Origin of the sequence: Frankia sp. QA3 (assembly GCF_000262465.1) — a bacterium.
Classification (GTDB): Bacteria; Actinomycetota; Actinomycetes; order Frankiales; family Frankiaceae; genus Frankia.
Genome location: NZ_CM001489.1, coordinates 3,421,899 through 3,534,724, shown reverse-complemented (window position 1 = coordinate 3,534,724; position 112,826 = coordinate 3,421,899). Strand labels below are relative to the sequence as shown.

The window sequence follows — 112,826 nt, the reverse complement described above, 5'->3', positions numbered from 1 at the left end:
CGCTACCACCAGTAGCTGACGACCTTCGGCCCGACCGTCGTGACGATGAAACGCGCCGAAGCAGTCATGATCACAGGTGACGCGCGGGGGGTGCTGAGACTCGCGGAGAAGATCTCACAGCCACGGACAGGCCGATACCGGTCCGACAACCTGAGCCGCCATCTACTCGACGTCACGTCCGCCCACACCACGCTACGGGACTACCACGACGCCACCAGCATTCTTGTCCATCTGCGGAAAAACTCCCCCGAATGGCTGCGGCCTCAGCGTAAGGCGAAGGACGTCCTGCTCACCATCGTGCAGAGCCGCAAGCGATCGTTGGGTCAGGAACTTCGCGGCCTAGCCGACTTCTTGGACATATCGGCGTAGGAAAGCGTGACTATCACGTTACGTGGTAGCCGTGATCGGGCCCCGCGCAAAGTACCACGGATCATCCCTCTTGATCGCTTTCGCCGAGCCCTAGATTCTTCCGCAGGCACCCGGGTCCGGTCGCAGCAGAAGACCCTTACGCTCCCTTCTGACTCCCGGATTCGGGTCGCCGCCCGCGAAAAGACCAGATGTCGATCGGCCCCATGAGGGCCTTCCGCCCAGTGATCCAGACCCAGGCCGGCGCCGACCCTCGACCGTCTCTCAAGCGGAACCGGGTGCCCGTCCCGCCGAAAGCTATCGCCGCTCGTCGGTATCGCCGCCGTCGGTAGCGCCACTCGTCGGTCAAGTGGCGAGCGACGACTCGGGCACTGCCCGGGGGAAGGCCTGGCGGTAGGCGCTAGGCGATATCCCGACGTGTTTGACGAAGTGATGCCGGAGATTGGTTGCCGTCCCCAGCCCGCTCAGCTCCCCGATCTTCTCGACGGACAGGTCCGTCGATTCCAGCAGGGTCCGGGCATGGTCAAGCCGTTGCCGCAGGAGCCACTGCAGCGGCGTTGTCCCAGTAGCTGCCCGCAGCCGGCGGTAGAGCGTCCGCGGGCTCATGGCGCCTTGTCGCGCCAGGTCGGCGACGGTCAGAGGTTCGTCCAGGTGGGCGCGGACCCAGTCCAGCACGGGCCCCAGACCGCTGTCGTCGGCGGCGGGGACAGACAGGTCGATGAACTGCGCCTGACCGCCAGACCGATGGGCGGGTACCACCATTCGGCGGGCGAGCTGATTGGCGACGTGCGCGCCCAGGTCGCGGCGCACGATATGGAGACAGAGGTCGAGACCGGCGGTCATCCCCGCGCTGGTGAGGACATCGCCGTCGTCCACATACAGCACAGAGTCGTCGACCTGCACCTTCGGGTAACGCCTGGCCAGGTCGGTGGTGTGCATCCAATGGGCGGTGGCGCGGCGTCCGTCGAGCAATCCGGCCTCAGCGAGCGCGAACGCACCGGTACACAGCGAGACCATCCGGGCACCCGCCTTGTGGGCGCGGCGTAGGGCCGTGATCAGCGTGGGGGGCAGCGGCATGTCCTCGTCCAAACAGGCATCGGGTACCGAGGCGACGACGACTGTGTCCGCGCGGGCGAGGTCGTCCAATCCGTAACGGGTCTGAAGCGACAGCCCGATTCCTGCCAGGGAAGTGCCCTGGTCGTCAGCCTGTCGCCCGCCAGTCCCGCACAGCCACAGGTCGTACCAGGGGTTGACCAGATCGGTTTGCGGCTTCCCGAAAACGGTCCAGGGGATGCTCAACTCGTACAGGTCCCAAGAGAGAACCCCGATCTCCTGGGGTACGACCAGAGCGACCGAACCAGCACCCATGTGTCGAGGCTATGGCAGGAATGTGGCGGTAGGCGTCATGCCTGTCACTGTTCCGGGGCGCCGTCCGCTGCGAGCCTGCTCCGCGGACAGACAACTGCCCCGAACGCACAAGGAGCTGTGGCATGAATTCCCACCCACCTGCCGTCACCGTCATCGGACTGGGCCTGATGGGCTCGGCGCTCGCCGCCGTGCTGCTGGATGCCGGCTGCCCGACGACCGTGTGGAACCGCTCGGCGCACAAGGCCCAGTCGCTGGTCGACCGGGGTGCACGCCTGACCGGGACGCCGCGGGAGGCGGTCGAGGCGAGTCCATTCGTCATCGTCTGTGTGCTCGACTACGACGTGCTGTACTCCGTTCTCGCTCCCTCCGTAGATGCCCTCGCCGGCAAGGTTCTGGTCAACCTCACCTCCGGCTCGCCGGAACAGGCCCGCGAGGCGATGGCATGGGCCCGGTCCCACGGAGCCGACTACCTGGACGGCGCGATCATGACCACGCCGCCGGGTGTCGGCAGCCCCGAGATGATGTTCCTCTACGGCGGTCCGGACGACGTCTTCGACGCCCATCGTCAGACCCTGGCGTTCCTGGGTGACCCCCTGCACCTGGGAGACGACCCCGGCCTGGCTTCCCTCTACGACGTCGCGCTGCTCGGCCTGATGTGGTCCACGCTGACCGGCTGGCTGCACGGCACCGCCCTGGTCGGGGCGGAGAAGACGTCCGCCACGACTTTCACCCCCTTCGCGGTCCGCTGGCTGACCGCCGTGGCCGGTTTCCTCACCACGTACGCACCCCAGGTGGACGCCGGCCGCTACCCGGGTGACGACGCCACGGTCGACGTCCAGATCGCGTCCATAGACCATCTCCTGCACGCCGCGGCCTCCCGGGGCGTCGACAACGCCCTGCCCGAACTCCTGAAATCCGTCATGGAGCAGGCCAGGGCCGCGGGCCACGGCTCCGACAGCTACGCGAGCGTCATCGAGGTGCTGAGGAGCCCCGCCCCCGACCCGGACGAGCACAACCGCTGACGGACCGTCAGGGGATGGTCGGCACGGGTGGGTGCGTGTCGACCGCGGGGTGGAGGTCGGGGCGGTGATGGTGGCGTCTACCCCACGGTTTCCCCGGTAGGGGCTGAGGTTTCAGCTCAGCATGTTCTCGATGAGGTCGGCGGCCCGCGTGGTGCCGCCTTCGGCTCGTGCTTCGGTGGTGAACAGCCCCTCGCTGCTGCCGCCCATTCCGGCATGCGTGATGAATGCGTCAGCCTGTTCCAGGATCGCGAGCTGAGGCACCCAGGGGTGCACCTCGATGTTGGGTGGGATGTCGCCGAGCTCCGTCGCGTCGGTGTGCCTACCGATCTGGAGGACGACGTGCCAGCCGGCCAGGCCGCCGTACGCCGCCGGGCACTGGCGGTAGAATGCCGGCCGGCGGGAGTCGACCTGGTCGGCGTGCGGCTGCATGGCCCTGGGGACGAGCGCCAGGGCACGCGGGGGACGGCCGGAGAAGGCATCCACGTCCGTGGTGGATGTTCCGCAGGTGGCGGGCCAGGCCGCGAACCTGGCCCGGTAGACGTCGGCGCCCGGCAGCTGCCACAGGTGCGCCGCGACATCCTGCTCGTAGCTCCTCCAGGCCACGAATGTCGGGGACAGCTGCAGGAGCGGGCGGTCGTGGCCGTAGACGGCCTGCAGCTGCGGCAGTGTCCGGATGGCGTCGTCGAGGAAGACGTCCATCGCGGCGATGGGGTCGTCCGGCCAGTCGTTGTCGGCGACCGGCAACCTGGAGTCGTAGGGGACGAACTCGGCGCCGGTCGCCGTGATCAGGCTGGCCACGGCCGGGTCATTCGCAGAGGTCACGCGGTGGCCGCGACCCACCAGTTCGCGGATGACCTCGAGGCTGGGCAGGACGTGACTGACGGCGGGGATACCGACCATCGCGACATGAGAACGGAGATGGGACACCGGAGATCACTCGTTTCAGGTCTACGGGGAAAGGACACGACAAACCGGCGTCGATGTCCACGACGGCGCGGCCTGCCGTGGAGCACGCACACAGGGATGCGGGACGGGGACACGCCCCGTCCGTGTCAGCCGTAGATCTGAATCAGGTACACACCCGAGACTTTAGACGCTGCCGGGTCGACGGTCATCGGGAGCCCGGCCACCCCAGCGGACCGGACAATGTGGCGCGACGTCAGGTCCACCGGTCGTCGTGTTCGCCGGGCGGGCGGTGCTGGGATGGTCGGTGGGCGAAGTAAACGCCCGGCGGCACGCCGATCGTGCGGCGGAAGGCGGCGACGAAGGCGCTCGGGGTCGCGTAACCGGCGCGGCGGGCGGCCGTGCTGACCGGGAGGCCGGCGGCGAGCGCGGGCATCGCCGCGCGTAGGCGGGCGTGGCGCCGCCACCGCTCGAACGTCATGCCGGTCTGCGCCGTGAAGGTCCGCCGCAGCGTCCGGGCGCTCACCCCGGCGTCGGCGGCGAAGCGGGCCACGGTCCGGTCGTCGGTGGGATCGGCGACCAGACAGTCGGCGACCCGGCGGGCCCGGGGTTCGGTCGGCATCGGCAACGGCAGGGCCGCGGCGGGCATCGGGCGCAGGAGATCGAACAGGACCGCCTCGGCCCGCATCCGCTGCGCCGGTGGCAGATCGGGCACGGCGAGATGGTCGAGGAGTTCGCGCAGCAGCGGCCCGACGGCGACCACCGTCGCCGTCGACCACGGGATCGGGCAGCGCGAGGGCAGGAAATACGGACTGCGCATCCAGGCGTGGTCCGCGCTGCGCGTCATGTGGGCCAGCCCGGCGGGGATCCACAGGGCGAGCGTCGGGGGCAGGAACCAGGCCTGCGCCTCGACCTGGACCGTCAGCACCCCGCGACGCGCCCAGGCCAGCTGATGGACCAGATGGCGATGCTGCCCGAAACGGTGCCTGGCGGTCATCTGAAAGTCGGCGATCGCGACGGCACCAGGGCCGCCGCCGTAAAGCCGGCCGTCGGTGATCCCGAGATGCTGACCGCTGTGCGACATACATTGGCAGGGTAGTGGATGGCCGTCGCGAACGGGCAGATCTAGGGTCCGGATATGGCGATGAATCTGCTGCACCGAAAGTTGTGCGCGTCTGAACGGTGGGCGACCGCGGTGGAGAAGAAATTTCTCCCCTGGGCGCTCGCCGACGTCTCCCTGGGCAATAACGTGCTGGAACTCGGGCCCGGTTTCGGCGCCACCACCCGAGTGCTCGCGAATCTCACGCCGTCGCTCACCGCGCTGGAGATAGACGAGGAGTCGGCGCGCCTGCTCGAGCGCCGGCTGGGCTCGCGGGTGCGCATCCTGCACGGCGACGCCACCCGGATTCCGGCGGAGGACGGCTCCTTCGACACGGTCGTGGCCTTCACCATGCTGCATCACGTTCCGTCGCCGGCGAAACAGGACCAACTGTTCGCGGAGGCGTTCCGGGTGCTCAGGCCGGGCGGGACTTTCGCGGGCAGTGACAGCCTGACGAGCTTCGGCTTCCGGCTCATCCATCTCGGGGACACCTCGATCACGGTCGACCCCGACGGGCTGGCGGCCCGGCTCGCCGCGGCCGGATTCGACGGGACGCGCATCGAGACCGGGGCGAGCAGCTTCCGCTTCCAGGGGACCCGGCCCGTGGTTGATCCCGCGGCAGCACCCTCCCGCTGACGGCCCCGACGATCGGCCCCGACCGGGCGCCGTCGGCCGCGATCGGGCCGGCCTGGGCATCGTCGCTGGTTTAGCCTGGTCGCGTGACCACCCTCCCGCGTCGGCGCCTGCGCGCGGGCTGGGTGGCGTCCCTGCTGTTGCTGATCGGCCTGGTGGGCGCATCCGGCGGCGCCGGCGGGCGGGCGGCGGGCCTGCACGTGGTCGAGGGGGCGCTGCCCACGGCCACGGCGTTCGCCGTCCCGGTCGGTTCCGACGAGACCACGACTCCGCGCCCGGACGCTCGAACGCTGCTGGCGGGGCCGTGGTCGCCGGGCCATCCCACCGCGTTCGTCCTCGCGTCGGGCGCGGTGGCCCTCGTCCTTCCCCTGCTCGTCCGCTGGCGCCGACCGGCGCGCCGCGCCGGCCGTGCCGACGCCTGCGCCGGCGCCTTGGCCGCCCGCGGCCCACCGCCGCGGCCTCGCCAGTTCTCGAGGTAGGCCCGCGTCGCGGTAGGCCCGCGTCGCGGCAGGGCCGTGAGGTCGGCTGCCGCCTGATTTCCCAGGCGCTGCCGCCGTGCTGACGGACGCCCCGATGCCCCGCCCACCGGCTGACGATGTCCGAGCCGGCATCGCCGAGACTTCGACGCGCGCTCTTCCGCGCAACTCCGCCACCGCCGCGCGCCGAGGTCACCGGCCCACGCACTGCGGCCAGCCCGTCCTGCCGTGGCGTGGTGGCGGCAGCGGGTGATCGACCTCGGGTCCGGGCTCCGGAAAGCCTGCTTGCGCAGCCTGAGCCGCGCGGCGGGCCGGGCACGCATGCCCGTCATCGGACGATCATCGATCGAAGGACGATCTGTGGACTCGGGATTCGAATGGGATCGAATACTCATAGCCGTCGCGCTGCTGGCGGCGATGTTCCTGCTGCCCGCCCTGGTGATCTGGCGTGACCAGGTCCGGGACCGGCGCCGTTTCGGGGCACAGACGCTGTCCCGACCCGTCCGTTACGGGCCCGACGGCGAGACCTACCGGGAAGGGACGGCGCCCGCGGCCGGCCCCGCCGAGCGGGCCGGGCGGGACGATGCGCCCGCACCGCTGACGATGTCGGGAGTGCCCGGCCGGTGATGCCGGTACGCGGCGGGCGGGGCGGCCTGGCGGCGGGGACGGTGCGTGGGTGGGTCATCGGGCGGCACGCCGCTGGGGGAGCGGCGTTCGGTTAGGCTCGATCACGGTGTGCCGGGAAGTCTGGTCGGCGGTGACCCACCCGACCCCGGACGCTGGGAGACCGTTCTGAACTCGCCGACGCGACGCGCCCGCCGTCTGTTCGCCCGCGGCTCCTGGGCGGAGACCCGGCGGATCGCGGCGATCCTGCGCGATGAGACGATCGGCGGGGCGCTGCTGCTCGCCGCCACCGTCCTGGCCCTCGGCTGGGCGAACTCACCCTGGTCGGGCTCCTACGATTCGCTGCTGACCACCCACTTCGGCCCGTCGGCGCTGCATCTGGACCTCTCGGTCCGCGAGTGGGCTGCCGACGGGCTGCTGGCCGTCTTCTTCTTCGTCGCCGGTCTCGAACTCAAACGTGAGTTCGTCGCCGGGGACCTGCGTGACCCTGGCCGGGCGGCGCTGCCGGTGGCCGCCGCCGCGGGCGGGGTGGCCGTTCCGGCCGTGCTGTACACGCTGCTGAACCTGCACGGCGGGGCGTTGCGGGGCTGGGCGATCCCGACCGCCACCGACATCGCCTTCGCCCTGTCGGTGCTCGCGGTCGTCGGCCGGTGCCTGCCATCGGCGCTGCGTACCTTCCTGCTGACCCTCGCCGTGGTCGACGACCTGTTGGCCATCGTGATCATCGCCGTCGCCTACACGAGTGAGCTGTCCGTGGTGGCGCTGGTCGCCGCCGCAGTCCCGTTGGCGGCGTTCACGGTGCTGGCGCAGCGCCGGGTGCGGGCGTGGTGGCTGCTGCTGCCGCTCGCGGTGCTCACCTGGGCGCTCGTCCACGCCTCCGGGGTGCATGCCACGGTCGCCGGGGTGCTGCTCGGCTTCGCCGTGCCGGTGTTGCGCAGCGAGCGGGCCGGGGGACCGCAGGCGGGACCGGGGCTCGCGGAACACTTCGAGCACCGGTGGCGGCCGCTGTCGGCGGGCGTCGCCGTGCCGGTCTTCGCCTTCTGCTCGGCCGGGGTGACGGTCGGCGGGCTGGCGGGGCTCGCCGACGCGCTGTCCGACCGGGCCGCTCTCGGCGTCATCGTCGGCCTGGTCGTCGGCAAGGCGATCGGTATCTTCACGACGACCTGGCTCGTCGCCCGCTTCACCGGGGCGAGCCTCGAGCGCGGCCTGGCCTGGATCGACGTCGCGGGGCTCGCGCTGCTCGGCGGGATCGGGTTCACGGTGTCGCTGCTCATCGGGGAGTTGGCGTTCGGGCCCGGCAGCGCCCGTGACGATCATGTGAAGGTGGGTGTGCTGACTGCTTCGGTCACCGCCGCCCTGCTGGCGACGGTGGTGCTGCGGCTGCGTAACCGCGCCTACGCGCGGATCCACCAGCTCGAGACGGCCGACGACGACCACGACGGCGTCCCGGACGTCTACCTTGCGCGGCGGCTCAGCGCGTCGGCGGCCGCTGCCCGCCGACGGCGCCGGCCGGCGGGCGGATGAAACCCTGCTGGGCGGTCGTCGCGACCAGGGTGCCGTCCCGCCGGAAGATCTTTCCGGTCGAGTACCCGCGCCCGGCGGAGGCGGTCGGGGAGTGCTGGTCGTGCAGCAGCCACTCGTCGGCCCGGAACGGGCGGTGGAACCAGATCGCGTGGTCGAGGCTGGCGAACGCCACCCCCGGGCTGGCCGACGCGATCCCGTGCGGCCGCAGGGCGGTGGACAGCAGATACAGGTCGGACCCGTAGACGATCGCCTGCAGATGGATGCGGGGATCGTCCGCCAGCGCGGTCCTGACCCGGAACCAGACCTGCTGGCTGGGGGGATACGCCCGTGGGGCGAGCGGGGACACGACGCTGACCGGCCGGAAGTCCAGCACCGCGAAGTGCGGGGGCAGCGGGCCGTCGAACCCCCAGGCGGCGAGATGGCTGGGCAGGTCGGGCAGCGACTCGGGATCGGGCACGTCGGGCGGGGCCGGATCGGCGTGGTCGAGCCCCTCGCGTGGGGTGGTGAACGACGCCATCACCTCGAACAGCCGGCGGTCGTGCTGGCGGGCGACCACGCGGCGCACCGCGGACGAGCGGCCGTCGCGGATCCGCTCGACGTGGTAGCTCACCGGAATCTCCGGGTCACCGGACTGCAGGAAGTAGCCGTGCAGGGAGTGCGCCGGGAACTGCGCGGTCTGCTGGGCCGCCGCGAGTGCCTGACCGGCGAGCTGACCACCGAAGATGCCGGTGCGGGCGCGCGCACCCCGGGCGCCGACGAACACGTCCGGCTCGGACTCCCGGACCCCGAGGACGTCCTGCAACGGCAGGGCGAGATCCGCGGCCGCGCCGGCTGACGTGGCGCCGACCTCCGGCTCCCCGACGGGACCGGGGCCGGTGGGAACGACAGTCATGATCAGCTCATCCTCGCCTCGTCCTCGCCAGCGCGCGTCACCGAACGGCGGCTGGTCCGCGGCACGCCCGATCCCGGTAGGGATGACACGCCGCGGGCCGTACGCCGCATCCCGTGCCCGCCGGTCGCAGCCGGCCGGCGGGCACGCGATGCGGAACCGATCAGGTGAAGGCCTCGGACAGTTCGGTCCGAAGCACCCGGCGCAGCAGCTTGCCGCTCTCGTTGAACGGCAGTTCCTCCCGGAACTGGATGTGATCGGGGGTCCGGCTGGAGCGCAGCCGCGTGCGGACGTGCGCCTTGAGGTCCTCCTCCGTCACCCCGCCGGAGGTGACGACGGCGGCGACGACCTGCTCGCCCCACTCCTTGTTCGGGATCCCGACGACCGCGGCCTCGAGCACACCCGGGTGCTCGAGCAGCACCGCCTCGATCTCGCCCGGCGACAGGTTCTCCCCGCCGCGCACGATCACGTCGTCGAGCCGGCCGTGGACGAACAGGTAACCGGCCTCGTCGAGGTGCCCCTCGTCGCGGGTCGGGAACCAGCCGTCGGAGTCCAGCGTCGTGCCCCGACCGAGGTACTCGCCGGAGACCTGGCCGCCGCGCACGTAGATCTCTCCGCGCTCGCCGACGGGCACCTCGATGCCGACCGCGTCGCGGATCGACACTTCGAGCGTCGGCAGCGGCTTGCCGACGGAGGCGAGCCGGGCGCGGACCGCCGGGTCGTCGCTGGCGAACGCCGCCTGGTGGTCGTCGGGACCGAGTACCGCGATGGTGCTGGAGGTCTCGGTGAGCCCGTAGGCGTTGACGAAGCCGACGTTCGGCAGCAGGCCGACCGCGCGCTCGATGACCGGCAGGGGCATCGGGCCGCCACCGTAGGACAGCGAACGCAGCGACGGCAGACCCAGGCCGTCGGCCTCCACGATGTCCAGGATGCGGCCGAGCATCGTCGGGACGACCATCGCGTGGGTGATCGACTCCTCCCGGACGATGGTCACCCAGGCGGTCGGGTCGAACGCCTCGAGCTGGACCACCCGGCGCCCGGAGTAGGTCGACGACAGCACCGCCGAGATGCCCGCGATGTGGTACGGCGGCACGCTGACGATCGCGGCCTCGTCCTGCGCCGAGCCGGCGAACTCGACGGTGGAGATGATGTATTCGGTCAGGTTGCTGTGCCGCAGCACGGCGGCCTTCGGCTCGCCCGTGGTGCCGCTGGTGAACAGCAGGACGGCAATCTCGTCGGCGTCGCCGCCCCAGCCGTCCTTCTCCTTGCCCTCGGGGTCCTCGGCGAGCGCCAGGGCCTCGGCCCGGCTGAGGAACTCGATGCCGTCGACCGGCCCGACCCGCTCGACGACACCCTCACCCACGATGATCGTCGCCGGGGCGGTGCGGGCGACGATGGCGCGCAACTGCGGATCCGCCAGGCGGTAGTTGATCGGCACGAACGGCTTGCCGGCGATCGCCGCGCCGAACAGGGTCAGGGGAACCGCGGGGGAGTTCAGGTCGATCAGCCCGACCCGCTCGCCCGGCCGCGCCTCGAGCGCGGCGCCCAGGCGACGGGCCCGGCTGGCCAGCTCGGCGAAGGTCAGACCGGAGGCCAACGGGCCGAGCGCGACCCGGTCGGCCATGCCGTCCGCGGCCATTTCGAGAAGCATCCCGAGGTGCATCGTGGCTACCCGTCAGTCAGAGGAGGGCAGGGGCTTGGCGTCCTTCTGGGCGAGGATGACCTCCCCGATGGACAGGGAACCGGCGCCGCCCTTGGTGCACAGCAGCTCCAGGCCGGTGTCGCCGTCGGCGAACCGCTTGCCCAGCGGCGTGCCGGCGGAGAACGCGGGGTCCAGGGTGAGCCCGGTGGGGGCCTCGGTGCCGATGGCCACCACCGGGTGGCCGCCGCACCGCAGATCGATCGGTCCCTTCGCGGGTTTCACCACGATGACCTCCGTCTGGTCGACGGCTGACCGATAGCGGGTACCGGGCTTGGTGACAAGGCTCACGTTTTCGACCTCCTCGCTCGCGCGTGTTCCTCTCGCAGAGCGGAGAGAGCCACGCCTTTCCTGATTTCTACTGCCAGGGGGGATCAGGCGCCACCGCCCCGGGCAGTAGCAACATCGCCACACGGATCGTGGAGCGGGGCGGCGGGCGGGGCCGGCACGGCGGGATCTCGCCCGCAGCCGTCGATCCGCGGCCGCCGGGTGAACGCCCACGATCAAACCGGGACCGCCGTGACGGCCGCCGGGGCGGCTGTCCGCAGCCGGCGGCGCCTCACCTCAGCATACGAGGCTACCTCGATTTCTGACAAAGATGTCACATGATGCCGGGTGTGGGTAGGCCCCGTTCCGGGTGTATGGCTACGGCGTGATCCCGGCTGGGCCGGGACCTGCCGGACATCTCACGTACGAAGTTAGATGTTTCATCGTTCATTGAACCTCAGATCCGGACGCGGGGCAGCCGATGCGTCGGCGGGTGGCCGGGGCTGGCCGTCACCTGCTGCCAGTCCGCTTCAGGCCGGCGGCGGAGGGGCTGTCGGTCCGGTCCGGCTGCGCGGCGCGCGCCCGCCGGGCGGCGGATGTGGGCCGGCGGTGGAGCCGGTGGAGCCGGCGGCGCCGGCGCCCCGGTGGCCGTGGCGGTGGCGGTCGCGGCGGGCGACCACGCGACGCCGGGTCGTCCGCCGGGGTCGTGGCTGCGGCTTATCTGACGTTGTCGTCACCCCTCTGCGGCGGTCGTCGTTGCCGACCGTCACCGTTCGGGGGCGCCCGCCGTGCGGGGATGTCACCGTCCGCGAGAAGGGGTCCCGGGATGGCTGGCCCCCCTCGCGCGCGCGCGTCCGGTCAGCCGTGGCAGCCGCGCCGCGCTCGGACCGATCATCGGTCCGAGCAGGAGGTCGCAGCGCAGCGCCCGCAGCGTGTCCAGCTGCGCGGTCGTCGCGACGTCCCCGGCCATCGTCTGGATGCCGAGCTCATGGGCGAAATGGATGAGGGCACCCGAGGCGGCGTGGCGCACCGGGTTGAGATCGACGCCGTCGACGTACGTCCCGCTGAGCCGGATGTAGCCGAAGGGCACCCGGTTCATGGCGGAGGCCATCGTCCGGGCCGACCCGTAGTCGCCGATGCAGAGATCCACCCCCAGGCGGCGCAGCTCGCCGAAGGCGGCGAGCAACGCGGGCTCGTCGTCGGCGACCTCCCCCTCGGGGATCTGGAGGCACAGTCGGTAGTGGATGTCCGCGCCGGTGGCGGCCAGTAGCACGTCCAGCTCGGGAATGAACCGCGGTTCGACGAGGCAGCGGCCGGAGACGGTCACGGCCAGCAGCGGCGGCGGCTCGCCGTCGCCGGGCACGCCTTCCCACCGGGCGGCGGCCCGGCAGGCCCGGCCCACGGCCCAGCGGTCGATCGGTACCCGCAGGCCGACGTGCGCGGGCTCGGGCAGGAACTGCGCGGGCGGCACCAGACCGCGGCGCGGATGGCGCCAGTGCGGCAGCGCCTGCGCGCCGGCCAGTCCGCGGTCGATGTCCTGGATCGGCTGGTAGCGCATGACCAGCTCGTCGGCGGACACGGCCCGGCGCAGCTCGTCGTTTTCGGTGATCTGGGCGATCAGCCGGGTGCGCATCACCTCGTCGAACGCCAGCCGCCGCCCCGGCCCGCGACGCTTCGCGGCGTACATCGCGATGTCCGCGGCGTTGAGCAGGTCCTCGCCGTCGGCGGTCTCCGGTTCGGACAGGGCGATGCCGACGCTGGCCGACAGCAGGATCGTGCGCTCGCGCAGCATGCAGGGCGTGTCCAGGGTGGCGAGTACCCGGTCGGCGATCGCCTCGACGGCGGCGGGGGAGTCGATGTTCTCGCACAGTACGGCGAACTCGTCGCCGGAGAGCCGCCCGACGACGTCGGCGGGCCGCACGGCATGTTCGAGCCGATCTGCCGTCAGCCGCAGCAGGTGGTCGCCGGCCTGGTGGCCGAGGGTGTCGTTGACCGTCTTGAAGCCGTCGAGGTCGATGAACAGCACGCCGATCCGGGTCCCGTCCCCCCGCGCCCGGCGCAGCGCCCGGTCCAGCCGGTCGAGCAGGGCCGTCCGGTTCGGTAGCCCGGTGAGCCCGTCGCGCAGGGACTGGCGGCGGATCTCGTCCTCCATCCGGAAGCGCACCGCCGCCGCCCCCAGCACGGCGCCGACCGAGCGGACGAACTGGGCGTCCTGCTCGCTGAACGCCGGTGCGGGCGAGGGACGGCTCACCTCGACGACCGCCAGCGGCCGATCACCTCGGCCGGTTGCCACGACGAGGTCGTGGCCGCCCGCGGTGGTCCGGGTGGCAGGCCGCGGCGGGCACCATGCCCCGTCGGTCCGGCGGCCGCCGGCCCAGGCCGGGTCGGTGCGGGCCGGGTCGGTGTGGGTGGTGCGGGCCGGGTCGGCGGAGACGTCGGCGAGGATGCGGGTCCGCTGCCCGGCGTCGTCGAGTTCGTGGATCCGGACGGTGCCGGCCGTCAGATGCTCGGCGAGAATGCGGGCGGCGTGGGTCCACATCGTGGTGGCGTCCAGACTCTCCAGCGCCTGCTGGCCCAGGTCGGCCACCATGGCCTGCTCGTCCGAGCGGGTGCGCAGGGTGGCCAGCGCCTGTTGGTGTTCGGTGACGTCCGTGGCCACGCAGGTGAGGTAGCTCACCTCGCCGTCGGGTCCCTCGATCGGAATGAGATGCAGGTCGAAGTAGCGGCCGAAGGCCTCGAGGACGTCGTGCACGGGGTGCCCGTCGAGCGCGGCGCGCACCAGGCCGACGGCGTCGGGCAGGTCCTCGAAGAGCGTGAACACCGAGACGTCGGGATGCTCGGTGAGGCGGGTGAGCGTCGCGTCCAGGAGGCCCTCGCTGGCGAGCACGAGCCCCGCCCGATCCATCAGGAACATGGACACCGGCGTGTGGTCCAGGATGAGGCGCAGCCGGTCGTTCGCCGTGATCTCGTCGGAGACGTCCTGGAGCTGGCTGAGGATCTCCCGTCCCGCCGGTCCCGGCACCGTCGCCGAGGTGACGAGGACGTGCACGGTGCTGTGGTCAGGGCGCCGCAGGCGGACCAACCGCCGGGACGGCGGCTGGTGCCGGCCGGGCCGGTGGATCTCCTCGTGCCACAGCGCGCGCTCCTCGGGGACGGTGACGTCCTGCCAGTACGTGCCGACCAGCTCGGCCTCGGACTGGCCGAGCAGGTTGCAGGCCGCCGCGTTGGCCCGGCGCAGGCGGCCGGTGCGAAGATCCGTCACGGTCACCGCGAGGTTCAGGAGCTCGAAGAGGTCCGGACGCTCCTGTGTCAAGACTCCTCACCCACTCCGTGCGGTCCGGCCTTGTCCATACCCGGGCGGCCGCGTCCCCATGCGGTGCGGCGGGCACCAGCGAGGGGTGACGGAAGGTGGTCGTCCGATCCGGAGCCAGGGGTGGCCGCCGCCGTGCTGTCAGCGAGGGTCGACCGGCGCCCGCACGCCGGCGAGGCAGTACGCGGCGACCTCCTCCGCCCGCGACGACCGATCGCAGCGACCCCAGAGCACGTCCTGCACGGCGCCGGTCAGCGTGATGGCGAACAGCCGCGCCTTGTCTCGCGGATATTCCACGCCCAGCTCGGCCAGCGGGCCGGTGGCCAGCCCGGCGATCATGTCCAGCGAGGCCCGGGCGGCACTGCCGGCGACGTCCCGCGACCGTTCCGACTGCGCCAGCACGGCCCGCGTCGCCGCGCCGATGACGGGGTCCGTCGCCTGGTGGAGGAGGCCCGCGATCAATGCCCGGAGCTGGCTTTCCGGCGAGGTCTCCCGGCCCATCCGGTGCCGCAGGTAGGACTCGGCCCGCCGCATCCCGTCGTCCACGATCGCGGCGACCAGATCGTCCTTGCTGGCGAAGCAGCGGTAGAACGCCTTGTTCGACAGCCCCGCGGCCGAGATGAGGTCCGCGACCCGCACCGCCTCCGACGTCCCGCGGTCGATGAGCAGGGCCAGCCCCACGTCGAGCAGTCGCCGCACCTGCGCCTGCGCGGCGTCCGCGGGCTGCGCGGTGTCCGCGGGCTGCGCGGTGTCCGCGGGCTGCGCGGCGTCTCCCGGCCGCCCGGTCTGGCCGAGCCGCGAGGCCACGGCCGACTCAGCCATCGAGGCCGGTGTCGTCGCCGTCCGTCATCTCCAGGACGACCTTGCCGATCGCGCGCCGCTCGGCCACGTGGGCCAGGGCGGCGCCGGTGTCGGCCAGCGGGAAGCGGGCGCCGATGAGCGGGGCGACCCGGCCGGTGCCGAGCAGCTCGGCGAGCTCGGCCCGGTCCCGCGCCGCGAGCTCCGGTTCGAACTGGGGGAAGGTGCGTAGCTCGAAGCCGCGCACGATCATGCCCTTCAACAGCAGCAGGTTGAGGGGGATGCGCGGGATCTCCCCGCTGGCGTAGCCGACGGTGACGAACCGTCCGCCCCAGCCGAGGGTGCGCAGCGCCGCCTCGGCGAAGCGTCCGCCGACGGGGTCGACGACCACGTCCGCGCCGCCGGCCGCCGACCGGATCGCGTCGCGTAACGGCGTGCGCTCGTAGTCGATCAGGTGCTCGGCGCCGCGCTCCTTGCAGGCCGCGAGCTTCTCCGGGCTGGACGCCGCGGCGATCACCCGCGCGCCGAGCAGCGCGCCCAGCTCCACCGTCGCGAGCCCGACGCCGCCGGCGGCCCCCAGCACGACCAGCCGCTCCCCGGGCGCGATGTCCGCGATCGAGCGCAGCGCGTGGTAGGCGGTGAGGTGGCAGACCCAGCTCGCCGCGGCGACGGCGAGGTCCACCCCGCCCGGCACCGGGATGAGCGAGCCCGCCGGGGCGGCGACGTACTCGGCGAACGCGCCGCTCATCGCCGCGCCGGCCACCCGGTCACCGACCCGGACGCCCGTCACCTGCGGCCCGACGCCGACGACGACCCCCGCGAACTCGCTGCCGGGGGTGAACGGCGGCGGCACCGGCACCTGGTAACGGCCCGCGGCGATGAGCACGTCGGGCAGGTTGACCGCCGCCGCGTGCACCCTGATCAGCGCCTCACCCGGCCCCGGTGCGGGCCTGGGTACCGGCTCGGTCGTGATCTCGTCCGGCGTGCCCAGCCGATGACAGACCGCGGCTCGCATCATCGCGATTCCCACGCGGACAGTATGTCAGGTCACATCCCGACCATCATGTTCCGCGAAGGTCGTCCGGTTCACGGTGGCGTCCCCGCGGTCCCGAGCTGGCGTGATTGAGTGGGCGGGTGGACGACGAGCGGATCTACGCCCAGGTCAGCGCCCTCGTGGCCGAGGAGCACGAGCTGCGGGGCCGTCGCGCCCGCGGCGAGATCGACGCCGAGACCGAGCACGAGCGCCTCGATCGCCTGGAGCAGGAGCTGGACCAGTGCTGGGACCTGTTGCGCCGACGCCGCGCGCTGCGCGATGCCGGCCAGGACCCGCAGGGCGCCGAGCCGGCCAGCGTCTCCCAGGTCGAGCACTACCTTCAGTAGGACGGCCGGCTTCAGTAGGACGGCCGGCAGGACAGCGGGCCTGGAGTAGGGGAGCGGGATGGATCTGCAGCTTGCGGGCCGGGTCGTGCTGGTGACCGGCGGCTCGGACGGCCTCGGCGCCGCCCTGGTGCGGACGCTGGCCGCGGAGGGGGCCAGGGTGGCCTTCTGCGGCCGGGACGAGGCGCGGCTGCGGTCGGTCGCCGAGGCGGCGGGCGGCTCGGCCGGGGAGATCCTGCCGGTGGTCGCCGACGTCCGCGAACCGGCCGACCTCGAGCGGTTCGTCGCCGCAGCCACCGAGCGGTGGGACGCCGTCCACGCCCTGGTCAACAACGCCGGGGCCAGCTCCGCGGGGCCGTTCGAGCGCCAGACCGACGAGGCCTGGCAGGGCGACCTCGACCTGAAGCTGCACGCGGCGGTCCGGGCGTCCCGGCTCGTCCTGCCACACCTGCGCCGGGCGGGCGGCGGCAGCATCGTGAACTCGCTGTCGATCACCGCCCGGACGCCGGGCGCGGGCTCGATGCCGACGTCGGTCACCCGGGCCGCCGGCCTCGCGCTCACCAAGGCCCTGTCCAAGGAGTTCGGCCCGGACAACGTCCGGGTCAACGCGATCCTCATCGGCATGGTCGAGAGCGGTCAGTGGGATCGGGCCGCGGCCGCGCAGGGCATCGGGATCGACGAGCTTTACGCGCGGATGGGCCGCGACTCCGGCATCCCGCTGGGTCGGGTGGGCCGGGCGCAGGAGTTCGCCGACCTCGTCGCCTTCCTGCTCTCCGCGCGGGCCGCCTACATCACCGGCACGGCCGTCAACCTCGACGGCGGCCTGAGCCCGGTGGCCTGACGGCCAGCCCGAGAGGTGACCTTTCCGTGGCCCGTTTCCTGTTTGCCACCACTCCCGGTGTAGGCCACACCGCCCCGGCGTACCCGGTCGCCCGCACCCTGGTGGCCCGCGGCCACAGCGTCCGGTGGTACGCCGGTTCGGCGTTCGCCGACGCCATCACGGCCACCGGCGCCACCTTTCATCCCATCAGCGAGCACCACAACGACTTCAGCGTCCTCGACCTGAACGAGCGGTTCCCCGGCCACCAGAAGCGGACCGGACTGCGCAAGCTCCAGTTCGAGATGGTCCATGGCTTCGCCCTTCCCCTGCTCGGACACGTCCGGGATCTGCGCGCCCTGCTCGAACTGGAATCGGCGGACGTCATCGTCGGCGACACCGCCTTCATCGCCGCGGCGCTGATCCAGGAACTCGGCGGCCCGGCGTTCGCCGGTTTCGGCATCACCGTGCTCGGTTTCCCGAGCCGGGAGCTGGCGCCGTTCGGCCTCGGGCTCGCCCCGTCCGCCGGTCTGGTCGGACGGATGCGCAACCGCGCGCTCGACCAGCTCATGCGCCGGGTCGTGTTCCGGCCGATGACCGCCGCGGTCAACGACGTCCGCGGGCAGCTCGGCCTGCCGCCGACCGCCCAGATGGTGTTCGAGTACCCGCTGGTCTGTCGGATGTACCTGCAGTTCAGCCCGCCTGGCTTCGAGTACCCGGTCCCGGATCTGCCGCCCCAGGTGCGCTTCGTCGGTCCGCCGCGCCCGCTGGCCGACCCGACCTGGCAGCGGCCGGCCTGGTGGTCCGAGCTGGCCGCGGGCCGCAGGGTCGTCCTGGTCAACCAGGGCACCGTCGCGACCGACTCGGACCAGCTGATCCGCCCCGCGTTGGACGCGCTCGCAGGCGAGGACGTCCTCGTGGTCGCCGTGACCGGCGGCGCCGACCCGGCCGAGCTCGGGACGCTGCCGGCGAACTCCCGGGTCGAGCGCTTCATCCCCTTCGACGAGCTCCTGCCGCACGTCGACGTCTTCCTCACCAACGGCGGGTACGGCGGGACGCAGCTCGCGCTCTCGCACGGCGTGCCGATCGTCGGCGCCGGCCGCACCGAGGACAAGAACGAGGTCAACGCCCGGGTGGCCTGGTCCGGCGTGGGGATTGACCTGCGTACCCAGACGCCCACTGCGGAGCAGATCCGCACGGCCGTCCGCCAGGTGCTCGCCGACCCCCGCTATGCGACGCGGGCGCGCCGCCTGCAGGCCGAGATCGCGCGCGCCGGCCGCGAGGAGAAGGCCGCCGACCTGCTGGAGCAGCTCGCGGACGCCGCCAGGGTTCGTCACGTCACCCGTTGAGGGACCGCCATCAGGTGGGGGCGGTGAGGGGGAGACGGACCTGGAAGCGGGTGTCGCCGGGGGCGGAGGTGACTCGCAGGTCGCCGTGGTGCTTCTTCACCACGATCCGCCAGGAGATGTCCAGGCCGAGGCCGGTGCCCTCGCCGACGGACTTCGTCGTGAAGAACGGCTCGAAGATCCGGTCCCGGATGGCGGGGTCGATGCCGGGGCCGGTGTCGCCGATCTCGATGACGCCGAAGTCGTGGTCCGCGAAGGTCCGCACCGTCAGCGTCCCGCGGTGGTCCATCGCGGCGACGGCGTTGTCGATCAGGTTCGTCCAGACCTGGTTGAGCTCGGCGGCGTAGGCGGGGATCGCGGGCAGGGACCGGTCGTAGTCCCGGCGGATCTCGACGTCGTCGCCGATCTTGCGGCCGAGCATGATCAGGGTGCTGTCGAGCAGCTCGTGGATGTCGACGGTCTGGTACGGCGCCCGGTCCATCTGCGAGTACTGCTTGGCGGCGGTCACCAGGGTCGAGATGCGGCTGGTGGAGTCCTCGATCTCCCGCATGAGCAGTTCGCTCTCGACCGTGTAGGTCAGCCAGCGCACGGCACCGTCGAGCACGCCCGCCGGCACCGAGGCGGCCACGTGGTCGAGCCAGGCGACGTCCAGGCCGGCCTGCACGAAGATCGGCGCGACGTCCCAGGCGTCGCCTATGTCGCGCTCGTCCAGCCAGTCACCGATGAGGTCCTCGCGGTCCGTGGCCTCGATCGGGGTGAGGGCCGGTGCCTTCGCCACCCGCTCCACCGCCTCCTCCTGCAGGCGGATGAGCACCTCCAGCTCGGTGCGTTCGTACGGACCGGCGGCGATCATGCCGAGCTTGTGCCGCATGCCGGCGACCCGTTCCCGCAGCGCCGAGGTGGCCCGCACGGCCGCGGCCGCCGGGTTGTTCAGCTCGTGGGTCAGCCCCGCGGACAGCGAGCCCAGCGCGAGCAGCCGCTCCCGCTGGCCGACGACCTGCTGGGTGTTCTGCATGCCGAAGAACAGGCCCTCGAGCATGTGCAGGGCCATCGGGAACCACTCGCGCATCACGGTGGCCACGTCGTCGGCGTCGAGGACGAAGAACCGGCTGGGCTCGGTGACCCGCATCGAGTTCTTGTAGACCTGGGGCACCCGGTCGCCGAGGTAGGCGTGCCAGGCGCCGGCGTACACCCCCCGCTGGGAGGTGCGCACGACCTCGACGTCGTCCGCGCCCACCCGGGTGCTCATCACCAGCGCGCCGTCGATGAGCACGTAGAAGCAGCTCGCCGGCTCGCCCTCGGCGTAGACCGGACCCGGCTCGAGCAGTTCGGCGTGCCCGCGTTCGCACAGCCAGCGGAGCTGGTCGTCGGTGAGCTTCTCGAACAGGAACAGGGTGCGCAGCTCGTCGACGTCGCAGGGCGCCGTTGTCATGATCGCTCTCCCCCCGTCAACGCTTCTCGAGGTAACGGTGGACGAGGGCGATGGCCATGGCGCCCTCGCCGACCGCCGAGGCCACCCGCTTGACCGATTCGGCCCGGGCGTCGCCGGCGACGAAGACCCCTGGCACCGACGTCTCCAGGTGGTAGGGGTCGCGGTCGAGCGGCCAGCCCGGCGGGCGGCGGCCGTCGACGACCAGGTCCGGCCCGGCCAGGACGAACCCGTGCTCGTCGCGGGTCAGCACGCCGTCGAGCCAGCCCGTGCGCGGCGCGGCGCCGATGAAGATGAACAGCCACTGGGTGTCGACCGTCTCGGTCTCGCCGCTGGCGTTGTCCCGCAGCGTGAGCCGTTCGAGGTGGCCGTCGCCCTCGGCCGCGACGACCTCGGTGCAGGTCCGCACGGTGATCGCCGCGACCCCGGCGATCTGCTGGATCAGGTAGTGGGACATCGACGCCTCCAGCGACGACCCGCGCACCACCATGGTGACCCGCCGGGCGTGCCGGGCGAAGTGCATCGCCGCCTGGCCGGCGGAGTTCGCCCCCCCGACGATGTAGACGTCCTGCCCGGCGCAGGAGGGCGCCTCGGTGAGCGCGGAGCCGTAGAACACCCCACGGCCGGTGAACTCGTCCAGGCCGGGGGCGGCGAGCTGCCGGTAGGACACCCCGGTCGCGAGGACGACGGCGTGCGCGGAGATCTGCCGGCCGTCGTCGAAGTGGACCGTCCGCGCGGGGCCGCTGACCTCCAGCGTGACGGCGTCGCGCGCGGTGAGGACCTCCGCGCCGAACTTGACCGCCTGCCGCCGCGCCCGGTCGGTGAGCTGGGCGCCGGACACGCCATCCGGAAAGCCCAGGTAGTTCTCGATCCGCGAGCTCTGGCCGGCCTGCCCGCCGGTGGCCATGCGCTCGACGAGGACGGTGCGCAGCCCCTCCGAGGCCGCGTACACCGCCGAGCCCAGCCCCGCCGGGCCGCCGCCGATCACCACGACGTCGTAGAAGTCCGCGGCGGGGGAGGTGGTCAGCCCCACCCGGCCGGCGAGCTCGGCGTCGGTGGGGTCGGTCAGCGTCACCCCGTCCGGGGTGATCACGACCGGCAGCGCGTCGGGGGACGCCTCGGCCGCGGCCAACAGCCGCGCGCCCTCCGGCTCCTCGGACAGGTACCAGCGGTAGGGCACCTGATTGCGGGCGAGGAAGTCGCGCACCTCGTAGGAGCGCGCCGACCAGCGGTGCCCGACCACGCGTGTTTCGGTGACGGGGGTGTGGTCGGCGGCGAGCCAGGCGTCGAGCAGACCGTCGACGACCGGGTAGAGCTTCTCCTGCGGAGGGTCCCACGGCTTGAGCAGGTAGTGGTCGAGATCGACGATGTTGATGGCGTCGATCGCCGCGGTGGTGTCGGCGTACGCGGTCAGCAGTACGCGGCGCGCCGTCGGGTACAGGTCCATCGCCTGTTCGAGGAACTCGATGCCGTTCATCGCCGGCATCCGGAAGTCCGCGAGCAGCACGGCGACCCGGTCACCGCGCAGCTTCATCTCCCGCAACGCGTCGAGCGCCTGCGGCCCGGACTCGGCGCGCACGATCCGGTAGCGCTCCCCGTACTGGCGCCGCAGGTCGCGGGCGACCGCGCGGGACACGCTCGGATCGTCGTCGACGGTGAGGATCGCCGGTCGGGCCGGCGGCCTCGATCCGGGCGCCGCCGCCGCGGCGCCGGACGTGGGCGGAGCCGATGCGGACGTCATGGGTGCCCCCCGGAGAGATCGGTGGCTGGCGTGGCGCAGGTCGACGCCTCGATGACGAGGAGGAGGCGGGTGGGCGCGGGTGAGTCGGTGCCGTCCGTGCGCCGCCGCATTCCGCCAGTCTATGGTTCCGCCCACCGCCGTGTTCGCCCGTGCGGAAAACTGCCGCCGACAGCCACGTTCCGTGACAGGCTCGGTGGTTGGAGCTGATCTCGCCGGTGGTGAAGAAGAGATGGAAGACGGAATCGCGTGCGGCAATTGTGAGATCGGCCAGGCCATGCCCTTGTCCAAAAAAGGCCTTACTGCGGGCCAGTTCGACCGAGCCAACCAGTTCGCGTATATCCGGCGTCGCGACCTTACTCTTCGGGTAATGCTTGGCTTGCCCGATCATCCATACTTTCAACTGCTGATCCACGCCGGGCAGCTCATAGACTCGAGCTAACCGCCCCCGTAGTGTCGGCCGGCCAAAAAAATCGGTACCCTGATCACTCGAATTTTGCACTTTTGGACGGCCGGGATGAAGGCTCTTCGAGCTTGTGGGCGGCGGCCGGGAGATGTCTGGCGTGGGGGCTACAGGTTCGCCTGCCAGCGGTGTCCTGGGTGCGCGCGGGGGAGCATCAGCGCTTCCCGAACGAGTGGCCGCCGATGCTCCCGGACGTCGGGATGCCGAGCCCGGCCTGTCGGGCAGTTGTCGGTCGTCGAGCGCCACGTGACCCCACCCGGTTCGTACCGTGGTCGGATGGCTCGGGCCGGGAAAGTGTCGAGATGGCCGCTCGCCGTGATGGGCGTCGCCATCGTGGCGGCGGTCCTGTCGATGGCCGTGGCGGTGTTGCCCGACCGCCCCGGCGTCGCCGTCGGCGCGGTCGGCGCGGTCGGCGGTGCGCCGCCATTGGGCCTGGCCGCGGGCGTGGCCGGCCAGGCGGCTGGCGGCGCGTGCCCGGCGTCCACCGGCCGTATTCCGCTGCCCGGTGGGGTGCACGTTCTCGTTCACGACGGAATTCGGCGTTCCTACCGGTTGGCGGTGCCCGCGCATTACGACGGGCGATCATCCTATCCCGTCGTGTTCGACTTCCACGGTTTCAAGGCGGACGCGGCGCTGGAGGAACAGCGGTCGCGCATGGGTGCGGTCGGCGCCGGGCGCGGCTTTGTCGTGGTGACTCCCGACGCGCTCGGCACGCCCCGCCGCTGGAACACGATGAGCGACCCGGGCAAGGCCGACGACATCGGCTTCGTCGGCGCCCTGCTGACCGGCCTCGCCTCCCGGTTCTGCCTCGACGGCCGGCGGGTCTACGCCACCGGGCATTCCAACGGCGCCGAGTTCGCCGCCGCGCTGGTCTGCCGGTCCGCCCGGTTCGCCGCCGTGGCCATGGTCTCCTCGACCTTCGAGGCCCGCTGCCCCGCGGGGCGCGCCCCCGCGACGATGGCCGTGCACGGCACCGCCGACCCGTCGGTGCCCTACGGCGGCGGCGTGATCGTGGGCTCCTCGACCCGGGTGCCCGCGGCGTCGGCGGTGATCCGTGCCTATACCGACCGCTACGGCTGCAACCCGACCCCGCTGACGAGCCGGCCCGCCCCCGGGATCGCCCCCCGCCGCTACGCCGCCTGCGCCGGCGGCGGCGAGGTGCTGTTCGACTCCGTCGTCGGCGGTACCCACCTGTGGCCGGCGAGCCCCGAGGCCCGCCGCGACCCGCACAACTCACCCGCCGGGCGGACCTTCGACGCCACCGGCGCCATCCTCGACTTCTTCACCGTCCACCGGGCCCCCCGGCCGGTCGCCGGTTGACGCACCGAGTCCCCGGCGGTCCTGGTGGCTGCGGGGGCCGGCTGCCGGCGTCTGTGACATGGGTTCGCCCCCCGTCATGTCACAGAATGTAGCCCCGGGTGGCCGACTCGTCCCACCTCGGGGCGGACCTTCGTACGCTGAACGGATGACCGAGCGCCTGTACTTCCGCCAGCTGCTGTCCGGCCGCGACTTCGCCGTCGGCGACCCGGTCGGCACCCAGATGGTCAACTTCGTCTACCTCGTCGGGGACCGGGAGACCGGCGAGGCGGTGGTCGTCGACCCCGCCTACAAGGTGGACGACCTGCTCGCCCTGGTCGCCGCCGACGGCATGCGGCTCACCGGCGCGCTCGTCAGCCACTACCACGCCGATCACGTGGGCGGCTCCGCGTTCGGCATCGAGATCGAGGGCATCCGCGAGCTTCTCACCCGCGTGGACGTGCCCATCCACGTCAACCGGGCCGAGGCCGAGTGGGTGCGCCGGGCCACGGAGGTCTCCGCCGCCGACCTCGTCGAGCACGACGACGCCGACGTGGTGACGGTCGGGGAGATCCCGATCCAGCTCCTGCACACCCCCGGCCACACCCCCGGCAGCCAGTGCTTCGTCGTCGACAACCGGCTCGTCGCCGGCGACACCCTGTTCCTGGAGGGCTGCGGCCGGATGGACCTGCCCGGCGGCGACGCCGGGCTGATGTACGACAGTCTGCGCCGGCTGGCCACCCTGCCCGACAGCACCACCGTCTTTCCCGGCCACCAGTACTCCCCGCAGTCGTCCGAGGATCTTGCCGTCGTCAAGCGGATGAACCACGTCTTCCGGCCGGCGAGCGCCCAGCAGTGGAAGGCCATGCTCGGCCTGGGCTGAGGCGGCCGGCCTCGCTGTCCACCCCGCCGTCGTGCCCTGACGGCCGACAATCTCGGAGTGATGACACCGCTGACCAGCCCGGGCCGCGTCCGGACCGTGTGTCTGCAGCTCGACTGCCCGGATGACGAGAGCGCCGCGGAGCGGGTGCGCCGGGTGCTGGCCGAACTGCGCCGGACCGACGCGGACCTCGTCGTGCTCCCCGAGCTGTGGGCCACCGGGTATTTCCGTTTCGACGCATACCAGGCGCAGGCGGAACCACTGACCGGCCCGACGCTCACCGCGCTGCGCGAGGTGACCCGGGAACGGGGATTCCACCTGGTCGCGGGCAGCCTGGTGGAGCGGGCCGAAGACGGCCGGCTGCACAACACGACGGCCCTGATCGGTCCCGGCGGCGACATTCTGCACACGTACCGAAAGATTCATCTGTTCGGTTACGAGTCTGACGAGGCCAGGCTGCTGGCGCCGGGAACGACCGCCGGCGCCGTGCGCACCGAGCTCGGCCGCATCGGCCTGGCCACCTGCTATGACCTGCGTTTCCCGGAGTTGTTCCGGATGCTCGGCGATGCCGGCGCCGACCTCGTCGCGGTCGTGTCTGCGTGGCCCGCGGCCCGGCTGGAGCACTGGCGCGTGCTCACCCGTGCCCGCGCGATCGAGAACCAGGTCCACCTCGTCGCCTGCAACGTCGCGGGTCGGCACGCGGGCCGGGACATGGCCGGGGCGAGCGTCGTCGTCGACCCGTGGGGGGTGGTGCTGGCCGAGGGCGGCCAAGGCCCCGCCCGGGTCGAGGCCGAGCTCGACCCGACCCACCCGGCCGCGGTCCGCGCCGAGTTCCCGGTGCTCACCCACCGCCGGCTCGGCGTCACCATCGTTCCGGAAGCGGAAGGCACGCGGGATTGACCCCTCTCTTCTCCGATCAGTTCGCGTCTTCTCCGATCAGTTCGCGACCTTCGACTCCCGCCGTTCGGGTCCGCGGCCCCCGCGATCCCCGCGCTCACTGGATGTTCGCAGGGGGGTGTTCACGGGGGACACCTTCGTCATCACCGAAACCGGTGCCCGATCGGTGAACGCCCTGCCCCCGGTGCTGACCCAGCTCTGATCCCGCCGTCTGCGCCGCGCCGTTCCAGGCAGCCGCGCCGTTCCGGGGAGCCGCGCCGTTCCGGGGAAAGGGAGAACCCGTGGATCGCGTGCTGTGCGCCGCCGAGTCCGAGGCGCGTGCGGAGCCTCTGTTCGCCACGGCCGGCCGCGTCGACCGCTGGCTGCTCGTCGAGCAGCCCGGGCCGTGGGGCCCGCGCACCCTGCCCGAGTCCGGGCTGGCGGAACCGGTCGTGCAGGGCCTGGCCGCCAGGGCGGCCAGGCTGGGGACCCGCACGGCGCTGATGCGCCGCCCCGGCTGGCTGGACTGGGACCCGGCGCGGCGTCTGGTGGTGGCCGTCGACTGCCGACCGGGCGCGCAACGGATGCTGACCCGCACCGTCGCCGGGCCGGCGGAGCTGGCGGCCCTCACCCCGCCCTGGGACGACGCACCTGAGCAGGACTCACTGCGGGACGACTCACCTCGGGACGAAGGGGCCGCTCCGGACCCGCGGTGGCGGGCCGAGCCCGGTCCGCTGCTCGCCGTGTGCACCCACGGCCGGCACGACCTGTGCTGCGCGGTGCGGGGCCGACCCGTCGTGCGCGCCCTCCAGCAGGCCTTCCCGGACCGGATCGTCGAGGTCTCCCACCTCGGCGGGCACCGGTTCGCGCCCACGGTGCTGGTCCTGCCCGGCGGCCACCTGCTGGGCCGGCTGGGACCGGACGACGCCGTCGAGGCGTGCCGGGCCGTGCTCGCCGGCCGCCGGCCGGCCGGGCAGCACTACCGGGGACGGGGAGCCTACGACCGCGAGGTCCAGGCCGCCCTGCACTTCGCGGCCGACCATCTGGCGGGCCTGCCGGCGGGGGAGCCGGCGCTCGATGGACTGCGCCTGCGGCGCAGCGTCGCGCTGGACGGTGACCGGTGGATCGTCGAGCTCGACATGCCGGCGCCACCGGCCACGGTGGGCGCTCTGCCAGGGACGGCCGCCGCGACGGGGGTGACGGTGACGGTGGGGCGCGTGCCCGGCGCGGGGTCGGGGCGGCTGTCCTGCGGCGACGACCCGGTCCCCGCGCCGGCGACCTACGCGTTGCTCGATCTCGCTCTGACCGGTCCGTCCGCGGCGGCGCCGGCCGGGCGCCGCCGATGCGGGCGTCTCTGATCCGGCTGGCGTCGATCCGGTTGGCGTCGATCCGGTTGGCGTCGATCCGGTTGGCGTCGATCCGGTTGGCGTCGATCCGGTTGGCGTCGATCGGGCGGCCGGGCGCGGTCATCACAGTCGGTAGGCGACCTCGCTGTGCTGGGTGGTGTCCAGCCCCTCGATCTCCTCGTCCGGCGTCACCCGCAGCCGGTGGACCAGCCGCACCGCTCCGGCGATGATCAGCGAGGCGGCGAACGAGTAGGCCACCACGGCCGCCACAGCGACCACCTGCTCGCGCAGGAGGCTGCTGCCGCCGCCGTAGAACACCCCGTCCCGGCCGCCGATGTCGCTGCTGCCCAGCAGGCCGATGAGCAGGGCGCCCAGCGCGCCGCCGACGAGGTGCACGGCGCCGACGTCCAGGGCGTCGTCGATGCCGACCTTGCCCTTGACGGCGGTGGCCAGGGCGCAGGCGCCGCCGGCGAGGAAACCGATGACGATCGAGCCGACCGGGGTGACGTAACCGGCCGCGGGGGTGATCGCGACCAGGCCGGCGACGGCGCCGGAGGCGGCGCCGAGCGTGGAGGCCATCGCGTCGCGCAGGCGCTCCACGAGGATCCAGCCCAGCATCGCGCAGGCGGCCGCGGTGTTGGTGTTCACGAACGCGCTGCCCGCCAGCTCGTCGGCGTGCAGGGCGGAGCCGGCGTTGGCGTGCACGACGGTCCCCCCGGCGAAGTCCTCGGCGCCGTGCTCGTAGAGCCAGCCGGTGGGGGAGAAGACCCAGTGCGCGACCAGGCCGTAGACCAGCACCGACCACAGCGCGATGAACATCGCAAAGGCGCTGAACCGGAACCGGTCCGCGCTCGCCCCCGTGATGAGCGCCGGCGTGATGACGGCGAACATGAGCTGGAAGCAGACGAACACGACCGACGGGATGGTCTGCGCTGCCGGGCCCGTGTAGCCGGCGACCTGGACGTTCATGTGGTCGAGCCCGACGTGGTCGAACCCGCCGACAAACCCGTTCGCCCCGCCGAACGCCGGGCTGTAGGTCACCAGGACCCACAGCACACTGACGATGCCCATGCAGAAGAAGTTCTGCCTGATCATGCTCAGGACGTTCTCGACCCGGACCATCCCGCCGTAGAAGAACGCCAGGCCCGGCGTCATGACCAGGACGAGGGCGGCGCTGGTCAGCACCCAGGCCGTGTCCCCCGTGTCGATCGTCCCGAAGTCGAACGGCATGCCGATCCTGTCCGTGCGCCGCCGTTGTGGACGTCCCCGCCCGCCGTGCCCTGCCGCGGTCCGAAAACGGGCGTCGAACCTGCGAGGATGCGTCGAACCTGCGAAGAGGGTCGGCATCGGTGCTTTCCGGCTCGTGTCGTGCGGGTATCGGGTCGGTAAAGGCACTGTTTGGGGTGCTTATCGTGGCGGTGTTCTCCGGCTGGGTGGCCGCCGGACGGCCCCGCCCGCCGCGTGGCAGGCTGGCGGCATGCCGAACCAGCCTGCCCGCGCGCCCGACCTCACCGGTCGGGGTGAGGAGTTCCTCGACTTCTGGCGGGAGCGGCACCTGTGCAGCCTGACCACGGTGCGCCCCGACGGCAGTGCGCATGTGGTCGCCGTCGGCGCGACCCTCGACCCGGCGGCCGGGATCGCCCGGGTGATCACCTCCGGCCGGTCCCGTAAGGCGCGCCTGATCGCCGCGGGCCCCCCCGAGGGAACCGCCGTCGCGGTCTGCCAGATCGACGGGCGCCGCTGGTCGACGCTGGAGGGGCTGGCCGTGGTGCGCGACGACCCGGCGAGCGTCGCCGAAGCGGAGCGTCGCTACGCGCGGCGTTACCGCGAGCCGCGGGCCAACCCGCTGCGGGTAGTCCTACAGGTGCGGATCATCCGGGTGCTGGGCAGCGTCTGAGCGCCATGGGCGTGGGTGTGCACATCGGGACGTCGGGCTGGAGCTACCAGCACTGGACGGAGGTGCTCTACCCGCCGGGCACGCCGCCCGGCCGGCGCCTGGAGATCTACACCCGTCATTTCGAGACGGTCGAACTCAACGCCAGCTTCTACCGCTGGCCGTCGAACGAGGCGTTCCAGCGGTTGCGGTCGCGGCTGCCCGAGGGATTCCAGCTCTCCGTCAAGGCCGCCCGCGGCCTCACGCATGGCAAACGCCTGCACGAACCGGAGGTCTGGGTCGACCGCATCGCGTCGGGCTGGCACGAGCTGGCTGATCGCCGGGCCGTGGTGCTGGTCCAGCTCGCGCCCGGTCACGTGCGCGACGACGCGAGGCTGGAGTACTTCCTCGGCCGGATCCCGCCGTGGATGCGGGTGGCCGTGGAGTTCCGGCATCCGAGCTGGCACGACGACGCGGTGTTCGCAATGTTGGAACGCCACCGGGCAGCGTACTGCGTGATGAGCGGGGCGAACCTGCCCTGCATCCTGCGCGCGACGGCGCCGTTCGTGTACCTCCGGTTGCACGGTCCCGATCCACGCGATCTGTACGGCGGTTCCTACCGCGAGCAGGATCTTCGGTGGTGGGCCGAGCGCATCCGCGAATGGGAGAGCGCCGGCCTGGAGATCTACGCCTATTTCAACAACGACGGCGGCGGCCACGCCGTCGACAACGCGCGAACGCTGCGGGGGCTTCTCAACCGCTGACCGCTGATCCGCCACCCGCGCCCGGTTAGCCGGTGTTCGTTCGGCTCAGGACGATGCCGATCCGGACGATGCCGATCCGGACGATGCCGATCCGGACGATGCCGATCCGGACGATGCAGCGCCGACAGCGGCCGCGATCCCGGCCAGCAGCCACTCCAGGCCCTCGGTGAAGCTCTCCCGGCCGTCCTCGCCGACCAGCAGGTCCAGGCGGTGAAACTCGGCCAGGTGCGGGTACTGGCCGCCCTCGAGCACGTCGGTCAGGTATTGCTGCACGTCCGCCCGGTCGGCGCCGCCGAGGTGCCCCCGGCGCTCCCGCAGCTCGGTGGTGACGTATCCCAGGGTGTACGTGTCGACCGCGCGCAGCAGCGCGACCCGTCGGCGGGGCGGTAGCGGCAGGGTGGACACCGCGGCCGCGGACTGCTCCGCGTGGCGCAGCGCGTTCGGGCCGAGTCGGGGTTGGCAGGCGAGCGTCTGCAGGACCCAGGGGTGGCGCAGGCTGCTGTCCCGGGTGCGGTGGGCGATGGCGCGCAGGGCGTCGCGCCAGTCCGCCGGCAGCGGCTCGGGCACGATCACCTCGGCCGCCACCTGGTCGTTCATCAGCGCGAGCAGGTCGTCCTTGCGGTCGAAGTGGGAGTACAGGCTCATCGGCCGGGCGTCGAGCGCCGCGGCGACCCGGCGGATCGAGACCGCCTCGAGCCCCTCGGCGTCGGCCATCGCGACGGCCGCGTCGACGATCGCCTCCCGGGTCAGCCGCGGCCGGCGGCGCTCGGCCGGGCGGGCCCAGACGATCCCGGACGATCCCCCCGCCGGCGTCGGGCGGTCTGCTGCATCCGCCGCTCCGGCGAGTGCCGGGCTCGCGGATGTCGGGTTCGCGGGTGCTGCCGGGCGGTGTGCGGGGGTCGGCGGGACGAAGGCCATCGGTACCGCCGGGAGTCTCTCCGCGCGGGTGTGGTCACCCATACCTCGAGGTTACGTGGTCGCTCGAATCCGTTGCGCCGTACGAAAACCGATGCACTGTAGCGAAATCGAGACGGTGTATCGTTCTGGTGTGGGTCGGTGAGCGCCGCTCATCCGCCGCGCCGGTGGCGTCGTGACGTGATCCCCTGAACCGTTCCGGAGGTAGGCCCATGGCGATGCAGGCCGAGGCGTCAACGGCGAAGGGCGCCGGCGACCGGTTGGATCCCGCGCTCGTCCGGCTGGCGCTGATCGTTCTCGTCGGAGCGGTCGTGGTGCAGCTGGACGCGACGATCGTCGCGGTTGCGCTCGACACCCTCGCGCGGTCCTTCGACGTCGGCGTCTCGACGATCCAGTGGGTCAGCACCGGCTACCTGCTGGCCCTCGCGGTGGTGATCCCGCTTACCGGCTGGTCGGTCGAGCGCTTCGGGGGCAAGCGGATGTGGCTGGTGTCGCTGATGCTGTTCCTGGTGGGTTCCGCGCTGTGCGGGATCGCCTGGTCCGCGGGCAGCCTGATCGCCTTCCGGATCGTCCAGGGCGCGGGGGGCGGGCTGCTCCTGCCGCTGATGCAGACGATCCTCGCTCAGGCGGCCGGTCCCGAGCGGTTGGGCCGGCTCATGGCGACGGTGGCCGTCCCCGCACTGCTCACCCCCGTGCTCGGCCCCGTCGTCGGCGGCGTGCTCATCGATGATCTCGGCTGGCGGTGGATCTTCCTCGTCAACGTGCCGGTCTGCGCCGTCGCCATCGCGCTGGCCTGGCGCTGGATGCCCGAGCTGCGGGTCGCGGAGCGCCAGCCGTTCGACGGTGTCGGATTCGCCCTGCTCTCGCCTGGGCTCGCCGCGGCGGTCTACGGCTTCTCGGAGGCGGGTCGGCGGGGCGAGTTCACCGACGCGCGGGCGCTGGTCCCCCTGATCATCGGCATTGCGCTGCTCGCGGTGTTCGCCCTGCACGCGCTGCGGACCAGGATCGTCCCATTGATCGATCTGCGCCTGTTCCGCTCCGCTTCGTTCTGCGGCTCCTCGGGGATGATGTTTCTGTTCGGGCTCTCGTTGTATGGCGCGATGTTGTTGCTACCGCTCTACGAGCAACAGGTACGGGGTCGCAGCGCCGTCGAGGCCGGGCTGCTGCTCGCGCCGCAGGGACTGGGCATGATGCTCGCGATGATCGTGGTCGGCCGGCTGGTCGATCGGACCAGCCCGCGGCTGCTCGTCCTGACCGGGCTCGTGCTCAGCGTGCTGGGCTCGGTGGTGTACACGCAGCTCGGCGCGGACACCAGTGAGGTCCTCCTCGGCGGCTCCCTGGTCGTCCGGGGGATGGGTCTCGCGGCCGCGACGATCCCCGTCATGTCGGCGGCCTACCACGGACTACGCCCCACGGATATTCCCCGAGCCACCTCGGCGGTGCGCATCTTCCAGCAGATCGGCGGCTCCCTGGGCACCGCGGTGATCGCGGTGGTCCTGGCCCATCAGCTACGCGGGACGCCGTCGGGTGGCCGGGCGGCCGATCTCGGTGCGCAGGCCCACGCCTATGCGGTGTCGTCCTGGTGGACGCTCGGATTCTCGCTGGTCGCGGTTCCGCTGGCCCTGCTGTTGCCCGGTCGGCCGGCCGGCGGCCCGCGGCCTGCGGTGCCCCCGGACGGATCGGCCGCGGCGAAGCTGGTTGCCGAATCGGATCCGGGCACCCTGGGCGCCGAACCCGCCGAGCCGGGCCCGGTGGTGCGGCTGGTCTGAGGCGTCGGATCGTCCCGAGCGGCGCCGCGGCAGCGAGCGGCCCGAGATTCAGCGCCCGGAGCCGGGGTCGTCGGCGGCGTCCCGCCAGGGCAGCGCGACGCTGACCAGCGTCGGGCCGCCGGGCGGGCTGTCGACGACCAGGGCGCCGTCGATGGCGTCCAGGCGCCCGGTCAGACCGGCGAGACCCGTACCGCCTCGGGGATCCGCGCCGCCGACGCCGTTGTCGCTGACCTGCAGCAGCAGGCTGGTGTCGTCGAGGCGGCGCAGCTCGACCGCGGCGGCGCTGGCCTGGCTGTGTTTGCTGATGTTGGTGAGCAGCTCCGACGCGGTGAAGTAGACGATGCCCTCCAGGGCGGCGGCCGGCCGGCTGGCCAGCTCGACGGTGGCCCGGGTCGGCACGGTGCAGCGGGCGGCCAGGGAGGCCAGGGCCGCGGGTAGGCCGCGATCGGTGAGGATCGCCGGATGGATCCCGCGGGCGAGATCGCGCAGCTCCTGAAGGGCGAGTTTCGCCTCGCCGTGCGCCTCGGCCACCATGCGGGCAGCGGCGTCCGGATCGTGGGCGAGCTTCTCCTTCGCGAGACCCAGGCCCATGGCCAGGGCGACGAGCCGGGCCTGCGCGCCGTCGTGCAGGTCGCGTTCGATCCGCCGCAGATCGGCGGTGGCCGAGTCGGCGAGCGTGCCCCGGTCCGCCTCCAGCTCCCGGATCCGCCGTTCCACCGCGTCCGACGGGGAGAGTAACCCGCGGATCATCGCCCGGTCGACCGCGACGAGCCCGCGCGTGGCCCAGGGCAGCACCACCCAGCCCACCGTGACCAGCAGCACCGCCGCCACGAAACTGATGATGCTCCAGGGCAGGCGGATGAACAGGTACAACGCGGTGCGCCAGGACACGGGATCGGCCAGCGCGGCGAACATCGAACCCAGCCCGTCGGCCCGGCGGCGCGGCGGCCGCGACGGCGCGCCGATCCGCAGGCCAAGCAGCCACCGCGCCCGGGCCCGCTCGATGGTGCCGAACACGCGGCCCAGCCGCAGACCGACCGCTAGCACGGGTATCCCGATCACCGTGACGACCAGGCCCACACCGAGGGCCAGCATCGTCGTCACCCAGACGAAGCCGATAATGCCCAATGGGAGGTTCAGCAGCAGGAACAGGACACCCCGCCAGGTCGCGGCTCCCGCGGCGAGCCGCTGCTGGCGTGGTGCGTCGGACCCGGTGGGCCCGACGGACCCGGCACCTTCGGGGGCCGGGACGGGGTCGGCCGAGGCAGCGACGACAGGCGCGGTCACCGGCTGCCGTCCTCCCACTGGATCTTCCCACCGGAATCGTCTCGGGCCGGTCCCCGCGGCCAGTCCGGGACGTGCGTCGAGAGTACCCCGATCATGGCTAAGCCGAGACTTTGTCGGTGGGGGATGGTTGTCTTCTCGTAGATCCGGAGGGCATCCGCTTCCCACCCGGAAGCGGTCGGGCGACCACGAGGAGCTTGGGAGTCATGAAACTTCTCACGGCCACCGCGTACGCGCAGGGCCTGCGTGTCGACGATTTCCACTGGGCGGTGGAAGGTGAGCTCGTAACCCTGCGTGCGTTCTGTGATATGCATCTGGACCGGCCGCATGGCCGGTGCGAGTGCGGCCGGGTCTTCGTCGGCCTCGGCTCTTTCTACGGAACGACGACGGCGATGGTCCGAGACCTTCCCGGAATCACGGAAACGGATTATCTAGAGGCGTTGCGTAATAGTCTCGACGCGCAGGGCTGGGACGCCCGCGACGCCGACGCGGAGGCATCGCGCCTGCTAGCCGAGGTCGACCGCTGGCCGGTCGGGGCGATCGTCGAGCGGTTCGTCGACGGGCTGTCGGTCCGGGCGCTGTCGGACGCCAGCATCGGCCGGGTGCCCGACCGCCGCTGAGGCTCCCCGGATCGGGTTGGGGTCTCCCGCCGTCGTGGCGGCGGGAGACCCCACGCAAACCGAGGGGACGGCTTGCCGCCGTTTTGGGCGGCTCTCCGGGTGGCGAATGGAAGGGCGCCGCTTAGCGGACATCGCGGAGAAACAGCAGGTTCCGGAAGGCCGTGAGCGTGCCCCGGGAATGATGACTTCCTGCGCGACGTGGGAAACGGGCAGAGGCGGCCGGTGCCGGGTCGGCCCGTTCAGGGCAGCGGATTCAGGGCAGCGGATTCGGACCGCCTGGCTCGGACTGCTCGGCGAGGAAACGTTCGAGCGCCTCCCCGAGCTCGTCGGCGGTCGGCAGCTTCTGCTCGGCGTCGACCGTCGGCAAGCTGGGACCGCGCCGCCCCCGCTGGTAGGCGTCGTACTGCTCCTCCAGCGCATGGACGAGCGCCGCGGCCTCCCCGCCCTGGGCGATCTGGCTGTTGACCTCGTCCTGGACGGCGACCGCCGCGGAGCGAAGCCCGTCCAGCGGAAGCATCAGGCCGGTCGCCTTCGACACGGACGTCAGCAGCACCTCGGTGGCCGCGGGGTAGGTCGTCTGAGCCAGGTAATGCGGGACGTGAACGGCGAAGCCCATCGCGTCCCGGCCGTCGCGGCCCAGCTCGTACTCCAGCAGGTGCCCGGCGCTGCCGGGGACCTGCAGCCGGCGCAGCCACGGCTCGTAGCCGACGACGAGCTCCTTGCTGCTCCCGTGCGCGGTGATCGTCGCGGGACGGGTGTGCGGAACCGCCATCGGCACGGCGTTGAGCCCCACGGTGAGGCGGACGCCGAGCCGGGACACCAGCCCGCGGACGGCGGCTGTGAAGCGCTTCCACTGCAGGTCCGGCTCGGGGCCGGTGAGCAGGAGGAACGGCGTGTCCGACTCGTCGCGGAGCTGGTAGAGCGCGAGCACCGGGTCCGTGTAGCTCTCCCAGTGGTCCTCGGAGAAGATCATGGTTGGTCGGCGGGATCGGTAGTCCAGCAGCTGATCGACGTCGAACGTCGCGACGATGCGATGGTCGAGCGCGGTCAACAGATGCTCACCGGCGAGACTGACTGCGTTGCCAGCGTCGACGACGCCGGTCAGCGCCTCCAGCATGATCGGGCGGTGCGCGTCGTTGGGGTCGTCGGACGCGTCCTCGGTGAGACTGTAGAGCTCCTGCGGATCAAGCACGATCGAGGTCCTCCTTACACCACCGGTCGCTTCCGTCACCTGAAAAGAAGCGCGGCAGGCGCCATCGGCATTCCACCGGGGCCGGGGACCACCGGGCGACGGGGCGCCGCCCGCCTCGGCCGCATACCGGCCTGACACCGCCCGGGTCTCGCGCTGATTTTACCCGTTTGCAGCGTCTCGCAGGGAGTAGGCAACGGAGCCGTTGCCTGCTGCCGCTAGGCTCCCGGAAAAGTTTCGGCGCCCCCCGGGTACCACTGGCCAACCATCCGGCTCGGTGCGAGCGGCCCGGCCCTGTCGACCAGGGCCGTAGCCGCCCCACTGGATCCGGTCCGGGACCGGACCGGGACCGGTACCGGCGCGCTCGATCGGGCCAGCGCCGCGTGGCGAAAGGCGGCACGCAATGACGGACACACCCACGGGAACCGGGCCATGGGGCGGCATCGTCACCGGCCGTGGCTCCGTCGCCGCCATCGACGACGTCGACGTCCGCCGCATCGAGGCCGTCTGCGCGCCGCTGCGGTCGTTGAACACCGAGGGGCTGCTCACCGGCCTGTTCGACGGCATCGACGGTGCCGCCGAGCTGGTCGCGCTCGTCGCCCGGTACTGCGTTCTCGACCACGCGGCGCTGCTGATCGCCGTCGACGACTTCGACGCCGCCCTCGCCGCGCTGGCCTCGCTCGGGGTCGAACCCAGTGCACTGGTCCCCAGCGTCATCGTGCGGGCCCGGCTGGGCGAGCGCTACGGGGTACGGCCGGACCTGCTCGACGTGCGCCTCACCCACGCGTCGTTGCGCTCCGACGCCGGCGCCGGCCGCACGGTCGAGATCTTCATGGTACGGCGCACCCCCGAGCTGCCGCCCGGCCTCGTCGAGCAGGAGCGCGCCTTCGAGCTGGAACGGCACTTCGCGATGCGCCTGCCCGAGCCGAACCCGATCGTCATCGAGGGGCTGCGCTGGTTGCTGCGGACCCGGGCGGAGTTCCACTGGGACGGCGGCGGATTCAACCCGCACGACCGGGCCGCTGCCGGCGGGACAAGCGTGCTGTACTTCCTGCGCCTCATCCCGGACGGGTTGGGCAAGATCCGTCGGGAACGCCTCGAGGTGAAGTTCTTCGGCGACTACTCGGCGATCACCAGCACTCACACGACCACCCCGCCGGCAGGCGCGGACCTGCTGCTCGGCCTGCCCCGACCGCGCGCCGCGCAGGGCCGACCGGGGGGCGACGCCGCCGCCGTGGTGCGCACCGGCTGGTACGTGGTGCGCGGGATGGCCGAGGCCAGGCGCACCGCCGCCGGCCGCTCCTGGCTGCCCGGCCGGGGCCGGCGAAACCCGGCCGACGGCTCTGGGGCCGGCCGGGCCGGCCGGGCTGGTCGGGCTGGTCGGAACGGCGGGTCGTGGTCCGGCCGAGGCGGCGGCCCGGCGTAGGGTCCCGCCGGTGAGAGTCCTGGTCACCGGCGCGACCGGCAAGGTCGGCGGGGCGGTCGTGCGGGCCGCGGTCGAGGCCGACCACCAGGTGCGGGTCCTGGTCCGCGACCCGGCCCGGGCGGCGTCCGGACTGCCCCCGGGGGTCGACGTCGTCGTGGGGGACGTCACCGACCCGGCGACGCTGCCGCCCGCCGTGGACGGGACCGAGATCGTCTTCAACGCGATGGGTGTTCCCGAGCAGTGGCTGCCGGACGCCGACGAGTTCGACCGGGTCAACGCGGTCGGTTCGGCCAACGTCGCGCGGGCGGCCGCCCGGGCCGGGGTGCGCCGGCTGGTGCACACCAGCACGATCGACGTGTTCGACGCCCCGCCGGGCGGCCACTTCGACGAGACCGCGCTCGCCGCCGCCCCGAAACGGACCCCGTACGAGCGTTCCAAACAGCGCGCGGAGCAGGCGGTGCTCGCCGCCGCCGGTGGCGTGGAGGTGGTCTTCGTGAACCCGGCCACCGTCTACGGCTTCCCGCCCTACGGCCCCACCTCGATGGAAAGCCGGATGTTCCGCCCGGCGCTGCGCGGGCTGCTGCCCGCCATCCCGCCCGGCGGGTTCGGGCTGGTGTTCACCGAGGGGCTGGCCCGCGGTCACCTCGCGGCCGCCGGCGTGGGCCGCCCCGGCGAGCGGTACATCCTCTCCGACGCGCACGTCAGCCTGCGGGAGCTGACCGCGGCGGTCGTCGCCGCCGGGGGGCGCGGTCGCCCCCCGGCCGTCACCATCCCGGCCGCGGCGGCCTCGGCGCTCGCCGCGGGCGGCGAGGCGGTGGCCCGGCTTACCCGCCGCCCGCCGCCGCTGGCCCGCGGCCAGCTGCACTACCTGCGGTGGAACGCGATTCCGGATGCCACCCGGGCCCGGACCGAGCTCGACTGGGAACCGACCCCGCTGGCCGAGGGCCTGCGCCGCACCCTCGCGGAGCTGGACCGTGCCTGACCGGTCCCGTCCCCGCCGGCGCGGTTGCTCGCGGTTGCTCGCGGTTGCTGAGGTCAGTCGACGAGGTTCTCCGGTCGGCCGTCGCGGACGTACTGGTCGAGCTGACGGGCGATCACGTCCCAGATCCGCTGCGACACGCCGGTGGTCATGCCGCCCACGTGCGGGGTGAGCAGCAGGCCCGGGGCCCGCCACAGCGGATGGTCGGGCGGCAGCGGCTCCGGATCGGTGACGTCCAGCGCGGCCCGCAGCCGCCCGGACTCGAGTTCCGCCAGCAGCGCCGACGTCACGACATGGGCCCCCCGGGCGGCGTTGACCAGGATCGCGCCGTCGGGCATGCGGGCGAGGAAGGCGGCGTCGACCAGGCCGCGCAGCTCGTCGGTGAGCGGCAGCATCACCACCACGGCGTCGTGGTGGGGCAGCAGGTCCGGCACCTCGTCGAGGGTGTGCACGCCGGGCCGCGCCCGCCGGGCGACCATGCTGACCTCGGTCTCGAACGGTTCGAGCCGCCGGCGCAACGCGGTGCCGAGATCGCCCGCGCCGAGGATGAGCACCCGCCGGCCGGCGAGCGTCCCGGTCTGGCGTTGCTCCCAGCGGCCGGCGGCGGCGTCGGTGAGGAACCGCGGGATCTCGCGGTAGAGGGCGAGCAGCGCGCCCACCGCCCATTCGGCGGTGGAACCGCCGTGCGCGCCCCGGGCGTTCGACAGGGCTACCCCCGCTGGCAGCCGGCCGAGCCACTGGTCGGTGCCGGCGCTGATGGTCTGCACCAGGCGCAGCTTGGGCAGCTCCCGCATCGTGTCGAGCTGGCCCTGCACCCCGGTCGGCGCCACGACCAGCACCTCGGCCTCGCGGGCCGCCGCCGGCAGGGGAGCGTCCGGGTCGTACCGCAGCGGCTCGATCCCGGCGACCGCCGACAGCGCCGCCACGCCGCCGTTGCTCGGGACGAGGACGAGGACGGGTCTGGACAAGAAGCCTCCCTGCTCTGCGCCGTTTCGACCCTCCTGTCCTACCAGAGCCCCGGGTCGGACCCGTACCCGCAGCCATGCGCTACGGGCGCGCACGCCCCAGCCCCTCGCCTTTTCGCGGGGACGGACTCCTTGCCCTTCTGTAGGGACAAAACGGACACGGAGGGTTGTGAAAGGGCAAGGGTGAACGCGGCTGCTCGCACCGGTCGGGCGGCAGGATCCGCCTGCGTGGCCGACATGCTGCGGCCGGTGCAGGATTTGCCCAGGTAAGGGCGGTCGTCGTCACATGGCGCGGCCCGAACCGCCGATGGTGTGGAAATAACGCTTATTGTGGTAGGTCCATCCGGTTATTTCGCGGCATCATCGCGGGGGAGAGGCGGCGACGTGAACCGACCGCCGCCCACCTCCTCGCGCCGTGAAGCTCCGTCCTCGGAAGACATGTCCAATTCGCTGGCAGATCAGGGAGATATCGGGCCTGGCGCAGCGGGGACGGACGGTCACCGAACCGCCGCCGACGCGAGGCCGCCGGCCGGCGGTGCGGCGGTCGGCACCGGCGACGCCACGGCTCCGATCTACCGCGGGCCCTCGGCCACGTCCACCCGGCCCGTAGCGTCACCCTTGTCCGCGGTGCCGGGCGGGGCGGTCGCCGGCGGCTCCGGGGATCCGGCGGGTGGTTCGGGGGACCCGGGTGGCGGGCCCGGGGTCGAGCCGGACGCGCCGGGGCCGGGTCGCCGCCGCGGCCTGCGGGCGCGGATCACGCTGATCCTCGCGGCCGTGCTGAGCGTCGCCGTCCTCGCCGCCACGGTGTCGGGCTGGGTGGTCCTCACCGTCTACGATCACAAGATCGAGCGGGCGAGTATCGCCCTGCCGCACGTCGACGTCTCCCGGCCCCCGGCGGTGCCGACGGGGACGGAGAACTGGCTGCTCGTCGGCTCCGACGTGCGGACCGGCTCGGACGCCGCGAAGGTCGGCGGGGCCCGCTCGGACACGATGATGATCGCGCATCTGTCCGAGGACGGCACGACCCAGGTCGTCTCGATCCCGCGGGACCTCTACCTGCCGATCCCCGCCTACACCGACGGCGACGGCGGCACCCACCGCGCGCGTAGGGACCGGGTGAACAGCGCCTTCAACAGCGGCGGCCCGGCCCTGCTGGTCGCGACCCTGGAGCAGCTCACCGGGGTGCGTATCGACCACTACGCCGAGATCGACTTCGGCGGGTTCCAGCGGATGACGACCGCCATCGGCGGGGTCGACGTCTGCCTGACCGCCTCGCCTTACGTCGAGACCGTCACCCTGGACAACTTCCGGCGAGTCCACTCGACCAACCTCAACGACCCCAGCTCCGGGTTCGTCGGGCAGCCGGGCATCAACCACCTCGTCGGCGCGCAGGCCCTCGCCTTCGTCCGCCAGCGCCACGGCTTCATCGACGGCGACCTGTCCCGCATCCACCGCCAGCAGGCGTTCCTGGCCGCGGTGTTCCGCAAGGTGTCCTCAGGCGACGTGCTGCTGCGCCCCGCCAAGCTCGCCGCGTTCCTCGGGGCCGTCACCCGGTCGACGGTCCTCGACGACGCCACCGATCTCACCGACCTGCGTCGGCTCGCCGACCGGCTGCGCGGCATGGACAGCGGTGCGGTGACTTTCGCGACGATCCCGGTCACCGGGCAGGTCGTCCATCCGGCGTTCTACTTCCTCTACGATCCCGACGCAGTGCGTGCCTTCTTCGCCCGTACGATGGGTGACGACGACAGCGCGGTGGGTGCCGCGGGTGCCGGAGCGTCGCCGGGCGCCGGCGTTGATCCCCTCGTCTCGCCGGGCGCCACCCCGCAGCCCGGGGCGAGCCCCTCGGCCACCGTCCTTGCCGCCGGCATGGCTGGGGCCACCCCGACCGCCACCGCCTCCTCGGAGTCGTCGGCGTCGGCGTCGGCCGGAGCCTCGCGCGACTCGGGCCGGGTCAGCCTGGCGGGCTCCGGCCTCGTCGCCGCCGGGCCGTCCCTGCCGGGCGCGGCCGTCACCCCACAGATCACGACCCCGGGCACCGCGCTGAGCGCCGAGTCCGCCGAGCCGTCGGGAGCGACCGCGACGGCGAGCCCGGCGGCCGTGCCGACCACCACGGCCGTCGCCTCCTGCATCCACTGATCGCTGGCCGTCCCTGGCCGCCCCTGGGTCGTCCGCCGGCTTGGCTACACGGTTGGCTACGGTCGGCTGACCTGCTGGCCGGCGGCTCCACCTTCGTTGCTTCCGAGCGATTATCTGACTTCGCAGGCTGGCGCGGGTGGATGAAGCGGTGCGTGCCTCGAGGCACATACTGGCGGTGGTGTCGGCGGACTATCTTGCCGGGGACTACCCGGGCAGTCTCGCTCTGGCCCGGCACGCCCACCAGCGGTGGACCGTCCGCCTCGGTGAGGATCACCCGGACACTGTTGCCGTTCGTCGCGCTCCGGCCGACAGCGAGTCAGAGGATCTGTGATGGCCCGGGAGCGGTGGCGGTCGTCAAGGCGGGGTGGCCCTCAGTCGGGAACAGCCGGGAGTCTTCCGGACGGCATGGAGAGCGCGGATCATGGCTCTCGGCAGAGCAACGAGTCGCGGTCAGCCCGTGAGCAGCGCGCGGGACATGACCAGGCGCTGGATCTGGTTGGTGCCCTCGTAGATCTGGGTGATCTTGGCGTCGCGCATCATCCGCTCCACCGGGAAGTCGCGGGTGTAGCCTGCGCCGCCGAACAACTGCACCGCGTCGGTGGTGACCTCCATCGCCACGTCCGAGGCGAAGCACTTGGCGGCGGCGGAGACGAAGCCGAGGTTCGGCTCGCCGCGTTCGGCCCGGGCGGCCGAGACGTAGACCAGGTGCCGGGCCGCCTCGATCTTCATGCCCATGTCGGCGAGCATGAACTGGACGGCCTGGTTGTCGGCGATCGTCCGGCCGAACTGGCGGCGCTGTTTGACGTAGGCGATGGCGGCATCGAGGGCCCCCTGGGCGATGCCGATGGCCTGCGCGCCGATCGTGGGCCGGGTGTGGTCGAGGGTGGCGAGCGCCGTGCGCAGGCCGGTGCCCGGCTCGCCGATGATGCGGTCGGCGGGGATCGTGCAGCCGGTGAAGTGGATCTCCCGAGTGGGGGAGCCCTTGATGCCGAGCTTGCGTTCCTTCGAGCCGACCTCGAAGCCGGGGTCGTCGCGGTGCACGACGAAGGCGGAGATGCCGTCGACCTTCTTCTTCGCGTGCGGGTCGGTCACGGCCATCACGGTGTACCAGGCCGACACGCCGGCATTGGTGATCCAGGTCTTGGTGCCGTCGAGGACCCAGTGGTCGCCGTCGAGGCGGGCCCGGGTGCGCATCGAGGCGGTGTCGGAGCCCGCCTCCCGCTCGGAGAGCGCATAGGAGATCATCGCCTCACCACTGGCGAGGGAGGGCAGGACCAGGCGTTTGAGCTCCTCGGAACCGGCGAGGATGATCGGCATGCTGCCCAGCTTGTTCACCGCGGGGATCAGCGAGCTCGACGCGCAGACGCGGGCGATCTCCTCGATGACGATGCAGGTGGCCACCGAGTCCGCGCCCTGCCCGCCGTAGCTCTCCGGGACGTGCACCGCGGAGAACCCGGCCCGGTCGAGCGCCTCCTGCGCCTCCACCGGGAACCGCTCGTGCTCGTCGACGTCCGCGGCGAACGGCGCGATGTCCTTCTCGGCGAGCGTGCGCACCGCCTCACGCAGCGCGGCGTGCTCCTCGGCGAGCTGGTAGAGGCTGAAACTCGGATTCACAGCGGCCGCCTTGGTCGTCGGGATATTGGCTGGCGCGCGGGGATCAGGCCGCTTGTGCCGGATCGGCCGCCCGCTGGGGTCAGGTCGCGTAATTGTGGAAGCCGCGGCCGGTCTTCTTACCGAGCAGCCCGGCGTCGACCATGCGCATGAGCAGCGGGGGCGGCGAGTACAACGGCTCCTTGAACTCCTCGTACATCGACTCGGCCACCGCTTTGATGGTGTCGAGGCCGATCAGGTCGCACAGGCGCAGCGGGCCCATCGGGTGGGCGCAGCCGAGCACCATGCCGCGGTCGATGTCGTCCGCGACGGCGAAGCCGGACTCCAGCATGCGCACCGCGGCCAGCAGGTAGGGAACGAGCAGCGAGTTCACCACGAAGCCGGCCCGGTCCTTCGAGCGGATGACCTCCTTGCCGAGCCGCCCGGTGACGAAGCCCTCGGCGGCGGTCTCGGTCGCGGGCGCGGTCAGCAGCGACGGGACGATCTCGACGAGCTTCTGGACGGGCACCGGGTTGAAGAAGTGGATGCCGACGACCTGCTCCGGCCGGGACGTGGCCATGCCCAGCTTCATGATCGGAATGGACGAGGTGTTGGAGGCGAAGATCGCGTCCGGTCGCGCCACGACCTTGTCGAGAGCGCCGAAGATGTCCGCCTTGAGCTGCTCGTTCTCGGCGACCGCCTCGATCACGACGTCGCGGTCGGCGAAGTCACCGAGATCGCTGGTGAAGGTCAGCCGCGCGAGCACCGCGTCCCGGTCGGCCTCGGTCAGCTTGCCGCCGCGGACCCCGCGGTCCAGCGAGGAGGTCAGTCGCTTGCGCCCCGCGCTCAGGGCCGGCTCGTCGATCTCGCGGACGGCGACGTCCAGGCCGGCGCGGGCGGCGACCTCGGCGATGCCGGAGCCCATCAACCCGCACCCGATCACGCCCAGGCGGGTGAACGTCGACCCCGGCTCGCCCGCGGCGGCAGCCACCTCGTCGACGTAGTCCGCTGTCTGCACCGCATCCACCGAAGTCACTCCTCGCGATCGCCTGGTCCCGGAATCTGGTGGGGGACATCGACGGTGCCGGAACCGCGGCAGCCACGACCATCGACCACGCGGGCGCGACACGTCAACCGCGGGCGGCGCGCGACGGATCCCGGCCCGCTTCCACGAGGCGTCAGGTGGCTCGGGCGACGACTCCGGACACCACTTCCGTGTCCGCGTCCAGCCTAGTCGGTGCGCTTGTTCCGCTCATCAGATTGAACGTCGGCCCAGGTCAGGACTTCAGCAGCAGCGACCAGACCGGCAGCGTGGCGAACGACAGCGGCACCCCGACCCCCACCAGCAGGCTGGGCAGCGGGGTGGCGAGGTCGTGCCGGGCGGCGATGAGCGCGCCGGCGACCATCGGTGGCATCGCCGCCTCGAACAGCGCGATCGTCACGTCGTGGTCGCCGAGCGTCCCGGTCAGCGCGTAGACCCCCACCACCAGCGCGGGGGCGACGACCAGCTTCACGCCGAGGCCGAGCGCCAGCTCGCGCCACCACTGCCGGACGGCCCGCACCTCCAGCTGCATGCCGATCGAGAACAGCGCGAGCGGGGTGAGGGTCGCGCCGAGCGAGTCCAGCGCCGAATCCAGCCAGCCGGGGAAGGCCACCGGCCGCAGTGCCAGCGCGGTCACCAGGGCGAGCAGCGCCGGCGCGGTCAGGACGCGGCGCGCCAGCTCCGCGCGCGGCAGCGACGCCCCGGCGATGATCGTGACGGCGCCGAGCACCACGGTGTTCAGCAGCAGGAACGAGCCGAGCTGGTCGACGAGCACGGCGATGGGCACCGACGACGCCCCGAAGAAGACCGTGACCATCGGGAAGCCGACGAAGCTGGTGTTGGCCACCGCCGTCGCGGCGACCAGGGCCATCACCGTCTGGCGGGACAGCCGCATCGGCCGCGCCGCGAGCAGGTACAGCGCCGTGGACAGGACGAACAGCAGGTAGGGCGCGGCCACCACGAGCGCGAGGTTGCCCGGGAAGTTCACGTCATGCATGGCGCGCAGGACGAGCGCCGGCAGCGCGATGTCGAGCAGCCAGATGTTGACGACCGCCGCGGCCTGCGCGGGCAGCCGCCGCCGGCGGCGGACCACGATGCCCGCGACCAGGCCGACGAGCAGGACGACCAGGGCGGACATCCGGCCATAGTGGCAGTTGACATCACCCGTGCAGGGCCGCACGTGGGCCAGCCCACGTCCCCGGCCCGCCCGCGCGGCGAGGCCGACCGGGTGGGCGGCCGGGGCCGGCCCGCCGGCCGGGCAGGTCAGCCGGTCAGCGGGTGCGCTCCGCCTGGCGCCGGCGCACCCGGCGCACCCGGCGCAGCAGCCGGGGCAGCGCGATGTTCGCGGCGAACAGCGCCGCCGCGAGCAGGTAGTTGCCGTCGCCCAGCCGCTCCTGGCCGGGCAGGGGCAGCAGTGTGTAGGTGATCAGGACGAGGGCGGCCAGCAGCAGCGTGCCCACCATCATCCCGCCGATCCAGGGTGGCGAGTCGCTCATCGACCGTGACCGCCGGCCCGCCGGCCGGGAACGCGCACCGTCCGTCACCACTGGCGAGTTACTCCTCACGGGTCTGTTGTGGCCGAAATCCTGTTGTCATTGTGGATGACGGATGGCAGATTGGCGGATCAGTTCTGCCGAACCGTCGGATGCCCGTTTCGTGCCTGCATTGGCCCGATCGGTGACCTGCCGGTCGGCCCGGCGGATCGGAGGTGCCGGTGGCGGCTCCCGTGCTCACCGCGCCCGGCGGGATCGCCTGGCGTGACGGTAAACGCTATATGTGGCTGACCGCCATCATCGTGCCCCTGCTCGCCATCGTGGGCTATGGACTGTGGCACCGCACGGGTCTCGGGGTGCATTGGTGGATCACCCCGTTGTTCGTCTTCGTCCTCGTCCCGCTGCTCGACATCTCCACGCCGGCGGATTCGGTCAATCCCCCGGAGGAGATCCGGGCCGCCCTCGAAGCGGATCGTTTCTACCGTCGGTGCACCTACCTCTACCTGCCGTTGGCCGGCATCGGTCTGGTCCTCGGCGCCGCGGCCTGGGCGGGGGGCGAGCTGTCGCCGGCTTCCCGGATCGGCGCGGTGGTCTCGGTCGGCACGGTGACCGGCGTGGGCATCACCACGGCGCACGAACTGGGCCACAAACGGGGGCGGCTAGAACGGTGGCTGGCGCGGCTGATGCTCGCGCCCACCTGCTACGGCCACTTCTACGTCGAGCACAACCGGGGTCACCACGTGCGGGTCGCGACGTCGGCCGACCCGGCCAGCGCCCGCCTCGGGGAGAGCTTCTGGCGGTTCTGGCCGCGCACCGTCGTGGGCAGCCTGCGGTCGGCCTGGTCGCTGGAGAGCCGCCGGCTGCGCCTGCGCGGCGCGCGAGTGGTGTCCCTGCGCAACGAGGTGCTGCTCGGCTGGCTGCTCACCGCCGTCCTGTTCGGCTCGCTTGCCGCCGCCTTCGGGCCGTCGGTGCTCGTCTTCCTCGCCGCGCAGGCGGTGTTCGGGTTCACCCTGCTCGAAGGCGTCAACTACATCGAGCATTACGGGCTCGCGCGGGCCCACACCCCCGAGGGACGCTACGAGCCCGTCACCCCGCGGCACAGCTGGAACAGCGACGCGGTGACCAGCAACCTGGCGCTCTACCAGCTGCAGCGGCACAGCGACCATCACGCCCATCCCACCCGGCGCTATCAGGTCCTGCGTTCGTTCGAGGAGTCGCCGCAACTGCCGGCGGGGTACGCCACGCTGCTGCTCGCGGCGTACCTGCCCCCGGTGTGGTTCCGGCTGATGGACGATCGCGTCGTCGCGCACTACGGCGGTGACCTGTGCCGGGCGAACGTGCATCCGCCGCGGCGCCGCGCCCTGCAGGCCCGCTACCGGGCTTACCGGATCCCGTCCCACATCGCGCCCGCCGGCGCGGTTCGCGCCCGGGACGGTGCCGCCGGGATGGGCGTCCGGGACGGTTCCCCGCCGGAGGCCGACCGGGACGGGGCTGCCGCCGGCGGTCGGGAGTCGGTGGGGGCCTTCGCGGTGGAATTGGCGGCGCCGTTCGGTTCCGCGGAGGCCCGGGTCACGTCCCGTGCCACCGGCGACGCAGACCCGGCCGAGGCGGGGCCGCGGGACTCCCCTCGATCGTAGGCGAGCAGATCCTGGCAGAGGTCGCGGTAGCCGCGCAGCGCCATGCGCAGCTCCTCCGTCGACGGCTCGCCGCGGGAGCGCCACGCCTCGCGCAGGCCGCTGCGCTGCGCCTCGATCCGATCCTGCAGGGCGCGCATCGCCTCGTCGACCAGACGGTCGGCCTGTTCGACGGCGGCCCGCGGGTCGTCGACGAAGCCGAGCAGGATCTCCCGCCACCGGTCGCCCTCCCGACCCGGGCCGGGCCGGGGATCCGCCGCGGGGCGGCGGTCGTGCCTGATGCCGTCGAGGCTCATGTCGGTCCTTCCTGTCGTGCTGCGAGGGGGCCGGGCCGAGGGCGGCGTGGGGCCGCCGGGGCGGTGACTGCGGAGGTCACCCCGGCCGGGAGACGGGCGTTGCCGGACGATCCCGCGGCCGCGGGGCTCACGCATCCCGCTTACCGGGCGTGGCCGCGAGGCCGGCGGCGGGCCGGTCTTGCCGGTCCCGTTGGTCGCCCGCGGCACCGGCCTGGTTGCCGGACCCGGCGTCGCTCCCGACCAGCTGGTTGAACACCTCGCGGTAGCGCACGAAGGCCGAGCGCAGGCTCTCGGTGTCCCGTCGGCCCGCAGCACCGTTCCCGTCCGGCTTGGCCGTGGTCCGCTGGTGTGCCTCCCGGTAGCCGGCGACGACGCGGGGATGGTCGGCGGACAGCAGCTCGGCGCGCTCGGTGAAACTGCCGACCGGATATCCCCGGGCCCGCATCACCTCGCCGACGAGGGCATCCGCCAGGCTGGTCGCCTCGGCGGGGTCGTCCACGAAACGGGTCTGCAGCGTCTCCCAGCGGGCCTTATAAGTCGCCCGGTCAGCCTGGGTCAACGGGTTGATGGTGAGCGCGTCGCGCCGGTCGGCGATCTGTCTGAGCTGGCGTTCCGCCGATCGCCGGTCCGCGTGCTCGGCGAGCGCGCGGTCGTACTCGGGGCCGAATCGCCGTTGTAGCCCCGCCCGTCGAGTGTCACGCTGCCCGAGGAGCATGACGCTTCCGAGGATGGCCACGGCGCAGATCACCAGTAAAATCCAGCTTACGGTGAGCAAGGGTAAACCTCCGCCTGACGTCCCTCTTTCGCCTCATGATCCGCCCGGTCGGGTACCCAGGTCCCTTCACGGTAAACGCGGCGAATGCGTAACCGGGCGTCCCAGCGCCCCGATAGTGCCGTCGAGGACGTTCTGAGGGGTGGCGTTCGGGCTCGCCGCGTTCCAGGCCAGGGCCGTCTCGGCGATCCGGCGGACCTGGATGCCCACCTCCTCCTCGGCCGCGCGCCGGCCGCGGTCGAGGCCGGCGAACATGGCCGCGGGGTCGATCCCTCGCCGGGCCTGGGTCCAGGGGGTGATGGTGATCTCGGCGTACCGCACCCGCTGACCGGCCAGGCGCAGCGCCGTGCCATGGGCGAGCGACACACAATGGTTCTCGTCCCCGGGGATATTCACACCGCCGACCACAGTCGTCTACCCGCCCGGGCGCGGGCGCACCACCGCGCACATCCGCGCGGCGATCAGCGGGACCAGGGGAGAACGGCCTGGCGGGCGGGCGGGCGAACGTCCCGATCGTTCTCCGGCTGGACCGGCCCTCGACGTGGCCTGGGCGGTCGGGCTCGCAGGCACCGATTCCGCAGGTCCGGGCGGATTCCAGCCGGACGTGCAGATCGACCTTGGGGAGCGCGTCGACGAACATCTCCTCGTCGCCGATTTCGAACACCTCGGTCACCGCATCACGCCCCGCCGCCGCTGTGCCCGGGGGTGCCGACCCCGAATGCCTTGACCCGACATTTCCGGATGCACTTGCCGGAGGTCAAGGAAACTGGCGAGGAGCTGTCAGCCTCGGGCGATTCGGCGGGGCGCAGCGCGCGCCCGATTATGGCTGCGTGCCGGTCAGGCCTGCGTGCCGGTCAGGCCTGCGCGACGGTCACGCCTCCGGGTCGTCCGCCTTGGCGGACTGCGGCGGGGCAGAGCCGCCGAGGTGCGCGGGCAGCCACCAGTCAGGCTCGCCGGGCGCGGGACGCGGATAGCGCCGCTGCGCCTCGTCGAGGAGCTCGGTCATCACCTTGTGCAGGACGTCCGTCCCCGTCCGGCGGTCCGCGAGCTCGGCCGGGGGCACCGGCCTGCCCACGGTGATGGTGACCGGGGTGCCGATCGCGTCCCGGAGCTTGAACGGATGTCCCTTGGTCAGGATCCGCTGGCTGCCCCAAAGGATCACCGGGATCACCGGGACGTTCGTGTGCGTCGCCATCCGCGCCGCACCGGACTTGAACGAGGCCAGGCAGTAGCTCGGGCTGATAGTCGCCTCGGGGAAGACCCCGACGAACTCGCCGGCGCGCAACGCCTTCAGCGCGTCCCGCAGCGACGCGGCCCCGGCCTGCCGGTCGACCGGGATGTGGTGCATCCCGCGCATCAGCGGGCCGGAGATTCGGTGGTCGAAGACCTCCTTCTTGGCCATGAAGCGGATGAGCCGCCGCTGGGCGGTCCAGAACGGCAGAACGGCGAGAGCGAAGTCGAGATAGGAGACATGGTTGATCAGGACTATGCCGCCCCCGGAGGCGGGGATGTTCTCCGCACCCCGCACGTCAAGCTGCAGGCGCAGCGCGCCGAGCAGCCCCCTCGCCACGGTGATAACCGGCCGGTAGACGTATTCCGCCACGACGGGCCACTCCTCAGCTTGTCCTCGCGGTCTCCCCCGGGCACTCAAACGCGTTCCCGACCCTACCGCCGCCCCCCGACCGCGGGGGCGCCCTACAGGGGGGTGCTCGCCCTTTCGAGGACCCCCGCCGGCACCTTCGCGTTCCCCCAGGCCCAGGATCGATGATGTCCGAACGGACGCCGGCGCTGGTTCGGGGCCAACGGTCACGTATCGGGAGAGACGGTCGCGTATCGGGAGAGAGGGGCCGGATGGAGATCCTGCGGCGCAGCATTGAGGCGCAACCGGCGCCGCCGCAGTGGGTGCTGGCCGTCGCCGCCGTCCTCGCGGCCGTGACGGTGCTCAGCGATCGACTGTGGCCCGTCGCTCGGCACGTGATCACGATTGCGCATGAGGGTGGGCACGCCCTGGCCGCGGTCGCGAGCGGCCGCCGCCTGGCCGGCGTGCGCCTGCACTCGGACACCTCCGGGGTCACCGTCTCCTCCGGCCGACCGACCGGCCCCGGGGTGATCGCCACGGTGGCCGCCGGCTACCCCACGCCCTCTCTGATCGGACTCGGCGCCGCCGCCCTGCTGGCCACCGGCCGCACCAGCCTGGTGCTCCAGCTCTGCGTGGCGATGCTGCTCGCGATGCTCGTCGTGATCCGTAACGGCTTCGGGGCGATGTCGCTGCTGGTCAGCACCGCCGCGATCCTGGCGGTCTCCTGGTTCGCGCCGCCGACCGCGCGCGCCGGGTTCGCCGCCTACGTCGCCTGCTTCCTGCTGCTCGGGGCGCTGCGGCCGGTGGTCGAGGTGCAGCGGCAGCGCCGGCGCCGCCGGGCGAGGGATTCGGATCCGGACCAGCTCGCCCGGTTGACCGGGCTGCCGCCGGGGTTCTGGGTGGGCCTGTTCGGCCTGACGGGGCTTGCCTGCCTCGCCGGCGGGGGCGGACTGCTGTTCGGCTGAGCGCTGGGCGTCGCCGGGAAATGTCGGACCCGGCTGCCACACTGGACGGCATGTGCGGCCGCTACACACAGAAGCTGAAGACCGACGACCTGGTCGCCGCCATGTCCGCCCGCGACGGGACGGGCAGCGGGGTGGCGGAGAGCTACAACGTCGCTCCCACGTCGACGATGCCGATCGTCGTCGCGGAGCCGTCTGAGGCCGGCGGCGGATCGGGTGGCGCAGCCGGCGAGCGCTCGGGTGGCCCGGCGGGTGGCGAGCGGCCGGGCACGGCGCCCGCCGGCCGGGTCCTGAGGCTGGCCACCTGGGGCCTGGTGCCGTCCTGGGCCAAGGACCGCGCCATCGGCGCCAAAATGATCAATGCTCGGGCGGAGACGGTGGCGACCAAGCCGGCGTTCCGCGCGGCCTTCGCGGCGCGGCGCTGCCTCGTGCCCGCCACCGGCTTCTACGAGTGGTTCCATCCGGGCGGCGGATCCCGGCGCGGGCAGCCGTTCTATATCTACCCGGCGGGCCATCCGGCGACCGGGGGGATCTTCGCCTTCGCCGGCCTCTACGAGGTGTGGCGCAAGGGGGACGCGCCGCTGGTGACCTTTACGATCCTCACCACCGCGGCGGCCGAGGGCCTGGCGTTCCTGCACGACCGCTCGCCGGTGATCCTGCCCGCGGCGGCCTGGGACCGGTGGATCGATCCGGCGAGCGACCCGGCCGCGCTCGCCCCGCTGCTGCGCCCGGCGCCGGCGGGGGTGCTCGCCGCGCATCCGGTGGACGCGGCGGTGGGCAACGTCCGGAACAAGGATCCACATCTGACCGACCCGGTCGACCTCGATCCGGCGGTGGCGGAGGCATTGGCGCTGGCCGGCGGGCCCACGGCGGCGGCGTTCGGCGCCCCCGCCGGCGGGGGCGCCGCCGCGAGCGGCCCAGGGGAGTCAGCCGGGGCGCGGCCGGCCGGCGGCGCCGTGGACCTGTCGCTGTTCGAGCGCGATCCGGCCGAGCCGGTGCCCGGCGGCGACGCCGCCGCCCGCGGCGGGCGGTGAGCGGGCGAACGCATCGTGCGATTGCGGGTTCATCCGGCGGAAATCCGCGAGGATGGGGGACGCCGCCGGCGGCGGTGTCACGGGCAGACGGGCCCGGTGTCCAGGTCCGATGGGTCCCGGGCCGGCCGCGGTCCCGCCCGTCCGGCGCCGACCGGCAATGACGGTAACCAGGCAGGCACGGCCGGAGGAGAACCCGATGACGTCTCTCACCGATCCGACCGAGGCGGCGGGCGCCGGTTCCGCCCCGCCGTTGGAGGCGCCGGCGCCGCCGGACGTCGCCGGGCTGGTCAACCTCCGTGACGTCGGGGGTATGACGACCGCGGATGGCCGGCGCACCCGCCCCGGCGTGCTCTACCGCAGCGAGATGCCCAAGGTCGGGGACCGCCCGCCGCCCGCGTCGACGACCTGGCCGCCGCGCACGGTAATCGACCTGCGCTCGGCCGTCGAGCGCGGGCCCGATCCGCATCCGCTCGCCGCTCTCGGCGCCGAGATCAGGGTGTTCCCGCTGCTCGGCGATGACGCGGCACCCGGCCGGCACACCGTCGCCTCGGGCGCGATGGAGGCCGGTCTGCAGGCGCTGTATGTGGCGATGGTGGAGCATGCCGCTCCGCAGCTCGCCGGGATCGTCGACGTCGTCGCCGAGGCGCCGGGCCCGGTGCTCGTGCACTGCGCGGCGGGCAAGGACCGCACCGGCGTCACGATCGCCGTGCTGCTGCGCCTCGCCGGCGTCGTCGAGCGGGACGTCCTCGACGACTATGCCGCCACTGAGCAGAACATGCGCGGCGTGATCAAGCGACTCAAGGGGCACGCGCTGCTGCCCGGCGTGAGCGACCCGGAACGGGGCCGGGAGCTGGTCAAGACGTCGGTCGCCGCCGCGGAGGCGGTGATCGCCACGACCGATGCTCATCCCGGCGGCGTGGTCGGCTGGGTCCGTGATCACGGCGCCCGCGAGGACTCGATCCGCCGCTGGCGCGAGCGCATCCTCGCCTGAGCGGGTCCGGCAACCGACGTCTGGTGGCTCCCCGCCGGCGGCCGGGCGGGCCGACCGCCGGCAGCCACCAGACGCGTCAGGCCCGCGTGCGCGGCCGCAGCGCCAGCCCCAGAGCGATCTCGGTGACCCCGGTGACGACGAGCTGAATCCCGAAGATCACCGCGAGCGCCACGATCGTCGCGTCCGGCCAGGCGAGGGCCAGCACACCCAGCACCACGCTGACGGCCGCCAGCGCGTAGCTGGGCACCGCACCGTGGCCACCGACCTCACGCGACTGCGACGCCCGGGTCACGAGCGCCCTCACGACGCCGGTGATGATCAGGATGGCGCCGACGAGCAGCGCCAGCACCCGCAGCGTCACCCCCGGCCACATCAGCACGACGATGCCGCCGAGGATGAGCAGGATCCCGAAGAAGGCGGTGCCCGCGGAGTTCTCGGCCCTGGCGGCCGCGATCGTCTCGCCGATCCCGGACAGGACCAGGGCCACCCCGGCGAGCACGGCCAGGGTGCCGGCCGTCGCGAACGGATTGAAGATCAGCAGAAGTCCCAGCACCGTGACGGCCAGGCCGAGGACGAGCAGCGCCGGCCACAGGGCACTGGGCGTCTGCCGTTGTCGCTGCTGCCGGTAGATCGTCGCCATGTAGGCACCTCCTGTGCCGACCCGCACCACGCGTGCGGATCCGCACCGAGTTCCTACCCGGTGCGGGTCCGGCCGCACCGGGCGGTGGCATCTGGCGGTCGGCAGCCGGACCCGTCAGCCGTCGCTGATGCTGATCGCCTCCGTCGGGCAGGAGTCAGCCGCCTCCTGAAGGTCGTCCCACCGCGCGTCGTCCGGCTCCTCGTTCAGCAGGTAGAGGTAGCCGTCGTCCCGGATCTCGAAGACGTCCGGAACGAGCTGGACACACGTGCCGCTGCTGGCACAGCGGTCGAAGTCGACGGTCACACGCATCGGCGCACCTCCCGTGGTGCTCCCAGAATGTCGGCGTCGCGTGGACCTTACCGCTGGGCCCGGCGGAGAAACAGAAGCGTCACCGCCGCAGGCCACAGTGGCAACGCGGCCGATCCCGGCGGGCCGTCAGGACGCCTTGATCGCGGAGATGTCCAGTTCGACCTTGACCTTGTCGCTGATGAGGACGCCGCCCGTCTCCAGCACCGCGTTGAACGTCAGGCCGAAGTCCTTGCGGTTCAGCGTCGTGGTGCCGGTGAAGCCGGCCCGGATGTTGCCGAACGGGTCCTTGGAGCTGCCCTCGAAGGTGATGTCGATGTCGACCGGGTGAGTGACGCCGCGGATCGTCAGATCGCCGGTGAGCACGTACTCGTCGTCGCCCTTGCCGGCGACCGCCCCGGTGCTGACGAAGGCGATCGTCGGGTAGGTCGCGACGTCGAGCAGGTCGGCGGACTTCACGTGGCCGTCGCGGTCCGGCACGCCCGTGTTGAACGAGTCGGTCTGGATCGTCACGGTGGCGGTGGACGCGGTGGGCTCGGCGCCGTCCAGGTGCAGGGTGCCCTCGACGGCGGTGAACTGCCCCCGCACGGTCGTGACCATGGCATGCCGCGCGGCGAAGCCGATGCGCGAGTGGGCGGGGTCGATCGTCCACGTGCCGGTCAGGTCGGTCAGGACGGTGGTAGGCGTGGTCATCGCATCCTCCAGAGGGTGGCGCCGGAGGCGTCGATCGCCCGGCGACGGAGTGGTTTGCCATGGTTGAGCGGTTGGTAGGTCCCGCGGGTGCGCTGGATGGTTGCGCGCGCAACTTACCAGCTCGGGTCAACGTCCCGGGACGGGACATATTCCGGCAAGCCGCCTGCTGATCTGTGACGACCGTAACAAGATCTCGATCGTTCGCCCAGGGATCCAGGCCGATCTGTGGACAACGGACCGTTGTCCACAGATCGCCATCCGACGCGGCAGGGCGCCTGCACATCGATCTACGGTTCGGCCATGGCCACAACCACCCCCAGTCCCGGGTGCCCGTCCCCGCCCACACGCTCTGCGATGCGGCCCGCCGACCCGCTCCCGCCCAATCCGGTCCCATCCCCGTCCGCAGGCGAGCCGCCTCCGCTGGTCGGGGTGCGCGAGGGCGTCTTCGCCGACGACGAGGAGTGGCTCGACGCCGGCGACGAGACCACCGCCCTGGGATGGGTCGACCGCGGCGCCGGCGCCGGCGACGGACAACCCACCGCGCATCGCACCCAGGGCGGCGTCGTCGCCGGGAGCGCCGCCCACCTGGACGCGCGTCCCGGGACGGGGCCACGGCGGGTCGTCCGGCGCCGCGGCCAGGTCCGCCGCCGGGGCTTCGCGGCGCGCCGGTCATGGACGACGTGCCGGGGTGGGCGGGGCGCGGATCCCCGGCGGCGGGCGGCTGGCATGCGGCCCGCGAGCGGCTGGCGCAACGGTTCCCGATCAGCCTGCGCGGCGTGGTGACGGCACCGGCCGCGAGCGCGACGCTGGTCCTGGCGCTGGTCGCGCTCGCCGCCGCGCTCCTGGCGACCTGGTTCGCCTGGCAGCATCGGCCGATGTCGGTCGCCGCGCCGGCCGTCCGATCCTCGGCGATGGTCGCGGCGCCGAGCGCGACCGCGGACGGCGTTTCCGCCCGCGCCGGGACGGATGCCGGCCAGGCCGCCGCGGCGGGCGGAGCCGCTGGCGTCGCGGCCACCGCGGCCCGCACGGGCGCCGCCGGCGAGGTGGTGGTCGACGTCGCCGGCCGGGTGACGCGGCCCGGTGTGGTCCGGCTTCCTGCCGGGTCGCGGGTGGTCGATGCGATCGACCGGGTCGGGGGAGTGCTTGCAGGTACGGACACCACCGGCATCGGGCTCGCACGGGTGCTGGTCGACGGTGAACAGATCCTCGTCGACGGCCGCCCCGGGCCGCCGCCCGCCGCGGTCGGCCCGGCGCCGGCCGCGGACGCTACCGCCGCCGGCGGTAGCGGTGGCGGTGGCGGCGCGCAGAACGGTCCGGTCGATCTCAACAGCGCCAGCACCGACCAGCTCGACGGCCTGCCCGGAGTCGGTCCGGTGCTGGCCGGACGCATCGTGCAGTGGCGCACCGAGCACGGACCCTTCCGCTCCGCGGAACAGCTCGCGGAGGTCACCGGCCTCGGCGACAAGCGGCTGGCGGACCTGCTGCCTCTGGTGAAGGTTTGACGCGCCGATGGTCGCCGTCGGCATGGAGACCGGCCTCGCGCTGCCCCAGCGGTCGTCGTCCGCGGCGCAGCCGGCCGACGCCCGGCTGGTCGCGCCCGCGCTGGCGGCCTGGGTCGGTACGGCGGTCGCGGTCCGCTGGGCGCTGCCGGATGCCGCGCTCGTCCTCGCCGCCGCGGCAGTCCTGACGGTGCCGGCGGCCCTGCTGGCCCGGGCCCGCAGCGTGCGCCGCCGCCGTGCCGGCAGCGGGCACACCGCGTCGCCGTCGCCGTTCGACGGCGACGCCCTGCCCCCGTCTGTCGCGGTGGTCCTGACAGCCGTGGTGTTTCTCGCCGTCGGAGTGCTCGCCGGCGGGCTGGCGACGCGTCCCGGCGACACGGGCCCGCTCGCCGACCTGGTGCGGCGGGGGGCGTCGATGACCGCCCGGGCCGTGGTCACGGACGATCCGCGGCCAGCCGCCACGGCCGCACCCGCATTCGGTCCGCCGACGGCCGCCGCCACGACCTTCGTCGTGCCCGTCCGGTTGGAGAGGGTCGCCGCCGGGCCCGTCGTGGTGCGGCTGCGCGCCACGGCCATCCTGCTCGGGCGGGGCGCCGGCTGGCGTGGTCTGCTGCCCAGCCAGCACCTGGACGTCGTGGGCCGGTTCGCCGTTCCCCGGGCCGGCGACACCGTCGCGGCAGTTGTGCTGGCCACCGGAGCGCCGCGCCCGCAGGGGGAACCCGACGCGGTGCAGCGCTTCGCCGGGCGGCTGCGGGCCGGCCTGCGCGATGCCGCCGCCGGTCTGCCCGAACCGCGACGCGGCCTGCTGCCGGCGCTCGTCGTCGGGGACGTCTCCGGGCTTGACGAGGGCCTGCGCGCCGACTTCCGCCGGGCCGGGATGTCGCACCTGACCGCCGTCTCCGGCGGCAATGTCGTCGTCGTGACCGCGTCCGCCCTGGTCGTCGCGGCATGGGGGCGGCGCGGTCTGCGAGGGCGGGCGGCGGCCGGCGCGGCCGCGCTGCTCGGGTTCGTCGTCCTCGCCCGACCCTCCGCCAGCGTCCTGCGCGCCGCCGTGATGGGGCTCATCGGACTGGCGGCGTTCGCTGCCGGCCGGCCCCGGGCGGTCCTGCCGGCCCTCGCCGCGAGCGTCACCGCGCTCGTCCTGGCGCAGCCCGCGCTCGCGGTCTCCGTCGGCTTCGCGCTGTCCGTCCAGGCCACCGCCGGAATGATCATCTTTGCGGCGGGCTGGCACGCCGTCCTGGCGCGGCGCCTGCCCGACCGGCTCGCCGAGGTGCTCGCGGTCGCGGCGGCCGCCCAGCTCGCCTGCACGCCGGTGCTGGCGTGGATCGGCGGGGGCCTGAGCCTGGTCGCGATCCCCGCGAACGTCCTGGCCGTGGCGGCGGTGCCCGCGGCGACCGTGCTGGGCGTTCTGGTCCTGATCGTCGCCCCCGTGTCGCCGCCGCTTGCCCGGATGCTGGCTCACGTGGCGGACCTGCCCTGCTGGTGGTTGGTGACGGTCGCGCGCGGGTGCGCAGACCTCCCGGCGGCCACTGTCGGCTGGCCCGCCGGGGTCCTGGGGGCCGTCACGGCGGCGCTGGCCGTGATCGTCGCGGTGGCGGCGCTGCGCCGCCGGTGGGGGCGCCGGGTGGCCGCTGCGGCCGTCGTCGGCCTGCTCCTGGCGCGCTGCGCCGTCGTCGAGCGGATCGCCCCGTGGCCACCCGTCGGCTGGCGACTGGTGGCCTGCGACGTCGGGCAGGGCGATGCGCTGGTGCTGTCGGCCGGGCCCGGCAGCGCGGTGCTGGTCGACGCCGGACCCGATCCGGACCTGCTTGCCCGTTGCCTCGACGAGCTCGGTGTGCACCGGCTGCCCATGATCGTCCTGAGTCATCTGCACGCGGATCACGTCGACGGGCTTCCCGGCGTGCTCGGCCGGCTGCCGGTGGGGGAGGTGCTGGTTGGCCCGTTGCGGGAGCCGGCGGGCCAGTGGCGTTCGGTCCGGCGATGGGTAGACCGGGCCCGCGTGCCGCTGCGCACCATCGGAGCCGGCGCGTGGGGCGGGGTAGGCGCGGTCTGCTGGACGGTGCTGGCGCCCCGGACCGTCCTGCACGGCACGGACAGCGATCCCAACAATGACAGCCTCGTCCTGTCCGCGCGTGTCGGCGCGGCGACCATCCTGCTCACCGGGGATGTCGAGGCAACCGCCCAACGGCTGTCGCTCGGCCATCCGCAGGACCGCGCCGGACTGCGGGCGGACGTCCTCAAGGTCCCTCACCACGGGTCCGCCGACCAGGACCCCGGCTTCCTCGCGGCGAGCGGGGCCCGCTTCGCGCTGATCAGCGTCGGAACGGGCAACGACTACGGCCATCCGGCGGCATCGACCCTGCGCACGCTGCAACGGGCCGGGATGGCCGTAGCCCGGACCGACCGCGACGGGGCCCTGGCCGTGGTCGCGCCCGGGGCCGGCCAGCCCGGTCGGCCCGGTCAGCGGTGCCCCGGGCCCGGGGCGGATCCGTCGGCCCGGCTCGCCGCGCCGGACCGAGCTCCGGTCTCGGTGGTGCGCCGCCGGTCCGGGGACGGATCGTGACATGCTCACCCGCGTGCCAGCTTCTCCAGCGCCCCCGCTCGTCCTCGTGACCGGCGACGAGGACCTGCTCGTGGGTCGAGCCGTCCGCGAGGTTCTCGACGCGGCCCGAGCCCGTGATCCCGAGGTGGAGATCGTGGACCGGGCGGCCGCCGAGCTCACCGAGGCAGATGTGGTGGACCTCGGTGCCACCTCGATGTTCGGCGGGGGCCGGGCGGTCGTCGTCCGTGGGGTGCAGGACCTCGGGGAGGAGCTGCGCGACGCGTTGCTGGACTACATCAGCCATCCCCTCGACGACGTCGTCCTGGTGCTCGTGCACAGCGGCGCGGTGAAGAACCGCAAGCTGGCCGACGCCATGAAGGCGGCGGGGGCCCGCGTCGTGTCAGCCGCGAAAATCACCAAGCCGCGGGACCGGCACGACTTCGTGGTCGCCGAGGTCCGCCGGCTCGGCGGGCGGATCAGCGACGGCGCCGTGCGGGCCCTGCTCGATGCCGTCGGTGGCGATCTGCGTGAGCTCGCCGCCGTGTGCGACCAGCTCGTCGCCGACACCGACGGCGGCGTGCTGGACGAGGCCGCGGTGGCCAGGTTTCACCGGGGGCGCGCCGAGGCCAGCGGGTTCGCCGTCGCCGACGCGATCATCGGAGGTGACCTGCCGCAGGCGCTGACGCTGCTGCGCCAGGCGATCGAAGGGGGGACCGCGGCCGTGCTGATCTCCAGCGCCGTCGCCGGCGGTCTGCGGGACCTCGCGAGGGTGTCCTCGGCCGGCCCAGGATCGAAGTGGGACCTCGCCCGCGCGCTCGGCATGCCCGACTGGAAGGTCGAGAAGGCACAGCGTTCCGCGCGCGCCTGGTCCGATCCGGGCCTGGGGCTCGCGCTGCGTGCGTCGGCGACGGCGGACGCCGGCGTGAAGGGGGCGTCGGTCGACGCGGGCTATGCGCTGGAGAAGCTCCTGCGCGAGGTGGCCGCCGCGCGGGCCTTTCCCCGGGACCGGGCACACCGCGGTGGGCGTCGATGACCGGGCCGCAATCGCCGCAGCCGGGTGGGCCGTTCCCGTCGCGCGCCGCGGGTGGCCGGCCCGGGCCGGCCCAGGGGCACGAGGCCGGGGACGCCGTCGATCCGGATGCGCCGCCCCCGGGCGGCTGGTTCGGGCTGCGGGTCCTGCCCGCCGGCTGGATGCGCGGGCTGCTCATGATCGTCACAGTGCTGGCCACGGTGGTCGTCGCGCTGGGGGATCTGGCGAGCGCCTGGGTGGTGCTCGTCCTGCCGGTGGCGGTCGCCGCGATGATCGCCTATCACGAGGTGCTCGAACGGCTGGTCCGTCCGGAGGACACCGGTCCGGCGGCTTCGCGGAAGCCGCCGGGCGACCCGGCCATGCGCTAGGCACCGGGGGCGGTGCGCACCCGCCGGGCGCATGCACGGCGGCGGGCGGCTTGGGTCGCGGGCAGCGAATGAAGCGAGGCCTGCGGACGACGCCGGCACGCAGAAAAGCCGGAGCACCCGTGGCGCCCCGGCTCCGCCGCGCGGTCTCAGCTGGCGGTCAGGTTCGCGTGCGCGCGGGCCAGCGCCGACTTCTTGTTGGCGGCCTGGTTGGGGTGGATGACACCCTTGCTGACGGCCTTGTCCAGCTTGCGGGAGGCGGCCCGCAGGGTCTCGCCGGCGCGATCGGCGTCGCCCGCCTCGACCGCGTCACGGAAGCGGCGCACGTGCGTCTTGAGCTCGGACTTGACAGCCTTGTTGCGCAGCCGCCGCTTCTCGTTGGTGAGGTTGCGCTTGATCTGCGACTTGATGTTGGCCACGCGGAGGAACCTCTGGTTGTCGAGTCGGGATGGTGCGGACACGTCATCATACGGACGCCGGCCGCCCGCGGCGGCCCGGAGTACCGGCGCCTCGGGAGCCGGCCACCTGCGCCGAACCGGTGTTACGCGGAGGCGGGGGCGACCGAACCGCGTCGGGACGGCGATGCGGCCCACCAAGGCGGCGCCCAGGATATCAAACCGGTGAAGGCCGGTGCACCGGCGCAACCTCCGTGCCGCCTCCTGGCACGATGAAGGTGGTCGACCCGGATCCCGGCACGGGACGGCTCCCGTGACCACCGCGAGCGAAACGAGAACTCTCCGCGTGTCCGCAGCCCCGCACCTGGCGCCCGGCGCCGATCCCGCGATGATCCGTAACTTCTGCATCATCGCCCACATCGACCACGGCAAGTCGACCCTTGCCGACCGGATGCTCGGTGTGACCGGAGTCGTCGAGGCGCGCAACATGCGCGCCCAGTACCTCGACCGGATGGACATCGAGCGCGAGCGTGGGATCACCATCAAGGCCCAGAACGTGCGGCTGCCCTGGCGGGCGCAGGATGGGCTGGACTACATCCTGCATCTCATCGACACGCCCGGTCACGTCGACTTCAGCTACGAGGTGAGCCGGTCGCTGGCCGCCTGCGAGGGCGCGGTCCTGCTGGTCGACGCCGCGCAGGGGATCGAGGCCCAGACGCTGGCGAACCTCTACCTCGCCATCGAGAACGACCTGACCATCGTCCCCGTCCTGAACAAGATCGACCTGCCGGCCGCCCAGCCGGAGAAGTACGCCGAGGAGATCGCGGCGATCATCGGCTGCGACCCGGGTGACGTGCTGCGCGTGTCGGGCAAGACCGGCCAGGGCGTGCCGGAGCTGCTCAACGAGATCGTCCGGCAGGTGCCCGCGCCGGTCGGCGACCCCGCCGGGCCCGCCCGCGCGATGATCTTCGACAGCGTCTACGACATCTACCGCGGTGTCATCACCTACGTTCGGGTCATCGACGGCACGCTGACCACCAGGGACCGCTGCCTGATGATGTCCACGGGCGCCAGCCACGAGACGCTCGAGGTCGGGGTGATCTCGCCGGACCCGCATCCGACGGGCTCGCTGTCGGTCGGCGAGGTCGGCTACGTCATCCCCGGGGTGAAGGACGTCCGCCAGGCCCGCGTGGGCGACACCGTCACCACCACCCGCAACCCGGCCACGGAGATGCTCGGCGGCTACCGGGACCCGCTGCCGATGGTGTATTCGGGGCTGTACCCGATCGACGGCAGCGAGTACCCGGCGTTGCGCGAGGCGCTCGACAAGCTCCAGCTCAACGACGCCGCCCTGACCTACGAGCCGGAGACGTCGGCGGCGCTCGGCTTCGGCTTCCGCTGCGGCTTCCTCGGCCTGCTGCACCTGGAGATCGTCCGGGAGCGCCTCGAGCGCGAGTTCAACCTGACTCTCATCTCCACCGCGCCGAACGTCGTCTACCGGGTGGTGATGGAGGACGCCTCCGAGGTCATCGTGACCAACCCCAGCGACTGGCCTGGCGGCAAGATCGCCGAAGTGTACGAACCGATCGTCGACGCGATGCTGCTGCTGCCCACCGACTTCGTCGGCGCGGTCATGGAGCTCTGCCAGGGCCGGCGCGGTGTGCTCAAGGGGATGGACTACCTGTCCACCGACCGGGTCGAGCTCAAGTACACGCTGCCGCTTGGTGAGATCATCTTTGACTTCTTCGACGCGCTGAAGTCCCGGACCCGGGGGTACGCGAGCCTCGACTACGAGCCGGCCGGTGAGCAGCTCGCCGACCTGGTCAAGGTCGACATCCTCCTGCAGGGCGAGACCGTCGACGCCTTCTCGGCGATCGTGCACCGGGAGAAGTCGTATGCCTACGGCGTGGCGATGACGACCAAGCTGCGCGAGCTGATCCCCCGCCAGCAGTTCGAGGTGCCGATCCAGGCGGCGATCGGCAGCCGGATCATCGCCCGGGAGAACATCCGGGCGATCCGCAAGGACGTGCTGGCCAAGTGCTACGGCGGTGACATCACCCGCAAGCGCAAGCTGCTGGAGAAGCAGAAGGAGGGCAAGAAGCGGATGAAGACCATCGGACGGGTCGAGGTCCCGCAGGAGGCGTTCATCGCCGCGCTGTCCACCGACACCGGGAAGTCCGCGACGAGCAAGTGAGCCGAGTCCGGTCGGGCGCCGGGGGCTCCCCGGTCGGGGGAGCCGGCGGGTCGACCCGGGGGAGACCGCCGATCACGGCCGCCCCCGGGGGCGGCCTCGTCGTCAGCTCGTAGGCAGCGGGCTCGCGGTCAGGCGGATCGGTTCGGTCACCGGTTCGGCGAGCGAGAGGTCACCGGCGGGCGCGGCGGCGCTGGAACGATACACGGTGGTTCGGGGCGGGAGCAGTTCGGAGATCTCCTCGAGAACGGCCCTGACGTCATCGTCCATGTCCGGATCTTTTCGTACCGGGCTCGACCGATCCACGATGGCCCGCCCATATCTTATCTTCCGTGCACAACGGGGGCAAAACGTGCTCGATGTCTCGCCGGCACCCCCGGGATTGCTGTTTCCGGTGCTTGTCCCCCCGTGGTCCGGGTGTGGCCATCTTCGGCCCGCTCGTGCGCTTGACAAACGTGGCGTTGCTGTAACCCCATCCGTTGGGGGCACACTGGGGGCATGCCACAAAAGCCTCCCGACGGGTCGCCTCCGCCCGACGACGGCGCCCTCCCGCCGGCCGCTCTGGCCGAGCTGACCGAGCGTGCGTTCGGGGCGTACGTGCACGTGCCCTACTGCGCGGCACGCTGCGGCTACTGTGACTTCAACACCTACACGGCGGCGGACCTGGGCGGCGCCCTGATCTCCTCGGTGGGCCTGACGACCTTCGTCGACATCGCCGCGAAGGAGATCCGGCTGGCCCGGACGGTGTTGGGCGACGCGGACCTGCCGATCTCCACCGTGTTCGTCGGTGGGGGCACGCCGACCCTGCTCTCCGCGGGCGACCTCGCCCGGCTGCTGCGCACTCTGGACGCCGAGTTCGGGCTCGCCGCCGACGCGGAGGTCACGACCGAGGCAAACCCGGAGTCGGTCGATCCGGCCCAGCTCGAACAGCTGCGGGCCGCCGGCTACACGCGGATCTCGTTCGGCATGCAGAGCGACCGGCCGCACGTGCTGGCGGCGCTGGACCGCCGGCACACTCCCGGGCGGGTCTCCGAGGTGATGCGCTGGGCGCGCAAGGCCGGCTTCGAGCAGGTAAGCCTCGATCTGATCTACGGCGCGCCGGGCGAGTCCGAGGCCGACTGGGCGGCGAGTCTGCGGGCGGCCGTGCAGCTGGGGCCGGACCACGTCAGCGCCTACGCGCTGACGGTGGAGGAGGGCACCAAGCTGTCCCGCCGGGTGCGCCGCGGCGAACTGCTCGAACCCGACGACGACCTGCTTGCCGACCGGTACCTGCTCGCCGACGAGATCCTCACCGGCGCCGGGCTGACCAACTACGAGGTCAGCAACTGGTCGCGGGGTTCCGCCACCCGCTGCCGGCACAACCTGGGCTACTGGCGGGGCGACCACTGGTGGGGCTTCGGCCCGGGGGCCCACAGCCACGTCGGCGGCGTGCGCTGGTGGAACGTGCGCCATCCGGCGGAGTACGCCGCTCGCCTCGCCGCGCAGCGCAGTCCGGCCGCGGCGCGCGAGGAGCTCGACGCGTCCACCCGCCGGGTCGAGCGGGTGATGCTGGGCGTGCGGCTGGCGGAAGGACTCGGCGTCGCCGAGCTCGACGATGCCGGGCTGGCGGCGTGCGCGGACCTCGCCCGCTCCGGCCTGGTCGAGCCGGGCGCGCTCGAGTTCGGCCGGGTGCGGCTGACCCGCCGCGGTCGCCTGCTGACCGACACGGTGGTCCGGGCGCTGCTGCCCGACTGACCCATACCCGATCGAGCGGAGCCGCCGCCGCGCGGAACCGGGATCGCCCCGTGGTCGTTCTGTGGGGAGGATGTCGCCGGCTCCTCACCAGCCATTCGTGGAGCGGCCCATGTTCTGTGCTTCATGCTGGGCCGACGGCTACACTTGGCACTCACTGCGGCCGAGTGCCAGGCCCGGTGTCCGTCGGTGCAGGTGCACGCACCGTGGCCCGGCCACGTCCCGCTTGGCGAAGGGGGTGCGACCGCGTGCTAGAGGATCGGCGGCTCGAAGTCCTTCGGGCGATCGTGGAGGACTTCGTCCTGAGCAACGAGCCGGTGGGTTCCAAGGCGCTGGCGGAGCGTCACAACCTCGGTGTTTCGCCTGCTACTGTTCGTAACGACATGTCCGCGTTGGAGGAAGAGGGCTACATCACGCAGCCCCACACCAGTGCCGGGCGGATCCCGACGGACAAGGGCTACCGGTTGTTCGTCGACCGGTTGTCCGGGGTGAAGCCGCTGTCCCGGGCCGAGCGTCGGGCCATCCAGAGCTTCCTCGAGGGCGCGGTCGACCTCGATGACGTCGTCCGCCGCTCCGTCCGCCTGCTCGCCCAGCTCACCCGCCAGGTGGCGGTGGTGCAGTACCCGTCGCTGTCGAGCAGCAGCGTTCGGCACATCGAGGTCGTGACTCTCGGTCCGCGCCGGATGCTCATGGTGATGATCACCGACACCGGTCGGGTCGAGCAGCGGATCATCGACAGCCTCACGCCCGTGGACGACGAGATCGCGGGCGAGCTGCGGTCGGCCCTCAACTGCGCGCTCGCCGGCCAGCGGCTGGCCGATGCCCCCGAGGTCGTCGCCACGCTGCCCGACCAGGCCCGCCCCGAGCTGCGGCCGTGCCTGGCGACGATGACCGGGGCCGTGCTGGAATCCCTGGTGGAGCGTCCGGAGGAGCGTCTCGCCATGGCCGGCACGGCGAACCTCACCAGAGCCTCGGTCGACTTCGCCGACTCGCTGCGGTCGATACTGGAGGCTCTCGAAGAGCAGGTCGTGCTGATGAAGCTCATCGGCTCGGCTCGCGAGACCGGTACTGTAACGGTACGCATCGGTCGAGAGACGGACGTGGACGCCCTGCGGACTACCGCAGTGGTGGCTACCGGCTATGGCCGCGGTCCTTTCGCCCTGGGCGGAATGGGAGTGGTCGGCCCGATGCGCATGGACTATCCGTGGACGATGGCGGCCGTCCGGGCCGTCGCCAAATATGTGGGTGAACTCTTGGGTGCCGACTGATGGCCGTGGACTACTACGCAGTTCTGGGCGTACGCCGAGACGCGTCGAACGACGAGATCAAACGGGCCTACCGCAAGCTCGCCCGGGAACTGCATCCAGACGTCAACCCCGACCCGGAGGCGCAGCAGCGTTTCCGGGGGGTGACCGCGGCCTACGAGGTGCTCTCCGACCCGGAGAAGCGCCAGATCGTCGACCTGGGCGGTGACCCGCTCGCGCCCGGTGGCGGTGGCGGGGGCGCCGGCTCGCCGTTCGGCGCCGGCTTCGGCGGGCTCGGCGACATCATGGACGCCTTCTTCGGTGGCGGGACGGCCCGCGGGCCCCGCTCCCGGGTCCGGCGCGGCAACGATGCGCTGCTGCGGATCGAGCTGGACCTGGCCGAGACCGCCTTCGGTGCCACCCGCGAGATCACCGTGGACACGGCGGCCGTCTGCTCGACCTGCACCGGTGCCGGGGCGGCTCCCGGCACCCATCCCTCGACCTGCGGCACCTGCGGCGGTCGGGGGGAGGTTCAGCAGGTCACCCGCTCCTTCCTCGGTCAGATGGTGACCTCTCGCCCCTGCCCGCGCTGCTCGGGCACCGGCACGGTGATCGAGCATCCCTGCCGCGACTGCGGCGGGGACGGCCGGGTCCGCAAGCGTCGCACCCTGACGGTGAAGATCCCCTCCGGGGTCGAGGACGGGATGCGCATCCGGCTGTCCGGGGAGGGCGAGGTCGGGCCCGGTGGCGGCCCGCCCGGCGACCTCTACGTCGAGGTCTCCGAGCGCCAGCATCCGGTGTTCACCCGCGAGGGCGACGACCTGCACTGTGAGCTGCCGCTGCCGATGACCTCGGCGGCGCTGGGCACCTCCGCCACCCTGGAGACCCTCGACGGCACCGAGACCATCGCGGTGAAGCCGGGCACCCAGCCGGGAGAGGTCATCAAGCTCGCCGGTCGCGGTGTTCCGCACCTGCGGGCCGCCGGCCGTGGTCACCTGCACATCCACATCAACGTGGAGACGCCGACGAAGCTGGACGCGGAGCAGGAGCGGCTGCTGCGGGAGCTGGCGAAGATCCGCGACGAGGAGGCGCCCGCGGTCGTGGGCGGCTCCACCGGCGGCGGCGCGAGCGGGCTGTTCCGCCGTCGCGGCTCGCGGCGCGGGCGCTAGCCCGCCGTCACGGACGGTCCCCGGGCCGCCCGGCTCGTTCTCCGCCGAGAGGATCCCAACTGACCAGCGCGTTGTTCCGGCTGTCCCCGCTGCCCACCGCGGACGTGTTCACCCTGTCCGGCCCGGAGGGGCATCATGCGGCGACGGTGCGCCGGCTGCGCCCTGGCGAGCCGGTGGACGTCACCGACGGTCGCGGGGCGGGGTTGGAGTGCGCCGTCGTCGCCGTTCGGCGTGACGAGATCGACTGCGCGGTGCGCCGGCGGGTCGACGCGGCGGCGCCGCATCCGCGCCTTGTCGTCGTGCAGGCGCTGGCCAAGGCCGACCGCGGCGAGCGGGCGGTGGAGATGCTGACCGAGGTCGGCGTCGACGAGATCGTGCCGTGGTCGGCGGCGCGGTCGGTGGTGCGCTGGGAGGGTGAGCGTGGCGCGCGGGCCCGGGAACGCTGGGTCCGCGCCGCGATGGAGGCGTCGAAGCAGTCCCACCGCCTGCACTGGCCGGTGGTCGGCGACCTCGTCGGGACGGCGGAGCTGACCCGGCGGGTGGCGTCGGCGGCGCTCGCCGTGGTCCTGCACGAGCAGGCCGGCGACCCGCTGGTGGGCCTGGCCCGCCGCGGCGCCGGGGCCCTCGGTGAGGCGACTCCGGCGCCGGGGCGGACGGCGGAGATCCTGCTGGTGGTGGGTCCCGAGGGGGGCGTCGCCGACGCGGAGGTGGACGCGTTGCGTCAGGCCGGCGCCGCGGTGGCGCGCCTGGGGCCGACCGTGCTGCGCACCTCCACGGCCGGCGTGGTCGCGTCGTCGGTCGTCCTCGCGGATCTCGGCCGCTGGGACGGCTCGGCGTGATGATGGATAGACTGGTGGGGTAGCGCCCGCGGCTAGCGTTCGGTGGGCGGCTCCTGCCCCGGCAGGGCGCTGACCTGATGCCCGTCCTCCGCGCCGCACCACCCACCACGGTCATCGATCCTGAGAGGTGCCGCGGCCGTAGCTGGCCGCTCTCTATGCCCGAATCCGTCACGCCACCCGTCGCGTCGGCCGCCCCGGTCACGACGCGCATTGTCGTCCCCGGCCCGCACAGCATGGTGAGCCTGCTCGGCCACCAGGACGAGCTGCTGCGCACCATCGAGCGGGCCTTCTCCTCGGACATCCACGTGCGCGGCAACGAGATCACCATCACCGGCGCGTCGGCGGAGAACGAGCTGGCCGCGAAGTTGTTCGCGGAGCTCATCGCCCTGCTCGACGCGGGCACCGAGCTCAGCCCGCAGCATGTCGACCATTCCTTGGCCATGCTCCGCAGCGGTTCCGAGGAACGGCCCGCCGAGGTCCTCACCCTCAACATCCTGTCGAACCGGGGCCGGACGATCCGGCCCAAGACGCTCAACCAGAAGCGTTACGTCGACGCGATCGACCAGCACACGATCGTGTTCGGCATCGGGCCCGCCGGTACGGGCAAGACGTACCTGGCGATGGCGAAGGCCGTTCAGGCGTTGCAGGCCAAGAAGGTCAACCGGATCATCCTGACCCGGCCGGCGGTCGAGGCGGGGGAGCGGCTCGGCTTCCTGCCGGGCACCCTCTACGAGAAGATCGACCCGTACCTGCGCCCGCTCTACGACGCGTTGCACGACATGATCGACCCGGACTCGATCCCGCGGCTGATGCAGAGCGGGACGATCGAGGTCGCCCCGCTGGCCTACATGCGCGGCCGAACCCTGAACGACGCCTTCATCATCCTCGACGAGGCGCAGAACACCTCGCCCGAGCAGATGAAGATGTTCCTCACCCGGCTCGGCTTCGGTGCCAAGATCGTGGTGACGGGTGACGTCACCCAGGTGGACCTGCCCAGCGGCACCCGCAGCGGGCTGCGGGTCGTCCGGGAGATCCTCGACGGCGTCGAAGACGTGCACTTCGCGACCCTGACCAGCTCCGACGTCGTTCGCCACCGGCTGGTGAGCGAGATCGTCGACGCGTACGCCCGCTGGGACGCCGCCGGGGACCAGGCCGGTGCCGCGGCGGCGCCCGCCCGGCCGGGCCGTCGGGAACGACGGTGACCGTGTCGGGGCTCGGAGAGGACATCTGATGGCCGTGTTCGTCGCCAACGAGTCGGGCGTGAACGACGTCGACGAGATTCGGCTGACGGCGCTCGCCCGGTTCGTGCTCGACGCGATGAAGGTGAACCCGCTCGCGGAGCTGTCGGTGATGCTGGTCGAGGAGAAGGCCATGGCCGACCTGCACGTGCGGTACATGGGCGAGGAGGGGCCGACCGACGTGCTGTCCTTCGCGCAGGACGACGCGTTCGACGCATCGTGGTCGGAGTCGGTCGACGACGACCCCACGACGCTGCTCGGCGACGTCGTGCTCTGCCCCGACGTCGCGCGCCGTCAGGCGGAGCAGGCGGGGCACTCCTACGAGCGCGAGCTGCACCTGCTGTGCACCCACGGCATCCTGCACCTGCTCGGGTACGACCACGCCGAGCCGGACGAGGAACGTGAGATGTGGAAGATCCAGAACAAGCTGCTGGCGTCCTGGGACGTCGCGGTGAAGGCCGCCGGCGGGAAGCGTCCCGCCGGCGGTGCGGACGGTGCGGACGGAGCTGGAGAGCCCGGCCCCACCGCCGCGCGCTGACCCCGGCCGGGGGGAGCCGATGAGCTCCGGCGATCTTCTGCTTGTCTTCATCACGGTGGTCGCATCGCTCGCCGCCGCGGGTCTCGGCTGCGTGGACGCGGCCCTGACCCGGGTGTCGCGGGTGTCGGTGGAGAACTTCGCGCGCCAGGGGCGGGCGGGGGCGGCGCACCTCGCGACCGTCGTCGCCGACCCCGGCCGCTACCTCGCGCTGCTGCTGCTTTTGCGGGTCGTCGGCGAGATGCTCGCCGCCGCCTGCCTGACCATCCTGTTCGCGCATGCCTACGGGACGGGCTTCGCCGCGATCGGGCTGGGCACGCTGGTGGCGACCCTGATCGCCTACATCCTCGTCGGGGTGATGTTCCGGACGCTCGGCCGCCAGCACGCGCCGGCGGTCGCGCTCGCCACCGCGGGGCTCACCGTCCGCCTCGCCCGGATCTTCGGGCCGCTGCCCCGACTGCTCATCGCGCTGGGTAACGCCGTCACTCCGGGTCCCGGATTCCGTGACGGGCCCTTCGCCTCCGAGGCGGAGCTGCGCGACCTGGTCGACCTCGCCGAGGAGAACGAGGTCATCGAGCGCGAGGAACGCGACATGATCGCGTCGGTGTTCGAGCTGGGTGACACCCTCGTCCGGGAGGTGATGGTGCCGCGGCCGGACATGGTGTTCATCGAGTCGACGAAGTCCGTCCGTCAGGCTCTCTCGCTCGCCCTGCGCAGCGGCTTCTCCCGGATCCCGGTGATCGGCGAGAGCGTCGACGACGTCGTGGGGATCGCCTTCCTCAAGGACATGGTCCGCCGCGAGCGCGAGGGCGACGAGGACGGCCCCGTCGCCGAGATCATGCGCGCCCCCGTGCTCGTACCGGAGAGCAAGCCCGCCGACGACCTGCTGCGGGAGATGCAGGCCTCGCGGACCCACATGGCGATCGTCATCGACGAGTACGGTGGGACCGCCGGGCTCGTGACCATCGAGGACATTCTCGAGGAGATCGTCGGCGAGATCACCGACGAGTACGACAGCGAGGTGGCACCGGTGGAGTGGCTCGATCCCGACACGGCCCGGGTCACCGCCCGGCTCGACGTCGACGACCTCGCCAAACTGTTCGACTTCGACGTCGACGAGCTGCCCGGCGCGGACGACTCGGTGACCGTCGGCGGCCTGCTGGCCACGGCCCTGGGACGGGTGCCCATCCCGGGCGCGACCGTGACGGTCGGCGGCCTGCGGCTGTCCGCGGAACGGGCGGCCGGCCGGCGCAACCAGATCGGCACGATCGTCGTCAGCCGCCCGCCGCGCCTGCCGGCCGACGCCGGTGACGACCCGGCCTCGGGCGGAGCAGACGGCGGTGAGCCGGCCGGGCGCTCCCCACAGCACGGAAAGGTGATCTCGTGACCGCTGACCCGACCCCGCAGGCAACCGCGACCGCCGGGACCGCTCTCGACCTGGCGGCGGAGGACGCGAAGCTGCTCGTGCTGGCCCGCTCGGCGCGGCTGCGCGCCCACGTTCCCGACGGCCGGCCCGCCGAGGGCGCGGCCCTGCGCGACACCGACGGCCGCACCTATGCCGCCGCCACCGTCGGGCTGAGCCGGCCGGAGCTGGCGATCTCGGCGCTGCGGGCGGCCGTGGCCGCGGCGGTCTCCAGCGGGGCGCGCCGCTTCGAGGCCGCAGCCGTCGTCACCGATGGTGACGAGATCGCGGGCGATGATCTTGCTACTCTCGCCGAGTTCGGCGCCGGTGTTCCCGTCTTCCTCGGCGGCACCGACGGCGTGGCCCGCAGCAGGACGACCAGCTAGCGTGTCGACCCCGAGCCCCGCCCCCGGCGGCACGACCCCGGTGGAGTTCCGGTCCGGGTTCGCCTGCCTCGTCGGCCGGCCCAACGCCGGCAAGTCGACTCTGACCAACGCCCTCGTCGGTACCAAGGTGGCCATCACCAGCGGCCGGCCGCAGACGACCCGGCACGCCATCCGGGGCATCGTGCACCGCGCCGACGCCCAGCTCGTCCTCGTCGACACGCCCGGGCTGCACCGGCCGCGCACGCTGCTCGGGCAGCGCCTCAACGACGTCGTGCGGGCCACCCTGTCCGAGGTCGACGTCGTCGGGTTCTGCATGCCCGCCGACGAGCCCGTGGGCCGGGGCGACCGCTTCATCGCCGAGGAGCTGTCCCGCCTGCCGAAACGGACGCCGGTGGTGGCCATCCTGACCAAGACCGACAAGGTCGCCGACTCCGACCGGATCGGCGCGCGGCTGCTCGACGTCGCCGGCCTCGGTGATTTCAGCGACATCGTCCCGGTCAGCGCGGTCCGCGCCTACCAGGTGGACGTGCTCGCCGACGTGCTGGCCGCCCGGCTGCCGACGGGGCCCGCGCTCTACCCCGGCGGCGAGCTGACCGACGAGCCCGAGCAGGTCATGGTCGCCGAGCTGGTCCGGGAGGCGGCGCTGGAAGGAGTCCGCGACGAGCTGCCGCATTCGCTGGCCGTGGTCGTGGAGGAGATGGTCCCCCGGGAGGGCCGGTCGGCGCAGAGCCCGCTGCTCGACGTGCGGGTCAACGTCTTCGTCGAGCGGCCCAGCCAGAAGGCGATCGTCATCGGTACCGGCGGCTCCCGGCTCAAGACGGTCGGCACCCGGGCCCGCGGGCAGATCGAGGCGCTGCTCGGAACACCGGTCTTCCTGGACCTGCACGTCAAGGTCGCCAAGGACTGGCAGCGAGACCCCCGCCAGCTACGCCGCCTGGGTTTCTAGACGAGCCCAGTCCCCGGACCGCAACCAGGCCTCGGCACGATCTGGCCTCAATCTGGCCTTAATCTGGCCTTAACGTGGCCTCAATGTGGCGGGGAGCGGCAGTGGCTGTGCGGCGCCGACGGGGTTGGTGGACGACTGCCCAGGGGTGCCGAGAACGATTCGGACCTGCTCGTCTGGGGCGCGTATGGGGTCGTGATCCGTCTGCGGGCCGTGCCCTTGTGGCGGAGCCTGCCTCCGGTAGTCGGTGGAGGGCGGTGCGGTTCCGCGGAACACCAAGATCGCCGGGGTTGGGACGCGATCTAGCCGACCCCGTCAGGACGTCGCCGATGCGACCGCCAACGGCGCCACCAGGGCGCAGGCGGCGGCAGAGGCATCGTCACGGTCGACCCGTCCTGGACGACAGCACCATCGACGATCTCCAGAATCGGCGGCATCGTCCGGCGCCGGGCCGCCGCCGGCCCGGCGCCCTCGACCGCCGCCATAGGCACCCCGGCGGGCCGTTCGCCGTCATCGGAAGCCGCGGGTTCCCTCGCCGCGGGTTCCCTGGCGGTCTGGAGGCCGATCGGGTCCGCGATCTCGTCCGGTCGCGCGCTCTGGTCGGACGTCGGGGTTACCTCGGAGGTCCCGGTCTTGTCGGAGGTCCCGGTCTTGTCCGAGGTCGCAGCTTGGTCGGGCGTCGCAGCTTGGTCGGGCGCAGCTTGGTCGGGCGTCGCGGTCTGGTCGGACGTCGTGGTCTGGTCCGAGGTCGCGGTCTGGTCGGACGTCGAGATTTTCGCGGAGGGCGCGGCCTCTTCGTCGGTGTTCGTCGCGGCGCTGGCGTGGCTGGCTTCGGCGAGGGTCAGCGGTGGTGCGTCGTCGGTGAGCGCAGAGACCAACAGCGCCTGGCGGTTGGCGAGGATGAAGGCCTTGGCCTCTGGTGGTTGCAGGGCGTAGCGGCTGAGCTTCTTGCCGCGCAGGTCGATCCGTTCGACGTCGTAGCGGCCCTTGGTGGGGTTGGTGAACTCCTCGCCGGTGCGCTTGCTCAGGTCCATGGAGACCAGGCGACAGACGAAGAAGTGCGACACCGCGATCCCGTCGCCGCGCGGCGGACTGGTGATGAAGACCTGTTGGACGCGGTCGACCGTCGCGCCGAGCTCCTCGGCGAGTTCGCGGTGCAGCGCCGCCTCCACCGAGCCGTCCTTGCGGTCCACCCCGCCGCCGGGCGTGGACCAGTAGGGCTTGCGTTTCGGCAGCGTCCGCCGAAAGAGCACCAGCCGGCCGTTGCCATCGATGAGGATCGCTCGCGCCGCCCGCCGTACCACCCGCACCGAGCCATCATCCGCATCCGGCGGCGTCCCGTGTAGGAGAGTCCGGCATCCGAGGGCAACGGTGGCCATTTGTATTCTTTCGTGTACGAGAGGTTGCGAAACTGGGCTGGTTCGTCGCGACCATCTGCCGGATGACCTCGCCTTACCGCGCCGACCCGGGGTCGTGCAACCATGGGCGGGTGCCGGTGTATCGCGACGAAGGGGTCGTCCTGCGAACGACCCCTCTCGCCGAGGCTGACCGCATCATCACCGTGCTCACCCGGCGCAACGGCCGGGTCCGGGCCGTCGCCAAGGGCGTGCGCAAGACGTCCTCGCGGTTCGGCTCCCGGCTGGAGCCGGGCACGTACGTCGACCTGATGTTGCACTCCGGCCGGTCGCTGGACACGATCACCCAGGCCGACATCATCTCCCCCTACGGGACCACGATCGCGCTCGACTACGCCCGGCACACCGCCGCGGCCGTGATGCTCGAGACCGCCGAGCGGCTGACCAGCGAGGAGCGTGAGCCTGCACTGCGGTTGTTCCTGCTGCTCGTCGGCGGTCTGCGTACGCTTGCCGGCGGGCAGCGGCCGGCCCCGCTCGTGCTGGACGCGTTCCTGCTCCGGTCGCTGGCGGTGTCCGGATACGGCATGGCCCTGGATGACTGCGCGCGGTGCGGGGAGCCGGGCCAGCACCTGTCGCTGTCTGTTTCGGGCGGCGGCGTAGTGTGCCCGCAATGTCGTCCGCACGGCGCCGCCTCGGTCTCGGCGGGTGCGGTACGACTCCTCGCCGACCTGCTGCGCGGCGACTGGGACGGCGCGCTGCTCAGCGACGCCCGCGCCCGGCGGGAGGCCGGCGGCATCGTCGCCGCCTATCTCCAGTGGCATCTCGAACGGGGGCTGCGCGCGCTGCCGCACCTGGAACGGGCATGAGTGGCCGCGGCGGGGCCGGCGCGGGACCGCGCTGTTCGGGGAACCGCGCTGGGAGGGGACGAGAACGGACATGGTGAGGTGGACAGCGGCGGTGGGCGCTCCCGGCGCAATCCGGCGTCGGCAGGGGGACGGTGTGGCGATGGCAGGTACCGGTACGACGGATGACGGCTCGGCGCTGCCCCGGCCGGTTCTGGGGAGGTAGGCAGTGACTTTGCGTAATGACGTGGGGACGCGGTTCCGTGATCCGCACCCCCATCCCTCGGGGGCCCGACCCCCGGCGCTGCCGCGCAGCCTGGTCCCGCGGCACGTGGGCATCGTCATGGATGGCAATGGCCGCTGGGCCAAGCGGCGCGGGCTCGCCCGGACGAAGGGGCACGAGGCCGGGGAGGACGCGCTGTTCGACTGCGTCGAGGGGGCGATCGAGCTCGGCGTGCGATGGCTGTCGGTGTACGCCTTCTCGACGGAGAACTGGAAGCGTTCGCCGGACGAGGTGGCGTTCCTGATGCGTTTCACCGACGGGGTGTTCGGCCGGCGGATCGCGGACATGGACGCGCTCGGGGTGCGGGTGCGGTGGGCGGGGCGCCGCCCCCGGCTGTGGGGAAACGTGATCCGGCGGTTGGAGTCCTCGGAGGAGCGCACCCGCGACAACGACCGGCTCACGCTGGTGATGTGCGTGAACTACGGCGGGCGGGCCGAGATCGCGGACGCCGCGGCGGCGATCGCCCGGGACGTGCGCGAGGGGCGGCTGCGTGCCGACCGGATCGACGAGGCGACGGTGGGCCGTTACCTCGACGAGCCTGACATGCCCGACCTTGATCTGGTCATCCGGACGTCCGGCGAGCAGCGGCTGAGCAACTTCCTGCTCTGGCAGGCGGCCTACGCCGAGTTCTCGTTCGTCGAGACGCTCTGGCCCGACTTCGACCGCCGCAATTTGTGGCAGGCCTGCGAGGAGTACGCCCGCCGCGACCGGCGCTACGGCGGGATCGTCGCCCATCGTGGCTGACCTGCCGGCCGACGCCGACCTGCCCGCGGGGGCGGGCCGGGCTGCCCCCGCGGCGGGCGGCAGGCCCGAGCCTGAGGGCGTCGGCGCAGGCTGGGCGGCGGCCCCCGGGGCTCCGGTGGTCGCCGAGATCCGCTTCGCGGTGCCGGGTGCGGCCGCGGCCGACTTCCCGGCGGCGGCGCGGGCGGCGCTCGACGCGCTGGCCCGGGCCGCCGGTTTCCGGTCCGGCCGGCTCGCCCGGGCGCTCGACGAGCCGGCGTCCTGGCTGCTGACCACCGAATGGGACGGCCCCGGCCCGTGGCGCCGGGCGCTGTCCGCGTTCGAGGTGCGGTATGCCCTGACGCCGCTGCTCGTCCATGCCGTCGACGTGCCCGGCGCCTTCGAGGTGCTCGCCGCCGTGGACCCGCCCGTGGCGCGGGGCGCCGGTCGGCGCGATGCCGAACGTGGCGGCTCCGGCCCGGCCGACGCCGGCAGCGGGGCCCGGACCTACCGCTCCGACCGGGCCGCCGACGCGGACACCGCGGCGCCTCGCCGGCGCTGATCCACGGCGTCGGCGGCCGGTTCCGGCCTGGCGCGGATTGTCAGCGCCGACCGGTAGCCTCAGGTGTGCATCACAGACTCGTAGACGTTGCGATCTGACACATCGCGATATCGGATCTCGGCGGGTCGGGGGCCAGGGCGACCGGCCGTCCGGGATCCTCGGGACTCCCATCCAAGTTCGTTGGAGGGCTCGTCCCCGGGAGGTTGCCGCGCGCGGCCCGGGGCCGGCCCGTGGGTGGGGCGCCCCGCCCCGCTCGTGACCGTGACAGCGAAAAGCCGAGGCTCACCCGATGTTGACCATGCAGGACGCGTTGCTGGCGCTGACCCGCTACTGGACCGACCGCGGTTGCATGATCATGCAGCCGTTCAACACCGAGGTCGGTGCCGGTACGCTCAACCCGGCCACGGTGCTGCGGGTGCTCGGTCCGGAGCCGTGGCGGGTGGCCTACGTGGAGCCGTCGGTCCGTCCCGACGACTCCCGCTACGGCCAGAACCCCAACCGGCTGCAGACGCACACCCAGTTCCAGGTGATCCTCAAGCCCGACCCGGGCAACGCCCAGGAGCTGTATCTCGGCAGCCTGGCCGCGATCGGGGTCGACACCGCCGCCCACGACGTGCGCTTCGTCGAGGACAACTGGGCTTCGCCCGCGCTCGGTGCCTGGGGGCTCGGCTGGGAGGTGTGGCTCGACGGGTTGGAGATCACCCAGTTCACCTACTTCCAGCAGGCCGGCGGCCAGACGCTCGACACCATCAGCGTCGAGATCACCTACGGCATGGAACGCATCCTCATGGCGCTGCAGGGGGTACGCCACTTCAGCGAGCTCGCCTACGCCCCGGGCATCTCCTACGGGGAGGTGTTCGGCCAGGCCGAGTACGAGATGTCGCGGTACTACCTCGACGACGCCGACATCGACACCGTGCGCCGCCTCTACGCCGACTACGCCGCCGAGGCCCGCCGGCTCGTCGACGCCCGCCTGCCGGTCCCGGCGCACTCCTACGTGCTGAAGTGCTCGCACGCGTTCAACGTCCTCGACTCGCGCGGAGCCGTGTCGACCACCGAGCGGGCGACCTCCTTCGCTCAGATGCGCGGGCTGTCCCGCGAGGTCGCCGCCCTGTGGCGGGACCGCCGCGAGGAGCTCGGCCACCCGCTGGGCGTGGCGACCCCGCCGCCGGCCGCCGTGCCGGCCACCGTGACCACCCCGGTGCGCGAGCCGGCCACCCTGCTGTTCGAGATCGGCGTGGAGGAACTGCCCGCGGCCGAGGTGACCCGCACGGTGGCGGTGGTGCGCGCCGGCCTGCTCGACCGGCTCGCCGCCACCCGCCTCACCCACGGCGACGTGCGCGTGCAGGGCACCCCCCGCCGGATCGTGGCGATCGTCGACGACGTCGCCCCGCGCGAGCCGGACGTCGAGCGGGTGGTGCGCGGCCCGCGGGTCTCCGCCGCCTACGACGCCGCCGGCGCGCCGACGAAGGCCGCGGTCGGTTTCGCCCGCGGCCAGGGCGCGGACCCGACGGATCTCCAGATCGTCACCCACCGCGACGTCGAGCATGTCGCCCTGGTCCGCACCGAGGCCGGCCGGGACGCCACCGACGTGCTGGCCGAGGTTCTCGGCGAGCTCGTCGCCGGGCTGCGCGCGGAGCGCAACATGCGCTGGAACGATCCGGCGCTGTCCTTCAGCCGCCCGGTGCGCTGGCTGGTCGCCCTGCTCGGGGAGACGGTGGTACCGGTCGCGGTGTCCTCCCTCGCCGCCGGGCGGACCACCCTGGGCCACCGGCGGGCGGGCTCGCCGCCGATCGAGGTGGCCAGCGCCGACGGCTACCCGGAGCTGCTCGCCGCCCGCTCGATCCTGCTCGACCCGGCGGCGCGGCGCGACCTCGTCGTGGAGAACGCCGCCAAGCTCACCGCGGACACCGGCGGCCACATCGATCCCGTCGCCGACGCCGACACCCTCGCCGAGGTGACGAACCTCGTCGAGTTCCCACGGCCGTTGCTGGGCTCCTTCGAGGCCCGCTTCCTGGAGCTGCCCGCGGAGATCCTCACCACCGTCATGCGCAAGCACCAGCGGTACCTGCCGGTGCGCGACGCCGCGGGGCGGCTGCTGCCCGCCTTCGTCGCCGTCGCCGACGGCAACGTCGACGACGCGCTCGTGCGCGCCGGCAACGAGGACGTCATCCGAGCCCGGTTCACCGACGCCGCCTTCTTCTACGACGCCGACGTCAAGGTGCCGCTGGAGACCTTCCGCGCGGGGCTTGCGAAGCTCACCTTCGAACAGCGGCTCGGATCGGTCGCCGACCGGGCCGACCGGATCGGGGCGCTGGCCCGCGCGCTCGGCGACGAGATCGGCCTTGGCGCCGACGACCGGGCGACGTTGGAGCGGGCGGCCACGCTCGCCAAGTTCGACCTGGCCACCCAGATGGTGATCGAGCTGTCCAGCCTCGCCGGCACGATGGCCCGGGAGTACGCCCGCCGGGCCGGCGAGCCCGAGGCGGTCGCCACCGCGCTCTACGAGATGGAGCTGCCGCGCCGGGCGGGCGACGACCTGCCGGCCACCGTCGGCGGGTCGCTGCTCGCCCTCGCCGACCGGCTCGACCTGCTCGTCGGGCTGTTCGCCCTGGACGCCGCGCCGACCGGCAGCTCCGATCCGTTCGGGCTGCGCCGGGCTGCGCTCGGTGCCGCCGCGATCCTCGGCAGCCGGCCCGAGCTCGCCGGCCTCGGCGTCGCCGACGTCCTGGCCCGGGCGGCCCGGCTCACCCCGGTGCCGGTGTCCGCGCAGGCGCTCGCCGCGGCCGAGGCGTTCGTCCGCGGCCGCTACACCCAGCAGCTGCTCGACAGCGGGGTCGACCACCGCCTGGTCGGCGCGGTCGCCCCGCTCACCGGCACCCCGGCGCGCGCCGCGACCACCCTCGCGACGCTGCGAACGCTGATCGGGGAGCCCGCCCAGCCGGCGCTGGCCGGCGCCGGCGCGTCGTCCGCCGCGGCGGAGCCGTCGGCGGCGGGCGAACCGGCCGGGTTCGCCGCCCTGGCGGCGGCGTTGCAGCGGGTGCGCCGCATCGTTCCGACCGACACCCCCGCCGTCCTCGACGGTGAGCGGCTCACCGAGCCGGCCGCCGCCCGGCTCCTGGCCGTGGTCACTGCGCTGGCGGAGCGCCTCGGCGCGCCGGCAGGTTCGCCTGCTCCGGCCGCAGCCGACGCTCCGGCCGGCGGGGCGGTGTTGGCGGGCTCGGCGGCGTCGGCGTCGGCGGCCGGCTCGGCGTTCGTCCCGCTCGGCGCGCTGGTCGCCGCGGCGGGGGAGTTGCCGGCCGCGATCGACGGGTTCTTCGACGCGCTGATGGTGATGGACCCCGATCCGGTGGTCCGCGCGGCCCGGCTCGGCCTGCTTGCCCGGATCCGGGACCTCACGGCGGGAACCCTGGACTGGGAGGCGCTCGGCTCGCTGCCCACCGCCGGCCACTGACCCCGGTGCCGAGGACCGGGCTGCCCCCGCTCGGGCGGGGCGGTCCGGTTCGCCGGTGCAGCTGGCCCGCCGTCCGGTCACCCGCGAAAGAACCAGGACGAACGGGCGCATAGGCCGCGCTGTGTCGGATAGCCCGCGACGGGGGGCTACTGTTCCATCGCGTGGGTCTGTCCCGTCCTAGCCTCGCCGTCCATCCGTTCCGTGCGACCTGGTACCAGGTTCCCTGGTGGCGGTGGGCGATCCGGGCCGTGGCCGCGGTCGTGTCCGCCGTCGTGATCCTGACCGTGGTCACGTTCGTCCAGGTGTGGTGGGTAGGCCGGGAGGATCACCGGCCCACCTCCGACACCCTGGTCGTCCTCGGGGCCTCGCAGTACGACGGGCGTCCCTCGGCGGTCTTCGCCGCCCGCCTGGACCATGCGCTGGAGCTCTACCGGCAGGGCGTCGCACGGAACGTGATCACCATCGGCGGCAAGCAGCCCGGCGACCGCTACACCGAGGCCGAGGCCGGCGCCGCGTACCTGCGCCGCCGGGGCGTGCCCGCGGACCGGGTGATCGTCGTTCCGGAGGGCTCGGACACCCTCGGCTCGCTGACCGCCGTCGCGGGGGTCATGAACACCCGGCACTGGCGCTCGACGGTCCTGGTCACCGATCCCTGGCACAGCCTGCGGTCCCGGACGATGGCGCGCGACCTCGGGCTGGACGCGGCCACGTCACCGGTGACCAGCGGCCCGGCCGTCCGCGGCATCGACACGAAGGTCCGCTACATCATTCGCGAGGGCATCGGCTACCGCTGGTACCAGCTCTTCCACCGGGCCTCGCCACCCTCGGCGACCACACGGGCGGTCTGAGCCCGCAGCCCCCGACGGCCCGTCATCGGGGCGCGCAGCGGCCGGGGGGCGACGGGCCGCTCCCGCGCGGCTGTTTCGGTGCGGCTGTTTCGGTGCGGCTGTTTCGGGCGCGAATGTGCCCGCCGGCGGCACCGACCGGCTCGGCACCTTCCGGCGCGTGGGCACCCAGCCTCGTGGTGGCCTCGCGCCGACGGGCGGCGGTGGGCAGCGGTGGGGTGGCGACGGGCCCGGGACGGCCAGCCGGGCGAAATCTGACGATTCTGGGATGTGACCTACCCGCAGCGCGTTCGACCCTCTTCGGTGGTCACCCGCGCTGGTACGGTTCGGATCGCCGGGTGAGAGGGTAGTGCGACAAGCGGCAGTGACGCAAGGCGGCGGAGGCGGCCACCCGACGCGTGCGACAACACCTCGGAAATCACCTTCCGCGAGTGTAACGACTTCCTAAGGAGACTGGTGTGGCAACTCCCGTATCCGAGAGTGCGGTCGGGACGGCCGATCTGGAGACAGTCCGGGAACTCGCGCAGCAGCTGCGGGTCGACTCGGTGCGCAGCAGCACCTCGGCCGGCTCCGGACACCCCACCTCTTCCATGTCCGCCGCGGACGTGCTGGCCGTCCTCGTGGCCCGGCACCTGCGCTACGACTGGGACAACCCCGAGGACCCGGCGAACGACCACCTCATCTTCTCGAAGGGGCACGCCTCCCCGCTGATCTACTCGATCTTCAAGGCGGTCGGCGTCGTCAGCGACGACGAGCTCATCAACGGCTACCGCCGCTTCGGTGAGCGGCTGCAGGGCCACCCGACCCCGATCCTGCCCTGGGTCGACGTCGCCACCGGTTCGCTCGGGCAGGGCCTGCCCGACGGCGTGGGGGTCGCGCTCGCCGGCAAGTACCTGGACAAGGTGCCCTACCGGGTCTGGGTGATCTGCGGCGACAGCGAGATGGCGGAGGGGTCGGTCTGGGAGGCGCTGGACAAGGCGTCTTACTACAACCTGTCGAACCTCATTGCGATCGTCGACGTCAACCGGCTCGGCCAGCGCGGCCCGACCGAGCTCGGCTGGGATCTCGACACCTACGCCAAGCGGGTCGAGTCGTTCGGCGCCCGGGCGGTCGTCGTCGACGGCCACGACATCGCCGCGATCGACGAGGCGCTCGCCGGCGCCGAGGACGCGACCCGGCCGACCGTCATCCTCGCCCGCACCCACAAGGGCGCCGGCTTCTCGGAGACGTCGGACAAGGAGGGCTGGCACGGCAAGCCCTTCCCGGCCGACATGGCCGAGCGTGCCATCGCCGAGCTCGGCGGCGAGCGCAACCTGCGCATCCGCGGTCCGGTGCCGGGGCCGGACTTCCCGCGGCCGGAGCCGTTCAGCCGGCCGTCGATCACCCTGCCCACCTACGAGCTCGGCGCGAAGGTCGCGACCCGGCGGGCCTACGGGCAGGCGCTGGCCGCCCTCGGGGCGCGCACCGACGTCGTCGCCCTCGACGCCGAGGTGAGCAACTCGACCTACTCCGAGGACTTCGCCAAGGCGTACCCCGACCGGTTCTTCGAGATCTTCATCGCCGAGCAGCAGCTCGTCGCGGCGGCGGTGGGCCTGTCGGTGCGCGGCTACGTGCCGTTCGCCTCCACCTTCGCCGCCTTCTTCTCCCGCGCCTACGACTTCATCCGGATGGCGGCGATCTCCCAGGCCGACATCCGGCTGTCCGGCAGCCACGCCGGGGTGGAGATCGGTGCGGACGGTCCGTCGCAGATGGCGCTGGAGGACCTGGCGATGATGCGGGCCGTCGGCGGGTCGACGGTGCTCTACCCGAGCGACGCGACGTCCGCCGCGAAGCTCGTCGAGACCATGGCCGACCTGTCCGGGGTGAGCTACCTGCGCACCACCCGTGGCGCCTACCCGGTGCTCTACGGCCCGGACGAGCCGTTCGCCCCCGGCGGCTCCAAGGTGCTGCGCCGTTCGGAGGGCGACACCGTCACGCTCATCGGTGCCGGCGTCACCCTGCACGAGGCCCTGGCCGCGGCTGACACGCTCGCCGCGGAGGGGGTCGCCGCCCGGGTGATCGACCTGTACTCGGTCAAGCCGGTCGACTCCGCCACCCTGCTCGAGGCCGCTCGGGCCACCGGCGGGCGCATCGTCGTCGTCGAGGACCACTACCCGGAGGGCGGCCTGGCCAGCGCCGTGCTCGGGGCGCTGGACGACAGCGGGCTACCGCTGTCCGTCCGTCACCTCGCGGTGCGTTCCCTGCCCGGTTCCGGCACGTCCGAGGAGCTGCTGGACGCCGCCGGCATCTCGGCGAAGCACATCGTCGAGGCGGCCCGCGACCTGCTGCGCTGACGGCCTCCCCGGCGCCGCGCGGTGCCGGGGACATGATGATGGGTGCACGACGGGAGCGGGGCCGAGGGGACGTCGTCCCCCCAGCCCCGCTCCCGTCGTCATGCCCGTGGCCGCGTCACCGGGGCGCCTGGCGCCGTCACACGCCCGGCCGGCTCGGCGACGCGACCACCCCCGCGTCGTCCCCCGCGGGTGAGAGCTGTGCCGCCGTCAGTCGTCGCCGGCCGGGGAGGGCGCCCCACCGAAGGTCATGTCGACCAGGGTGAGGTAGAGCCGGTCCGGCCGCGGCAGGAACTGGATCTTGGACAGCGCCTGGTCCTGGCCGGCGGACTCGACCACGAACTCGCCGTAGCCGAGCAGCCGGCCCAGAGGGTCCCGGTTGTAGGTCAGGTCCGTGATCTTGGACAGCGGCATCGTCTGGACCTTGCGGAAGAAGATCCCCGACACCTTCAGCAGTCGTTTGTCGGTGATCATCAGGTGATCGAACTGCCAGTCGGCGACCTTCCAGAGCATCCGCAAGATCATGAAGAGCGCGAAGTACCACAACAGTGTGGTGATGAAGCCCGCGTCGACGTCCTGCGCGGCGAACAGGATGTTCGCCACCAGGGCGAGCAGCACCGCACCCAGGGTCTGGAGGAAGACGGGGAGCAGGACGGCCCAGTGCAGCCGCACCATCATGACCAGGCGTTCCTGCGACGCCAGGTACTTGGTGTCGCGCTGGGCCGGATCCGGGAGCTGAAGTCTCACCACGTCCGCAGTGTCCCAGACATCAGGGCCGCCCGGGCAGGCATTAGAGGGCGGTGTCGGTGACGAACGTGGACACCCCGTCGGCCCATGACTCCAACCATCCGAACACGCGGTCGATGATACTGGCCGCACTGTTCGGTGCGGTCACCACGAAGAAGATGACGAACGCGATCGCGCCATACTTGATGATCTTGTCCACGGCGGGCCTCCGGGCCGATTGGTGAAGGGTGCGCACAAAGTATCGTCGCTGCGATCGGCCGAGGTCCCCGAATCGCGCCGATACGCTCAACCTCGTGGTCGGTGAGTGGTATGACGCTTCGGATACGGTCCGTCGGGTCTCAGAACGCCCGAAGGCTACACCGCAGTCGCGGGCGCCGTTTACCCGGGATCGGGCGCGGGTGCTGCACTCCAGCGCGCTGCGCCGGCTGGCGGGAAAGACGCAGGTCGTAGGCCCGCTCGACGACGATTTCCCGCGTACTCGACTCACCCACTCGCTCGAGACCGCCCAGGTGGGGCGGGAACTCGCGGCGGAGCTGGGAGCCGATGCGGACCTCGTCGATGCGGCGTGTCTCGCACACGACCTCGGACATCCCCCTTTCGGGCACAACGGTGAGCTGGCGCTGGACGAGGCGGCGGCGGCCTGCGGCGGGTTCGAGGGCAACGCCCAGAGCCTGCGGGAGCTGACAAGGCTGGAAGTCAAGATCGTCGACGACGAGGGGTGCAGCGCGGGACTGAACCTGACGCGCGCGAGCCTGGACGCCGCGACCAAGTACCCGTGGGCGCGCCGGTACGCCCCGCCGGAGCACACCGGCAAGTTCGGCGCGTATGACGACGACCTGCCCGTGCTGGACTGGGTGCGCGAGGGCGCCCCGCCGGGGCGGCGGTGCTTCGAGACCCAGATCATGGACTGGGCCGACGACGTCGCCTACTCGGTCCACGATCTCGAGGACGGGGTCGTCGGCGGGCACATCGAACTCGCCGCGCTCGACGACCCGGGGCACCGCGAGGAGCTGGCCGCCGCCACCGCGCGGCGCTATCCGGGTTCCTCGGCGGCGGCGGTGTCGGCGGCCCTGGACACGTTGCGCGCCCAGCCCTGGTGGATCCGCTCGGAGATCACGTCGGCCCGCGGCCAGGCGGCGCTGCGGGCGATGACGAGCGAGCTGATCGCGCGGTTCTCCCGATCGGCGGTGCGGGCGACCCGGGAACGTCATCCCGACGGGCCGCTGCGGCGCTACGGCGCGGAGCTGGTGGTGGATCCCGCCACGGTGGCCGAATGTGCCGCCCTCAAGGGGGTCACCGCGTGGTACGTCATGGAGCGGCCGGGCGCGCGGGCTCGGCAGGCGCGGCAGCGGGAGGTCGTCGGCGAACTCGTGGAGCTGTTGCTGCGCGGCGCACCGCGATCACTGGACCCGTCGTTGCGGGCCTACTTCGACGCGGCGCCGGACGATGCCGCGCGGCTGCGGGTGGTCGTCGACCAGGTGGCCCGGCTGACCGACGCGAGTGCCGAGCGGCGCCACGCCGCGCTGCGCGGACGGCCGGTGCACCGTGTGCTCTGAGCGGCTCGGACGCCGGTCGGCCGGAGCCGGCCGCGGGTGTGGGTGGCGCCGTCCCGGCCGGCGCGCGTCGCGGGGTGCCACGGGGTCCCTCGCCCGGGTGGTCGCCGCACCCCCGGCAGGGGGAGCGGGCGGCGTCCCCGGGCGGGGTAGTGGCGCCTACCCCGCCGGGGGGAGGGCCGCCGCGGCCGGCCGCGGCGCTGATCTCCCGGACAGGGATGCAGGTGGCGGCCATTGTCCTCAACATTCACGTGGCATGATCGGTACTGTCGTGCTTACGACACGTACCATCGCACCGGTAGGACCGATGTGAGCGGCGCCGCGTCCGCCTTCGCCGCCGACATCGGCCGGGGGTCCGGCGACGGCGCCGTGATGATCGGTTCTGTGGGAATGGGATGGCGCACTACTGGCGGGCGTTCTGCCCCGGGCGAGGTACCTCTCGCCCGACAAGGACGAGGGGAGGGACGGGTGGCCGGACGGATCCGTGACGCCGACGTCGCCCTGGTCCGGGAGCGCTCGCCGATCGCGGACGTCGTCTCCGAGCACGTCCAGCTGCGTCCGGCCGGGCGCAACGAGCTGGTCGGGCTGTGCCCGTTCCACGAGGAGAAGTCACCCTCCTTCTACGTCAACGTGGCCACCGGTCTGTTCCACTGCTTCGGCTGCCAGCAGGGCGGCGACGTCTACTCCTTCATCCGGGAGATCGACGGGCTGAGCTTCCGGGAGGCCGCCGAGCGGCTGGCCCGCCGCGCCGGGGTGACGCTGACCTTCGAAGGCGGTGGCACCACCGACCGGACCGTGTCCAGCCAGCGCCAGCGGCTGCTGGAGGCGCACCGGATCGCGGCCGAGTTCTACGCCGAGCAGCTCGGCGCTCACCCCTCGGCTCGGGCCGGCTGGGACTTCCTCACCGCGCGGGGCTTCGACCTGACCGCGGCGCAGCGTTTCGGCGTCGGCTATGCCCCGACCGGCTGGGACACGCTCACCCGCCACCTGCTGTCGCGCCGCTTCACCGGCGAGGAGCTCGTGCTCGGGGGGCTGTCCAAACAGGGAGCCCGCGGGGGCCTGATCGATCGGTTCCACCACCGGCTCATGTGGCCGATCCGGGACCTCGCCAGCGAGGTGGTCGGCTTCGGTGGGCGCCGCCTCGCGGAGGACGGCACACCCAACGCCGGTCCCAAGTACCTCAACACGCCCGAGACGCCGCTGTTCAAGAAGGCGAGCCTGCTCTACGGGGCGGAACTGGCCCGCCGTGACATCGCCCGGCGTTACCAGGTCGTGGTGGTCGAAGGCTACACCGACGTGATGGCCTGCCATCTCGCCGGGGTCACCACCGCCGTGGCGACCTGCGGCACCGCCTTCGGCCCGGAGCACGTCGCCGTCGTGCGCCGGCTGCTCATGGACTCCGACGAGCGCCGCGGCGAGGTGATCTTCACCTTCGACGGCGACGCCGCCGGCCAGAAGGCGGCCCTGCGGGCGTTCGAGCACGAGGAACGCTTCGCCACCCAGACGTTCGTCGCGGTGGAACCCGCCGGGCTCGACCCGTGCGAGCTGTGGATGCGCGGCGGGGACGCCGCCGTGCGCGAGCTGGTCGCCCGCCGTGTCCCGCTCGTGGAGTTCGCGATCCGCGGAGTGCTCGGTCGCTACGACCTCGACACCACCGAGGGCCGCCTCGCCGCCCTGGACGCCGCCGCCCCGCTGATCAACCGGATCAAGGACGCCGGCCTGCGCCACGGCTACGCGGTGAACCTGGACCGCTGGCTGGGCTTCCTCGACGAGCGGTTCGTGGCGCGCCGGGTCGCCGAGCACCGGGCGCAGCAGGCGGGCGGCCGGCCCGCCGCCGTCGCGTCGGCAGTGGGCCGTCGGGAGCCCGCCGCGGCCGATCCGGTCGTCATCGTGGAGCGTGAGGCGCTCAAACTCGCGGTCCAGTTTCCGGGACTTGCAGGGCCGATGTTCGACACGCTGGCCCCGGAGATGTTCACTGTTCCCGCGCACCGCGCCGTCCGCGAGCTCATCGCGGGTCTCGGCGGGGTGGGCGGGGGGCTGGCGAGGACCGGTGACGTCGCCGCGTGGGTGACGGAGCTGTCCGCGGCGGCGACGGAGGAGGGGCTGCGACGTTTCGTCACCGCTCTCGCCGTGGAAAGGGTGCTCTGCGACCACGATGTGGATGATCGTTATGTCGACGAACAGATGTCACGCGTACAGGAGTTGCATGTGACACGTCGGATCACCGACCTGAAGTCGCGGGTGCAGCGGCTCAACCCGGTGACCGACGCCGAGGCCTTCAACCGTGCATACGGTGAGCTGATCGCTTTGGAACAGCACAAGCATCAACTCCGGGAGCGGGGCGTAGGTGCCGCGTAACCTGGGTCGATCCCGAGAAGGAAGTGACGAGATTCCGCCCATGAGTCCTACCGTCCTACCCCGCGAAGCCCAGGTGGACGAGGTCAAGGACCTCATTACCCGGGGCAAGGAGATCGGTTTCCTCACCACCGAGGATGTCACGGTCGCCATCCAGGCGGCGGAGCTGCCCCCGGAGCAGGCCGAGACGGTGCTGCAGGTGCTCAACGACGAGGGCATCGAGGTACTCGAGGCGGGAGGTGAGAACCCCGACGAGGCGGATCTGCTCGCCCGCCGGCGCCGCGAGGAGGAGGAGCTCGCGCTCAAGGCACCGACCTCCGACCCGGTACGCATGTACCTCAAGGAGATCGGCAAGGTCCCGCTGCTCACCGCCGAGGAGGAGGTCGACCTCGCCAAGCGGATCGAGGCCGGCCTGTTCGCCTCCGAGAAGCTGGCGGTGGCGACGAAGAAGACCTCCCCGCAGATGCGGCGGGATCTCGAGGCCATCGAGCGCGACGGGCAGATCGCCAAGCGCAAGCTGGTCGAGGCGAACCTGCGCCTCGTCGTCTCGATCGCCAAGCGTTACGTCGGTCGCGGCATGCTGTTCCTGGATCTCATCCAGGAGGGCAATCTCGGCCTCATCCGGGCGGTCGAGAAGTTCGACTACACCAAGGGCTACAAGTTCTCGACCTACGCCACCTGGTGGATCCGGCAGGCGATCACCCGCGCCATCGCCGACCAGGCGCGCACGATCCGCATCCCGGTCCACATGGTCGAGACCATCAACAAGCTGATCCGCATCCAGCGGCAGCTCCTCCAGGACCTCGGCCGGGAGCCGAGCCCGGAGGAGATCGCGAAGGAGATGGATCTCACCCCGGACAAGGTCCGGGAGATCCTCAAGGTCTCCCAGGAGCCGGTCTCGCTGGAGACGCCCATCGGTGAGGAGGAGGACTCCCACCTCGGCGACTTCATCGAGGACTGCGACGCCGTCGTCCCGGTCGACGCGGCCAGCTTCATCCTCCTGCAGGAGCAGCTCGACTCGGTCCTGCACACCCTCTCGGACCGGGAGAAGAAGGTCATCCAGCTGCGCTTCGGGCTCACCGACGGTCACCCGCGCACGCTGGAGGAGGTCGGGCGCGAGTTCGGCGTCACCCGCGAGCGCATCCGGCAGATCGAGTCCAAGACGCTGTCGAAGCTCCGTCACCCGTCCCGCTCGCAGAAGCTGCGCGACTACCTGGAGTAGAAGCGCTCGGGCGGTCACTCCAGTCATTGACTGTGAGTGGCGGCAATATTACTCTTGGCTAGTATCGGTGCCCTGATCCTCGGTGGCTGCTGTCCATCGATGCTCGTCGGCCCGGTGCGCGGCGGCACGCTCGGTGCCGTCTGTCCGGCCGAGAGGATGCGAGCATGGCTGGCAGGGGATCCACCGTCGCACGCCGGCTACGCCCGCTGGCGGGGTTCGTCGTGGCGACGGCCGGTGCGCAGAACTTTCTCGGCGCGCGATGGGTGCCGGCAGTACTGGCCGTGACTCCGGCCTGGCAACGCCAGGAGGTCGCGCTGCGCCTGCTGGCCTGGAGCCCGCACTATTTCAAGTCCGACGAGCACGACCGCCACGCCGCGGCCGAGCGCAACCGGCGCACCCGGCAGGTGCTCGCCGACGAGGTGCTCGGCCGCTACCTGCATGCGGACGACGATGTCCTCGACGTCGGCTGCGGCCCCGGCTATCTGGCCGCGGCCGTGGCGCCGCGGGTCCACTCGGTGACCGCGGTCGACGTTTCCCGCGGGGCGCTGGCGTGCGCGCGGGTGCTGAACCCGGCCCCGAACCTGGACTACGCCACCGTCGACGAGTTCATCCGCGGCGGCCGTGACGTCGACGTCGTCTACTCCGTCGCGGTCGTGCAGCACCTCACTGACGAGGCGTTCGCGCGGGCACTGCGCGGCTGGCACGCCGCGCTGCGGCCCGGCGGCCGGCTGCTGGTGCATGTGGTCGTCGACGACGCAGGCTGGCGGACCGAGGCGCAGTGGCGCGCCGAGCGCGGACTCGTCGGCCGGCTGAAGTTCCGGTTCGCGCTGAACTGCTTCGGCCGCAGCGCCGACCAGGTGCGTCGGCTCGTCACGGCAGCCGGATTCGGTGAGCTGGATCTCGTGCCGATGGCCTCGCTCGTCGACGTCGACGACGACGTCGCCGGCCAGCACCTGCTGGTCGCCCGCCGCCTGGACGTGGCCGCAGCGTCCGCGGCGACCCCCTCCCGCGGGCTCGCGGTGCCCGTCCAGGCGACCCCCGTCGAGCCGTTCGACCTGGAGCCGTTCGACCTGGAGCCGATCGTCCCAGTGACGGCGGACACCGACCCGCCCCGCTGAGCGGCGGACCCGTTGCGCGCAGTGGACCCGCCCGGCCGCGGGCTGGGTCGAGTCCGGGCGGGCGCGACTGCGACCGCGCTCGCCGGGACTGCCCGCGCTCAGCCCGCGGCGCCCTCCCCGAGGAGCAGGTCGAAGTAGGGCCCACGGTCGAACGGGTTGTCCTGATCCGGCTTCAGGTCCGCGTCGAGCGCGGCATGCATCGCGGCGGCGATCTCCTCGGCGGTCTCCCGCTCGTAGCCGACCAGCGCCGGCCCGGCGATCTCGCGGTTGTGGGCGGTGTCCAGCGCGATGACCGGCACGCCCATCATCCGACCCTCGGCCATGGGATAGCCGAAGGACTCGAGCTCGGCCGGGAAGAAGATGGCGTCACACCGGACCATCATGTCGATGACCGTGGCCGCTGGGTGCTCCCCGACGAGCCGCAGGCGTGGATGACGCGCCACCTCGGGATCCTCGATCAGGGCGGCCCGGCCGGTGACGGTGATGGTGGCCTCCACGTGGTGGGGCGGGCCGGCGAGGATGTCGAGGGCCGCGAGCCCCGCGCGCAGTCGGCGGGTCATCAGCTTGTGCGGGGTGATGATGATGGGGCACAGGAAGTCGACTGGTCCGCCGGCCGTGTCGCGCTCCCGGCGTTCGTCCGCGAGGGCCCGCAGCAGGGCCGCGTCCGGCGGTGTGACCGGGTTGAATGCCACGACCAGCCGGTTGCGCACTGACGGCGCGATCCGCATGACCCGTTCGGCCATGCTCGTCGACGGGACGACGATGCGGTCGGCGCGGCGCATCGTCGCCCACACGACTGGGGCCTGCGCGTGCACGGCGGGACTGATCCGCAGCCCGAGCGAGCGCAGCTCGTCCGTCCGCAGGAAGTGCTGGGGGCCGTGGATGAGGACCCGGCGTTCCCGGCCGGCGGCCACGAAGGCCACGTTGTTCAGTGCCAGCGACCGGTCAAACCGTTCGCCGGTGCGCTCGCGGCGCAGCAGCCAGAGCCCGGTCAGGACCCGGTCGCGGCCGATCAGCCGCATCTCAGGTAGATCGCGTTCCCGCAGGTAGAGGTCGAACTCGTTCAGCAGGCGCTTCGCGCCGCCGATGCGGGCACCGGCGCAGTCGACGAGGATCTTCATGTTGCTCCCGAGTGAGAGGATGCGCCGGCGCGCGCCTTGCCGCGCGAGGCGGAACCGCCTGCCGGTTGATCCGGGACGTCCCCTGCGCTGATGGCCGCGGGTGAACGCCCGGTCAGGGCGGTGAACACGAGCCGGGCGTAGTCATCCGGCCGGGTGGCCGCCTCAGCCCACTCGGCGGCGCGCCGCCCGATCCGGGCCAGCCGGGCCCGGTCGGCGAGCATGCCGCGTAGTACGTCGGCGAGTGCCCGGGCCGATTCGTCGACCGGCGTCTGGCCCGTGACGCCGTCCTGATAGGCGTCATGGCTGCCGCCGGAGGCGGGGCCCACCACGGCGCACCCGGCGAGCTGCGCCTCCAGCAGCACGATGCCGTAGCCCTCGCCGCTGGCCCGGGGGCCTCGCGGCCGGGTCCGGGTACACAGGACGAACAGGTCGGCGGTGGCGTAGAGCCGAGCGAGTACCTCATCGGTCGGGGACTCGTGCAGCTCGGTGTCGGGATGGGAGGACACCAACTCGTGCAGCGCCCCCGGGGCCGGGCCCTGCCCGGCGAGCACCAGCCGGACCGGACCGGAGGTGGCCCGCACGGACTGCACCGCCTCCAGCAGCACCGCCGCGCCTTTTCCCTCCCAGTCCGCGAGCCGGAACACGCTCAGCATGGTGGGCACGGGCGGCAGCGGCCGGCGCCGGCTCGCCTCGGCGAGCAGGGCGGCCCGCCAGGCTGGCGAGATGCCCGGCGGAAGGATGGGGGCGAGGCCGACGGTGGACAGGGCACCCGCGCTGTAGGAGCTGATCGTGACCGGGTGCAGCAGGGGGTCGGCGCGCAGGATCGCCCGGTCGGACGCGCGCATGCCCCAGATGTCGGTGCCGTAGAACAGGACCGGGCCGAAGCGGGCGCGGGTCAGCCGCAGCGCGGCGGCGGCGACCGGGATGAGATTGGCGTGACCGGCGACGACGCTGTCGGCGGGACCGAAGCGCCGGGCCGTTTCGAGCGCCCGCAGGGTGAAACGGGCCCGGGCGGCGGCGGTCAGCTCGACCCCCGGCTCCAGCATGTCGATCCGCAGCAGGTCCGCCCCGCCGGCCCGCAGCGTCTCCTCGACGGTGGTGAGGTAGCGCTCGATGCCGCCGCCGAGCCCGCGGGAGACGGTCAGCAGCAGCACACGCGCGGGATCGTCGTGGGCGGCCACGGGGGAGGATGCGAGGAAGTGGCGAGGAAGCTGCACGGAAGGTGATGCTAATCTCTCGTCTGGTGTTGGCTCTGTGTTGAGTGGCGTGTCACCAACACGTTGGGTTTCTGGGGATGCGCTTTCAGTGGCACATGTGCGGGCTGGGACGGCGCCGGGTGCCACCTCGCCCACCCGCCGTCGGCGCGGCCGGGGTAGCCGCGGGGCGCGGGGCGGGGTGCCGTGGTGGCCGCTCGGGCCCGGCCGGCGGACCGCGGGTTCTTGTGGCGCAGCGCCGGCGCCTCCACCGCGAACCAGCTCGCCGCGGCGAGCAGCACCGTCACCGTCGTGGTCAGGGGCATATAGGCGACGGCGCCGAGCCGGTGCAGGCCGTACACGGTGGCGAGCTGCTGGATCGGGAACCCGTAGATGTACAGGCCGTAGGACAGATCGTGGCGGGCGCCGACCCGGTGCAGCGGCAGCCGGACCGCCAGCCACACGCACAGGTACGCCATGGGCAGCGCGGACAGCAGGTGCTGGTCGGTGATGAGGAACGACGCGGCGAACACGACCGCGGCCATCGAGGCGAGCCGGCCCGAGAGGGGGAGACGCTCGGCGTACAGGCACAGCACGGCGCCGGCGAGGAAGTGCAGCCCGAACCGCGCCATGTCCGGGGAGAAGGGCGCCGGAAACAGGGCGCCGCCGGGACCGAGCGGGTGGATCGCGGCGAGCAGCAGCAGGGCCGCGCCGACGGCGAGGACCGGGCGGCGGCGCAGCAGGCCGACCGCGGCGAGCGCCGCGATGCCGAGGTAGCACAGCACCTCCCACCACAGCGTCCACAGCGAACCGTCCCAGGCGAGGGGCATGCCCGAGCCGGGCGCCGGATAGAAAGTCCCGCTGGGTGTGCCGCCGATGTCGTAGAAGCTCATCCGGACCAGCGCGTTGTCGGTGAGGTAGCGCAGCGCGCCGTGCGGACCGGTCAGCGGGTAGCCGCCGAGTGAGCCGTTGTCGTGCAGCCAGGCGAGCGGCGCGACGACGAGGGCGACCAGCGCCAGGCACGCCCAGAAGGCTGGCAGGATACGCAGCGCCCGGTGCCACAGGAAGCGGGGGACACTCAGCCGGACGGCGCTGCGGGTAACCAGGAAACCGCTCACCGCGAAGAAGCCGTTCACGGCGACCGCGTCGAACTCGTGGCGGCCGAGCGCCGGGGAGGTGTGCCCGCTCAGCGCCCATCCGTGGGACAGCAGCACCGTCCCGGCGAACAGCAGCCGCAACGCGCCCATGCTGTTCGGCCCGGCATACGCGGCGGCGAGGGTGGCCCGGGCCAGGCGCGCCGCCGGTCCGGCGCTCGGCGTGGCCGCCGGAGTGCGGGATCCGTCCTGGGGTGGGGTCGCCGGCGCGGGCGTGGCGTTCCCGGCCGGTCCGATGCCCGATTCCATGAAGGCTCCTTCGCGGCCGACACGGGGCCGACGGTGGTCCTGACACGACGTCGACGATTATGCGTCACGATGGAGTTACTCTATGTGAATATCGGGACCTGTGTCTGAGGTCGGGGAGGCGTGCTGTGCCGGTGGCGAGAAGGAGTCGTACATGGAACTCGATCTGCGATACCGCAACGGCGGCAATCCCGATCTGCTCGATCTGATCGACATCCGGCCGGGCCGGGCGCTCGACTGCGGCTGCGGGGCGGGGGACAATGCCCGGCTGCTGCGGGCCCGGGGCTGGCGGGTCACCGGGGTGACGATCGACCCCTCCGAGCGGGCCGCCGCGGGGGCGGAATGCGAGCGCGTCGAGCTCGCCGACCTCAACGACGGGCTGTCCTTCGCGCCGGACGGCGGCTACCAGCTCGTCCTGCTCTCCCACATCCTGGAGCACCTGGCCGAGCCGGCGCCGCTGCTGGCCGAGGCCCGCCGGGTTCTCGACCCGGCCGGGCGCATCCTGGTGGCACTGCCCAACGTGCTGCACTACCGGCAGCGCGCGCAGTTCCTGCGCGGGCGCTTCGAGTACACCGAGACCGGGCTCATGGACGCCACCCACCTGCGCTTCTACACCGCCGACTCGGCGCGGCGTCTGCTGGCGGACAACGGGCTGCGGGTCGTCGCCGCGGCCGCGACCGGCGGGCTGCCGTGGTGGCGCAGCCGTGAGGTGCTGCCGCGGGCGATGGTGCGCGGCGCGGACCGGCGGGTGCTCGCCCGGTGGCCGAACCTGTTCGCGTGGCAGGCGCTGTTCCTCGCCGCGCCCGCAACCGTGCCGCCGCAGGTCCGGCGCTCGGACGGGCTCGAGGCTGGCGTGACGGGGGTCGGCGCCGGGTGAACGTCGCGTCCGCGCCGCGACCACCGGCACCACCGGCACCACCGGGGTCACGGGATCGGGACGGGCAGACGGCGTCCGCCACCGCCGATCCGGAGATCGCCGTCGGTCGAGTGGGCCCGCCCACCGCCCGCGGGGTCCGCCACCTCGGGCCACCCCCGGCCTCGGGCGGCCGGACGCCGCCGGGAGAGCAGAAGCGTCACCAGCCGGATCGAGCCCAGGACGACGCCCAGCACCGCCAGCGACCGCACCAGTGTCACGGTGCCGAGCAGGGGCGGCGTACCGACGTCCAGCGCCGCCTGCACCAGCAGGATCCGGACCGCGACCGCGGGCACTGTCGTCGCCGCGAATCGTCGGTAGAACACGTCGAGGGCGACAACCCAGCCGCAGATGAGCAGGGTCGCCCCGCCGAGTCCCAGGTTGAGCGCCGCGTCGCCGAAGGCGGTGATGGTCGAGAAGGTGGGCAGCTCGGGTGGGAGCTCGAACACGGCGGAGCTCACGGCGTGGCCGTAGTCGACCGGGGGTTTGTCGGGGTAGAGGAACCGGGGGACTGCGCCGGCGGCCTGGTCCGCGAGGGCGACCGCATTGCGGGCGTCCGGATCGTTCCGCTGGTCCAGCGCCCGTAGCAGGTACGGGCGGTAGTCCAGCCGCCGTACCATCGTCTCCGGCGTTTGGCTCAGGGACACCGACGCCGGCCCATGTACGCCGTAGTCGGCGCTGATGGTGGCCCGCACGGACGACCCGATCAGGAACAGGGCGACGGCCGCGGCGCCGAGCAGTGCCACCGGTGCCGGGTGGCGCGCGGCGCGCGGCGCGCGTCCTCGCCGAGCTCGCGGCGAGCGTCCTCGCCGGGCTCGCGCCGAGCCGGTCGGGGGGGCCGCCGCCGCGGAACCGGACGTGTCCGTGCCGGCGGGGGCCGTCCGGCGCTCCGCGGCGATGGCGATCGCCAGGCACATCACCGGGCCCGCGCCGCGGAAGCCGGTGAACGGCAGCACGAGCAGGTGCAGGCCGAGCAGGCCGGCGGCGGCCGCGGTGGCGGGCAGCGGCGCGCCGGTGCGGTACAGAACGACGGTCGCCGCGGCGGCGAGGACCGGCCCCAGGGCGCCGAACAGCCCGGCGTATCCGCCGCCGCTGCCACCGCCGCCGACCTGCCCCACCACCCCGACCGCGCCGGAGCCGATCAGGAGCACCTCGACGGCGAGGGCCGCCGCGGAGACCGTCAGCACGCCGAGAACCATCGGCAGGCCGGGCGCCGCCCGGGTCCCGAACCCGGCCACCGACCTGGCCCGGGCGCCGGTCGCCGACGCCGTCCGGATCAGGGGCGAGGGCGGCAGGTCCCTGACCGGCGCCCGCCGCGGCGCCGCCAGCCTCCCGATCGCGCCGGCCAGCACGGTCGCCGCGATCCACAGCGCCGCGCAGGTGTCGGCCCGGCCGCCGTCGACCACGTTGGCGCCGGTCACCAGGGCGTCATGGGCCGGGGCCAGCCGCCCCGCTAGGACGAGACAGAACCCGACCGTGCCGAGGTAGGAGATGGTGAACCGAGACAGCACGCGCCGGGCGGCGACCGCGCCCCCCACGGCGACGCCGAGGCACCAGATGCCGGGCAACCCGGCGGCGACCCCCGCGACCACCAGTGGCGGGGCGCACAGCGCCGGCACTATCCCCGCCGGGCTGGTGGCGCCTGGGAGGCCGCGGGGGCCTTGCCTGCGGCGGGGGACAGCCTCCACGCGCGCTCCGACTACCGCCATGCCGTCCAGTGGGCCGCGCGCGGCTCGTCGACCCGGGGGTCGCCGGGGAGTGGTAGGGGGCCGAGGCCGTCGAGAAGGCCGTGGCGGACCAGGTTCGACGTCTCCAGCCCGCGCCCGCGCAGTACGTCCAGTACCAGGGTGCGGGGCAGGACGACGGCCGCGGTGGTGGCGGCGACCAGCGTCGTGCGCAGCCGCCAGCCGCGGATGCGGGTGAACCACAGCCGGTTGCGCACGATGTAATACGCGTTGCCGCGGCGGGGGATCGTGGCGCTGCCGGTATGCCAGGCCCGGTGCGGGCTGAGCACGACGCTCCACCCGGCCTCCCGCACCCGATAGCAGAAGTCCACGTCCTCGAAGCCGAGGAAGTACCGGCCGTCGAACGGCACCCGCCGCAGGCATTCGGCCTTGATGAACATCACCGCGCCGGTGACCCAGTCGGCCTCACAGGGCCGGTCGTCGGGTGGGCGCCGGGCCCGCGGCGCGACGAGGACCGGGCTCAGTTTCGCCGAGCCGGACTGCAGGCCATTCCCGTTGATCAGCGTGGGGGCGACGACCCCGATGTTCGTGCTGGCCAGCAGGTCCAGGCACGCCCGGATCGTCGTCTCGTCGATCCGGATGTCGTTGTTGACCAGCAGGTAGGCCCCGGCCGCCGGGTAGTCCCGGCTGGCGAGCTGGAAACCGCCGCCGAAGCCGAGGTTGCGCGGTGGCAGGATCCACGCCACGGACGTCGCCAGCTCCGCCGGCCGGGTCGAACCGTCGTTGGCCACCACGGTGACCTGGGCGATCGCCGGGCTCGCGTCCAGGCGTGCCGCGAGTTCGAGGGTGGGCTGGTGCGGACCCCAGTGGACGATGACCGCCACGGTCTTCATCGGACCCCCTGCCTCGGTCGAACGGAGCGTGCGTCCTGGCGGTCGCGCGGTAACGCCACCGAGTGGGTGCCGAGAGTAACAGAATCGTGTCACGTTGTAAGGCAAGGTGGAGGTGTCGGCCCGCCGCGTCGGGGTCGTGGCGGCCGGTCACCCTCTCGATTTGATTGCTAAAAGTAGTTGAGTGATGTCATAGAGTGATGATATGGCTGAAGCATCCTCGGTCCCGGCGGCCGAAGACGAGCAGGGAACCGCGGCGGGCGGTCCGGCGGCGGGCGGGCTACCCGGACCCGGCCGGCCGCCCGGTCCGGCGGCCGACGCGCCCACGGTGCTCGTGGAGAGCTCGGTGCCCGTGGAGAGCTCGGTGCCCGTCGAGGGTCCGGTGCCCGTCGGTGGACGCGGTCCCGCAGCCGGGTGGCGGATGCTCGCCGGCCGGCTGGCTCGCGGACTCGGCGAGCTGCTGATCACGGCTGGGATCGTCGTCGCGCTGTTCCTCGCCTACCAGCTCTGGGTCACCGACGTGTTCGCCGCGCGGACCCAGGACCGCCTGCACCGCCAGCTCGACCAGGCCTGGCGGCAGCCGCCGGCGCCGCGGGCGCCCGCAGGGGATCGGGCGCGACCGGTTCCGCCGCCGGTCGACCTCGGCGACGGGCTGGCGATCCTGCGGGTGCCGCGATTCGGCCGGGGCTATTCCCCGGTCGTGGTGGAGGGTGTCGCCGCCGCGGACCTGCGTCGCGGACCAGGCCATATTCCGGGCACGGCCATGCCCGGCCAGCTTGGCAACTTCGTCGTTTCGGGGCATCGGACGACGTATGGAAAACCGTTTAGTCGTCTTGATGAATTGAAGGTTGGCGATCCCCTTGTCGTCGAGGTGCGGGACCGTTACTACAGCTACCGGGTCACTGGCTCCGAGGTCGTGGCGCCAAACCGGGTGGATGTCACCTATCCGGTCCCGAAGCGGCCGGGAGTGGCGCCGACCAAGGACCTGATCACCTTGACTACCTGTCATCCGAAGTTCTCGGCGAGCCATCGGCTGATCGTGTACGGCGAGCTGGTCGACACCGCCGCGAAGTCCGCCGAGGTTCCCCCGGGGCTCGGGGGGGAGTGAGCGATGTACGCGTGGCTCTACCGTCACCTGCCCGGTCCGCCCCGGCTCCGGTTGGCGCTCGCAGTCGTTGCCGTGCTTGCCATCGTCGCCTTGTTGATGTTTGTGGTCTTCCCGGCCGTGGAGACCGTGCTGCCGAACGGTCAGGTCACTCTGGGTGACTGATGGGGCGGGTCTATCGCTGGCGGCCCGTCGGCTGTCCGCTCGTCCGTCGCCGGACCAGCGGATTAACGAAATAGCCACGGCGTGGTCCCGCCGGGTGGCCGGGTGGAATTCGCCAACGCCTTCCCGGTCATTAGACCCCGGTCCTTGCGGGCGCGTGCCGAGGAGGCCGGACGGCTGAGCCGATGCCGGCGGAAAGTCGGGCATCGGATACCCTGCGAACTGGGCGACGTTACGCTCGGATAGCGCGGGGATCGGCGCGGGCGTGCGGCCGGCCGGGTCGGCGGAGGTGGTGGCGGGTGGGCCAGCCACGGCCCGTCAGGTGCGCGACACAAGGACATTGCGGGATCGGCTTCGGGGGAATTCGATGAAATGGCGGGATCGGATACGGCGTGGTTCGGCGTTGCGCCCCGGCGGCGTGGCACGTGGACCCGGCGGTCGCGGATGGTCACGCCGCGCGCTCGAAGGGCCGCCGCCCGTCGTCGGTGCCGGCGGGCCCGACCACCCTGGGGTCGAGCCGCCATCGGCGGGCGCCGACCCGTCCGGTCGGGGCCGCCGCGGTGTCGCCCGCCCGGCTGCGGTCGTCCTCGCCGTGCTGATCGTGCTGGCGCTCGTGGTCGAGTTCGTGCGCCCGCCGGGCTTACCCGGCTCCGCCGGTGGTGCCGGGGGCCTCGCCGCGATCTCCCTTGCCGCGGTCACGGCGGTCGCCGCGGTCCTCATCCCCGGGGTCCTGCCGGGTGGCGCTCGCGCTCGCGCCGGCATCGGGCGGGCCGTCGGGCGGGCTCGGCGGCGGCGCTGGGCCGGCGACGAGCTGACCGGGCTCGCCGACCGCCGGCACTTCCTGGACGCGGTCGGCCGGAGCCTGGGCGGCGGTGGCCACCGCGTGCGTGCCGTGACGCCGGTCGCGGTCCTGCTCATCGATCTCGACCGGATGCGCGACGTCAACGGTGCCCTCGGCCACGAGCAGGGCGACCGCCTGCTCGTCACCGTGGGCCGGCGTCTGCTCGCCGCCCTGCCCGGCTCGACCCTGCTCGCGCGGGTCGACGGCGACGCCTTCGCGGTGGTGCTGCGCGGTGGCGGGGTCGCGTGCGCCGAGCGGCTCGCGGCCGTCCTGCGGGAGGCGCTCGAACCGCCGGTCCTCCTCGCCGGCACCCCGGTTCGGCCCGACGCGAGCATCGGGATCGCCTGTTCCCCGGAGCATGGCCGGGCGGCGCTGGAGCTGTTCCGCCACGCCGAGGAGGCGATGCACGCCGCCAAGCGGTCCCGGTGCGGGCAGGCTGTCTACGCTCGCGCGCACCCCCCGATCAACCGGGCGCGGCTGCTGCTGCGTGCCGAGGTGCGCCAGGCCCTGGACCGCGGCCAGATCGAGCTGAGCTACCAGCCGAAGGCGGACCTGCGCAGCGGCCGGATCAGCGGGGTCGAGGCGCTCGTCCGCTGGCGCCATCCGGTCGACGGGGTGCGTCTGCCCGACGTGTTCCTCACCGAGCTCGACCGGGCGGGGCTCATGCCGAAACTCACCGTGCACGTCCTTGACCAGGCGCTGGCCGCCTGCGCGGGCTGGCACGCCCGGGGAGCGCCGCTCACCGTCTCGGTCAACGTCCCGGCGTCGGTCATCGTCGACCGGGCCTTCATCGGCGTGGTGCGCGCGGCGCTCGCCCGCCACCTGCTCCCGCCGTCGGCGCTGGTCATCGAGGTCACCGAGGACAGCCTCATCGAAGCCCGGGAGGCGGCCCGCCGCACGCTGACCGGGCTGCGCAGCTTCGGCGTGCGGGTCAGCCTGGACGACTACGGCACCGGCTTCTGCTCGCTGACCTACCTGCGCGAACTGCCGGCGGACGAGGTGAAGCTGGACCGCACGTTCCTGCGCGATCTCGACCGCGACCCGGCGGCGGCCGAGATCGTACGCTCCACGGTCTCGCTCGCCCACGCGCTGCGGCTGCGCATCGTCGCCGAGGGGGTGGAGACCCAGCGGTCCTGGCAGGCGCTGGCGGACTGGCAGTGCGACGAGGTGCAGGGCTACTTCGTCGCTGGGCCGATGACGGGCGACCGGGTCGTCGGGTGGCTGCGCGAGTGGGCCGCCCGGCTCGCCGTCCCCCCCGGCGCCGGGACGTCGGCGGCCGGTGCCCTGGTCGGCGCGGGCATCGCGCCGGGCGGTGCCGCCGCGGCCATCCCGGCACTGGCGGCACCACCGTCGGCCACCCCGCCGCCGCTGCGACCGGGCCAGTGGCCGGCCGGCCTGCGCGGCGCCCCGGCGCCCGCCGTGGCCTGGCGGGCCGGCTACCGGGTGCAGGCCGACCTCGCGGCCTCCTGACCGCCCGCCGCCTGCCGGGGGTGACCGCGAGCCGGCTGGCCTCAGCCCGATCCCGGGGCTCAGGAAGCCGGCCCCTGCCGGGCCGCCGCCGCGTCCAGCCGCAGCGTCAGCTCGGCGACCGCCCTGATCTCCCGCGCGCTCTCGCCCGGGGCGCCCGCGACGAGCCGCTCGCAGATCCCGCGGTACATCGCCGGGTAGCTGCCGAGCCGGTTGACCCGGCGGCGGCGCAGGATCCGCGAGCCGGCCTCGGCGGTGTAGCGGGCGCCGTCGACGACGGTCGCGGTCACCCCGTTCGCCCGCAGCTCGGTGTGCTCGCGCAGGCCGTAGCGGCTGCCGCCGGCGCTGGTCAGCACGAGGGAGAGGATCGCGTCGTTCGCGAGCTCGACGTACACCGTGAAGGTGCCCGTGCGGGCGGAGGTGACCGTGGCGCGGCGCACCGGCGCGAAGTCGTTGAGCCACAGGAAGTGGTCGATCCAGTGACAACCGTTGCTCACCAGCCGGGTGCGCGAGGCCGGCCAGCGGTACCAGTGCCGGGCGGGCAGCGGCTCCTCGTACACCACCGCGCTGTAGACCATCGGCTCGCGCGCCTCGTCGAGGCGCAGGTCGGCGCGCAGCCAGGCGTTCATCGGGGAGTGGCGACGCTGGAAACAGGCGAACAGGCGCCCGCCGCCGTCGATGAGCTTCACCAGCTCCTCGAGGTCCTCCTCGGTGGTGACCACGGGCTTCTCGACGACGGCTGCCGCACCGCGGCGCAGCGCCGCGTGGGCCAGCGGCGCGTGGGTGTGGTGGTAGCCGGCGATCAGCAGGACGTCCGCCCGCTCGTCGTCGGCCGGCAGCGGCGAGGTGTCCCACGACCAGCGGTCCGTGCGCCGGGCTCCGATCTGCACGGGATCGATCTCGTGCACGCGGATCAGGTCGAGGTGCTCGCGGACGTGCGGGACGATCTCGGTCTTGGCGTAGTGGCCGAGCCCGAACAGCGCCGCGGTGGGCCGGCCGGCGCCGGCCGCCGGACGCCCCGGCGTGCTCGTCGCGATCGGGCTGGCGCCGGCGAGCAGCCGGTCGTCCGGCCGGGCCCCGCGCCACTCGGCCGCCAACCACGCGACGAGCCGGTCGACGGCCGCCGGGTCCAGCGCGATCCCGGCCATCGGCGACCAGCCGATCAGCGTGTCGTCGAACGCCGGCAGCGGGGTCGCCGGCCGGGCCCGGTGGACGATCGTGGCCGGGTCCGGCCGGGCACCGTGCTCGACCGGCTGGTGGACGTCGACCGGGCGGATCAGGTCGCGGTGCAGGACGACCCGCTCCATGCACGCCGGATGGCAGGGCGCGACGAAGACGACGGGTGAGCCGGCCGCCGGGACGCCCGCCGACGCCTCGTCCACCCGGGACGGGTCCGGTTCGACCGTGCCCAGCCCGACCCCCACGTAGCGCCGGTTACGGTCCCGTTCTCGCAGCCGGCTGACGGTCTTGCGGGCCACCGCCCGGACCCCGAACTCGCGGGTGTACGCGGCCAGCGCCCGGGAGCTGCCCGACCGCACGAAGAACTGGCCGTCCACCGGGACCAGCGTGATCCAGACGGACGGCCGGACACGTACCTGCCCGGCCGTCGGGGTCTCGTCGAGGAAGCCGTCGACCCAGCGGTCCGCGATGAGGATCCTCATCCCGTCGCTGGCGCCCGTCCGACCGGCTGGGCACGGCACGCCTCGGCGAGCAACGCCATCGGACCCGACAGCGCTTCGTCGATCATCCGGGCGCAGGTCTCGAACGCATCCCGACCGCCCTCGAGCGGATCGGTCAGGTCGTCGACCGAGGCCGGCACGATATGGCCCGCGGCACGGGCGCGCCAGGCGGCCTCGGTCAGGTACTCCCCGGCCGTGCGCAGCTCACCCGGCGGGATGTCCGCGAGGCGCACCGCGGAGGTCAGCCGCCCGAACTCGCGCACGGTGAAGGTCCGGCGCAGGGCACGCGGCGCGAGGGTGACCACCGCCGAGCGGTGCGCCCGGGTTGAGCTCAGGACCAGGTCGCTGGCACCGACCAGCTCCGCGGTCAGCGGCCGGGTGCGAAACGCCCCGGGGTCCACGCCCCGCGCGCGCAGCAGCGCCGCGGCGTGCGGGTGCATCGGGGCCGCCGGCTGCGCGTGCACCCCGGCGCTGTGGAACACGGGCGCCGCGTCGGCCGCGGCGGTGAAGTGGGCCGCCGCAAGGTGCTCGGCCAGCGGCGAGCGGCAGAGATTGCCGGTGCAGACCATCAGCACCGTCCACGGCCGATGTCGGTCGGCCGCCTCGCGGGGCACGACCGGCCGGGCGTCGTACGGTGGCCCGCCGGGGCGGCTCATGCCGGTTGGGGCGCGCTGCCCCTGCGCCAGTACACGCCCGTCCAGTCCACCTTGATGATCGGCTCGGACACGCCGTGGGCAGCCCGGTAGTCGTCCACGGCCGCCCGGCAGCCGGGGACCGCCCCATAGTCGTCGATGATGCAGTAGCCGCCGGGGGACAGCTTCGGGTACAGCGCGCCGAGCGCGTCGATGGTGCTCTCGTACATGTCGCCGTCCAGGCGCAGCACCGCCAGGTGTTCGATCGGCGCGTTCGGCAGCGTGTCGCGGAACCATCCCGGCAGGAAGCGGACCTGGTCGTCGAGCAGGCCGTAGCGGCGGAAGTTCTCCCGCACCTGGTCGACGGAGACAACGAGGGCGGAGTACTCGTGGTGGCGGTCGCCGGCGTCGGCCGCGTAACGCGGGTCGGGCACCGGCAGCCCGGCGAACGAGTCGGCGACCCAGACCGTGCGGTCGCTGATGCCGTAGGCCGCCAGCACCCCCCGCATCAGGATGCACGCCCCACCCCGCCAGACGCCGGTCTCGATGAGGTCGCCGGGGACGCCGTCGCGGATCACCTGTTCGGCGCACTCCTGGAGGTTGCGCATGCGGCGCTCGCCGGTCATCGTGTGCGCGAGTCTCGGCCAGTCCCGCCCCTCGCCGCGGGCCTCGGGCCGGGTTCTCTTCACGATCTCCACGCCCTGGCGCTGGGCGGCCCGGGCCACGATGCGCCGGGCGCCGCCGCGCGGCTCCCACACGCTGCCGTCCCCGCCATCCCACAGCGCGAAGGTCAGGGTGGACCGGAGGAGATCGAGGTACCGCGCCGTGGTCTCGGGCAGGTCGTCGCGGGTGCCGGTCGGCGTCGTGGTCATCGTCGCTCCTGAGTGGGGAATGGATCGCCGGTGGGGTCGGTGGCGGTGCGTGGCACGGGGATCGCCGGGTGCGCGCGACCCGCGAGGTCGACCAGGCCGGCGCGCCGGGCCTCGTTCTGGCGGGCCTCGTCCTGGCGGGCGGCGCGGGCGAGCAGGCGGGTGCAGGCGAGGTAGAGCGCGGCGGCGGAGGCGCTGTAGGTGGCACCGGAGACGGCGGCCACCCCCGGCAGCCCCCCGTGGTGCAACGCGACGGCGAGCCCCAGCACGGTCGACAGCGCGACCGGCACCTGCACGGCGAGCACCGTGCGCGCCGAGCGGAAGCCGAGCAGCACGTGAATGAGCAGGTAGTCGACCGACTGGGGGATGGCGGCGAGGACGAGGATCCGGGTGGTCGCGACCGCCGGGGCGAAGTCGGCGCCATACACCACCTGGATGCCCGACGGGGTGAGCAGCGCGACCGGACCGGCGATCGCCGTGGCGATCGCGAGCGTGGCGAGGACCGTCCGGCGCACCGTGCGGGCCCGCGCGCGCGGGTCGACCATGGAGCGCAGCCGGCTGAACACCACCATGCCCGTCGCCTGGCAGATCGTCGCGCAGGCGGTGGCGAAAGCGAGCGCCACCCCGTAGAACGCCACCTCGTCGGCCGCCCGGAAGGTCGCGACCAGCAGCATGTCGAGCTTGTAGATGAGCTGGGCGCCGACGACCGTGCCGTAGGCCCCCAGCGCGCAGCGCACGAAGGCGCGCCGTGGTAGCAGCGCGCCGACCCTCGGACGCCGAGGGCCTTGCCAGCCGCGTGCAGCCCGCCCGGTGGTCCTGTGCTGCCCGGTGGTCCTGTGCTGCCCGGTGGTCCTGTGCTGCCCGGTGGTCCTGTGCTGCCCGGTGGTCCTGTGCTGCCCGGTGTCGCGGGTCCTCCTGGCGTCGAGGGTCTTTCCGGGGCGCAGCACGATCAGGTGGTAGCCGAGTGGGGGCAGCAGCGCCGTGAGCGCCAGCGCCACCATCCAGTGGCCGGGATCGCGCATACCGCTCGCGGCGAACAGGACGAACGCGCCGAGCGTCGCCGCCGCCGGGACCAGCCGCACCAGCTGGAACTCGCCGCCCATCCGCCCGCGGCGCTGCGCGAGCCCCGCCGCGTTCGATCCGACCACGGTGGCGGCGGCGAAGCAGCTCGCACCGACCACCGCGACGGCGTCCCAGTGCAGGTCGCCGCGGCGCGCGACCGCGCCGGCCGCGGTGGCGGCGAACAGGGCGCCGCCCGCCGCCGCCACGGCGCCCGCGTGCGCCAGCAGGGGGCCGAGCAGGCCGTCGTCGTCCCCGTCGTCGGTGACCAGCGCCTGGGAGACCCCGAGGCTGAGCACCATCGCGAGCATGCCGGCCCAGGTCTGCAGGGTGAGCAGCTCCCCGCGGCCGGTCGGCCCCAGCGTCCGGGCCGCCAGGGCGCCGGTGGCGGTGCCCAGTACCAGGGTGCCGGCGTTGCCGGCGAGTACCGCGACCGTCGCCCGCGACAGCCCACCTCCCGCGGCCCGCGCGGGCGGCATCACCGCACCCGCGCCGGCCGCCCCTGCCCCGGCCGCGCCCGCCCCATCCGCCACCGGCGGGGCGGCGGCCGGCCGGTCGGGAGGGGTCATCGCGGCCGTGCCGAGCGGCGCACGGTGGCGACCGCCCGGTGGAACCCGTCGATGGAGGCGTCGAGGTCGATGTCCGCGACAGCCTTCTCCGACTCCAGCGCCATCGCCGCGAGCAGGTCGGGCCGTCGGCGCAGCTCGTCGAGGATGCCGGCGAGCGCGACGACGTCGCCGACGGGGTGGATCCGGGCGTTGCGGCCAGGCCGCACGTCGTCGGTCGGGCCCATCGACCCGACCCGGTCGCTGACCACCACCGGCAGGCCGCACAGCACCGCGTCCTTGACCGCCAGCGGGTGCGGATCGCGCTGCGCCGGATGCAGGTACAGGTCGCTGGCGGCGTACAGGTGCGCCAGCCGCTCCTGCTCGACGAAACCCACGACGCGCAGCGCACCGTCGAGACCGGCCGCCGCGGCGTCGAGGGCTGGCCGCAGCACCCCGTCGCCCGCCATGATCACGACGAGCTCCCGGGCGTCGGGGTTCCGGGGGGCGCGCGCGATGATCCGCAGCGCGTCGGCGACGTCCAGCGGGCGCTTCCGGGAGATCATCTTCCCGACGCTCAGGGCGACCACGGCGTCCGGGGCGATCCCGAGCTCGGCGCGGACGGCGCTGCGGTGGGCAGCCCGATCGGTCATCGCCTTGTCCAGGGCGGCCTGCTCGGTGGGATAGGGCGTGCGGAACATCCGCTCCCGCGGGACGCCGTGGTGGGCGAGGTGGTCCTCGTTGTCGTCGCCGACGGTGAGGAACGCGTCCACACGGCCGAGCAGTGGTGGCAGGGCGAGCCGCCTGGCGGCGCGCACGCAGGCCGAGCGGCGGCCGAGCAGCTCGCTGTCGCCCATCATGAGGGTGCCGGCGCCGCGTCGACGGACCCAGGCGAGCGCCGCGAGCGAGCCGACGTGGCGGTAGCCGTGGACCAGCACGCAGTCGGGCCGCAGCCGGTCGAGCGCGGCCCAGACCCGCCCCGCCGCTCGGGCGCTGGCCACCGGCTGGCGCCACTGCGGCCGCGGCGGCAGGTCGGCGACGAACTCGTGCCGGTAGCCAGCGGTGATGTCCGGCCGCCGGCGCACCTGGGCACCGAAGCCCCGATCGAAGTAGCGGTCGAGGTCGGCCCGGGACAGGAACAGCACCCGCAGATCCACGGGTCCCTCGCCGACGGCCCGGTACAGCGGCGCGAAGTGCTGGATCGGATGGGGGACGACGGCGGTGACGGTCGCCGGCCGGGAGGTGGATGTCATGAGCGCTGTGCGCCTCCTCGGGGCCGCCGATCCGAACGGCCGGCCGGCTGCCGGGCCGCCTGGAGCGCCAGTCTTCACGATGTGTATTCGTTAATCAACGCACTGTAGATATGTGTCGCGGAACCGGTTGCCCGCGCGCCCGCTCGCCCGCTCGCCCGAATGGGCGGTCGGTGGACGGCGGGGCATCCGGTGGGCCGTGACAGTTCGTGATAGAAATCTGACTCTTCGCGAGTTGTCGGGTCGGATCTGGTGACCTGGCCAATCGGCTCCGCCGGGGCCGGCTCCGCAGCCACCGACAGCGGCGGCCCTTCGCAACGGAGCCAGGGAAGCTAGGGAAGCTGTGGTGTCCATGCGCGTCGTCGTCGCCGGGGGAGCGGGCTTTCTCGGCAGCCATCTCTGCGAACGGCTCCTGGCCGACGGGGCCGAGGTGATCTGCGTCGACAACTTCCTCACCGGCCGGCCGGAGAACATCGACCCGCTGCGCGCGCGGGGCGCCTTTCGGCTGCTGCGCCGCGATGTCACCGGACCCGTCGACGTCGCCGGGCCGGTCGACGCGGTGGTGCACCTGGCCTCTCCGGCCTCGCCGGTGGACTACCGGGCGCTGCCGCTGGAGACGCTCGCGGTGGGTGCCTGGGGCACCCGCCGGCTGCTGGAGCTCGCCCGGCGCAAGGGGGCCCGGTTCGTGCTGGCGTCCACCTCCGAGGTGTACGGCGACCCGCAGGTGCACCCTCAGTCGGAGGGGTACTGGGGCCACGTCAACCCGGTCGGCCCGCGCAGCATGTACGACGAGGCCAAGCGCTTCGCCGAGGCGCTGACCACCGCGCACCGTGCCACCCACGGCACCCGCACCGGCATCGTGCGGATCTTCAACACGTACGGCCCCCGCATGCGCGCGGACGACGGCCGGGCGGTGCCGACCTTCATCACGCAGGCCCTGCACGGCCGGCCGGTGACCGTGGCCGGCGACGGCTCGCAGACCCGCTCGCTGTGCTACGTCGACGACCTGGTGGACGGGCTGATCCGGATGCTCGACGCCGAGCATCCGGGGCCGATGAACCTCGGCAACCCGCGGGAGCTGCCGGTGCTGGAGCTCGCCCGGCTGGTGATGCGGCTGTGCGGCGCCGACGTGCCGATCGTCTTCGTCCCGCGGCCCCCGGACGATCCCACCGTGCGCCGGCCGGATGTCACCCTGGCCGGGGAGGTGCTCGACTGGCGGCCTCGGGTGGACCTGCCGGATGGGCTCGCCCGTACCGTCGGCTGGTTCCGGGACCGGGCGGCCGGACCGCCCGCGGCGCTCGTGCCCCGGCAGAGTGGGGCGTCGCGCTCGTGGGCATCCGGCGACTGACCAGACGACGTTCCCTCGCGACCAGACGACGTGACAGTGCGTGGCCCTCAGCGCCGGTTCGCGGCGTCGGGGGGCGACGGAGCGGTGCGGCCGGTGGGGATGGAGGCGCCGGCGCGGTCGCAGGGGTGGTCGGTGGCGCGGGCGGTGAGCGTCGTGTGCAGGTGGACGGGCAGCTCGGCGTCGAGCCGGAACTCGGCGGTGGGGGCGGGCACGGTCCGTTCCCAGCCGACGGCCCGGTGGGTCGTCCTCAGGTGCCAGCGGCCCGGCCCGGCGCCGCGTAGCAGGAGGCGCTGCCCGGCGGGGGTGATGACGTCGAGGGCGACGGGTCCGTGCGGGTCGCCCGGTCCGGCGGCGGCGAGCGTCACCCCGGGCGCGAAGTGGAACAGCACGGCCAGCCGGTGCCGGCCGCCGCCGCTGATCCGGTCGGAGACGGTGAGCCCGTCCTGGCCGAGCCGCCACGTCCGCCAGTGCACGGGCGCGCCCGGTAGATGGCGGTAGCCGTCGTGCCCCGCGGTCAGGGTCGCCACCCCGTCACGGTGGCGCATCGTGACGAGCGTGGGGCGGGCGCGGCGACCGGCCCGGAACGCCCCCCAGACCTCGGTCGAGTCGGCGCCGTCGATCGTGACGGTCGAGTGGGCTGCGGAGCCGCGTTCGGTGTCCCGGCGCGGCCCGGGCGCATAGGTCGAGGTGCCCGCGTCGACGAGCAGCGGGCGGCCGTCCAGCCAGAGCAGGAAGCAGAGGGTGTCCGCGTGGGCGTGCGCCGGCAGGTCGTCCGGGCAGGGCAGGCCGACGTCGGCGAGCAGGTGCCAGCCGCCGGAGGTGAGCGCCGCCAGCCCGCTGTCGGCCAGCAGCAGCCCACCGGACCGGGGGCCGGTGGGGACGTTCGTGGAGCCGGTGGGGACGTCTGTGGTGCCGGTGGGGACGTCCGCCGTGCGGCGGGGCGGGGCCGCCTGGGCTGGCACCGTCGGCAGCAGCCGGCGCAGCAGGTCGGCGCGGACCGGGAAACCGTCGTTGAGCAGGGGCACCGAGCCGTCCGGGCCGAGCACCGCGGCCAGCCAGGCCCGCATCCGGGTGATCGCGTCGAACAGTTCGGTCGGCACGGGTCGCCCCCCTGCGGCGAGCAGTCCGGCGACGTCGTCGAGGTCGGCGAGGACCTGGCAGTGGTAGGCCGGCGAGCGTTCGTAGTGGCCGCCGTCGCTGAGCACCTGCCGGCCGGTCTCGCGGACGAGCGCGCCGATCCAGCGGTCGAGCCCGCGCGGGTCATCGGCGGCCACCGACAGGGCGATCATGGCCTTGTGGTTCTTCAACAGGTGGTTGCCGCCGACGTCGGTCTCCAGGTGGGCGCGCAGGAACGACCGGTGCACGCCCAGGTCGGCGCGCAGCGCGTCCCAGGCGGGCGTGGCCTGGGCCAGCGTCGGACCCAGCGCGCACAGCGTCCACGCCCGCAGCGAGACGACGTAGGGAGACCAGACCACCGGGTGGCCCACGGCGCTGGTAGCTCGCCAGCCCAGGTACAGCCGCGCGAACAAAGCACGTTCCCGGTCGCCGCCGGGCGCCAGCGCCCAGGCCCAGTCCCAGTAGTGCAGGTGGTAGCGCCACAGCAGCGGGGCATCGGCCTGTTCCCAGTCCCACCGCGCCGGGTCCCCGGCGGCGCCGTCGCTCAGGTCGCGGGCATGGTCGAGCAGGGTCAGCCGCCCGCGGTCGAGCTCGTCGACGGTCAGCCGCGCGGGCGGGCAGTGCCCGTCCACCGGGACGAATCCGACCGGCCAGTGTCCCGGTGACGGCCGGCCGCGCAGCACCGCCGCGCCGAGGCGGGGATGGCGCCGTAGCACGGCGCGCTGCCCGCGCAGCCGGGTGCGGGCGGCGATCTGGCGCGGCCGCAGGCTCGCGACGGTGCGCAGGTATCGCCCGAGGTCCGGCGGCGGTCTCACCCCGCCAGCCCGGCGGAGACCGCGGTGGATGGCCCGTCGGCCGGGGCCGACGGCCGGGCGCGCCGCGCGTAGAGGTAGCCCGACGCCGCCCCGCCGAGGTCCCCGACCCGCCTCAGGCTGTCGTCGAGCAGGGTCACCTCGAACCCCTGCCGGCGCAGCCGCGCGATGAGGGTCGCCGGATCGCCGAACCCGGGGTGCACCTCCATCACGAGCCGGCCGACCGCGTCCAGCCAGCCGGGCTCGTCGAACAGGGCGAACTCGGCGCCTTCGATGTCGAGTCTGAGCAGGTCCACCTGGTCGACGCCGCCGGTCTCCAGGACCTGGGCCATCGTCAGCACCTCGACATCGCCGCCCCAGTGGGATGCGCCGTGGCGCGCCCGCGCATCGGCGAACACACCGGTCGACGGCCCGACCAGGGCGTGCAGCAGCTGGATGCGGTGGGAGACGCCGTTGCCGGCGGCGTGGTTGACGAACGCGGAGGCGAAGCCGCGCTGCGCCTCGACGGCGATGACGTCCGCCCCCGCCCGCGCCGCCAGCACCGAGAACAGGCCCTGGTTCGCCCCCAGATCGACGACGATCTCCCCGGCTGCCGGCGCGAAGCCGGGCAGCGCATGGTAGACCCCGCGGCAGTAGATCTCCCGGGCGTCCCCGAACGCCTTCCCGGGCAGGGTGACCTGGACGTCCGGCAGCGGGTGGTAGATGTGGCTGCCCCGGGCCATGGCCCGGTCGGCGGCGTCGAGGGTGCCTGTGTACAGGACGGCCGGGGCGTGGCGGGCGATCGCGGCGCCGAAGCGCAGCGCCGTGGGGCCGCCTGCCACGGCGGCGACGGCGCGAACGTCGCGGGTCAGCCGGCGCAGCTGGTAGGACCGGGTCATCGAGTTCGCCCGCCGGTGCGCCCCTGCCGCAGGGGCGGACCGGCCGGCGGCGCGGCGGTCCGCGGCGGCCTGCTCGGCGATGCCGATCCCGAACGGCCGCGGCCGGTGGTCGAGGTCGCGCATGGCGGCGCCGATGTCGAAGGCCTTGTCCTCGGCGAGTCGGGCGATCTGCTCGGCCTTCAACCGCGGCGCGGCGGCGTGCCGCTCGTAGGCGCGGGCAGCGGCGAGGACCGGGCGGGCCGGGACCGGGACGCAGTACACCCGGCGGCCCACGGCCGCTGCGGCCGCGGCGACGATCTCGTGCAACGGCAGCGCCCGCGGCCCGGCGACGTCGTAGCCGCGCCCGACCGCCGCGTCCGCGCTCAGCGCCCGCAGCACGGTCGCGGCCAGGTCGTCGACGTGCACCGGCTGGTGCACCCGGCGCCCGCCGCCCGGCAGCGGCAGGACGGGGACCCGGCGTACCAGCGCGAGCAGGCGGGCCATGTTGCGGTCGTCCGGCCCGCCGTAGATCATCGTCGGGCGGATGATCGTCCAGTCCAGCCCGCTGGTCTCGATCGTGTGCTCGGCCGCGATCCGTACGTGCTTGGACGGTGGGTCGAGCGAGGTGAAGATTCCGGTGGTGGACAGGAACACCGCCCGGCGGATGCCCGCCGCCTCGGCTGCGGACACGATCGCGTCGGCGTGGCCGAATCCGAGGGATGCGATGTTGAGCAGTGCCGCGCAGTCCGCCTCGGCGAACGCCGCGGTCAGCCGGGCCGGATCGTCGAGGTCGCCGGCGACGGTCGCGGCCCCCTGCCGGCGCAGCGCCGCCGCGGCCGTGGCGCTGCGTGCCAGCCCGACGACCTCGTACCCCTGCGCGACCGCGCGCCGCACCACCCGGCTGCCCAGGAAGCCCGTTCCGCCGGTGACGAGGATCCTCATGTCAGCGCCTCCGGTCCGCGTGCCATCGCCGTCTGCTGGCCGGCCGGGGCCGGCGTCGATCCCCGCTGCGGTGGGACCGCCCCGTCCGGCCCCGCGCGGGTCCACCCGTTGTCGTCGGGGCGGGCCGGTTCGGCGCCGTCGAACAGCAGCCGGCGGTAGTTCCGGGCCAGTTCGTCGCGGTCGAAGTGCCGCTCGACGTGCGCCCGGCCGGCCCGCCCCATCCGCGCCCGCCGCTGCGGGTCGGTGGCGAGCTGCGCGACGGCGGCCGCCAGCGCCCCGGGATCTTCCGGGGGTACGACGACCTGCCCGGCGGCGGTGAGGATCCGGGCGGCCTCACCGCGGACCGCGCCGACGACCGGCCGCCCGGCGGCGAGCAGCTCGAACATCTTCGACGGGATGAACGCGTCGAACATCGGTACGTCGCGCAGCGGCACCACGCAGAGGTCGGCGGCCGCGACGACGCCCGGCACCTGATCGCGGGGCACGCCGTCGTGCAGCAGCGTGTTCGCCAGCCCCAGGCCGCGGACGTGCTCGGCGAGCCGGTGCTTGTCGGCGCCCTCGCCGACGAAGGCGAACCGGATCCGGGTGTCGCCGAGCTGGGCGGCGGCGTCGGCGACCGAGGTCAGGCCGTGCGAGATGCCGTGCGCGCCGATGTAGAGCACGAGCGTCTCCGAGCCCGGCGCGCCCAGCCGCGCGCGCAGGCCGGCCGGCGCAGCGGTGTCGGGATGGAATCGGTCGAGGTCGACGCCGTTGCGCACGACGTGCACCTTGCCCGCCGCGATGCCACGGCGGACGATGTCGTCGCGGAACCCCTCGGTGACCGTGACGACCACGTCGGCGGCCCGGTAGGCGGCCAGTTCGAGGCGTTCAAGCAGGCCGAGGACGCGCGGGTTGGTGATGACGCCGAGCTGTTCGAAGATGGCGGGCCACAGGTCCCGGACCTCCACGATCAGCCGGGCGCGCCGCAGCCGGGCGAGCAGCCACGCCGAGCCCAGCGGGAAGAAGGTCGGGGAGGACACCACGACCACGTCGAACGGGCCGGTCCGCCAGCCGCCGAGCAGGACGCTGCTGACCATGAACGACAGGTGGGACAAGGTCTTGCGGACCACGCCCTCGTTGGGGGTGGCGTACAGCCGGGCGCGCACGACGCGGTAGCCGTCGACCCGCTCGGTGCGCAGCCAGGTGCCGCGGTACTCGGGCGGGATGACCCCGGTGGGATGGTTCGGCATGCCGGTGAGCACGGTGACGTCGAGGCCGTCCGCAGCCCACGCCCGGGCCGTCTCCGACAGCCTCGCCTGGGGAGCCCCGATCTCGGGCGGGAAGTAGTGCGTCACCACCAGGACACGGCGGCCGGGAAGGGTGGACACGGAGTTCGACCTCCAGCCGTCAGTCTCAGCACCTATCGCTAAAAGTAGCGTAGACCTTACTTTCAGTGATTGTCGCTGGTGTGGCCGTCCGCGTGTCGCAGGGGGCTCCCGCCGGCACCGTGAGCCGGGCGGTCGCCCGGCGGTGAACGGCGGTGGACGGCGGCGGCGACCTCATCCCAGGCCGGCTGCCCGAGCGGCAGCCGGAAGCCCCGGGCCTCGAGCCAGCCCGGCTCCTGCCCCTGGCCGAACAGCAGCAGCTCCGCTCGCCGGCACAGCGCGCTCAGCGGCGGCAGCCACTGCCCGGACGGTTCGGCGGCGCGCAGAAGCCCCCGGACCACCCGCGTCGGCAGCGTGCGCAGCGGGCGGCCCGGGGCGAACGTCTCGTAGAGGGTGCGCACGGTGTGCCCCTCGTAGGGGTGGGACACCACCAGGGGCGCGCTGTCCGCCGCCAGGATCGCGGCGACGGCCGCGCCGATGTTGCCGATCAGCGCCACCGGCACGGGCTGGTTGCCGTCCCCGCACGTCACCAGGGGCCAGCGCTGGCAGAACGCGGCGAAGGCGCTCGTCATCCGCCGTCCCGGGCCGTGCACGGAAGGCGGCCGGTAGAGGGTCACCTCGACGCGGCCGCCGGCCGCCGCGTCGCGCAGGAGCTGCTCGCCGAGGGTCTTCGACCGGGCGTAGGGGGTCACCGGCGCGTAGCGGAGGCTCTCGTCGAGCCGGGCCGACCGGCCCTGTACCGCCGCGGTGCTGACGTGGACGAGCCGGGGCACTCCCGTCTGCTCGCAGGCATCGGCGAGCAGCCGGGGCCAGGCGGCGTTGCCCCCGACGAGCCCGGGTGACAGTCGGGCCGCGGACATGGCCACCCCCGCCGCGTTCACGACCGCCCCGACGCCGTCGAGCTCGGCGGCGAGCCCCGCCAGGTGAGGCCGGTACGCGCGCTGGGGGGCCGGGGTCAGGGCCTCGCCGTCGACCCACAGCCGGCGCGCCGGGCGGGGCAGCACCTCGTGGCCGGCGCCGGCCAGCGCGGCCGCGCACGCGGCGCCGATGAAGCCGGTGGCGCCGAACAGGGCGATCCTGGTCATCGGGCCCTCCTCGGCGCCGCCCGGCGGTCCGCCCCCGGCCGGTCGATCCGGCCGGGCGTGACGGTCTGTCCGGGCGTGACGGTCTGTCCCTGTCC

Annotated in this window: 99 protein-coding genes (1 of these 99 only partly in view); 54 read left to right on the top strand and 45 right to left on the bottom strand. The window is 73.1% G+C overall.

From position 1 onward, the window contains the following. Both FRAQA3DRAFT_RS14565 and FRAQA3DRAFT_RS37255 read left to right on the top strand, forming a co-directional pair. On the top strand, positions 1-19 hold the final stretch of the coding sequence (locus FRAQA3DRAFT_RS14565; protein ID WP_232292051.1) for a helix-turn-helix domain-containing protein. It extends 875 nt beyond the left edge of the window; 19 of the gene's 894 nt are visible here — the last part of the coding sequence; the start codon falls outside the window, past its left edge; the stop codon is at positions 17-19. Positions 20-66: 47 nt separating this feature from the next. After that, positions 67-369, top strand: a complete 303-nt coding sequence (locus FRAQA3DRAFT_RS37255) for a hypothetical protein (protein WP_232292050.1) — start codon at positions 67-69, stop codon at positions 367-369. A 342-nt stretch (positions 370-711) separates the two neighbouring features. On the opposite strand, the gene FRAQA3DRAFT_RS14560 is transcribed toward FRAQA3DRAFT_RS37255, so the two are convergent. Continuing rightward, positions 712-1,734 (bottom strand): GlxA family transcriptional regulator, encoded by a 1,023-nt coding sequence (locus FRAQA3DRAFT_RS14560; RefSeq protein ID WP_009739796.1) that lies wholly within the window; start codon positions 1,732-1,734, stop codon positions 712-714. 122 nt (positions 1,735-1,856) lie between these two features. Between FRAQA3DRAFT_RS14560 and FRAQA3DRAFT_RS14555 the strand changes: the two genes are divergently transcribed. Next, entirely contained in the window at positions 1,857-2,756 is a 900-nt protein-coding gene (locus tag FRAQA3DRAFT_RS14555) for an NAD(P)-dependent oxidoreductase (RefSeq protein WP_009739795.1), read from the top strand. A gap of 111 nt (positions 2,757-2,867) precedes the next feature. Here FRAQA3DRAFT_RS14555 and FRAQA3DRAFT_RS14550 read toward each other — a convergent pair whose 3' ends face one another. Both FRAQA3DRAFT_RS14550 and FRAQA3DRAFT_RS14545 read right to left on the bottom strand, forming a co-directional pair. Continuing rightward, on the bottom strand, positions 2,868-3,683 hold the full coding sequence (locus FRAQA3DRAFT_RS14550) for a glycosyl transferase family 28 (RefSeq protein ID WP_009739794.1): 816 nt from the start codon (positions 3,681-3,683) through the stop codon (positions 2,868-2,870). 232 nt (positions 3,684-3,915) lie between these two features. Beyond that, a complete protein-coding gene (locus FRAQA3DRAFT_RS14545; RefSeq protein WP_009739793.1) occupies positions 3,916-4,743 on the bottom strand; it encodes a helix-turn-helix transcriptional regulator in 828 nt (275 codons plus the stop codon). Between the two features lie 54 nt (positions 4,744-4,797). Between FRAQA3DRAFT_RS14545 and FRAQA3DRAFT_RS14540 the strand changes: the two genes are divergently transcribed. The 4 genes from FRAQA3DRAFT_RS14540 to nhaA all read left to right on the top strand — a co-directional run bounded on the left by FRAQA3DRAFT_RS14540 (position 4,798) and on the right by nhaA (position 8,015). Continuing rightward, the gene (locus tag FRAQA3DRAFT_RS14540) at positions 4,798-5,394 is read left to right on the top strand and encodes a class I SAM-dependent methyltransferase (protein ID WP_009739792.1); all 597 of its coding nucleotides are present in this window, start codon (positions 4,798-4,800) and stop codon (positions 5,392-5,394) included. Between the two features lie 83 nt (positions 5,395-5,477). Next, on the top strand, positions 5,478-5,870 hold the full coding sequence (locus FRAQA3DRAFT_RS14535) for a hypothetical protein (protein ID WP_009739791.1): 393 nt from the start codon (positions 5,478-5,480) through the stop codon (positions 5,868-5,870). A gap of 357 nt (positions 5,871-6,227) precedes the next feature. Further along, complete coding sequence (locus tag FRAQA3DRAFT_RS14530) at positions 6,228-6,494, top strand: hypothetical protein (RefSeq protein WP_009739790.1); 267 nt, start codon at positions 6,228-6,230, stop codon at positions 6,492-6,494. Positions 6,495-6,659: 165 nt separating this feature from the next. Next, the gene (gene nhaA, locus FRAQA3DRAFT_RS14525) at positions 6,660-8,015 is read left to right on the top strand and encodes a Na+/H+ antiporter NhaA (protein WP_083873747.1); all 1,356 of its coding nucleotides are present in this window, start codon (positions 6,660-6,662) and stop codon (positions 8,013-8,015) included. On the opposite strand, the gene FRAQA3DRAFT_RS14520 is transcribed toward nhaA, so the two are convergent. The 6 genes from FRAQA3DRAFT_RS14520 to FRAQA3DRAFT_RS14495 all read right to left on the bottom strand — a co-directional run bounded on the left by FRAQA3DRAFT_RS14520 (position 7,963) and on the right by FRAQA3DRAFT_RS14495 (position 15,996). Beyond that, positions 7,963-8,907 (bottom strand): acyl-CoA thioesterase II, encoded by a 945-nt coding sequence (locus tag FRAQA3DRAFT_RS14520; protein WP_009739788.1) that lies wholly within the window; start codon positions 8,905-8,907, stop codon positions 7,963-7,965. The two genes, nhaA and FRAQA3DRAFT_RS14520, sit on opposite strands and share 53 nt — an antisense overlap. Positions 8,908-9,067: 160 nt before the next feature. Next, the gene (locus FRAQA3DRAFT_RS14515; protein WP_009739787.1) at positions 9,068-10,567 is read right to left on the bottom strand and encodes a class I adenylate-forming enzyme family protein; all 1,500 of its coding nucleotides are present in this window, start codon (positions 10,565-10,567) and stop codon (positions 9,068-9,070) included. Positions 10,568-10,579: 12 nt separating this feature from the next. After that, positions 10,580-10,894: a hypothetical protein gene (locus FRAQA3DRAFT_RS14510; RefSeq protein ID WP_009739786.1), complete on the bottom strand. Its 315-nt coding sequence runs from the start codon at positions 10,892-10,894 to the stop codon at positions 10,580-10,582. A gap of 775 nt (positions 10,895-11,669) precedes the next feature. After that, a complete protein-coding gene (locus FRAQA3DRAFT_RS14505) occupies positions 11,670-14,183 on the bottom strand; it encodes an EAL domain-containing protein (protein WP_009739785.1) in 2,514 nt (837 codons plus the stop codon). Between the two features lie 138 nt (positions 14,184-14,321). Then, positions 14,322-15,002, bottom strand: coding sequence for a TetR/AcrR family transcriptional regulator (locus FRAQA3DRAFT_RS14500; RefSeq protein WP_009739784.1), 681 nt, complete (start codon positions 15,000-15,002; stop codon positions 14,322-14,324). Then, positions 14,995-15,996 carry an NADPH:quinone oxidoreductase family protein gene (locus tag FRAQA3DRAFT_RS14495; protein WP_009739783.1) on the bottom strand — a complete coding sequence of 334 codons (1,002 nt, stop codon included), beginning with the start codon at positions 15,994-15,996 and terminating at the stop codon, positions 14,995-14,997. Before FRAQA3DRAFT_RS14495 ends, FRAQA3DRAFT_RS14500 begins: the two co-directional genes overlap by 8 nt. Before the next feature lie 116 nt (positions 15,997-16,112). Between FRAQA3DRAFT_RS14495 and FRAQA3DRAFT_RS14490 the strand changes: the two genes are divergently transcribed. The 3 genes from FRAQA3DRAFT_RS14490 to FRAQA3DRAFT_RS14480 are packed head-to-tail and all read left to right on the top strand — an operon-like array spanning position 16,113 to position 18,521. Then, positions 16,113-16,358 (top strand): DUF2630 family protein, encoded by a 246-nt coding sequence (locus tag FRAQA3DRAFT_RS14490; RefSeq protein WP_009739782.1) that lies wholly within the window; start codon positions 16,113-16,115, stop codon positions 16,356-16,358. Positions 16,359-16,416: 58 nt separating this feature from the next. After that, positions 16,417-17,196, top strand: a complete 780-nt coding sequence (locus FRAQA3DRAFT_RS14485; RefSeq protein ID WP_009739781.1) for an SDR family oxidoreductase — start codon at positions 16,417-16,419, stop codon at positions 17,194-17,196. A 26-nt stretch (positions 17,197-17,222) separates the two neighbouring features. Beyond that, on the top strand, positions 17,223-18,521 hold the full coding sequence (locus FRAQA3DRAFT_RS14480; protein WP_009739780.1) for a glycosyltransferase: 1,299 nt from the start codon (positions 17,223-17,225) through the stop codon (positions 18,519-18,521). A gap of 10 nt (positions 18,522-18,531) precedes the next feature. Here the strand turns inward: FRAQA3DRAFT_RS14480 and FRAQA3DRAFT_RS14475 are convergent, their stop codons facing one another. Together FRAQA3DRAFT_RS14475 and FRAQA3DRAFT_RS14470 are read right to left on the bottom strand one after the other, a co-directional pair. After that, positions 18,532-19,950: an ATP-binding protein gene (locus tag FRAQA3DRAFT_RS14475; RefSeq protein WP_009739779.1), complete on the bottom strand. Its 1,419-nt coding sequence runs from the start codon at positions 19,948-19,950 to the stop codon at positions 18,532-18,534. A gap of 16 nt (positions 19,951-19,966) precedes the next feature. Continuing rightward, entirely contained in the window at positions 19,967-21,688 is a 1,722-nt protein-coding gene (locus FRAQA3DRAFT_RS14470; RefSeq protein ID WP_009739778.1) for an FAD-dependent oxidoreductase, read from the bottom strand. 754 nt (positions 21,689-22,442) lie between these two features. Here FRAQA3DRAFT_RS14470 and FRAQA3DRAFT_RS14460 point away from each other — a divergent pair. From FRAQA3DRAFT_RS14460 to FRAQA3DRAFT_RS14445, 4 genes are all read left to right on the top strand, one after another. Continuing rightward, positions 22,443-23,468 (top strand): PHB depolymerase family esterase, encoded by a 1,026-nt coding sequence (locus FRAQA3DRAFT_RS14460; protein ID WP_232292046.1) that lies wholly within the window; start codon positions 22,443-22,445, stop codon positions 23,466-23,468. A 145-nt stretch (positions 23,469-23,613) separates the two neighbouring features. Beyond that, a complete protein-coding gene (locus FRAQA3DRAFT_RS14455) occupies positions 23,614-24,327 on the top strand; it encodes an MBL fold metallo-hydrolase (protein WP_009739775.1) in 714 nt (237 codons plus the stop codon). 60 nt (positions 24,328-24,387) lie between these two features. Continuing rightward, positions 24,388-25,224 (top strand): carbon-nitrogen family hydrolase, encoded by an 837-nt coding sequence (locus tag FRAQA3DRAFT_RS14450; RefSeq protein ID WP_009739774.1) that lies wholly within the window; start codon positions 24,388-24,390, stop codon positions 25,222-25,224. Between the two features lie 278 nt (positions 25,225-25,502). After that, complete coding sequence (locus FRAQA3DRAFT_RS14445) at positions 25,503-26,558, top strand: sucrase ferredoxin (protein WP_009739773.1); 1,056 nt, start codon at positions 25,503-25,505, stop codon at positions 26,556-26,558. Positions 26,559-26,669: 111 nt separating this feature from the next. Here the strand turns inward: FRAQA3DRAFT_RS14445 and FRAQA3DRAFT_RS14440 are convergent, their stop codons facing one another. Next, positions 26,670-27,776, bottom strand: a complete 1,107-nt coding sequence (locus tag FRAQA3DRAFT_RS14440) for an ammonium transporter (RefSeq protein WP_009739772.1) — start codon at positions 27,774-27,776, stop codon at positions 26,670-26,672. Positions 27,777-28,023: 247 nt separating this feature from the next. Here FRAQA3DRAFT_RS14440 and FRAQA3DRAFT_RS14435 point away from each other — a divergent pair, with 247 nt between their 5' ends. Then, positions 28,024-28,443: a pyridoxamine 5'-phosphate oxidase family protein gene (locus FRAQA3DRAFT_RS14435; protein WP_009739771.1), complete on the top strand. Its 420-nt coding sequence runs from the start codon at positions 28,024-28,026 to the stop codon at positions 28,441-28,443. Between the two features lie 5 nt (positions 28,444-28,448). Next, positions 28,449-29,183 carry a DUF72 domain-containing protein gene (locus FRAQA3DRAFT_RS14430; protein ID WP_009739770.1) on the top strand — a complete coding sequence of 245 codons (735 nt, stop codon included), beginning with the start codon at positions 28,449-28,451 and terminating at the stop codon, positions 29,181-29,183. A 45-nt stretch (positions 29,184-29,228) separates the two neighbouring features. On the opposite strand, the gene FRAQA3DRAFT_RS14425 is transcribed toward FRAQA3DRAFT_RS14430, so the two are convergent. Beyond that, positions 29,229-30,101 carry a TetR/AcrR family transcriptional regulator gene (locus tag FRAQA3DRAFT_RS14425; RefSeq protein WP_009739769.1) on the bottom strand — a complete coding sequence of 291 codons (873 nt, stop codon included), beginning with the start codon at positions 30,099-30,101 and terminating at the stop codon, positions 29,229-29,231. Between the two features lie 209 nt (positions 30,102-30,310). Between FRAQA3DRAFT_RS14425 and FRAQA3DRAFT_RS14420 the strand changes: the two genes are divergently transcribed. Next, positions 30,311-31,867, top strand: a complete 1,557-nt coding sequence (locus FRAQA3DRAFT_RS14420) for a DHA2 family efflux MFS transporter permease subunit (RefSeq protein ID WP_009739768.1) — start codon at positions 30,311-30,313, stop codon at positions 31,865-31,867. A gap of 48 nt (positions 31,868-31,915) precedes the next feature. Here the strand turns inward: FRAQA3DRAFT_RS14420 and FRAQA3DRAFT_RS14415 are convergent, their stop codons facing one another. Beyond that, positions 31,916-33,154 carry a sensor histidine kinase gene (locus tag FRAQA3DRAFT_RS14415; RefSeq protein WP_009739767.1) on the bottom strand — a complete coding sequence of 413 codons (1,239 nt, stop codon included), beginning with the start codon at positions 33,152-33,154 and terminating at the stop codon, positions 31,916-31,918. A 203-nt stretch (positions 33,155-33,357) separates the two neighbouring features. Between FRAQA3DRAFT_RS14415 and FRAQA3DRAFT_RS14410 the strand changes: the two genes are divergently transcribed. Then, positions 33,358-33,771: a hypothetical protein gene (locus tag FRAQA3DRAFT_RS14410; protein WP_009739766.1), complete on the top strand. Its 414-nt coding sequence runs from the start codon at positions 33,358-33,360 to the stop codon at positions 33,769-33,771. A 253-nt stretch (positions 33,772-34,024) separates the two neighbouring features. On the opposite strand, the gene FRAQA3DRAFT_RS14405 is transcribed toward FRAQA3DRAFT_RS14410, so the two are convergent. Continuing rightward, complete coding sequence (locus FRAQA3DRAFT_RS14405; protein ID WP_009739765.1) at positions 34,025-34,963, bottom strand: PAC2 family protein; 939 nt, start codon at positions 34,961-34,963, stop codon at positions 34,025-34,027. Positions 34,964-35,363: 400 nt separating this feature from the next. On the opposite strand from FRAQA3DRAFT_RS14405, the gene FRAQA3DRAFT_RS14400 reads away from it, so the two are divergent. Together FRAQA3DRAFT_RS14400 and FRAQA3DRAFT_RS14395 are read left to right on the top strand one after the other, a co-directional pair. After that, positions 35,364-36,386, top strand: coding sequence for a hypothetical protein (locus tag FRAQA3DRAFT_RS14400; RefSeq protein WP_009739764.1), 1,023 nt, complete (start codon positions 35,364-35,366; stop codon positions 36,384-36,386). A gap of 10 nt (positions 36,387-36,396) precedes the next feature. Next, positions 36,397-37,368, top strand: coding sequence for an NAD-dependent epimerase/dehydratase family protein (locus FRAQA3DRAFT_RS14395; protein ID WP_009739763.1), 972 nt, complete (start codon positions 36,397-36,399; stop codon positions 37,366-37,368). 53 nt (positions 37,369-37,421) lie between these two features. Here the strand turns inward: FRAQA3DRAFT_RS14395 and FRAQA3DRAFT_RS14390 are convergent, their stop codons facing one another. Continuing rightward, entirely contained in the window at positions 37,422-38,333 is a 912-nt protein-coding gene (locus FRAQA3DRAFT_RS14390; RefSeq protein WP_009739762.1) for a 2-hydroxyacid dehydrogenase, read from the bottom strand. A gap of 624 nt (positions 38,334-38,957) precedes the next feature. Here FRAQA3DRAFT_RS14390 and FRAQA3DRAFT_RS14385 point away from each other — a divergent pair. Then, positions 38,958-40,469, top strand: a complete 1,512-nt coding sequence (locus FRAQA3DRAFT_RS14385; protein ID WP_232292119.1) for an LCP family protein — start codon at positions 38,958-38,960, stop codon at positions 40,467-40,469. A gap of 450 nt (positions 40,470-40,919) precedes the next feature. On the opposite strand, the gene FRAQA3DRAFT_RS14375 is transcribed toward FRAQA3DRAFT_RS14385, so the two are convergent. The 4 genes from FRAQA3DRAFT_RS14375 to FRAQA3DRAFT_RS14360 form a co-directional block, all read right to left on the bottom strand. Then, positions 40,920-42,083 (bottom strand): acyl-CoA dehydrogenase family protein, encoded by a 1,164-nt coding sequence (locus tag FRAQA3DRAFT_RS14375; protein WP_009739760.1) that lies wholly within the window; start codon positions 42,081-42,083, stop codon positions 40,920-40,922. 79 nt (positions 42,084-42,162) lie between these two features. Then, positions 42,163-42,984, bottom strand: a complete 822-nt coding sequence (locus FRAQA3DRAFT_RS14370) for a 3-hydroxybutyryl-CoA dehydrogenase (RefSeq protein ID WP_232292118.1) — start codon at positions 42,982-42,984, stop codon at positions 42,163-42,165. A 352-nt stretch (positions 42,985-43,336) separates the two neighbouring features. Continuing rightward, entirely contained in the window at positions 43,337-44,239 is a 903-nt protein-coding gene (locus FRAQA3DRAFT_RS14365; RefSeq protein WP_009739758.1) for an AEC family transporter, read from the bottom strand. A gap of 133 nt (positions 44,240-44,372) precedes the next feature. Further along, positions 44,373-44,597, bottom strand: coding sequence for a hypothetical protein (locus tag FRAQA3DRAFT_RS14360; protein WP_051054585.1), 225 nt, complete (start codon positions 44,595-44,597; stop codon positions 44,373-44,375). A 218-nt stretch (positions 44,598-44,815) separates the two neighbouring features. On the opposite strand from FRAQA3DRAFT_RS14360, the gene FRAQA3DRAFT_RS14355 reads away from it, so the two are divergent. Beyond that, positions 44,816-46,231 (top strand): alkane 1-monooxygenase, encoded by a 1,416-nt coding sequence (locus FRAQA3DRAFT_RS14355; RefSeq protein WP_009739756.1) that lies wholly within the window; start codon positions 44,816-44,818, stop codon positions 46,229-46,231. 420 nt (positions 46,232-46,651) lie between these two features. On the opposite strand, the gene FRAQA3DRAFT_RS14350 is transcribed toward FRAQA3DRAFT_RS14355, so the two are convergent. From FRAQA3DRAFT_RS14350 to FRAQA3DRAFT_RS14340, 3 genes are all read right to left on the bottom strand, one after another. Continuing rightward, positions 46,652-47,299, bottom strand: a complete 648-nt coding sequence (locus tag FRAQA3DRAFT_RS14350; protein ID WP_009739755.1) for a hypothetical protein — start codon at positions 47,297-47,299, stop codon at positions 46,652-46,654. A 66-nt stretch (positions 47,300-47,365) separates the two neighbouring features. Further along, positions 47,366-47,662 carry a hypothetical protein gene (locus FRAQA3DRAFT_RS14345; protein ID WP_035920999.1) on the bottom strand — a complete coding sequence of 99 codons (297 nt, stop codon included), beginning with the start codon at positions 47,660-47,662 and terminating at the stop codon, positions 47,366-47,368. A gap of 505 nt (positions 47,663-48,167) precedes the next feature. Then, a complete protein-coding gene (locus FRAQA3DRAFT_RS14340) occupies positions 48,168-48,899 on the bottom strand; it encodes a 1-acyl-sn-glycerol-3-phosphate acyltransferase (RefSeq protein WP_009739754.1) in 732 nt (243 codons plus the stop codon). Between the two features lie 248 nt (positions 48,900-49,147). Here FRAQA3DRAFT_RS14340 and FRAQA3DRAFT_RS14335 point away from each other — a divergent pair, with 248 nt between their 5' ends. From FRAQA3DRAFT_RS14335 to FRAQA3DRAFT_RS14325, 3 genes are all read left to right on the top strand, one after another. After that, positions 49,148-49,840 (top strand): M50 family metallopeptidase, encoded by a 693-nt coding sequence (locus tag FRAQA3DRAFT_RS14335; RefSeq protein WP_009739753.1) that lies wholly within the window; start codon positions 49,148-49,150, stop codon positions 49,838-49,840. Between the two features lie 20 nt (positions 49,841-49,860). After that, entirely contained in the window at positions 49,861-50,871 is a 1,011-nt protein-coding gene (locus FRAQA3DRAFT_RS14330; RefSeq protein ID WP_009739752.1) for an SOS response-associated peptidase, read from the top strand. Positions 50,872-51,067: 196 nt separating this feature from the next. Continuing rightward, on the top strand, positions 51,068-51,862 hold the full coding sequence (locus tag FRAQA3DRAFT_RS14325) for a tyrosine-protein phosphatase (protein ID WP_009739751.1): 795 nt from the start codon (positions 51,068-51,070) through the stop codon (positions 51,860-51,862). 76 nt (positions 51,863-51,938) lie between these two features. Here the strand turns inward: FRAQA3DRAFT_RS14325 and FRAQA3DRAFT_RS14320 are convergent, their stop codons facing one another. From FRAQA3DRAFT_RS14320 to FRAQA3DRAFT_RS14310, 3 genes are all read right to left on the bottom strand, one after another. Continuing rightward, positions 51,939-52,502: an HdeD family acid-resistance protein gene (locus FRAQA3DRAFT_RS14320; protein ID WP_009739750.1), complete on the bottom strand. Its 564-nt coding sequence runs from the start codon at positions 52,500-52,502 to the stop codon at positions 51,939-51,941. Positions 52,503-52,616: 114 nt separating this feature from the next. Next, complete coding sequence (locus tag FRAQA3DRAFT_RS14315) at positions 52,617-52,811, bottom strand: ferredoxin (RefSeq protein WP_009739749.1); 195 nt, start codon at positions 52,809-52,811, stop codon at positions 52,617-52,619. A 126-nt stretch (positions 52,812-52,937) separates the two neighbouring features. Next, positions 52,938-53,501: a YceI family protein gene (locus tag FRAQA3DRAFT_RS14310; protein ID WP_009739748.1), complete on the bottom strand. Its 564-nt coding sequence runs from the start codon at positions 53,499-53,501 to the stop codon at positions 52,938-52,940. Between the two features lie 671 nt (positions 53,502-54,172). On the opposite strand from FRAQA3DRAFT_RS14310, the gene FRAQA3DRAFT_RS14300 reads away from it, so the two are divergent. From FRAQA3DRAFT_RS14300 to FRAQA3DRAFT_RS31570, 4 genes are read left to right on the top strand one after another with little or no spacing between them, the layout of a single operon-like run. Beyond that, positions 54,173-55,003, top strand: coding sequence for a ComEA family DNA-binding protein (locus FRAQA3DRAFT_RS14300; RefSeq protein ID WP_009739747.1), 831 nt, complete (start codon positions 54,173-54,175; stop codon positions 55,001-55,003). Between the two features lie 7 nt (positions 55,004-55,010). Continuing rightward, a complete protein-coding gene (locus tag FRAQA3DRAFT_RS14295; protein ID WP_009739746.1) occupies positions 55,011-57,563 on the top strand; it encodes a ComEC/Rec2 family competence protein in 2,553 nt (850 codons plus the stop codon). 1 nt (position 57,564) lies between these two features. Further along, on the top strand, positions 57,565-58,575 hold the full coding sequence (gene holA, locus FRAQA3DRAFT_RS14290; protein ID WP_009739745.1) for a DNA polymerase III subunit delta: 1,011 nt from the start codon (positions 57,565-57,567) through the stop codon (positions 58,573-58,575). Then, the gene (locus tag FRAQA3DRAFT_RS31570; protein WP_009739744.1) at positions 58,572-58,940 is read left to right on the top strand and encodes a hypothetical protein; all 369 of its coding nucleotides are present in this window, start codon (positions 58,572-58,574) and stop codon (positions 58,938-58,940) included. Before holA ends, FRAQA3DRAFT_RS31570 begins: the two co-directional genes overlap by 4 nt. 146 nt (positions 58,941-59,086) lie before the next feature. Here the strand turns inward: FRAQA3DRAFT_RS31570 and rpsT are convergent, their stop codons facing one another. Beyond that, positions 59,087-59,356, bottom strand: a complete 270-nt coding sequence (rpsT, locus tag FRAQA3DRAFT_RS14280) for a 30S ribosomal protein S20 (RefSeq protein WP_009739743.1) — start codon at positions 59,354-59,356, stop codon at positions 59,087-59,089. A gap of 322 nt (positions 59,357-59,678) precedes the next feature. On the opposite strand from rpsT, the gene lepA reads away from it, so the two are divergent. Next, positions 59,679-61,526 (top strand): translation elongation factor 4, encoded by a 1,848-nt coding sequence (lepA, locus tag FRAQA3DRAFT_RS14275; RefSeq protein ID WP_035920994.1) that lies wholly within the window; start codon positions 59,679-59,681, stop codon positions 61,524-61,526. Between the two features lie 102 nt (positions 61,527-61,628). Here lepA and FRAQA3DRAFT_RS36060 read toward each other — a convergent pair whose 3' ends face one another. After that, positions 61,629-61,793 (bottom strand): hypothetical protein, encoded by a 165-nt coding sequence (locus FRAQA3DRAFT_RS36060; RefSeq protein WP_198287090.1) that lies wholly within the window; start codon positions 61,791-61,793, stop codon positions 61,629-61,631. Positions 61,794-62,021: 228 nt separating this feature from the next. Here FRAQA3DRAFT_RS36060 and hemW point away from each other — a divergent pair, with 228 nt between their 5' ends. From hemW to era, 9 genes are all read left to right on the top strand, one after another. Beyond that, on the top strand, positions 62,022-63,257 hold the full coding sequence (hemW, locus tag FRAQA3DRAFT_RS14265; protein ID WP_009739740.1) for a radical SAM family heme chaperone HemW: 1,236 nt from the start codon (positions 62,022-62,024) through the stop codon (positions 63,255-63,257). Between the two features lie 245 nt (positions 63,258-63,502). Then, entirely contained in the window at positions 63,503-64,522 is a 1,020-nt protein-coding gene (hrcA, locus tag FRAQA3DRAFT_RS14260; RefSeq protein WP_009739739.1) for a heat-inducible transcriptional repressor HrcA, read from the top strand. Then, positions 64,522-65,667 carry a molecular chaperone DnaJ gene (dnaJ, locus tag FRAQA3DRAFT_RS14255; protein ID WP_009739738.1) on the top strand — a complete coding sequence of 382 codons (1,146 nt, stop codon included), beginning with the start codon at positions 64,522-64,524 and terminating at the stop codon, positions 65,665-65,667. Before hrcA ends, dnaJ begins: the two co-directional genes overlap by 1 nt. 71 nt (positions 65,668-65,738) lie before the next feature. Next, positions 65,739-66,506 carry a 16S rRNA (uracil(1498)-N(3))-methyltransferase gene (locus tag FRAQA3DRAFT_RS14250; protein WP_009739737.1) on the top strand — a complete coding sequence of 256 codons (768 nt, stop codon included), beginning with the start codon at positions 65,739-65,741 and terminating at the stop codon, positions 66,504-66,506. 155 nt (positions 66,507-66,661) lie between these two features. Further along, positions 66,662-67,708, top strand: coding sequence for a PhoH family protein (locus FRAQA3DRAFT_RS14245; RefSeq protein ID WP_009739736.1), 1,047 nt, complete (start codon positions 66,662-66,664; stop codon positions 67,706-67,708). 28 nt (positions 67,709-67,736) lie between these two features. Then, on the top strand, positions 67,737-68,282 hold the full coding sequence (gene ybeY, locus FRAQA3DRAFT_RS14240) for an rRNA maturation RNase YbeY (RefSeq protein WP_009739735.1): 546 nt from the start codon (positions 67,737-67,739) through the stop codon (positions 68,280-68,282). Positions 68,283-68,301: 19 nt separating this feature from the next. Then, on the top strand, positions 68,302-69,666 hold the full coding sequence (locus FRAQA3DRAFT_RS14235) for a hemolysin family protein (RefSeq protein ID WP_009739734.1): 1,365 nt from the start codon (positions 68,302-68,304) through the stop codon (positions 69,664-69,666). Then, on the top strand, positions 69,663-70,067 hold the full coding sequence (locus FRAQA3DRAFT_RS14230; RefSeq protein ID WP_009739733.1) for a hypothetical protein: 405 nt from the start codon (positions 69,663-69,665) through the stop codon (positions 70,065-70,067). The genes FRAQA3DRAFT_RS14235 and FRAQA3DRAFT_RS14230 overlap by 4 nt, the downstream gene beginning before the upstream one ends. 1 nt (position 70,068) lies before the next feature. Further along, the gene (gene era / locus FRAQA3DRAFT_RS14225; protein WP_009739732.1) at positions 70,069-71,013 is read left to right on the top strand and encodes a GTPase Era; all 945 of its coding nucleotides are present in this window, start codon (positions 70,069-70,071) and stop codon (positions 71,011-71,013) included. 299 nt (positions 71,014-71,312) lie between these two features. Here the strand turns inward: era and FRAQA3DRAFT_RS14220 are convergent, their stop codons facing one another. Beyond that, positions 71,313-72,320, bottom strand: coding sequence for an NUDIX hydrolase (locus FRAQA3DRAFT_RS14220; protein ID WP_009739731.1), 1,008 nt, complete (start codon positions 72,318-72,320; stop codon positions 71,313-71,315). Between the two features lie 131 nt (positions 72,321-72,451). Between FRAQA3DRAFT_RS14220 and recO the strand changes: the two genes are divergently transcribed. The 6 genes from recO (at position 72,452) to FRAQA3DRAFT_RS14190 (ending at position 81,404) form a co-directional block, all read left to right on the top strand. Further along, positions 72,452-73,231 (top strand): DNA repair protein RecO, encoded by a 780-nt coding sequence (gene recO / locus FRAQA3DRAFT_RS14215; RefSeq protein WP_009739730.1) that lies wholly within the window; start codon positions 72,452-72,454, stop codon positions 73,229-73,231. A 205-nt stretch (positions 73,232-73,436) separates the two neighbouring features. Next, complete coding sequence (locus FRAQA3DRAFT_RS14210) at positions 73,437-74,234, top strand: isoprenyl transferase (RefSeq protein ID WP_009739729.1); 798 nt, start codon at positions 73,437-73,439, stop codon at positions 74,232-74,234. Beyond that, positions 74,227-74,772, top strand: coding sequence for an antibiotic biosynthesis monooxygenase (locus FRAQA3DRAFT_RS14205; protein ID WP_009739728.1), 546 nt, complete (start codon positions 74,227-74,229; stop codon positions 74,770-74,772). Before FRAQA3DRAFT_RS14210 ends, FRAQA3DRAFT_RS14205 begins: the two co-directional genes overlap by 8 nt. 289 nt (positions 74,773-75,061) lie before the next feature. Continuing rightward, on the top strand, positions 75,062-78,226 hold the full coding sequence (locus FRAQA3DRAFT_RS14200; RefSeq protein ID WP_009739727.1) for a glycine--tRNA ligase: 3,165 nt from the start codon (positions 75,062-75,064) through the stop codon (positions 78,224-78,226). Positions 78,227-78,387: 161 nt separating this feature from the next. Beyond that, entirely contained in the window at positions 78,388-79,074 is a 687-nt protein-coding gene (locus FRAQA3DRAFT_RS14195; RefSeq protein WP_009739726.1) for a YdcF family protein, read from the top strand. 455 nt (positions 79,075-79,529) lie between these two features. Then, positions 79,530-81,404, top strand: coding sequence for a transketolase (locus FRAQA3DRAFT_RS14190; RefSeq protein WP_009739725.1), 1,875 nt, complete (start codon positions 79,530-79,532; stop codon positions 81,402-81,404). Positions 81,405-81,611: 207 nt separating this feature from the next. On the opposite strand, the gene FRAQA3DRAFT_RS14185 is transcribed toward FRAQA3DRAFT_RS14190, so the two are convergent. Beyond that, on the bottom strand, positions 81,612-82,151 hold the full coding sequence (locus tag FRAQA3DRAFT_RS14185; RefSeq protein WP_009739724.1) for a PH domain-containing protein: 540 nt from the start codon (positions 82,149-82,151) through the stop codon (positions 81,612-81,614). Between the two features lie 40 nt (positions 82,152-82,191). Continuing rightward, positions 82,192-82,347, bottom strand: coding sequence for a hypothetical protein (locus FRAQA3DRAFT_RS36055; protein WP_009739723.1), 156 nt, complete (start codon positions 82,345-82,347; stop codon positions 82,192-82,194). Positions 82,348-82,441: 94 nt separating this feature from the next. Here FRAQA3DRAFT_RS36055 and FRAQA3DRAFT_RS14180 point away from each other — a divergent pair, with 94 nt between their 5' ends. From FRAQA3DRAFT_RS14180 to FRAQA3DRAFT_RS14165, 4 genes are all read left to right on the top strand, one after another. Next, entirely contained in the window at positions 82,442-83,704 is a 1,263-nt protein-coding gene (locus FRAQA3DRAFT_RS14180) for a deoxyguanosinetriphosphate triphosphohydrolase (protein ID WP_009739722.1), read from the top strand. Positions 83,705-84,169: 465 nt separating this feature from the next. Further along, positions 84,170-86,059, top strand: a complete 1,890-nt coding sequence (gene dnaG, locus FRAQA3DRAFT_RS14175; protein ID WP_009739721.1) for a DNA primase — start codon at positions 84,170-84,172, stop codon at positions 86,057-86,059. 40 nt (positions 86,060-86,099) lie between these two features. Next, positions 86,100-87,278, top strand: coding sequence for an RNA polymerase sigma factor (locus FRAQA3DRAFT_RS14170; RefSeq protein WP_009739720.1), 1,179 nt, complete (start codon positions 86,100-86,102; stop codon positions 87,276-87,278). A gap of 164 nt (positions 87,279-87,442) precedes the next feature. Further along, positions 87,443-88,396, top strand: coding sequence for a bifunctional 2-polyprenyl-6-hydroxyphenol methylase/3-demethylubiquinol 3-O-methyltransferase UbiG (locus FRAQA3DRAFT_RS14165; RefSeq protein WP_009739719.1), 954 nt, complete (start codon positions 87,443-87,445; stop codon positions 88,394-88,396). Between the two features lie 98 nt (positions 88,397-88,494). Here FRAQA3DRAFT_RS14165 and FRAQA3DRAFT_RS14160 read toward each other — a convergent pair whose 3' ends face one another. From FRAQA3DRAFT_RS14160 to FRAQA3DRAFT_RS14150, 3 genes are read right to left on the bottom strand one after another with little or no spacing between them, the layout of a single operon-like run. Continuing rightward, positions 88,495-89,517, bottom strand: coding sequence for a glycosyltransferase (locus tag FRAQA3DRAFT_RS14160; RefSeq protein ID WP_009739718.1), 1,023 nt, complete (start codon positions 89,515-89,517; stop codon positions 88,495-88,497). Then, positions 89,514-90,734, bottom strand: a complete 1,221-nt coding sequence (locus tag FRAQA3DRAFT_RS14155) for a glycosyltransferase family 4 protein (RefSeq protein WP_009739717.1) — start codon at positions 90,732-90,734, stop codon at positions 89,514-89,516. The genes FRAQA3DRAFT_RS14160 and FRAQA3DRAFT_RS14155 overlap by 4 nt, the downstream gene beginning before the upstream one ends. A gap of 11 nt (positions 90,735-90,745) precedes the next feature. After that, the gene (locus FRAQA3DRAFT_RS14150; RefSeq protein ID WP_009739716.1) at positions 90,746-92,113 is read right to left on the bottom strand and encodes an acyltransferase; all 1,368 of its coding nucleotides are present in this window, start codon (positions 92,111-92,113) and stop codon (positions 90,746-90,748) included. 151 nt (positions 92,114-92,264) lie between these two features. Here FRAQA3DRAFT_RS14150 and FRAQA3DRAFT_RS14145 point away from each other — a divergent pair, with 151 nt between their 5' ends. Further along, positions 92,265-92,987 carry a bifunctional 2-polyprenyl-6-hydroxyphenol methylase/3-demethylubiquinol 3-O-methyltransferase UbiG gene (locus FRAQA3DRAFT_RS14145; protein WP_009739715.1) on the top strand — a complete coding sequence of 241 codons (723 nt, stop codon included), beginning with the start codon at positions 92,265-92,267 and terminating at the stop codon, positions 92,985-92,987. A gap of 47 nt (positions 92,988-93,034) precedes the next feature. On the opposite strand, the gene FRAQA3DRAFT_RS14140 is transcribed toward FRAQA3DRAFT_RS14145, so the two are convergent. Then, positions 93,035-94,711, bottom strand: coding sequence for a hypothetical protein (locus tag FRAQA3DRAFT_RS14140; protein ID WP_009739714.1), 1,677 nt, complete (start codon positions 94,709-94,711; stop codon positions 93,035-93,037). 11 nt (positions 94,712-94,722) lie between these two features. Then, positions 94,723-95,601, bottom strand: coding sequence for a glycosyl transferase (locus FRAQA3DRAFT_RS14135; RefSeq protein ID WP_009739713.1), 879 nt, complete (start codon positions 95,599-95,601; stop codon positions 94,723-94,725). 202 nt (positions 95,602-95,803) lie between these two features. On the opposite strand from FRAQA3DRAFT_RS14135, the gene FRAQA3DRAFT_RS14130 reads away from it, so the two are divergent. From FRAQA3DRAFT_RS14130 to FRAQA3DRAFT_RS14125, 3 genes are all read left to right on the top strand, one after another. Then, positions 95,804-96,706 carry a class E sortase gene (locus tag FRAQA3DRAFT_RS14130; protein WP_009739712.1) on the top strand — a complete coding sequence of 301 codons (903 nt, stop codon included), beginning with the start codon at positions 95,804-95,806 and terminating at the stop codon, positions 96,704-96,706. A 3-nt stretch (positions 96,707-96,709) separates the two neighbouring features. After that, positions 96,710-96,868 carry a hypothetical protein gene (locus FRAQA3DRAFT_RS36050; RefSeq protein ID WP_009739711.1) on the top strand — a complete coding sequence of 53 codons (159 nt, stop codon included), beginning with the start codon at positions 96,710-96,712 and terminating at the stop codon, positions 96,866-96,868. A 589-nt stretch (positions 96,869-97,457) separates the two neighbouring features. Next, the gene (locus FRAQA3DRAFT_RS14125; RefSeq protein WP_232292045.1) at positions 97,458-99,176 is read left to right on the top strand and encodes a bifunctional diguanylate cyclase/phosphodiesterase; all 1,719 of its coding nucleotides are present in this window, start codon (positions 97,458-97,460) and stop codon (positions 99,174-99,176) included. A 59-nt stretch (positions 99,177-99,235) separates the two neighbouring features. Here the strand turns inward: FRAQA3DRAFT_RS14125 and FRAQA3DRAFT_RS14120 are convergent, their stop codons facing one another. From FRAQA3DRAFT_RS14120 to FRAQA3DRAFT_RS14100, 5 genes are read right to left on the bottom strand one after another with little or no spacing between them, the layout of a single operon-like run. Then, positions 99,236-100,834 carry a Gfo/Idh/MocA family oxidoreductase gene (locus FRAQA3DRAFT_RS14120; protein WP_009739709.1) on the bottom strand — a complete coding sequence of 533 codons (1,599 nt, stop codon included), beginning with the start codon at positions 100,832-100,834 and terminating at the stop codon, positions 99,236-99,238. Then, a complete protein-coding gene (locus FRAQA3DRAFT_RS14115; RefSeq protein WP_009739708.1) occupies positions 100,831-101,508 on the bottom strand; it encodes a protein-tyrosine-phosphatase in 678 nt (225 codons plus the stop codon). The genes FRAQA3DRAFT_RS14120 and FRAQA3DRAFT_RS14115 overlap by 4 nt, the downstream gene beginning before the upstream one ends. Then, positions 101,505-102,356: a TylF/MycF family methyltransferase gene (locus FRAQA3DRAFT_RS14110; protein ID WP_009739707.1), complete on the bottom strand. Its 852-nt coding sequence runs from the start codon at positions 102,354-102,356 to the stop codon at positions 101,505-101,507. Before FRAQA3DRAFT_RS14110 ends, FRAQA3DRAFT_RS14115 begins: the two co-directional genes overlap by 4 nt. Further along, a complete protein-coding gene (locus FRAQA3DRAFT_RS36045; protein ID WP_009739706.1) occupies positions 102,353-103,981 on the bottom strand; it encodes a lipopolysaccharide biosynthesis protein in 1,629 nt (542 codons plus the stop codon). Before FRAQA3DRAFT_RS36045 ends, FRAQA3DRAFT_RS14110 begins: the two co-directional genes overlap by 4 nt. Further along, positions 103,978-105,210: a glycosyltransferase family 4 protein gene (locus FRAQA3DRAFT_RS14100; RefSeq protein ID WP_009739705.1), complete on the bottom strand. Its 1,233-nt coding sequence runs from the start codon at positions 105,208-105,210 to the stop codon at positions 103,978-103,980. Before FRAQA3DRAFT_RS14100 ends, FRAQA3DRAFT_RS36045 begins: the two co-directional genes overlap by 4 nt. Before the next feature lie 349 nt (positions 105,211-105,559). Here FRAQA3DRAFT_RS14100 and FRAQA3DRAFT_RS14095 point away from each other — a divergent pair, with 349 nt between their 5' ends. Continuing rightward, positions 105,560-106,555, top strand: coding sequence for a UDP-glucuronic acid decarboxylase family protein (locus FRAQA3DRAFT_RS14095; RefSeq protein ID WP_035920988.1), 996 nt, complete (start codon positions 105,560-105,562; stop codon positions 106,553-106,555). A 47-nt stretch (positions 106,556-106,602) separates the two neighbouring features. Here FRAQA3DRAFT_RS14095 and FRAQA3DRAFT_RS14090 read toward each other — a convergent pair whose 3' ends face one another. From FRAQA3DRAFT_RS14090 to FRAQA3DRAFT_RS14075, 4 genes are all read right to left on the bottom strand, one after another. Further along, complete coding sequence (locus FRAQA3DRAFT_RS14090) at positions 106,603-108,486, bottom strand: heparinase II/III family protein (RefSeq protein ID WP_009739703.1); 1,884 nt, start codon at positions 108,484-108,486, stop codon at positions 106,603-106,605. Further along, positions 108,483-110,282, bottom strand: coding sequence for an FkbM family methyltransferase (locus tag FRAQA3DRAFT_RS14085; protein ID WP_009739702.1), 1,800 nt, complete (start codon positions 110,280-110,282; stop codon positions 108,483-108,485). Before FRAQA3DRAFT_RS14085 ends, FRAQA3DRAFT_RS14090 begins: the two co-directional genes overlap by 4 nt. Further along, positions 110,279-111,649 carry a glycosyltransferase family 4 protein gene (locus tag FRAQA3DRAFT_RS14080; protein WP_009739701.1) on the bottom strand — a complete coding sequence of 457 codons (1,371 nt, stop codon included), beginning with the start codon at positions 111,647-111,649 and terminating at the stop codon, positions 110,279-110,281. The genes FRAQA3DRAFT_RS14085 and FRAQA3DRAFT_RS14080 overlap by 4 nt, the downstream gene beginning before the upstream one ends. A 62-nt stretch (positions 111,650-111,711) precedes the next feature. Beyond that, positions 111,712-112,731: an NAD-dependent epimerase/dehydratase family protein gene (locus FRAQA3DRAFT_RS14075; protein ID WP_009739700.1), complete on the bottom strand. Its 1,020-nt coding sequence runs from the start codon at positions 112,729-112,731 to the stop codon at positions 111,712-111,714. Positions 112,732-112,826: the final 95 nt, after the last annotated feature.

Coding starts and splice junctions, on each gene's coding strand:
- FRAQA3DRAFT_RS14400 (WP_009739764.1), top strand. CDS start 35,364: ATGACGGACACACCCACGGGAACCGGGCCATGGGGCGGCATCGTCACC.
- FRAQA3DRAFT_RS14310 (WP_009739748.1), bottom strand. CDS start 53,501: ATGACCACGCCTACCACCGTCCTGACCGACCTGACCGGCACGTGGACG.
- FRAQA3DRAFT_RS14410 (WP_009739766.1), top strand. CDS start 33,358: ATGAAACTTCTCACGGCCACCGCGTACGCGCAGGGCCTGCGTGTCGAC.
- FRAQA3DRAFT_RS14160 (WP_009739718.1), bottom strand. CDS start 89,517: ATGAAGATCCTCGTCGACTGCGCCGGTGCCCGCATCGGCGGCGCGAAG.
- FRAQA3DRAFT_RS14245 (WP_009739736.1), top strand. CDS start 66,662: ATGCCCGAATCCGTCACGCCACCCGTCGCGTCGGCCGCCCCGGTCACG.
- FRAQA3DRAFT_RS14555 (WP_009739795.1), top strand. CDS start 1,857: ATGAATTCCCACCCACCTGCCGTCACCGTCATCGGACTGGGCCTGATG.
- FRAQA3DRAFT_RS14425 (WP_009739769.1), bottom strand. CDS start 30,101: ATGGCCTTCGTCCCGCCGACCCCCGCACACCGCCCGGCAGCACCCGCG.
- FRAQA3DRAFT_RS14110 (WP_009739707.1), bottom strand. CDS start 102,356: ATGACCACGACGCCGACCGGCACCCGCGACGACCTGCCCGAGACCACG.
- FRAQA3DRAFT_RS14440 (WP_009739772.1), bottom strand. CDS start 27,776: ATGCCGTTCGACTTCGGGACGATCGACACGGGGGACACGGCCTGGGTG.
- FRAQA3DRAFT_RS14320 (WP_009739750.1), bottom strand. CDS start 52,502: ATGGCGACGATCTACCGGCAGCAGCGACAACGGCAGACGCCCAGTGCC.
- FRAQA3DRAFT_RS14520 (WP_009739788.1), bottom strand. CDS start 8,907: ATGACTGTCGTTCCCACCGGCCCCGGTCCCGTCGGGGAGCCGGAGGTC.
- FRAQA3DRAFT_RS14095 (WP_035920988.1), top strand. CDS start 105,560: ATGCGCGTCGTCGTCGCCGGGGGAGCGGGCTTTCTCGGCAGCCATCTC.
- FRAQA3DRAFT_RS14075 (WP_009739700.1), bottom strand. CDS start 112,731: ATGACCAGGATCGCCCTGTTCGGCGCCACCGGCTTCATCGGCGCCGCG.
- FRAQA3DRAFT_RS14295 (WP_009739746.1), top strand. CDS start 55,011: ATGGTCGCCGTCGGCATGGAGACCGGCCTCGCGCTGCCCCAGCGGTCG.
- FRAQA3DRAFT_RS14200 (WP_009739727.1), top strand. CDS start 75,062: ATGTTGACCATGCAGGACGCGTTGCTGGCGCTGACCCGCTACTGGACC.
- recO (WP_009739730.1), top strand. CDS start 72,452: ATGACCTCGCCTTACCGCGCCGACCCGGGGTCGTGCAACCATGGGCGG.
- FRAQA3DRAFT_RS14470 (WP_009739778.1), bottom strand. CDS start 21,688: ATGACGTCCGCATCGGCTCCGCCCACGTCCGGCGCCGCGGCGGCGGCG.
- dnaJ (WP_009739738.1), top strand. CDS start 64,522: ATGGCCGTGGACTACTACGCAGTTCTGGGCGTACGCCGAGACGCGTCG.
- hemW (WP_009739740.1), top strand. CDS start 62,022: ATGCCACAAAAGCCTCCCGACGGGTCGCCTCCGCCCGACGACGGCGCC.
- FRAQA3DRAFT_RS14435 (WP_009739771.1), top strand. CDS start 28,024: ATGCCGAACCAGCCTGCCCGCGCGCCCGACCTCACCGGTCGGGGTGAG.
- FRAQA3DRAFT_RS14330 (WP_009739752.1), top strand. CDS start 49,861: ATGTCGGACCCGGCTGCCACACTGGACGGCATGTGCGGCCGCTACACA.
- FRAQA3DRAFT_RS14300 (WP_009739747.1), top strand. CDS start 54,173: ATGGACGACGTGCCGGGGTGGGCGGGGCGCGGATCCCCGGCGGCGGGC.
- FRAQA3DRAFT_RS14165 (WP_009739719.1), top strand. CDS start 87,443: ATGGCTGGCAGGGGATCCACCGTCGCACGCCGGCTACGCCCGCTGGCG.
- FRAQA3DRAFT_RS14430 (WP_009739770.1), top strand. CDS start 28,449: ATGGGCGTGGGTGTGCACATCGGGACGTCGGGCTGGAGCTACCAGCAC.
- FRAQA3DRAFT_RS14545 (WP_009739793.1), bottom strand. CDS start 4,743: ATGTCGCACAGCGGTCAGCATCTCGGGATCACCGACGGCCGGCTTTAC.
- holA (WP_009739745.1), top strand. CDS start 57,565: ATGCTCACCCGCGTGCCAGCTTCTCCAGCGCCCCCGCTCGTCCTCGTG.
- FRAQA3DRAFT_RS36045 (WP_009739706.1), bottom strand. CDS start 103,981: ATGACCCCTCCCGACCGGCCGGCCGCCGCCCCGCCGGTGGCGGATGGG.
- ybeY (WP_009739735.1), top strand. CDS start 67,737: ATGGCCGTGTTCGTCGCCAACGAGTCGGGCGTGAACGACGTCGACGAG.
- FRAQA3DRAFT_RS14120 (WP_009739709.1), bottom strand. CDS start 100,834: ATGAGGATCCTCATCGCGGACCGCTGGGTCGACGGCTTCCTCGACGAG.
- FRAQA3DRAFT_RS14495 (WP_009739783.1), bottom strand. CDS start 15,996: ATGATGCGAGCCGCGGTCTGTCATCGGCTGGGCACGCCGGACGAGATC.
- FRAQA3DRAFT_RS14560 (WP_009739796.1), bottom strand. CDS start 1,734: ATGGGTGCTGGTTCGGTCGCTCTGGTCGTACCCCAGGAGATCGGGGTT.
- FRAQA3DRAFT_RS14485 (WP_009739781.1), top strand. CDS start 16,417: ATGGATCTGCAGCTTGCGGGCCGGGTCGTGCTGGTGACCGGCGGCTCG.
- FRAQA3DRAFT_RS14540 (WP_009739792.1), top strand. CDS start 4,798: ATGGCGATGAATCTGCTGCACCGAAAGTTGTGCGCGTCTGAACGGTGG.
- FRAQA3DRAFT_RS14325 (WP_009739751.1), top strand. CDS start 51,068: ATGACGTCTCTCACCGATCCGACCGAGGCGGCGGGCGCCGGTTCCGCC.
- FRAQA3DRAFT_RS31570 (WP_009739744.1), top strand. CDS start 58,572: ATGACCGGGCCGCAATCGCCGCAGCCGGGTGGGCCGTTCCCGTCGCGC.
- FRAQA3DRAFT_RS14145 (WP_009739715.1), top strand. CDS start 92,265: ATGGAACTCGATCTGCGATACCGCAACGGCGGCAATCCCGATCTGCTC.
- FRAQA3DRAFT_RS14515 (WP_009739787.1), bottom strand. CDS start 10,567: ATGCACCTCGGGATGCTTCTCGAAATGGCCGCGGACGGCATGGCCGAC.
- FRAQA3DRAFT_RS14335 (WP_009739753.1), top strand. CDS start 49,148: ATGGAGATCCTGCGGCGCAGCATTGAGGCGCAACCGGCGCCGCCGCAG.
- FRAQA3DRAFT_RS14365 (WP_009739758.1), bottom strand. CDS start 44,239: ATGTCCGCCCTGGTCGTCCTGCTCGTCGGCCTGGTCGCGGGCATCGTG.
- FRAQA3DRAFT_RS14475 (WP_009739779.1), bottom strand. CDS start 19,950: ATGACAACGGCGCCCTGCGACGTCGACGAGCTGCGCACCCTGTTCCTG.
- FRAQA3DRAFT_RS14450 (WP_009739774.1), top strand. CDS start 24,388: ATGACACCGCTGACCAGCCCGGGCCGCGTCCGGACCGTGTGTCTGCAG.
- FRAQA3DRAFT_RS14170 (WP_009739720.1), top strand. CDS start 86,100: ATGAGTCCTACCGTCCTACCCCGCGAAGCCCAGGTGGACGAGGTCAAG.
- FRAQA3DRAFT_RS14135 (WP_009739713.1), bottom strand. CDS start 95,601: ATGAAGACCGTGGCGGTCATCGTCCACTGGGGTCCGCACCAGCCCACC.
- FRAQA3DRAFT_RS36060 (WP_198287090.1), bottom strand. CDS start 61,793: ATGGACGATGACGTCAGGGCCGTTCTCGAGGAGATCTCCGAACTGCTC.
- FRAQA3DRAFT_RS14360 (WP_051054585.1), bottom strand. CDS start 44,597: ATGAGCGACTCGCCACCCTGGATCGGCGGGATGATGGTGGGCACGCTG.
- FRAQA3DRAFT_RS14130 (WP_009739712.1), top strand. CDS start 95,804: ATGGCTGAAGCATCCTCGGTCCCGGCGGCCGAAGACGAGCAGGGAACC.
- FRAQA3DRAFT_RS14085 (WP_009739702.1), bottom strand. CDS start 110,282: ATGAGGATCCTCGTCACCGGCGGAACGGGCTTCCTGGGCAGCCGGGTG.
- FRAQA3DRAFT_RS14370 (WP_232292118.1), bottom strand. CDS start 42,984: ATGGGCTCCGGCATCGCCGAGGTCGCCGCCCGCGCCGGCCTGGACGTC.
- FRAQA3DRAFT_RS14100 (WP_009739705.1), bottom strand. CDS start 105,210: ATGACATCCACCTCCCGGCCGGCGACCGTCACCGCCGTCGTCCCCCAT.
- FRAQA3DRAFT_RS37255 (WP_232292050.1), top strand. CDS start 67: ATGATCACAGGTGACGCGCGGGGGGTGCTGAGACTCGCGGAGAAGATC.
- FRAQA3DRAFT_RS14150 (WP_009739716.1), bottom strand. CDS start 92,113: ATGGAATCGGGCATCGGACCGGCCGGGAACGCCACGCCCGCGCCGGCG.
- FRAQA3DRAFT_RS14115 (WP_009739708.1), bottom strand. CDS start 101,508: ATGAGCCGCCCCGGCGGGCCACCGTACGACGCCCGGCCGGTCGTGCCC.
- FRAQA3DRAFT_RS14315 (WP_009739749.1), bottom strand. CDS start 52,811: ATGCGTGTGACCGTCGACTTCGACCGCTGTGCCAGCAGCGGCACGTGT.
- FRAQA3DRAFT_RS14500 (WP_009739784.1), bottom strand. CDS start 15,002: ATGGCTGAGTCGGCCGTGGCCTCGCGGCTCGGCCAGACCGGGCGGCCG.
- FRAQA3DRAFT_RS14235 (WP_009739734.1), top strand. CDS start 68,302: ATGAGCTCCGGCGATCTTCTGCTTGTCTTCATCACGGTGGTCGCATCG.
- FRAQA3DRAFT_RS36050 (WP_009739711.1), top strand. CDS start 96,710: ATGTACGCGTGGCTCTACCGTCACCTGCCCGGTCCGCCCCGGCTCCGG.
- FRAQA3DRAFT_RS14420 (WP_009739768.1), top strand. CDS start 30,311: ATGGCGATGCAGGCCGAGGCGTCAACGGCGAAGGGCGCCGGCGACCGG.
- FRAQA3DRAFT_RS14455 (WP_009739775.1), top strand. CDS start 23,614: ATGACCGAGCGCCTGTACTTCCGCCAGCTGCTGTCCGGCCGCGACTTC.